General features: G+C 51.8%; 91 protein-coding genes and 4 tRNA genes (1 of these 95 running past the window's edge). 55 read left to right on the top strand and 40 right to left on the bottom strand.

All coding sequences use genetic code 11. From position 1 onward, the window contains the following. The first annotated feature begins 195 nt into the window (after positions 1-195). From JOD20_RS12435 to gap, 8 genes are all read left to right on the top strand, one after another. Positions 196-1,785: a leucine-rich repeat domain-containing protein gene (locus JOD20_RS12435; RefSeq protein WP_204755569.1), complete on the top strand. Its 1,590-nt coding sequence runs from the start codon at positions 196-198 to the stop codon at positions 1,783-1,785. Between the two features lie 600 nt (positions 1,786-2,385). Continuing rightward, complete coding sequence (locus JOD20_RS12440) at positions 2,386-3,726, top strand: phosphomannomutase/phosphoglucomutase (protein WP_204755570.1); 1,341 nt, start codon at positions 2,386-2,388, stop codon at positions 3,724-3,726. A gap of 316 nt (positions 3,727-4,042) precedes the next feature. Further along, positions 4,043-4,846, top strand: a complete 804-nt coding sequence (locus tag JOD20_RS12445; RefSeq protein WP_204755571.1) for a DUF899 domain-containing protein — start codon at positions 4,043-4,045, stop codon at positions 4,844-4,846. Positions 4,847-5,086: 240 nt separating this feature from the next. Next, positions 5,087-6,007, top strand: a complete 921-nt coding sequence (xerA, locus tag JOD20_RS12450; RefSeq protein ID WP_204755572.1) for a site-specific tyrosine recombinase/integron integrase — start codon at positions 5,087-5,089, stop codon at positions 6,005-6,007. A gap of 426 nt (positions 6,008-6,433) precedes the next feature. Continuing rightward, positions 6,434-7,813 (top strand): glycine--tRNA ligase, encoded by a 1,380-nt coding sequence (locus JOD20_RS12455; RefSeq protein WP_204755573.1) that lies wholly within the window; start codon positions 6,434-6,436, stop codon positions 7,811-7,813. A gap of 158 nt (positions 7,814-7,971) precedes the next feature. Next, the gene (locus JOD20_RS26880) at positions 7,972-9,066 is read left to right on the top strand and encodes an STAS domain-containing protein (RefSeq protein WP_204755574.1); all 1,095 of its coding nucleotides are present in this window, start codon (positions 7,972-7,974) and stop codon (positions 9,064-9,066) included. A 29-nt stretch (positions 9,067-9,095) separates the two neighbouring features. After that, entirely contained in the window at positions 9,096-10,118 is a 1,023-nt protein-coding gene (locus JOD20_RS12465; RefSeq protein ID WP_204755575.1) for an NAD-dependent epimerase/dehydratase family protein, read from the top strand. Between the two features lie 527 nt (positions 10,119-10,645). Continuing rightward, positions 10,646-11,671 (top strand): type I glyceraldehyde-3-phosphate dehydrogenase, encoded by a 1,026-nt coding sequence (gene gap / locus JOD20_RS12470; RefSeq protein ID WP_110515493.1) that lies wholly within the window; start codon positions 10,646-10,648, stop codon positions 11,669-11,671. Positions 11,672-11,936: 265 nt separating this feature from the next. Here gap and JOD20_RS12475 read toward each other — a convergent pair whose 3' ends face one another. The 5 genes from JOD20_RS12475 to JOD20_RS12495 all read right to left on the bottom strand — a co-directional run bounded on the left by JOD20_RS12475 (position 11,937) and on the right by JOD20_RS12495 (position 16,383). Next, positions 11,937-12,680 (bottom strand): response regulator transcription factor, encoded by a 744-nt coding sequence (locus JOD20_RS12475; RefSeq protein WP_054534624.1) that lies wholly within the window; start codon positions 12,678-12,680, stop codon positions 11,937-11,939. 250 nt (positions 12,681-12,930) lie between these two features. Beyond that, a complete protein-coding gene (locus JOD20_RS12480; RefSeq protein WP_239583837.1) occupies positions 12,931-13,794 on the bottom strand; it encodes a carbohydrate ABC transporter permease in 864 nt (287 codons plus the stop codon). A gap of 22 nt (positions 13,795-13,816) precedes the next feature. Further along, complete coding sequence (locus JOD20_RS12485; RefSeq protein ID WP_239583838.1) at positions 13,817-14,743, bottom strand: carbohydrate ABC transporter permease; 927 nt, start codon at positions 14,741-14,743, stop codon at positions 13,817-13,819. 54 nt (positions 14,744-14,797) lie between these two features. After that, a complete protein-coding gene (locus JOD20_RS12490; RefSeq protein WP_204755578.1) occupies positions 14,798-16,087 on the bottom strand; it encodes an ABC transporter substrate-binding protein in 1,290 nt (429 codons plus the stop codon). A 219-nt stretch (positions 16,088-16,306) separates the two neighbouring features. After that, positions 16,307-16,383 (bottom strand) — tRNA-Glu (locus JOD20_RS12495). Between the two features lie 176 nt (positions 16,384-16,559). Here JOD20_RS12495 and JOD20_RS12500 point away from each other — a divergent pair. From JOD20_RS12500 to JOD20_RS12510, 3 genes are read left to right on the top strand one after another with little or no spacing between them, the layout of a single operon-like run. Beyond that, a complete protein-coding gene (locus JOD20_RS12500) occupies positions 16,560-17,015 on the top strand; it encodes an AAA family ATPase (protein ID WP_204755579.1) in 456 nt (151 codons plus the stop codon). Next, complete coding sequence (locus tag JOD20_RS12505) at positions 17,012-17,770, top strand: tRNA(His) guanylyltransferase Thg1 family protein (protein WP_204755580.1); 759 nt, start codon at positions 17,012-17,014, stop codon at positions 17,768-17,770. The genes JOD20_RS12500 and JOD20_RS12505 overlap by 4 nt, the downstream gene beginning before the upstream one ends. A 21-nt stretch (positions 17,771-17,791) precedes the next feature. Next, positions 17,792-18,832 (top strand): oxidoreductase, encoded by a 1,041-nt coding sequence (locus tag JOD20_RS12510; protein ID WP_204755581.1) that lies wholly within the window; start codon positions 17,792-17,794, stop codon positions 18,830-18,832. A 218-nt stretch (positions 18,833-19,050) separates the two neighbouring features. Here the strand turns inward: JOD20_RS12510 and JOD20_RS12515 are convergent, their stop codons facing one another. From JOD20_RS12515 to JOD20_RS12550, 8 genes are all read right to left on the bottom strand, one after another. Then, on the bottom strand, positions 19,051-19,545 hold the full coding sequence (locus tag JOD20_RS12515; RefSeq protein ID WP_204755582.1) for a YajQ family cyclic di-GMP-binding protein: 495 nt from the start codon (positions 19,543-19,545) through the stop codon (positions 19,051-19,053). Positions 19,546-19,628: 83 nt separating this feature from the next. Continuing rightward, positions 19,629-20,429 carry a helix-turn-helix domain-containing protein gene (locus JOD20_RS12520; RefSeq protein ID WP_204755583.1) on the bottom strand — a complete coding sequence of 267 codons (801 nt, stop codon included), beginning with the start codon at positions 20,427-20,429 and terminating at the stop codon, positions 19,629-19,631. Positions 20,430-20,747: 318 nt separating this feature from the next. Then, a complete protein-coding gene (locus tag JOD20_RS12525) occupies positions 20,748-20,999 on the bottom strand; it encodes a hypothetical protein (protein WP_054534630.1) in 252 nt (83 codons plus the stop codon). A gap of 34 nt (positions 21,000-21,033) precedes the next feature. Continuing rightward, entirely contained in the window at positions 21,034-21,552 is a 519-nt protein-coding gene (locus JOD20_RS12530; RefSeq protein WP_110515503.1) for an FHA domain-containing protein, read from the bottom strand. 9 nt (positions 21,553-21,561) lie between these two features. Next, positions 21,562-22,833: a VWA domain-containing protein gene (locus tag JOD20_RS12535; RefSeq protein WP_054534632.1), complete on the bottom strand. Its 1,272-nt coding sequence runs from the start codon at positions 22,831-22,833 to the stop codon at positions 21,562-21,564. Further along, the gene (locus tag JOD20_RS12540; protein ID WP_204755584.1) at positions 22,830-23,987 is read right to left on the bottom strand and encodes a PP2C family protein-serine/threonine phosphatase; all 1,158 of its coding nucleotides are present in this window, start codon (positions 23,985-23,987) and stop codon (positions 22,830-22,832) included. The genes JOD20_RS12535 and JOD20_RS12540 overlap by 4 nt, the downstream gene beginning before the upstream one ends. Before the next feature lie 11 nt (positions 23,988-23,998). Continuing rightward, entirely contained in the window at positions 23,999-26,323 is a 2,325-nt protein-coding gene (locus tag JOD20_RS12545) for an outer membrane protein assembly factor BamB family protein (protein ID WP_204755585.1), read from the bottom strand. A gap of 354 nt (positions 26,324-26,677) precedes the next feature. After that, positions 26,678-27,820 carry an FtsW/RodA/SpoVE family cell cycle protein gene (locus JOD20_RS12550; protein WP_204755586.1) on the bottom strand — a complete coding sequence of 381 codons (1,143 nt, stop codon included), beginning with the start codon at positions 27,818-27,820 and terminating at the stop codon, positions 26,678-26,680. Positions 27,821-28,178: 358 nt separating this feature from the next. Between JOD20_RS12550 and JOD20_RS12555 the strand changes: the two genes are divergently transcribed. From JOD20_RS12555 to JOD20_RS12595, 9 genes are all read left to right on the top strand, one after another. After that, complete coding sequence (locus tag JOD20_RS12555) at positions 28,179-28,922, top strand: response regulator transcription factor (RefSeq protein WP_054534636.1); 744 nt, start codon at positions 28,179-28,181, stop codon at positions 28,920-28,922. 47 nt (positions 28,923-28,969) lie between these two features. Continuing rightward, positions 28,970-30,766, top strand: coding sequence for a TolB family protein (locus tag JOD20_RS12560; RefSeq protein WP_204755587.1), 1,797 nt, complete (start codon positions 28,970-28,972; stop codon positions 30,764-30,766). 68 nt (positions 30,767-30,834) lie between these two features. Beyond that, complete coding sequence (gene corA, locus JOD20_RS12565) at positions 30,835-31,809, top strand: magnesium/cobalt transporter CorA (RefSeq protein ID WP_239583839.1); 975 nt, start codon at positions 30,835-30,837, stop codon at positions 31,807-31,809. A gap of 1,196 nt (positions 31,810-33,005) precedes the next feature. Then, on the top strand, positions 33,006-33,935 hold the full coding sequence (locus tag JOD20_RS12570; RefSeq protein WP_204755589.1) for a DUF1444 domain-containing protein: 930 nt from the start codon (positions 33,006-33,008) through the stop codon (positions 33,933-33,935). 83 nt (positions 33,936-34,018) lie between these two features. Next, the gene (locus JOD20_RS12575) at positions 34,019-34,480 is read left to right on the top strand and encodes a GNAT family N-acetyltransferase (RefSeq protein ID WP_204755590.1); all 462 of its coding nucleotides are present in this window, start codon (positions 34,019-34,021) and stop codon (positions 34,478-34,480) included. A gap of 2,066 nt (positions 34,481-36,546) precedes the next feature. Further along, a complete protein-coding gene (locus tag JOD20_RS12580) occupies positions 36,547-37,851 on the top strand; it encodes a site-2 protease family protein (RefSeq protein ID WP_204755591.1) in 1,305 nt (434 codons plus the stop codon). Continuing rightward, positions 37,841-39,727, top strand: a complete 1,887-nt coding sequence (locus JOD20_RS12585) for a tetratricopeptide repeat protein (RefSeq protein ID WP_204755592.1) — start codon at positions 37,841-37,843, stop codon at positions 39,725-39,727. The genes JOD20_RS12580 and JOD20_RS12585 overlap by 11 nt, the downstream gene beginning before the upstream one ends. 256 nt (positions 39,728-39,983) lie before the next feature. After that, positions 39,984-40,535: a metal-dependent hydrolase gene (locus tag JOD20_RS12590; protein WP_204755593.1), complete on the top strand. Its 552-nt coding sequence runs from the start codon at positions 39,984-39,986 to the stop codon at positions 40,533-40,535. A gap of 27 nt (positions 40,536-40,562) precedes the next feature. Beyond that, a complete protein-coding gene (locus JOD20_RS12595; protein WP_420828951.1) occupies positions 40,563-42,215 on the top strand; it encodes a phytoene desaturase family protein in 1,653 nt (550 codons plus the stop codon). A gap of 49 nt (positions 42,216-42,264) precedes the next feature. Here the strand turns inward: JOD20_RS12595 and JOD20_RS12600 are convergent, their stop codons facing one another. After that, positions 42,265-44,280, bottom strand: coding sequence for a hypothetical protein (locus JOD20_RS12600; protein WP_204755595.1), 2,016 nt, complete (start codon positions 44,278-44,280; stop codon positions 42,265-42,267). A 699-nt stretch (positions 44,281-44,979) separates the two neighbouring features. Here JOD20_RS12600 and JOD20_RS12605 point away from each other — a divergent pair. Next, positions 44,980-46,596, top strand: a complete 1,617-nt coding sequence (locus tag JOD20_RS12605) for a peptidoglycan DD-metalloendopeptidase family protein (protein ID WP_204755596.1) — start codon at positions 44,980-44,982, stop codon at positions 46,594-46,596. Between the two features lie 264 nt (positions 46,597-46,860). Here JOD20_RS12605 and JOD20_RS12610 read toward each other — a convergent pair whose 3' ends face one another. The 13 genes from JOD20_RS12610 to JOD20_RS12670 form a co-directional block, all read right to left on the bottom strand. Next, on the bottom strand, positions 46,861-47,976 hold the full coding sequence (locus JOD20_RS12610) for a metal ABC transporter permease (protein WP_204755597.1): 1,116 nt from the start codon (positions 47,974-47,976) through the stop codon (positions 46,861-46,863). Between the two features lie 3 nt (positions 47,977-47,979). Then, positions 47,980-48,900: a metal ABC transporter permease gene (locus JOD20_RS12615; RefSeq protein WP_204755598.1), complete on the bottom strand. Its 921-nt coding sequence runs from the start codon at positions 48,898-48,900 to the stop codon at positions 47,980-47,982. Beyond that, on the bottom strand, positions 48,897-49,643 hold the full coding sequence (locus JOD20_RS12620; protein WP_204755599.1) for a metal ABC transporter ATP-binding protein: 747 nt from the start codon (positions 49,641-49,643) through the stop codon (positions 48,897-48,899). Before JOD20_RS12620 ends, JOD20_RS12615 begins: the two co-directional genes overlap by 4 nt. Before the next feature lie 122 nt (positions 49,644-49,765). After that, complete coding sequence (locus JOD20_RS12625; RefSeq protein ID WP_204755600.1) at positions 49,766-50,683, bottom strand: metal ABC transporter solute-binding protein, Zn/Mn family; 918 nt, start codon at positions 50,681-50,683, stop codon at positions 49,766-49,768. Between the two features lie 71 nt (positions 50,684-50,754). After that, on the bottom strand, positions 50,755-51,426 hold the full coding sequence (locus JOD20_RS12630; protein ID WP_204755601.1) for a metal-dependent transcriptional regulator: 672 nt from the start codon (positions 51,424-51,426) through the stop codon (positions 50,755-50,757). A gap of 603 nt (positions 51,427-52,029) precedes the next feature. Beyond that, entirely contained in the window at positions 52,030-52,695 is a 666-nt protein-coding gene (locus JOD20_RS12635; protein WP_204755602.1) for a hypothetical protein, read from the bottom strand. Positions 52,696-52,722: 27 nt separating this feature from the next. After that, positions 52,723-53,481, bottom strand: coding sequence for a DUF4013 domain-containing protein (locus JOD20_RS12640; protein ID WP_204755603.1), 759 nt, complete (start codon positions 53,479-53,481; stop codon positions 52,723-52,725). A 13-nt stretch (positions 53,482-53,494) separates the two neighbouring features. Further along, entirely contained in the window at positions 53,495-54,673 is a 1,179-nt protein-coding gene (locus tag JOD20_RS12645; RefSeq protein ID WP_204755604.1) for a competence/damage-inducible protein A, read from the bottom strand. An 11-nt stretch (positions 54,674-54,684) separates the two neighbouring features. Continuing rightward, positions 54,685-54,906: a hypothetical protein gene (locus tag JOD20_RS12650; protein WP_204755605.1), complete on the bottom strand. Its 222-nt coding sequence runs from the start codon at positions 54,904-54,906 to the stop codon at positions 54,685-54,687. Between the two features lie 95 nt (positions 54,907-55,001). Next, positions 55,002-55,077: transfer RNA gene (locus JOD20_RS12655), tRNA-Gly, on the bottom strand. A 22-nt stretch (positions 55,078-55,099) separates the two neighbouring features. Continuing rightward, positions 55,100-55,183: transfer RNA gene (locus JOD20_RS12660), tRNA-Leu, on the bottom strand. Positions 55,184-55,371: 188 nt separating this feature from the next. Continuing rightward, on the bottom strand, positions 55,372-57,348 hold the full coding sequence (locus JOD20_RS12665) for a glycosyltransferase family 39 protein (protein WP_204755606.1): 1,977 nt from the start codon (positions 57,346-57,348) through the stop codon (positions 55,372-55,374). A gap of 114 nt (positions 57,349-57,462) precedes the next feature. Continuing rightward, complete coding sequence (locus tag JOD20_RS12670; protein WP_204755607.1) at positions 57,463-57,804, bottom strand: STAS domain-containing protein; 342 nt, start codon at positions 57,802-57,804, stop codon at positions 57,463-57,465. A 197-nt stretch (positions 57,805-58,001) separates the two neighbouring features. On the opposite strand from JOD20_RS12670, the gene JOD20_RS12675 reads away from it, so the two are divergent. Together JOD20_RS12675 and rsmA are read left to right on the top strand one after the other, a co-directional pair. Further along, a complete protein-coding gene (locus JOD20_RS12675) occupies positions 58,002-58,499 on the top strand; it encodes a hypothetical protein (protein ID WP_054534659.1) in 498 nt (165 codons plus the stop codon). A 504-nt stretch (positions 58,500-59,003) separates the two neighbouring features. Then, entirely contained in the window at positions 59,004-59,870 is an 867-nt protein-coding gene (rsmA, locus tag JOD20_RS12680) for a 16S rRNA (adenine(1518)-N(6)/adenine(1519)-N(6))-dimethyltransferase RsmA (RefSeq protein WP_204755608.1), read from the top strand. Here rsmA and JOD20_RS12685 read toward each other — a convergent pair. After that, on the bottom strand, positions 59,860-60,459 hold the full coding sequence (locus JOD20_RS12685) for a helix-turn-helix transcriptional regulator (protein WP_204755609.1): 600 nt from the start codon (positions 60,457-60,459) through the stop codon (positions 59,860-59,862). The genes rsmA and JOD20_RS12685 overlap by 11 nt on opposite strands. Positions 60,460-60,462: 3 nt before the next feature. Continuing rightward, a complete protein-coding gene (locus tag JOD20_RS12690; RefSeq protein ID WP_204755610.1) occupies positions 60,463-61,338 on the bottom strand; it encodes a S1C family serine protease in 876 nt (291 codons plus the stop codon). A 204-nt stretch (positions 61,339-61,542) separates the two neighbouring features. On the opposite strand from JOD20_RS12690, the gene JOD20_RS12695 reads away from it, so the two are divergent. Next, complete coding sequence (locus tag JOD20_RS12695; protein ID WP_204755611.1) at positions 61,543-62,277, top strand: SIR2 family NAD-dependent protein deacylase; 735 nt, start codon at positions 61,543-61,545, stop codon at positions 62,275-62,277. On the opposite strand, the gene JOD20_RS12700 is transcribed toward JOD20_RS12695, so the two are convergent. From JOD20_RS12700 to JOD20_RS12710, 3 genes are read right to left on the bottom strand one after another with little or no spacing between them, the layout of a single operon-like run. Continuing rightward, complete coding sequence (locus tag JOD20_RS12700; RefSeq protein ID WP_204755612.1) at positions 62,263-62,790, bottom strand: hypothetical protein; 528 nt, start codon at positions 62,788-62,790, stop codon at positions 62,263-62,265. The two genes, JOD20_RS12695 and JOD20_RS12700, sit on opposite strands and share 15 nt — an antisense overlap. Beyond that, positions 62,791-63,423 (bottom strand): hypothetical protein, encoded by a 633-nt coding sequence (locus JOD20_RS12705; protein WP_204755613.1) that lies wholly within the window; start codon positions 63,421-63,423, stop codon positions 62,791-62,793. It lies immediately after the preceding gene. A gap of 9 nt (positions 63,424-63,432) precedes the next feature. Beyond that, the gene (locus tag JOD20_RS12710) at positions 63,433-63,813 is read right to left on the bottom strand and encodes a VOC family protein (protein ID WP_204755614.1); all 381 of its coding nucleotides are present in this window, start codon (positions 63,811-63,813) and stop codon (positions 63,433-63,435) included. A 369-nt stretch (positions 63,814-64,182) separates the two neighbouring features. Here JOD20_RS12710 and JOD20_RS12715 point away from each other — a divergent pair, with 369 nt between their 5' ends. From JOD20_RS12715 to JOD20_RS12755, 9 genes are all read left to right on the top strand, one after another. Next, positions 64,183-65,571 (top strand): hypothetical protein, encoded by a 1,389-nt coding sequence (locus JOD20_RS12715; RefSeq protein ID WP_204755615.1) that lies wholly within the window; start codon positions 64,183-64,185, stop codon positions 65,569-65,571. A 132-nt stretch (positions 65,572-65,703) separates the two neighbouring features. Beyond that, positions 65,704-66,903 (top strand): glycosyltransferase family 4 protein, encoded by a 1,200-nt coding sequence (locus JOD20_RS12720; protein WP_204755616.1) that lies wholly within the window; start codon positions 65,704-65,706, stop codon positions 66,901-66,903. A 4-nt stretch (positions 66,904-66,907) separates the two neighbouring features. Further along, positions 66,908-68,341, top strand: coding sequence for a tetratricopeptide repeat protein (locus JOD20_RS12725; protein ID WP_204755617.1), 1,434 nt, complete (start codon positions 66,908-66,910; stop codon positions 68,339-68,341). Between the two features lie 33 nt (positions 68,342-68,374). Continuing rightward, positions 68,375-69,445: a chorismate synthase gene (gene aroC / locus JOD20_RS12730; protein WP_204755618.1), complete on the top strand. Its 1,071-nt coding sequence runs from the start codon at positions 68,375-68,377 to the stop codon at positions 69,443-69,445. Between the two features lie 6 nt (positions 69,446-69,451). Continuing rightward, entirely contained in the window at positions 69,452-70,474 is a 1,023-nt protein-coding gene (locus tag JOD20_RS12735) for a hypothetical protein (protein ID WP_204755619.1), read from the top strand. Positions 70,475-70,508: 34 nt separating this feature from the next. Next, complete coding sequence (locus JOD20_RS12740; RefSeq protein ID WP_204755620.1) at positions 70,509-71,501, top strand: prephenate dehydrogenase; 993 nt, start codon at positions 70,509-70,511, stop codon at positions 71,499-71,501. Positions 71,502-71,578: 77 nt separating this feature from the next. Next, positions 71,579-71,653: transfer RNA gene (locus JOD20_RS12745), tRNA-Trp, on the top strand. Positions 71,654-71,808: 155 nt separating this feature from the next. Then, positions 71,809-74,583: a DNA mismatch repair protein MutS gene (gene mutS / locus JOD20_RS12750; protein WP_239583844.1), complete on the top strand. Its 2,775-nt coding sequence runs from the start codon at positions 71,809-71,811 to the stop codon at positions 74,581-74,583. A 417-nt stretch (positions 74,584-75,000) separates the two neighbouring features. Further along, positions 75,001-78,405, top strand: a complete 3,405-nt coding sequence (locus JOD20_RS12755) for a DUF11 domain-containing protein (protein ID WP_204755622.1) — start codon at positions 75,001-75,003, stop codon at positions 78,403-78,405. A 192-nt stretch (positions 78,406-78,597) separates the two neighbouring features. On the opposite strand, the gene JOD20_RS12760 is transcribed toward JOD20_RS12755, so the two are convergent. Continuing rightward, positions 78,598-80,358, bottom strand: coding sequence for an alkaline phosphatase D family protein (locus JOD20_RS12760; RefSeq protein WP_204755623.1), 1,761 nt, complete (start codon positions 80,356-80,358; stop codon positions 78,598-78,600). A gap of 116 nt (positions 80,359-80,474) precedes the next feature. On the opposite strand from JOD20_RS12760, the gene JOD20_RS12765 reads away from it, so the two are divergent. From JOD20_RS12765 to JOD20_RS12790, 6 genes are all read left to right on the top strand, one after another. Beyond that, positions 80,475-81,587 carry an STAS domain-containing protein gene (locus tag JOD20_RS12765; RefSeq protein ID WP_204755624.1) on the top strand — a complete coding sequence of 371 codons (1,113 nt, stop codon included), beginning with the start codon at positions 80,475-80,477 and terminating at the stop codon, positions 81,585-81,587. Between the two features lie 194 nt (positions 81,588-81,781). Then, positions 81,782-83,710 (top strand): VanW family protein, encoded by a 1,929-nt coding sequence (locus JOD20_RS12770; protein ID WP_204755625.1) that lies wholly within the window; start codon positions 81,782-81,784, stop codon positions 83,708-83,710. Between the two features lie 9 nt (positions 83,711-83,719). Continuing rightward, on the top strand, positions 83,720-84,934 hold the full coding sequence (locus JOD20_RS12775; RefSeq protein ID WP_204755626.1) for an AI-2E family transporter: 1,215 nt from the start codon (positions 83,720-83,722) through the stop codon (positions 84,932-84,934). A 128-nt stretch (positions 84,935-85,062) separates the two neighbouring features. Continuing rightward, a complete protein-coding gene (locus JOD20_RS12780) occupies positions 85,063-87,720 on the top strand; it encodes an ATP-binding protein (RefSeq protein WP_204755627.1) in 2,658 nt (885 codons plus the stop codon). Next, positions 87,720-87,926 (top strand): hypothetical protein, encoded by a 207-nt coding sequence (locus JOD20_RS12785; RefSeq protein ID WP_204755628.1) that lies wholly within the window; start codon positions 87,720-87,722, stop codon positions 87,924-87,926. The genes JOD20_RS12780 and JOD20_RS12785 overlap by 1 nt, the downstream gene beginning before the upstream one ends. After that, positions 87,919-88,755: a DNA-methyltransferase gene (locus tag JOD20_RS12790; protein WP_204755629.1), complete on the top strand. Its 837-nt coding sequence runs from the start codon at positions 87,919-87,921 to the stop codon at positions 88,753-88,755. Before JOD20_RS12785 ends, JOD20_RS12790 begins: the two co-directional genes overlap by 8 nt. Before the next feature lie 343 nt (positions 88,756-89,098). Here the strand turns inward: JOD20_RS12790 and JOD20_RS12795 are convergent, their stop codons facing one another. After that, positions 89,099-90,907: a carbohydrate-binding module family 20 domain-containing protein gene (locus tag JOD20_RS12795; RefSeq protein WP_204755630.1), complete on the bottom strand. Its 1,809-nt coding sequence runs from the start codon at positions 90,905-90,907 to the stop codon at positions 89,099-89,101. 1,059 nt (positions 90,908-91,966) lie between these two features. On the opposite strand from JOD20_RS12795, the gene atpB reads away from it, so the two are divergent. From atpB to pckA, 11 genes are all read left to right on the top strand, one after another. Continuing rightward, positions 91,967-92,947, top strand: a complete 981-nt coding sequence (gene atpB / locus JOD20_RS12800) for a F0F1 ATP synthase subunit A (protein WP_204755631.1) — start codon at positions 91,967-91,969, stop codon at positions 92,945-92,947. An 86-nt stretch (positions 92,948-93,033) separates the two neighbouring features. Next, positions 93,034-93,267, top strand: coding sequence for an ATP synthase F0 subunit C (atpE, locus tag JOD20_RS12805; RefSeq protein WP_204755632.1), 234 nt, complete (start codon positions 93,034-93,036; stop codon positions 93,265-93,267). A 91-nt stretch (positions 93,268-93,358) separates the two neighbouring features. Then, positions 93,359-93,853, top strand: a complete 495-nt coding sequence (locus JOD20_RS12810) for a F0F1 ATP synthase subunit B (protein WP_054534610.1) — start codon at positions 93,359-93,361, stop codon at positions 93,851-93,853. Further along, positions 93,853-94,209, top strand: coding sequence for an ATP synthase F1 subunit delta (atpH, locus tag JOD20_RS12815; RefSeq protein ID WP_204755633.1), 357 nt, complete (start codon positions 93,853-93,855; stop codon positions 94,207-94,209). The genes JOD20_RS12810 and atpH overlap by 1 nt, the downstream gene beginning before the upstream one ends. A gap of 59 nt (positions 94,210-94,268) precedes the next feature. Continuing rightward, positions 94,269-95,822, top strand: a complete 1,554-nt coding sequence (atpA, locus tag JOD20_RS12820) for a F0F1 ATP synthase subunit alpha (protein WP_204755634.1) — start codon at positions 94,269-94,271, stop codon at positions 95,820-95,822. Between the two features lie 82 nt (positions 95,823-95,904). Beyond that, positions 95,905-96,792, top strand: a complete 888-nt coding sequence (locus JOD20_RS12825) for a F0F1 ATP synthase subunit gamma (protein ID WP_054534607.1) — start codon at positions 95,905-95,907, stop codon at positions 96,790-96,792. Positions 96,793-96,836: 44 nt separating this feature from the next. After that, positions 96,837-98,252 carry a F0F1 ATP synthase subunit beta gene (atpD, locus tag JOD20_RS12830; RefSeq protein ID WP_204755635.1) on the top strand — a complete coding sequence of 472 codons (1,416 nt, stop codon included), beginning with the start codon at positions 96,837-96,839 and terminating at the stop codon, positions 98,250-98,252. A 91-nt stretch (positions 98,253-98,343) separates the two neighbouring features. Continuing rightward, on the top strand, positions 98,344-98,757 hold the full coding sequence (locus tag JOD20_RS12835) for a F0F1 ATP synthase subunit epsilon (RefSeq protein WP_204755636.1): 414 nt from the start codon (positions 98,344-98,346) through the stop codon (positions 98,755-98,757). A 94-nt stretch (positions 98,758-98,851) separates the two neighbouring features. Further along, positions 98,852-99,853, top strand: a complete 1,002-nt coding sequence (gene mreB / locus JOD20_RS12840) for a rod shape-determining protein (protein WP_110520207.1) — start codon at positions 98,852-98,854, stop codon at positions 99,851-99,853. Positions 99,854-100,091: 238 nt separating this feature from the next. Then, positions 100,092-100,964: an HD domain-containing protein gene (locus tag JOD20_RS12845; RefSeq protein ID WP_204755637.1), complete on the top strand. Its 873-nt coding sequence runs from the start codon at positions 100,092-100,094 to the stop codon at positions 100,962-100,964. A 103-nt stretch (positions 100,965-101,067) separates the two neighbouring features. Beyond that, positions 101,068-102,648, top strand: coding sequence for a phosphoenolpyruvate carboxykinase (ATP) (gene pckA / locus JOD20_RS12850; RefSeq protein ID WP_204755638.1), 1,581 nt, complete (start codon positions 101,068-101,070; stop codon positions 102,646-102,648). Positions 102,649-102,797: 149 nt separating this feature from the next. Here pckA and JOD20_RS12855 read toward each other — a convergent pair whose 3' ends face one another. After that, positions 102,798-106,724, bottom strand: a complete 3,927-nt coding sequence (locus tag JOD20_RS12855; RefSeq protein WP_204755639.1) for a tetratricopeptide repeat protein — start codon at positions 106,722-106,724, stop codon at positions 102,798-102,800. Positions 106,725-107,228: 504 nt separating this feature from the next. Between JOD20_RS12855 and JOD20_RS12860 the strand changes: the two genes are divergently transcribed. Then, positions 107,229-107,975 carry an iron-sulfur cluster-binding protein gene (locus JOD20_RS12860; protein ID WP_204755640.1) on the top strand — a complete coding sequence of 249 codons (747 nt, stop codon included), beginning with the start codon at positions 107,229-107,231 and terminating at the stop codon, positions 107,973-107,975. A 78-nt stretch (positions 107,976-108,053) separates the two neighbouring features. Beyond that, complete coding sequence (gene pruA, locus JOD20_RS12865) at positions 108,054-109,607, top strand: L-glutamate gamma-semialdehyde dehydrogenase (RefSeq protein WP_204755641.1); 1,554 nt, start codon at positions 108,054-108,056, stop codon at positions 109,605-109,607. 104 nt (positions 109,608-109,711) lie between these two features. On the opposite strand, the gene JOD20_RS12870 is transcribed toward pruA, so the two are convergent. The 5 genes from JOD20_RS12870 to JOD20_RS12890 all read right to left on the bottom strand — a co-directional run bounded on the left by JOD20_RS12870 (position 109,712) and on the right by JOD20_RS12890 (position 112,893). Next, positions 109,712-110,083, bottom strand: coding sequence for a response regulator (locus tag JOD20_RS12870; protein ID WP_054534600.1), 372 nt, complete (start codon positions 110,081-110,083; stop codon positions 109,712-109,714). A 294-nt stretch (positions 110,084-110,377) separates the two neighbouring features. Next, positions 110,378-110,821, bottom strand: coding sequence for an NUDIX domain-containing protein (locus JOD20_RS12875; protein WP_204755642.1), 444 nt, complete (start codon positions 110,819-110,821; stop codon positions 110,378-110,380). Next, complete coding sequence (locus tag JOD20_RS12880; protein ID WP_204755643.1) at positions 110,821-111,774, bottom strand: hypothetical protein; 954 nt, start codon at positions 111,772-111,774, stop codon at positions 110,821-110,823. The genes JOD20_RS12875 and JOD20_RS12880 overlap by 1 nt, the downstream gene beginning before the upstream one ends. Before the next feature lie 13 nt (positions 111,775-111,787). Next, entirely contained in the window at positions 111,788-112,342 is a 555-nt protein-coding gene (locus tag JOD20_RS12885) for a nitroreductase family protein (RefSeq protein WP_204755644.1), read from the bottom strand. A gap of 65 nt (positions 112,343-112,407) precedes the next feature. Then, positions 112,408-112,893 carry a DinB family protein gene (locus tag JOD20_RS12890; protein WP_204755645.1) on the bottom strand — a complete coding sequence of 162 codons (486 nt, stop codon included), beginning with the start codon at positions 112,891-112,893 and terminating at the stop codon, positions 112,408-112,410. A gap of 150 nt (positions 112,894-113,043) precedes the next feature. On the opposite strand from JOD20_RS12890, the gene JOD20_RS12895 reads away from it, so the two are divergent. The 3 genes from JOD20_RS12895 to JOD20_RS12905 all read left to right on the top strand — a co-directional run. Beyond that, positions 113,044-113,676: a DUF402 domain-containing protein gene (locus tag JOD20_RS12895; protein ID WP_204755646.1), complete on the top strand. Its 633-nt coding sequence runs from the start codon at positions 113,044-113,046 to the stop codon at positions 113,674-113,676. A gap of 1 nt (position 113,677) precedes the next feature. Continuing rightward, entirely contained in the window at positions 113,678-114,604 is a 927-nt protein-coding gene (locus JOD20_RS12900; protein WP_204755647.1) for a glycosyltransferase family 2 protein, read from the top strand. A 256-nt stretch (positions 114,605-114,860) separates the two neighbouring features. Beyond that, positions 114,861-115,343, top strand: the 5' portion of a protein-coding gene (locus JOD20_RS12905) for a DUF2270 domain-containing protein (protein ID WP_204755648.1). Its footprint extends 273 nt past the window's final position; the window shows 483 of its 756 coding nt (coding positions 1-483); it begins with the start codon at positions 114,861-114,863; the stop codon falls past the right edge of the window.

A 115,343-nucleotide genomic window follows, 5' to 3' on the forward strand; every position in this document is an offset into this window, starting at 1 on the left:
TGGGCAACGACCGTGACGCGGGGTGGCCGGCTCGGGACGGCCATGCCCTAACATCCATTAATACCCATTTCCCAACCTGTCCGCCCTTAAACCCGTGCCACGGGAGAGGGGTTGGGCTGAGGGCATGACAATACATGAGATTCAATTGCCACTTCTTGCAGCAAAGCAGTGGCGTTTTGGTTTAAGGAGTAGAAGATGAACGAGCAATTGTGTCGGGCACGGATTGCCCACAATGCCCAGACTCGTGAGCCAAGCCTCGATCTTTCCCATCTTGACCTCACCCGCCTCCCAGAAACAATTGGCGAATTAACCCATCTTGAAGCATTAGATGTTCGCTATAATTATTGGCGGCAGTTACCATCTGAATTTGCCAACCTGACGAAGTTGCGCAGCTTAGATCTGAGTTTTTTCAACCTCGACACCATTCCAGAATGGCTCGACCAATTAACCAGCCTCGAAGAATTAGCTATTCGGGCAAACCCAACCACGGGTATTCCCGCTGTTCTAACACGATTACCACGGTTGCAAAAATTAAATCTCTATCTTGATGGTTTTGAAGTATTGCCACGCGAATTGCTCAATCTGCCACCGCTGCATATGCTCGATATTGATGGATTAGAAAAATTGACCACATTTCCAGCGTGGTTAAGCGAGTTACCAATTAAACATTTGGTCTATTATCCAAGAGGTATCTCCAATGAGCCTTTGATTGGTACAATGACCTCGCTCGAGGGGCTTGATTTATGGCATAACCACGATGAGTTAACGGCTTTTCCGGAATGGCTCAGGCAGATGCATAATTTACGCTGGCTCTGTTTTAGTGCCAACGCTGTTGTGCCAACATGGCTCATGGAATTATCCCAACTGACCTATTTGGAAAGTTATAGCGATTTTGGCAAGCTTAGCCAAATCTGGCATGCATGGGAATCACTTGAACAGCTCAAGTGTCGGAATGTGGGTGATACGGCTTTTCCGCCAAACCTCAAAACCTTAGATATCGGGATTAATCAAGCGACATTCCCTGAATCAATACGGACATTGGACAAGCTTGAAGAACTCCATATCGAGGGTGAAGGCTTTCGCGAGTTGCCTGGCTGGGTTTTAGAATTACCTCAATTGCACACCTTAGATATTGTCAGTACGCGGATTGATCACATTCTGCCGCCTGCCCAACCCAACCATAGCCTGCGAAAACTCATGATGCATAGTCTATTCTGTAGCCACCATCACACCTTAGATGGCATACGCAGCTTGCATAGGCTAGAAAAATTAAGTTTGGGTGGGCATACCTTAGAACAACTACCGTCATGGCTGCACGAATTGCAACAGCTGCGCGAGCTTTCGATTGATGATTGCGCGTTGACTGATCTTGACCCAAGTTTGGGCCAACTCCAAGAGCTTGAAGCGCTTCATGTCTCAGATAACTATATTCCAATAACACGTTTAGAGCATGTATTATCACAGTTTATCCAACTTAAACATCTATCACTCCACTTATCGGGTAATGACCAATTTCCGAGTAGTATTTGCCAGCTGCATCAACTACGTAGCTTGGAGATTGGAATCTGGGCAACCCATGTAATACCTGCATCGCTTAATCAATTGAAGAACCTTGAAATTCTATGGATCTCTGCACCAGAGCTTGAGCATCCATTGCCCTTGGAAGCATGGCTTGAGCTACCGAAACTTAAAGAGTTACAAATAAGGCTCAATGCCCCATATCCTATTGATCCCGAATTATTGCAACGCTTTGTGCAACGGGGTATACACGTTGATCTAGGCTAAATAGCATTGCCTCGCCCACGAAAACGATTGGAACCGCGAAGGACGCGAAGGTTGGTATTAACAGAAGCACAACAACAATCCAACAAATAAATATTAGGGGTGCAGGGGATGAAAACCCCTGCGTCTCCCGCCTTGAGGCGGGACGGAAGGGTGGTGAAACGAGGGATGAGCGATCAGGGGGCAGAGGTCAGGAACCACGAAGAGCACGAAGATCGTCAAGTTTTGGGGTTACAGAATCAACCATAACAGTCCACAAGATAAATATTAGGGGTGCAGGGGATGAAAACCCCTGCGTCTCCCGCCTTGAGGCGGGACGGAAGGGTGGTGAAATGAGGGATGAGCGATCAGGGGGCAGAGGTCAGGAACCACGAAGAGCACGAAGATCGTCAAGTTTTGAGATTACAGAATCAACCACAACAATCCAACAAATAAATATTAGGGGTGCAGGGGATGAAAACCCCTGCGTCTCCCGCCTTGAGGCGGGACGGAAGGGTGGTGATCATTTGAAAGCCAGCAAGCAGCTAAAAATCCTACTATTCGCGATTTAACAATTTTGGCGTATGATAGCCCGTGATCGCTCTGCACAGAAAGGATATAACCATGCAGGTCAATCCAGGGATTTTCAAAGCCTACGATATTCGCGGGATTTACCCCAGCGAACTGAATGAAGATGTAGCATTTTTGATTGGACGCGCCTTCGCTTCGTTTTTACAAGCAGAAAAAGTGATTGTTGGCCGTGATATGCGCACCTCAGGCCCATCAATTTTCGATGCAGTTACCCGTGGCTTGATGCACCAAGGCGCTGATGTGATCAACATCGGCATGGTCAGCACCGATCAATATTATTTTGCCTGTACCCAATTGGGCTTGCCGGGCATGATGGTGACGGCCTCGCACAACCCCAAACAATACAACGGCTTCAAAATGGTCAAAAAAATGCCTCAATTGCTCTCAGGCGATGCAGGCATTCAAGATTTGCGCACATTGGTCGAGAGCGAAGCGTTTAGCGAGCCAACCCGCCAAGGCAGCATGAGCGAGCTTGACCTCAGCGAAGAATTTATCGAATCGGTCTTGCAATTGATCGATGTTGCCAGCCTTAAACCGCTCAAAGTGATTGCCGACACAGGCAATGGCATGGTCGGGCCAATTCTCAAGCGGGTTTACGAACGCTTGCCAGTCGAATTGATTGGCTTGTATCTTGACCCCGATGGAACCTTGCCAAACCACGGGCTTGACCCATTGCAGCCAGAAAATCGCGCCGAACTTGAAGCCCGCGTGGTTAGCGAAAACGCCGATGTGGGCTTTGCCTTCGATGGCGACGGCGACCGCTTCTTTGCGATCGACAATCGCGGCCAATTTATCTCAGGCGATTTTATGACCGCATTGATGGGCCAATATTTCCTTGAAAAACACCCAGGAGCCAAAATTTTGTATGATGTGCGGGCTTCGTGGGCCGTGCCCGAGTTGATTGGCGCTGCTGGTGGCGTTCCACTGATGGAGCGGGTTGGTCATGCCTTCATCAAGGCTCGGATGTCCAACGAAGGCGCGATTTTCGCTGGCGAAGTGACTGGCCACTACTATTTTGGCGATTTCAATTACGCTGATTCAGGCGTGATTCCATCGTTGATTATTTTGGAAATGCTTTCGAAAAAGGGCAAAACCCTGAGTGAATTGTTGGCTCCGCTTGAATCAACCTACTTCATTTCAGGCGAAATTAACACCAAAGTTGCCGATGTGAAGGCTGTGTTGGCGACCTTGGCCGAAAAATACAGCGATGCAGAGCAACACACCATGGATGGCTTGTCGGTCAATTATCCCGATTGGCACTTTAATGTGCGTGGCTCCAACACCGAGCCATTGTTGCGGCTCAACCTCGAAGCCCGCAGCAAAGAGTTGATGGAAGCCAAACGCGATGAAGTTTTAGCCATTATTCAAGGGTAGCGACGAGGGGTCAGGGGCTAGGGATTAGGGTTCAGGTTGCAACCATGTTCCCTCACCCCCATCCCCCTCTCTCACTGAACGCGGGCGAGGGGGAGCCGACCAGGGTTCTCAATACTTGTTTGTGTTAGAACCAGCGGATTAAAGCCCCTCGCCCGCGCCACGGGAGAGGGGCTGGGGTGAGGGGATCTTAAAACCTAGCTCTCTGTTCTATGCTCTCCTGACCTCTAGTCCCTAGCTCCTTGATTAAATAGATCATTTGTTCGCCTTTCATGCTATGATAGCAAGGCAGTTTATTGTAGTGATGAAGGAGCATTCAATGAACGATGGCTTGCAAAACCAGATTCCCCTGAGCGATGCCAATCCCCCAAGTATCCCCCCAACTGTTGATCGCGCTATATTCCAAGCCCAACTTGATACGATTCGCCTTCGCGAAAAAGCCCATACCCGCGAGGGCGATGCAATTGCTGCTGCGCGACGGCGCTTGCCGATGGTCGAGGTCGATGCAACAACTCCGGTAATCGGGCCAAACGGGCCAGTTCGATTAATCGACGCTTTCGAGGGCCGCAGTCAGCTGTTTGCAGGCTATATGATGTGGTACGACGGTGCGAGTGCTGCCCAGCAATGCGAAGGCTGTAGCATGAATGTTGGCCATGTGCTTGAGCTTGGCTACCTGAACTCGCGCGATGTGACCTTTGCCGTGTTTTGCCAAGGCCCGTTTGCCGAGAGCAACCGCTACCGCGAATTTATGGGCTGGCCAATGCCTTGGTATTCTGTGCCAGAAGCCTCGCTTGATCGGCTGATTGCTGGTCGCCACTTTGGCATTTGGGTGTGCTATTTGCAACATAATGGTCGAGTATTTGAAACCTATTGGACAACCGGTCGCGGCTGCGAACAACTTGGCAGCTCGTATGCAATGCTCGATCTGACAATTTATGGCCGCCAAGAAGTTTGGGAAGATTCGCCTGCTGGCTGGCCACAACGCTTTTTCAACACCCGCTCGGCCCAAATGCGCACCGATGAGCATGGCCACGCGGTCAATCGACCTGCTGGCCGCCCAATTGCCCAATGGTCGCGCATCGCCGCTGGCCGCTCCGATGATCTTGCTGGCGCTGATAAATGAGCGTCGAGGGATCAGGGGCTAGGGATCAGGGGTCAGCATTGCGTACAGATGATTAAGCGATTTGGAAAACAACCTAAAACCTTGGAAATAGACTGATCTGCTGATTTGACTTCCTAGTCCTGACCCCTAGCCCCTACCATCTGATCCCTACTTTTCATCTTTGACATAAGCAATTCTTGGTGCTACCATAGGCGCTGCGGGGAATTTTGGAAACGCATATCCCGACGTTGGAGGGTGCTCATGCAGCAGCAGCTAGAACAGTTTTTAGCCTATTTAACGGTTGAGCGCGGTTTAACCGGTAACACCATTGCCGCCTATCGAACCGACCTTGACCAATTTGTTACCTTTATTGTCGAACGCAACGTAGGCAGCTGGAGCAGCGTCTCCCGCGATGACCTGTTGGCGTTCTTGCTCTTTCTCAAAGAAAAGCGCTACGCAACCTCCACGATCGCACGTCGTACTGCTGCAATTAAATCGTTTTTTGAATACCTGCAAGGCCAACATATTATTGCCACCAATCCAACCGAAAACTTGGATTCGCCCAAGGTTGATCGTTTCTTGCCCAAAGCGATTACGGTCGCGCAAGTAGACGAACTGCTTGAATTGCCCCTCACGACTAGCGGCCCCGAAGGCCTGCGCGATAAAGCCATGCTCGAAGTCTTGTATGCCACTGGCATGCGCGTCAGCGAGTTGGTTGCGCTCGATGTTCAAGATGTCGATCTGAATAGCCATCAGATTCGCTGCTTGGGCAAGGCCAATAAGGAGCGCAGCTTGCCGATTGCTGGCAGCCCAAGCACCGCCTTGGAAGAATATCTTGATATGGCGCGTGGCCAGATTAGCCGCAACGGCGGCGACCCAGCCTTGTTTCTCAATCATCGGGGAAAGCGGCTTACCCGCCAAGGCTTTTGGTTAATCTTGAAGGGCTACGCCGAACGCTTAGGCCTGAGCGATTTAACTCCCCATACCTTGCGCCACTCGTTTGCAACCCATATGCTCAATCGGGGCCGGGATTTGCGCGAAGTGCAAGAGTTACTTGGCCATGCAAGTATTTCAACAACGCAAATTTATACCCAAGTAAGTAACGACCGCAGCGTTAAATACGATCAAGCAGCTCAGCGCCCAAAAATTGCTGATGCCGCCGAAGTTGAGTTTAGCGCCTAAGCAAATCAGTCGTTGGGCTGAATAGACTTTTTGGCAGCTATGCTAGAGTTAGCTCCAACAACATGATGCCTATTGGCGACGAACCGTAGAAGTAGGCTGGAATTTCGCTCGCAGCGATGTGGGGATGGTGCAAGCCCACAAGCAGAAACCAGCAGAATGGCGACGGGGAGCCAATTACAATAGATCGCAAAGGTGCCTTGGTGAAGAACCAAGGAACTGGGGTGGAACCGCGAAGCGTTTTTTCTTCGTCCCCAGGCAGTGCTAGCAATAGCGTTGCCTGGGGATGACCGTTTTTAGCAAGGATGAATTATGAAGGATAAAGGATGAAATAGGCTGAAATATCCCAAAATAGCGATCAATCGATCAGTGATTTGGAATATTTTCATCCCTCATCCCTCATCCCTCATCCTTTTCATGGAGGTTTTTATGCCAGCAACAACGATGGATGAATTGGTTTCGTTATGCAAGCGGCGGGGCTTTATCTTTCCTGGCTCGGATATTTATGGCGGGTTGCAAGGAACCTACGATTATGGCCCGTTGGGGGTTGAACTCAAAAACAACCTCAAAGCCGCCTGGTGGCGAGCCATGGTCTATGAACGCGACGATGTGGAAGGCCTCGATGCGTCGATTTTGACCCATCGCTTGGTGCTGCGCCACTCTGGCCACGAAGCAACCTTTACCGATCCAATGGTCGATTGTCGCAATTGTAAAAGCCGTTGGCGCGCCGATCAACTCAAAGATAACAAATGTGAAAAATGTGGCTCAACCGATTTGACCGAGCCACGCCCATTCAATTTGATGTTCAAAACCGCTGTCGGGCCAGTTGCCGAAGAAGGCTCGTTTGCCTATTTGCGGCCTGAAACTGCCCAAGGCATCTTTACCAACTTCAAAAATGTGGTCGATTCAACTGCACGGCGTTTGCCCTTTGGGATTGCCCAAATTGGCAAGGCATTTCGCAACGAAATCACGCCCCGCAACTTTATCTTCCGCGTGCGTGAATTCGAGCAAATGGAGCTTGAATTCTTTGTGCAGCCTGGCACCGACGACCAATGGCATAGCCAATGGGTTGAAGCTCGTTTTCAATGGTGGCGTGATCAAGGCTTGCTCAGCGAAAATCTGCAAGCCTATCATCAAGCAGGCGATGAATTAGCTCACTATGCCAAAGCCTGCGTCGATATTCTGTATAAATTCCCGCATGGCTTGGAAGAATTAGAGGGGATTGCCAATCGTACCGACTTTGACCTTGGCTCGCATACCCGTAGCCAAGCAGATTTTGGCTTATCGGCAAACGTCGATCCCAACGAAGATAGCACCGCCAAGCTGACGATTCCGCACCCAGAAACCCAAAAACCGCTGGTGCCATTCGTCATCGAGCCATCGGCAGGGGTCGATCGTGGGGTTTTGGCGGTTTTGACCGAAGCCTACACCAAGGAAACGTTGGAAAATGGTTCCGAACGCATTGTGTTGAAGCTCAAGCCTCACTTAGCGCCAATCAAGGTTGCAGTGTTGCCATTGGCTCGCAACAAGCCAGAGATCGTCGAAAAAGCCAAAGCTGTTAAAAACTTGTTGATGGCTACCGGCATTGGCCGCATTTTCTACGAAGATACTGGCAACATCGGCAAGGGCTATCGCCGTCACGACGAAGTTGGCACGCCGTTCTGCATCACCGTCGATTTTGACACCTTGGGCCGTGGCGATGATGCCAGCTTAACCGACACTGTGACCGTGCGCGACCGCGACACCATGAGCCAAGTGCGGATTCCAATCAACGAACTGGCCGCCTACATTCGCGAACGCCTCGTCTAAGCAGTCATTCAAACTTACTCTTTAGCCAAGCTCAGTTCATGGGCTTGGCTTTTTTAATGGTAGCAAGCTGTAACCTAAAGTTGAATAAGAGGCTAAACGAAGATGGTACAATAGCGCTAGAACTCATGCCTACAATTCCACACCCTGAGGAGCCACCCGTGAAACGTTTTTTTCAGCAATGGCTTCATTCGCTTTCGTATTCCGACCCCATTCAATTGCAACAAGCCCAAATTATGCAGGGTATTCTCTTAGGTTCGTTTCTGGCCAGCACTGGCGCTTTAGTTGTGCCATTTCTTGCTCCAGTCACCACCGCTCAATCAATTGGGATCGCGATTGCCATTGGCGCAGCGATTATGATTTTTCTAGGAGCGTTGTTACTTCTGCGGCGCAATTATTTTAAGCTGGCACTTTTTGGCAGTGTTTTTGGCTTATCGTTCTTTTTATTAATTATGTTGCTTGGCACGGGCTTGGCCGATAGCGGCGCGATTATTTTTGGCTTGGCAGTGCCCATGGCCTTGGCAAGCTTGCTGAGTGGCCGCAAATTGACCTTTGTGATGATTGGCGTTGGTATGGTTGGCTTGATTGTAACCGCCCTAGCCGAAGCATTTGTGCCCCAAATCACTGGTTTTGCCAAACCTATGGATAAAAATTATGGCGGGATTATTGGTGGCTATATGGCAGTCGCTTTGGTGCTGGGGATGGTGTTATCGAGCTATGGCAGCGCCTTATCAACCGCGCTGAGCAGCGCCCGCACCCGTCAAATCGAGCTAGAGTTGCTGCAAGCCAGCCTTGAAAAAACCGTTGCCGAGCGCACCGCGACGTTGCAAAATACCTTGGCTGAATTAAAGCAACGCGCTACCGAACAATCCCAACTATTGGAAGCCAACCAGCAACAAGCGGCGGTTATTCGCGAGTTGGGCGTGCCAATTATTCCGCTTGGTGGGCGACGTTTGGTTGTGCCCTTGGTCGGCCAACTTGATAGCGATCGTTTGGCCACTATTCGCGAACGGGTGATTACTGCGGTGGTACAGCAACGTGCCCGCCAAGTGCTGCTCGATGTAACCGGTGTGCCCTTGGTTGATGTGTATATGGCTGGTGAATTGGCGGCGGTGATTGCCGCTACCAGCTTGGTTGGAGCCGAAACCGCCTTGGTTGGCATCAATCCCGATGTTGCGCAAGGTTTGGTTGGCTCTGGGATTGATGTGAGTCGGCTGCCTGCGTTTGCCACGTTGGAACAAGCCCTGAATTCATAGCCTGCAACGTTGTAATTGGGAGATTTTCGATGGCGCTTGAGCAGCCCACCCGGGCCTTGGTAATTGGCGGATGTGGCTTTGTTGGCAAGCATTTGGTGCAGCAACTTTTGGCCAGCGGGCGGCCTGTGCGAGTGTTTGATCTTCAGCCCTATCCCGACCAGCAGGTCGAATCGGTGGTTGGCGATTTGCGCCGTGCTGAGCAAGTTTTAGAAGCTTGCCGCGATGTTGGCACGGTCTTTTTGTGTGCCGCTGCGGTCGATTGGGGCTGGGGCAATGCCCAATTATTGCACGATGTGAATGTGCTAGGGCCGCAGCATGTGGTTGCTGCCTGCAAAGCCATGGGCGTTGCGCAACTGATTTATACCAGCAGCGTTGATGTAGTGTTTGAGGGCAAACCAATTCGCGCTGGCGATGAGCGCTTGCCCTATCCCAAGCGCCATTTGGATATTTACGGCGCGACCAAAACCGCTGGCGAGCGCTTGGTTTTGGCGGCCAATGGTCAGGCAGGCTTGGCAACCTGTTCGTTGCGTTTGGGCGGCGTGTATGGTCCAGGCGATTCACATCGTTTGCCTTCGTTGGTCGCTTTGGGCCGGCGCAGCGCGATTCCACGCTTGGGCGATGGCTCGGCACGCTTTTCGCATATCTACGTGGAGAATGCTGCCCATGGTCATATTCTCGCAGCCCAACATCTAACCGTCGCTGGGGTGATGGGCGGTCAAGCCTATTTCTTAGTCGACCCTGATCCTGATAACTTTTTTCTATTTCTCAAGCCGATAATCGAAGCTTTGGGTTTGCGGATGGCCCAGCGCCATGTGCCATTTGGCCTGATGAATATGTTGGCTTGGCCCAGCGAAACTTGGTATCGCACCACGCGCAGCAAGCAACGCCCCAGCCTAACGCGTTATACCGTCACCTCAACCTGCGTTGATTTTTGGTTCACCGGCACCAAAGCTGCCCAAGATTTTGGCTACCAGCCGCTGGTCGGGCTTGCCGAGGCCCGCCAACGCACGATTGAGTGGGCCAAGCGCGAGTTTAATTTAGGGCTGAAGTAAAAGCAAAAGTCAGAAGTCAAAAGTCAAAAGTCAAAAAAGAACATCGAACAGAGAGCAGAGAACATAGGGATTGGGGATCGGTCGTTGAGGGCTGGGGATCGGTTGCTTAATGCAGCGGTGCAGAGCAGTTGGGCTATTGGCTTTGGGCTAGGGGCGATTCATTGGCAATACCAATAGTTGCTCCGAAAGCCAACAGTCAATAGCCAATAGCCTCATGCTTCGTGCTCTTCGTGGATCAATGTTAACGCAGCGGCGCAGAGCATAGCTATTGGCTTTGAAAAATTAATAATCTGAGCTAATCTGTGTCAATCTGTGGCTAAAAACATTCTTCTCGATTCTTCGCATTTGCTATGTTCTATGCTCTCTGTTCTATGCTCTATGCTCTCTGTTCTATGTTCTCTCTTCTAAGCCTACAAACCTTCACCAAAGCAGAATGACAGCAAGCTACGAATGTGCTATAGTGGTGACGAACGGCGCAAAGCCGTGAAAGCATTCTTATGTTGGTGCGAAATATTAAGGAGTCACTTGTGGCACGAGTAGCAATCAACGGCTTCGGTCGCATCGGTCGCCAAAGCTTCAAAACCATCTTGGATCTCTATCGCGATGAGTTGGAAATTGTTGCAATCAACGACCTGACCGATAACCAAACGTTGGCCCACCTGCTCAAGTACGATTCAACCTATGGTTCATTCGATGGCGATGTCACCGCCACTGAAGATACAATCAGCGTTACCTTCGCCGATGAAGAAGAGCCAATGGTCATCAAGGCCTTGGCCGAGCGCGATCCGTCAAAGTTACCATGGGGTGAGCTGAACGTCGATATCGTGATTGAATCGACTGGGATTTTCACTGATGCTAGCAAAGCCAAACTGCACTTAGACGCAGGCGCAAAGAAAGTTATCATCAGCGCTCCCGCCAAAAACGAAGACATTACGGTCTGTATCGGCGTGAACGAAGAAAACTACGACCCTGAAAAACATACGATTGTTTCAAATGCATCATGTACCACCAACTGTTTGGCTCCTGTGGCCAAAGTCTTGAACGATAAGTTCGGGATTGTGCATGGCTTGATGACCACGATTCACTCGTATACGATGGACCAAAACCTGCAAGACGGCCCCCACAAAGATTTGCGCCGCGCTCGCGCCGCTGCTTTGAACATGGTTCCAACGACCACTGGTGCTGCTAAAGCTGTGGCCTTGGTTATCCCTGAGCTGAAGGGCAAGTTCGACGGTTTCTCAGTGCGCGTCCCAACCCCAACCGTTTCGATGATTGACTTTGTGGTCGAATTGACCAACGGTGCAACCGTTGAAACGATCAACAATGCCTTCATCGAAGCCTCACAAGGCGCGATGGAAGGCGTGTTGGGCGTAACCAACGAGCCATTGGTCTCATCAGACTTTATCGGGACTTCATACTCAAGCGTCGTCGACTTGAGCTTGACGATGGCGATTGGCGAAAAGATGGTTAAAGTTGTTGCTTGGTACGACAACGAATGGGGCTATGCAACCCGCATCGCTGACCTCACCGCGTACATCGCTGAAAAGCTCTAAGTTTTTTCTTCGCAAACCAAAACGCGCTGGTGGTTTTTTGAGCCACCAGCGCGTTTTTTGTTAGCTGAGAGTATTTGATCCACGAAGCGCACGAAGGAGCCGCAACCACGAAGAGCGCGAAGAGCACGAAGCACGTTTTAGCCACAGATTCCCACAGATTATTGTTCCTGTAGCCCATAGCCAATAGCCTACAGCCTGAACCCCGATTCCCAGCCCCTGACCCCCAAATTCTATGTTCTATGCTCTCTGTTCTATGTTCTTATGCTTACAACGAGCCGCCATCGGCCAACTTATAACCAACGCCGCGCACCGTCAGAATTCGGCGGGGCTTCGATGGCAGTTCTTCGATTTTCTCGCGTAAGCGACGCACACACACATCGACAAGGTTGGTTTGGCCAACGTATTCGTAGCCCCACACTTCGCGAAACAGCACTTCGCGATCAAAAACCTGACCTGCATTGGCTGCCAAGAAATAGAGCAACTCAAATTCCATCGGTGTGAGATTTACGTCCTCGCCAGCGAGCAGCACTTTGTGGCGTGGCTCGTCAATCTCCAAATCGCCAATTCGCACAATCGGCGAGGCTTTGCGATGTTGATAGCCTTCCACCCGTCGAATAATCGCCTCAACCCGCGCTTGCAGCTCAGCAGTACGAAACGGCTTGGTAATATAATCATCAGCACCTAGCTCAAAGCCATGCACCACATCATCGGTGCCATCGCGGGCGGTGATAATAATAATTGGCACATCGGAACGCGAACGAATGCGCTCGGTCACCGTAAAACCATCAACATACGGCATCATCACATCAATCAACAAAAGCTGATATTCGCCATCGCGATACATTTTGAGCGCTTCGAGGCCATTGGAAACTGTGACGAGTTGATAGCGCTGGCCGCTTAACGCCACCTCGACCAACCGCAAAATCGCCGGATCATCATCGGCAACCAGAATTTTGCGCTGATGGGCATTTTCTTCATGGCGTTCGTTAGTTCGGTTGAGCAAACGCATACAAGCACTCCTTGCACAGTTAACCAATCTCTGTGTATGCTACCAAGAAAGTGCGCATTCGGCTAGGGCCAAAGGATTCATGCTCAAGTTTTCGGGAGTAGGGATCAGTAATAATCTCTGATTTTTAGGTTTATCAAGTAGCCACTATTGATCGCAAATTGTGCTTGAGGGGGTGCAGGGGATTAAAGCCCCCTGCGTTTCCCGCCTTGAGGCGGGACGGAAGGGTGGTGAGTAAACCATGATTTCAATCTCATCCTTTGACTGTGCCCGCCGTTAGGCCGCGAATCAATTGGCGCGAGAAGATGAGGTAGAGCACCAGCACCGGGGCAATCGCCAAGGTCAACATTGCCAGCAAAGCGCTCCAATCGGTTTGAAATTGACCAAGGAATTGTTGTGCGCCAAGTGTGAGGGTGCGCGAAGCCTCGCCAGGAGCCAAAACCAGCGGAAACCACAAATCGTTCCAAATCGGCAGCATCACGAAAATCGCCAAAGTTGCCAAGGCTGGGCGCATCAAGGGTACAACCAACCAAAACACTTGATATTCGCTGGCTCCGTCAAGCCGCGCCGCATCTTTGAGGTCGCTCGGCACTTGGCGCATATATTGCGAAAGCACAAAAATCGCCATCGGCAAGCCTTGGGTGCTATACACCAAGATCAACGACCAAATTGTGTCTTGCAGATTGAGCGCAACCATCAGTTTGAGAATACTCACGGTTGCCAAACGAATCGGAATCATCAAGCCAATCAGCGCATACAAGGTTAAAAAGCCGCGCCCACGGTAGCGATATTCGGTTAAACCAAAGGCAGTCATGGCTCCCAGCAGCAAAATCAGCCCAATCGAGCCAAGTGTTACCAGCAAGCTATTGCCAAGATAATGCAAAATCGCTGTTTGCTTAAAGACCGTGGCATAGCCAACCGGATCAAATAGCTCGCCGATTGGCGGCAGATAGGGCTTTTGGAAAATTGCTTGCGAGCCTTTGAACGAGTTCATCACCACCAAAATAACCGGCGCAATTGCCAACAAGGTGTAGCTGCCCAAGATCGCATGCACCAGCAATGGCGTGAGCCAGCGGCTTGGCCGCAGGGCATTGGGTGCGGTTTTTGGTTGGGTCATGGGCGGTTTACTCACAAGCGAGTTAGAGCTCATAGCTTACAACCTTGCGTTGCCACACTAACAAATACAGCAAACTACCAAACAAAATAATCAAAAAGATCACCATGGCAATCGCCGTACCCATCGCATAATCGCCAAGTTGCAGCTGGAAGCCATAGAAGGTGCGATAGAAGAAGGTTCCGAGCAAATCAGTCGAGAAGTTTGGCCCAGCCAGCGCACCCTTGGCGGTGTACACCAAATCAAAGGCGTTGAAGTTGCCAATAAAGGTCAAAATGCTCACAATCCCAACCGTCGGCAAGATGAGCGGAAACTTGACCCGCCAGAATAATTGCCAAGCACTAGCACCATCAACCCGCGCCGCTTCCAAAATATCTTGGGGCACAGCCAGCAGCGCCGTCATAAAAAAGAGCATTGGAATACCAACAAATTGCCAAATTGAGATTAAGGCCACGGTTGGCAACGATGTGCTTTCTAAACCAAGCCATGGGCGATAGCGAATGCCCAAAAAATCGCTAATTGCTGGCGCAATTCCCCAGGTTGGGCTGAGAATTAGTTGCCAAATAAAGCCCACAATCACAAACGAAAGCATGGTTGGCGAAAAAAGCAGCGTGCGATAGATGCTGCGCCCACGCAGATTTTTGCTATCGAGCAGCGCCGCCAACAGCAATCCCAAGGGGTTTTGCAGCACCATGTGTAATAGGAAAAAGAGCACAGTATTTTTCAGCGCCCGCCAAAAATAGGGCCACCACTGGCTATCAGTAAACAGCCGTTGATAATTGCTCACGCCCACAAAATTGGCTCCATCGGAGCTAAACAGGCTTAAGCGCAAGGTATCGAGCAAAGGAAAAACCATCACGATGCTGTAGAGCAAGAGGGCTGGCGCGAGAAATACGACAATATGCCAGCGTGGGCGCGATTTGTTGGGGCGCAGCATAGGCAACTCTTTCATCAAACCATGCCACCTCGCCAAAAAACTCGGCGAGGTGGCAAGACCGCAGGCTACTTAGGGTTTTTTGTACCAATTATCCAAGCCCTTTTGGAGATCTTGGGCTGCTGCTTCGGGCGCAAACGTCCCGTTAATCACCCCAACGCTGGTGCGCCATAATTCGTTTTCGAGGTTTGGCTCGCCACGTGAGAGAATTTGGTAGGAGTTGCGGATGGTCGATTGACATTGTTTGCGCCAATCAACGAAGGTTTGAGCCAACGGATTCTTGAGGGTCACCGGATAATCCGACAGGCTGAAGAAGCCAGGCAAGGCATTGCTAAATTCGCTGGCGAATTCAGGCCCAGTCATCCATTCAAGGAAGGTGCGGGCTTCGGCCATATGGGTGGTTTTGGCGTTAATCCCAATCCCAATGTCGGTGTGATCGCTGATAAAACATTGATCGTTGGCATTGACCACCGGAGCTTTGAACGCGCCAAGCTCAAATTTGGCATTTTGGTTGAAGTAGGCAATATCCCACGAGCCAGCGGGGTAGATTGCGCCGCGACCTGAGGCAAACAGAATTTGAGCATCGGCATATTTGACTGCCTCAAAGCCTTCGGGCAGATAATCGCGCCAGCGCTCAAGGTCTTTGAAGGTTGAAACATAGGCAGCATCGGTTAATTTGGTGCTACCATCAATCAACCCTTTGCGGCCAGTTTCGCCAAGCCAATAATTTGGCCCGATGTTTTGGAAGCCCATGGTTGCTGCTTCCCATTGCTCTGCTGTGCCCATCACCAATGGCGTGTAGCGGCCATCTTGCTTGATTTTATCGAGCACTGCAAAGAATTCAGCGACGGTTTTGGGTTCGGTTAAGCCAAGTTCATTGAAAATGGTTTTGTTGTAGATAAAGCCATGAATGACCGAGGCCATTGGCAAGCAAAACAGCGTTTTGCCATCGTCGGTTTGCCAAGCACTTTTGGCCACATCGCTAAAATGTGGAATGCCTTGCAAATCGTTGAGCGATGTTAGATGACCTGCGGTATACAAACCCAACGAAACATCGAAAGGCCGACAAGTAATCAGATCGCCAGCAGTGCCTGCTTCGAGCTTGCTATTGAGCGCAGCATTGTATTCGGTGGGCGCGGTTGGCCGAAATTCCACATGAATATTCGGGTTGCTCTTCTCAAACAACGGAATAATTTGTTCAGTCCAAACCTTTTGGTCGTCGCTGCGCCAGCTTTCAATCGTAATCGTCACTCGATTGGCATTTGTGGCAGGAGCTTCGGTGGCACTGCCGCCACCACACGCGGCTAAAACCGTCGTTAATAAGCTAGCGCAAGCCAGCTTCCAAGGCCATTTGCGAACCATAACACACTCCTGTCTAGGACGCTGCGGATTGTTGAAGCTTTTAAATTGAACGTGCTTTGATGCTGGCTACGATGTGGAGAGGATTGAATAAACTTTATTATTTCATTGGATTTAGTAAACAGACAGTACCATAAAGGCTTAAGAATTGTCAAGTTTTGGCTGAAGGAGTGGGTTGCGAGGCTAAAACAAAGCACTCACTGCGTGGACAGTGAGTGCAAATGGTGACGCATACGGGATTCGAACCCGTGATCTTCACCTTGAAAGGGTGACGTCCTAGGCCGCTAGACGAATGCGCCGTTTGGTTTAGGGCTTGAGTATTCTACTCGTAACGGGGCTTTTTGTCAAATTGGAGCTTGGCTGCACAATCAGCCAGATTATTGAGGCCCAATCAGCCAACATCTGCGATGATATTCGATAGAGTTTTAGCCTGATTGCGCTGTTTTGGCTGCCCAATTTGGATTGCGAGTAATGTATGCCTCAACCCCAAGCGGTGCTCTTGATTGGCTTGCAAGCCAGCGGTAAATCGACGTTCTATGGGCAGCAATTTTTGCATACCCATGTGCGAATTAACCGCGATATGCTACGCACCAAACATCGCGAACAGCGCTTGTTCGAATGTTGCTTGTTGATCAAACAGGCCTTTGTGCTCGATAAAATGAACCTTGAGCAAACCCAACGTGCCGCCTATATTCAGGCCGCCAACGCTGCGGGCTTCACGGTTGAAGGCTATTTTTTACAATCAGATTTGGCTGCGTGCCTAGAACGCAACCGCCAGCGCACTGGCCAGCAGCACGTGCCAGAAATCGCCATCCGTGGCTCAATCAAGCGCTTGGAAATGCCCGATTTAGCCGAAGGTTTTGCCCGTTTGTGGCTGGTGCGCCAACTGCCAGCCCAGCAATTTGCAGTTATTCCATGGGAGGAGCAATGAATTTCGAGCAGCTTGATCAATTAATGCGGGTCTATGAAACAACCACCGATCAAACGGTGTTGCCAAATATTTGGATGGTGGCAAGGATCGATGGTCGCTCGTTTACCCGCCTCACCAAAGATGTGATGAACTATCAACGCCCGTTTGATCAACGCTTTCGCGATGCAATGGTCAGTACGGTGAGCCATTTGTTGGATTGTGGCTTTCCTGTGCTCTATGGTTATACCCAAAGCGACGAGATTTCGTTGCTTTTCAGCTATCGCTGCGATGTATTTGGCCGCAAGTTGCGCAAATATTGCTCAATTTTGGCGGGTGAGGCTAGTGGTCATTTTAGCCTAGCGATTCAACAGCAAGCCAGTTTTGATTGCCGAATTTGCCAGTTGCCCACCGATCAACTGGTGTATGATTATTTTCGCTGGCGGATGGAAGATACCCATCGCAATGCGCTGAATGCTTATTGCTACTGGACATTGCGCGACCAAGCGCTCAATCCGCAAATGGCCCATGATCAAGTTGCCAAGCTTTCGGTCGCTCAGAAAAATGAGTTGCTATTTAAACATGGCATCAATTTTAACGATTTGGTTGCCTGGCAAAAGCGTGGCGTTGGCCTGTATTGGCGGAACGTTGATCACGCGGGCTTTAATCCGCAAACCCAAATGCCAACCATCAGCCAACGCCGAAAAATTCATGTTGAGCTTGAATTGCCGCAACGTGAACACTACACAGCCTTGCTGCACGATTTACTTGATCGCTGATGTTTATAGCTAGGAGATTGTATGCCGATAAATGTAGCTTTAGTTGGGTTTGGCATGGCCAGCCAAGTTTTTCATGCACCGCTGATTATGGCCGAACCACGCTTGAATTTACACACCGTGGTGCAGCGCCAAAGCCAAACTGCGCGCGAACGCTACCCAACTGTGCAGGTTGTCGCTGATCTTGGCGAAGCGTTGGCGAATCCAGCGCTTGAATTGGTTGTGATTGCCACCCCAAATCAAACCCACGCCGATTTGGCCGCCCAAGCCTTGAGCGCTGGCAAACATGTGGTGGTCGATAAGCCGTTTACGCTCAACAGCGGGCAAGCTGATCTGTTGATTGCGCTGGCTGAGCAACAGCAACGGGTGCTGAGTGTGTTTCATAATCGGCGTTGGGATGGCGATTTTCTGACCACAAAGGCAGTGATTGATGCTGGTTGGTTGGGGCGATTGGCGAGCTACGAATGCCATTACGATCGCTATCGGCCCCAGCTGAAACAGGGAGCGTGGCGCGAACAAGCTAGCGCTGGCAGTGGCATTTTGTATGATCTTGGCTCGCATTTGATCGATCAGGCGGTGGTGTTATTTGGCTTGCCCCAAACGATCATGGCCCAACTTGCCAAGCAACGTGATGGCGCGCAAACTGTTGATTATTTTGATTTACGTTTGGGCTATAGCGAGCTGCAAGTAACGCTCAAAGCAGGCATGTTGGTGCGTGAAACCGGGCCGCGATTCAGTTTGCATGGCACGCATGGCTCATGGCTCAAAGCTGGCACTGATTCGCAAGAAGCTGCTTTGAAAGCTGGCCAAACGCCAAATAGCCCAAATTGGGGCCACGAGCCAGCCGCCGATTGGGGCATGCTCAACACTGAAGCCAATGGCTTAGCACTGCGAGGCACAATTGAAACGCTGGCGGGCAATTATCCTGCCTATTATCGCAACTTGGCCCAGACGATTAGCGGCGAGGCCGATTTGGCCGTAACCGCCAAGCAAGCCCGCGAAGTGATTCGCTTGATCGAGTTGGCCGAACAAAGCGCCGCCGAACAACGCACGATTGCGGTGTGAATTGCTCTCACCCCTCGCCTTAGAAGCGTAGGTTTTAATCATGGTACTTGGCGAACCATGAAACCTATGGTTTAGCGATGGATAGCTGACCACCAAATGCCCTTGAGGGGGTGCAGGGGGATTAAAGCCCCCTGCGTCTCCCGCCTTGAGGCGGGACGGAAGGGTGGTGATCAGGTATGATGCTTAAAATCTACCCTTGAAAGGGAAGAGAATGGCCTTTAGCGATAGTTATTGAACTGCAAGGGCAGCGCAAAATCATCGCCGCGTTCGCGCAACAGCGACATCACTGCTTGCAACTCATCTTTGCTTTTCGATGAAACGCGCAGCGAATCGCCTTGAATTCGAGCTTGGGCCTTAGGAACTTCGGCCTTAATCAATTTTACAATTTTCTTGGCAATATCTTCGGCAATGCCTTTGCGCAAGGTAATAACTTGGCGAATTTTCATGCCGCCAATTTCCTCAAGCTCGCCATAATCAAACAATTTGATCGAAAGATTGCGGCGCAAGGCTTTGGTTTCGAGAATATCGCGCACCGCATTTAATGCCAATTCGCTGCCGGTTACAAGCGTAATTTCCTTTTCGCCAAGCGTAATTTCGGTATTCGTATCTTTCAAATCATAGCGAGTGCCAACATCGCGCTTGGTTTGGTCAACAGCATTAATCAACTCTTGCCGGTCAAAATCTGAAACGACATCAAAACTAAATTCAGCCACAAAAAGCCTCCCAATAGTATTATTCGCTAGATGAATGCAGCTTTAACTATACCCCAAGAATGCGGTATGGCGTTCAGCTACGCTTAATTGGGCGTATAAATTGTGGTGACAACTTGGTTGGGCGCGCCCATGCGCACCGGCGCTTTGCCATTGTGAATCACTTCGACCACGGCGGCATTGCCAGCCTTGACCTGAACCGTTTGCTGAGCCGAGAAGGGCTGCGTCCAGCCATTACTTTGAATACCTTCGATGGTATTTTGGCCATCGACCAACACTTGCAGCCACGACGAACCGCCATCAATCCGCAATACCACTTGGACAGGAACATCTTGGGTTGGGGTTATGGTGACGGTTGGCGTTGCCAATGGATTGATTGGCGATGGAACAGAGCCATCGGGATTGGTTGGTTGGGCGGTTGGTGTAGCCAATAAGGTTGGCGTGGGAATGACTGAGGTCGAGGTTGCGGCCCCAGCCACTTGGGTACTATTGATTGTCGTAAGACCAAGTGCATTGAGCGTCAAATAGCCGATCACAACCAAAGCCAAGACCACCAAAATCACCGTCCAGAGACTGGGTAGAAAAATTGTATTCCGGCGCGGCGGCACTGCTGCGGGCACAACCTGAATCGGCGTTGAAGCACCACGCTCAATCCGATACAGATCTATTAACTCATCTGCGGGCAGACTCAAATACTGGGCATAATTTCGAATAAAACCACGGGCATAAACATCGCCCGGCAGATGATGATATTCACCATTTTCGAGGGCCGCCAAATAGCGTTGGATAATTCGGGTTTCACTTGAAGCTTGAGCCAGCGAGATACCACGGGCTTCACGGGCTTCGCGAAATCGAAGGCCTAATCTGTTGTTTCCAGCGTTTGTCATGCTTTGCCTTGTGCCATGATGATGGTTGTCTGCATGCTGGTATTCGTCCATGGGGAACGGAGTGGATGAAGGTGCAGTTATGGCAACGCTGCCATCAAGCAATCTCATGTTCACTATAAATGGGCCCAATCGGACGAATGTCCGTAAGAAACAAGCCATGCTTGCCTCAGCCAAGCGCATTATACCACAGCCACTTTTATGCTCTGTGAAAAATGAGAAACTAGGATTAACAATCGTTAAGAATCCCTTGGCGCTGGCTGCTTTCGGGTAGTAACCAGCGCCAAGGGATGAATTAAGCCTTATTTGGAGCCTAAAAGCTTATGCGTCGCGGAAGAAGTCGATGACGTTGCCGCGTTCTTCTTCGCTGACCATCATTTCAATGAAGGTCACCCGATGCCATGGGTAAATTACCGATTGCACCCCGCCGCCAATGTAGGGCACATCTTTGCCATCGCGGCGACGCATGTTGCTGACGCGAATAAAAGCATCGGTTGGCTGGGGATCGTCTTCCATCTCAGCCACAATCGGATCTTCGCCACTCAAGTGCAAAATAACAACCCGTGTACCCATAAAAAACTCCTTCTACTAGCGAGAATGGTTTGGTTTATTGACTCGTCAATTCAATCCGTAACAAGATATTGCCCAAACGCACTTCATCGCCATGGCGCAAGGCTTTGGGGCTATTCGCAGCCAGCTTCTCACGATTAATAAAGGTACCATTTGAGCTACCTAAATCTTCGAGCGTACAGACGTTGCCCGTTTGAATGCGAATAATTGCATGGCGACGTGAAACGCCAGCTTCTAGCCCGCCATCGGTCGAAAGATCAATATCGGGATAAAAACTGCCCTTGTTGTCTTGGCGGCCAATCACGATTGGCTGGTTGGTGTTGAAACCGAGCTTGCGCCCGCTATTCAAAATTACCACCCGCAACACTGGAATCGCCGTATCGCGGGGTGGCGCAGGCGGCGGAATGACCAAATTGCCAGAGCCACCAGCCATCGAGGCCGCCCCAAGCGAAGCGGTGGTCTCACGAATGCGCGAAGGCAAAAACGACGAGCCACAGTCAATGCAGAAAAAGGTGCCTGGTAAATTTTCTGTTTCACACGCTGGACACTTAATCATAACAACTTCCTATTGCTCTCCGCCCCGTTCGCGAGCTACCAAGCCACGGGTGCCGTACTTAATCCGTTTGCGACCTTCATCGCTGGTTGTGCCGCTGCGTAACAGGCGGGTGGCCTCTTCTTGCACGGTTTGGGCCAGATCGGTTTGGCCCGATTCGAGCAAGCGCGTGCCAGCCATGCGCAGTTTTTTGGTAGCTTCTTCGATATTGCCTTGCTCGACATGTTGCCAGGCCGAGGCTTGTAAGCGATAGGCCACCGTTCGCTCGAGCCAGTGTTTAACCACGCCATCAACATCTGGCCGAATTTGCTCTGCTGGCCGAATTGGCAATTGCACATCGACCTTGGTTTGCAAGGCTTGGCTGCTGATGCTCGGCACTTCGTAAAACATCTCGACCCGACAGATGGTTTGGTTGCCTGCTGGCATTGGCGGCACGACCAGCTCCAACAAAAAGACTTGATCTTCGCGGCCAACCCACTCGCCGAGCGGCATACGCCACAGCGTTTCGTTGTGAAGTTGCGGGGTGAGCGCGGCAATAAATGGGCGCACCCGAAACAGCGAACGAATCTCAGCTTGCGGGTGCAAGTGAAAGCGCAATTCAACCTTATGCGCCATTACATTTTGCAGCCGTTTGATCTCCTCGGAGAAGACATTAACAATTTGCTGGGCGTTGGTGATGTATTCGGTGCGGCTATTTTCCGCAGAAGCGATAGTTTCGAGTAGATCTTCGTTCCACTCGTCGCCAATGCCCAGCGCCGTGATACCAATGCCCTTGGATTGCGCGCGGCGGGCGATTTCGACGCAGCGGCTTTCATCGCCATAGGTACGGCCATCGGTCAACAAAACCATGCGGCTGATCCCGCGGCTCATCATGGGTCGCGAGATTTCTTGCAAGCCCATCATCATGCCGGTGGCCATTTCGGTGCCACCTTTGGCCTCGATCATGCCAATTGCGCGTTTGATTTGGTCTTTATCGTTGGGGCGTTGGCAGGGCACAACTACTTCGGCGCGGTCGTTGAACGACACCACCGAGAAATAATCTTGACGATTCAGTTGATTGACGACGTTGTTACATGCCTCTTTGACTTGGTAGAGCCGTTCGCCGCGCATTGAAGAGCTACGATCGACAATAAAGCCAAGATTGACCGGAATCGCCAAATCGGCATCGGGAATGCCTGAAGGCGAGGCTTCGACCAACAAATAGACAATTTGTGGATCGTTGCTTTGGGCAACTGCTGGCCGCCCAGGGGTGATGCGCAGTTGAACCATTGCTTGGTTACTCATCGGAGCGCTCCTTGGGCTTGCAAGGGTGGCAATGAAACGACCACCGCGCTAATATTATCTTCGCCGCCTTCTAAGTTGGCGCGGGCAATCAAACGCTGGCAGGCATCTTTGGGCCAAGGCGTTTCATTGATGATCGCGGCCATCTCATCGTCGTCAACCATGCTCCACAAGCCATCGCTACACAATAACAAATGGCTAATGCCCTCAAGGCTTTGATAGATGGAATCGACTTGCAGCTCAGGGTGTTGGCCAACCGTCCGATAGAGTTGATTGCGCAGCGGATGATTGCGGGTTTCTTCTTCGGTCAATTGACCCATCGCAATCAAGCGCCCAACTGTTGAGTGATCGCTGGTAATCAGGCGCAATTTGCCATCGCTCATGGCATACAAGCGGCTATCGCCAACATGGGCAATGTACAAGCCATCGCCAACCATTAACGCTGCAGTGCAGGTTGTGCCCATATCGGTGCCGTGGGCTTGGGCTTCGTTCCAAATCCGCGTGTTGGCATCTTGCACCGCCGTCATCATCAGCAAGGGCAATGGATTGCCTGGATCTTCATCGGCCATGGCTGGCAGGGCCAATTGCTCCAATACGGCAATCATCACAGTTTCAATTGCGCGCCGCGAGGCGATTTCGCCGCCTTCGTGGCCGCCCATGCCGTCGGCAACCACAAACAGGCCAACACTCAAATCGTGCTCGCCATCGGGCAAACTCATCAACAGCGAGTAAACGCTATCTTGGTTATTGCGCCGAATTCGCCCAATATCCCGCGCGGCCCAGGTTGCCAAGCCACGGGTTGAAACGGCTTTGGCCACAATCGGCGCATTGCTAATATCGCGCGTCCCAAGGTAATTTGTGCCATCAGGATCACGCTCCGGCAGTTGCTCCGGGTCGAGTGGGGCTGTGGTTTTTTGCGAGCGTTCGGTGGCCAAAGCGCCAGCAGATTGGGCTGCTGGCAATTCGGCTGTTGGTTCTGGGCTGGTTGGCGCAGCTGCTGGCTCAACGTCAACCGCTGCGGTAGTTGGTTCGACAAGTGGCTCGCTGCTGGCAGGGTTTTCGATCGCAACCGCTGGTTGCTCGGTTGCAGCAGGAGCCGAATCAAGCGTGCTTGGCTCAGTTGAAGTACGCCCGAATAATTTACGAAAAAATCCCATGGCGGACTCTCCTAAGCACGTAAGGCATAGACATGGTGATCCATCGACCCAATATAGACAACACCTTCGACGACCGCTGGCGTAGAAACAATTGGGCCTTCGCAGGTGTGCGTCCAAACAGGCGTGCCCGAACCAGCATCGAGACAATAGACCGTTCCATCAGCGGCCCCGATGTAGATGCGACCTGAATCGGCAACAGGCGACGAGACGATTTGCGCCCCAGTGTTGTATTGCCAAACCTGTTTGCCATTTTTCAGATCAACTGCATAGACATTGCCGTCGATCCCACCAACAAAGGCACGGTTGCCAATGATAATCGGCGATGAATTCACGTAGTGGCTGGTGCGGAATTTCCAGATTGGCCAGCCGCCTTCGAGGTCGAGCGCATGCAGATTGTTATCCATACAGCCAACCAAGACCATGGTATCGTTGGCCGCAGCGCTAGAAACAATCCCGCCTTGGAGCTTTTGTTTCCAGCGAATGCCGCCTTTGAACAGATCGACAGCCACGATACTGCCATCGCCTGCGCCAAAAATAACCATACTTGAGGTCAAACATGGCGATGAGCGAATCCATTGCCAGCCGCGATAGCGCCAGATTTGGCGGCCATTGGTGGCATCAACCGCATACATGTGGTAATCGTCGGAGCCAAAGTAGACCAAACGGTCTTGGACGCGGGGCGATGAGCGCACGGGTTTTTCGGTGCGAAAGACCCAGCGTTGGGTGCCAGCACGGGTATCGAAGGCATAGACGTTGCCATCATCCGAGCCGACAATCACCATCTCATCCCAGACGGTCGGCGTTGATGAAATACCGCCCTCGGTTGGCTTCTTCCAGCGAAATTCGCCACGTTTGGTATCCAAGGCGTAGAGGTTGGTGTCGTAGCAGCCGATGTAGAGCGTGCCATTGCGCACAAATGGCGATGACCGCACTTCATCTTCGCAGCGAAACTTCCAAAGTACCTCAGTATTTTTGCCGCCACGGCGAATTGCTGCCCCAAAGGCTGGCGTTGCTGGCGTAGCGACCGCGACTCCAGCTGGAGCCAGACCTGGCACGCTCATCAAGACCGATTGAAATTCGGCTGCCGAACCCCAGCGATTGGCCATATCGTATTCGAGCGATTTCATCACAATCGCTTCTACTTCGGGCGAAACGCTTGGGTTCAATTGGCGAATCGGGCGATCGCCAAAGGTAAATGGGGTTTCTAAGCGGGGGTCAATGTTGGTGAGCAAGTGGTGCAAGGTCGCGCCCAAGGCGTAGACATCGCCACGGGCTTCGGCAATCCCGCGATATTGTTCTGGTGGCGAATAGCCTTCCGTCCCAATCATCGTGCCTTTTTTATCGGTGCGGGTAAAGACCCGCGCAATCCCGAAGTCGATCAGCACAATCCGATCGCTTGGCGTGACGATCATGTTCGATGGCTTTAAGTCGCGGAAGATAATTGGCTCTGGCTCGTGACCATGCAAATAGTTCAGCACATCGCAGATCTGAATCGCCCAGCGCCCAACTTGGTGCTCTTCCAAGGGGCCGTTGGCTTTTTCGAGCACGGTTTCTAGATCGTGGCCTTCGATCAATTCCATCACCAGATAGGCGCGGCCTGCTTCTTCGAAAAAGTCGTAGACCTTGGGAATTGCTGGATGATTGAGGGTTGCCAACAAGCCAGCTTCGCGCTCGAAGTTCTTCAAGCTCAGCAAGCGGGTTTGCGAATCGGGCGAGTTTTGAAACATCTCTTTGATTGCACAAAAGCGCGTCACATCTTTAAAACGGGTGTCGCGGCCTTTGTAGACCACGCTCATCCCGCCGATGCCCAAAACGCCTTCGATTACATAGCGACCTTCAAGCACCGTGCCAGTTTTGAGCGTTGGCGAGCTTGCTTGGGGCGTGCTTGGCTCTGCTTGTTTTGCGCCTGGCTGTTGCAAACGGGTTGCATCAGGGTTGGGCGCACGATTGCGAATATCTTCCGTGCCCAGCCGTGAAACCCCTTGATTGCGTAAGATCGAGCCAATCCGATTGCTGACGCTGCGAGTTGCATCAGGGTTCTCATTGATGCCACGGGTCGCATCAGGATTTGGATTGATCCCACGGGTTGCATCGGGATTGACTGGTGGAGCAATGCTTCTGGTTGAATCATTGCCCGCGGCGACTAAGCCACGAGTCGAATCGGGATCGGCTGGAGCAATCGTGCGGGTTGCGTCTAAGCCGCGAGTCGAGTCATCGCTGATTGGTTGTGGAGAGAAAGTACGTGTTGCATCATCGGGCTGCCCTGTTGATGAACCGCCATCCGGCCCATCGATTGGGGTTAAACGCGATGTCCCACCTCGTTTGATTAACGCCATACAGCCCCCTTGGCTTTAAGGAACGATCAATGCGCGGCTTGCCGAAGTAGGGGTGATGTTGTAGGACAGCAAATAAACAAGAGCATAACAATAATTGCTACCAACATCCCAATCCACCTACAACTACTGCATCTCGCAGGAGCTTCTTCAAAGCTGCTGGTTGAATAAATCCAGTCGGCTTTGTAGGAACAATGTTGATCAAGTCTTTAAGAAAGAAAATGTTACGATGTATTATACGAAATCGCCCGAAGGCGGGCAAGGTAGCTGGTTAGGCAATTTTAAGTAAAATCCTTGGCTGATGGGTGGTTTGTGCAGCAACATTGCTCGTCAAATAGTCCTCAATTGGCCTAGTACCTAGTTGAATGACCAACGCCGACTACGAATTGAGACACTCAGCACGACCCCAATCCCCATCAAAACTGTTAGGGTAAACGAGCCACCATAGCTCAAAAACGGCAGCGGAATCCCAGTCATAGGCATCATAATTAAGTTCATGCCGATGTTTTCTAAGCAGTGCACCAAGAGCAAGCCGCCAATTCCGGCCACCATCAAGCGCCCAAATGGGTCACGTGCTCGTTCAACGACCCGCCAAATTTGCCAGATGATGATTAATTGCAGCACAATCACCACTGCTGCGCCAATAAAGCCCAGTTCTTCGGCGGTTACGGCAAAAATAAAGTCGCTTTCTTGCACGGGCAAATAGTTTAATTGGCTTTGCACGCCGCGCAACAAACCCATGCCACCCAGCCCGCCGTTGCCAATTGCCAAGCGCGATTGGATAATTTGCCAACAGGCGCGCATGCGAAATTCAATATCGGTTTCGCAGCGTTCTGGGGTCAAGAATACGGTTAATCGTTCGCGCTGATATTGGTCGAATTTGAGCCAAGCCAGCACCACGACCGGCGCGCCAAACAGGCTTAATAGGCCATATTGCACCCAGCGGGTATTGGCGACCAACGACATTACCAGCCAAATCCCAATCATCACCATGCCTGAGCCAAAGTCGGGCTGAAGCATAACCAAGCCAAGCGGCACCGCCAGAATTACCAGCGAAATAAAGACCGATTTCCACGGGCTTGGCTCATCGCCATGCTTGCTCCAAAAGGCTGCCAGCGCAATAATCACCATGAGTTTGGCAGGCTCGGTTGGCTGAAACGACAGTTGGCTTGAGCCGATCCAGCTTTGGGCACCATATTTGACCTGGCCAAGCGCCACCACCATGCCCAACAAACCCAAGGCCGCAACATATAAAACAATTGCCAACGAACGTAGCAACTGATAATCGAGCAGCGCCAGGCCAAACATCAGGCTCACGCCCACGCTAATCCAGACAATATGTTTGGCAAACGATGAGCCAAGCCCAAACACCAAGGTGCCTGCTGAACCCACCGTCGTGGTATAGACCATTGGTAAGCTAATTGCTAGCAACAGCAAGACAGCAACAACCATTAATGGATTAAACTCGCGCCATGAGCGGGCGCGAATGCTAGTGGACATAATAACCCTCCTGACTCAAAATAATACCATATTGGCTTGCTGCGTGTGCGCAATTAACCAATATTCTGGCATAGCTTGAGCGTTTGTTGTTGCAATTATAGCAGTTGCGCTTGCTACGCGATGGGCAATGTGAGCTTGGGGGCTGCTTAACGCTGAATGAGCAATTCGCGCTTTGTCATCAAATTGTTGGGAATAAGGCTAGCCTATTCGCTATAATTCAGTGTATTATCACCAAATAGCAGCATCTGCTATCCCACTCGCGTTTAACCTCTTGATTGCTGATGCTCGTCGTCGTGTATAATTGCGCATATCTTCTATTAAAGAGGATATGCTTAGGATTCCAGAAAGAGTGGATCGTATGCAAGCATCTGCGGAAGGCCCGCGCCGCCGCGGCGATACAGCCGCCAAAACCAATCTTGTTTTGGTTCATGCCCACACGATTTATCGCGAAGGGTTGCGCTATCATTTTGGTCAAGTGCCCCGCTATAAAATTATTGGCGAGGCCAGCAACGGCCAACAAGCAATTCGCTTGGTCGATTATAGCAACCCCGATATTATTGTGATGGACGTTGATTTACCTGGGGTCAACGGGATTGAAGTTGCGCGCACGGTCAAATTAAACCACCCCAATATTGGCGTGATTTTGCTCAGCGATATTAACGATCAAGAAGGGATCGTCAAATCTCTGCGCGCTGGCGTTGCGGCCTATCTTTCGCGCACGATCGATTGGGACGATTTGATCAATTCGGTCGATATGGTGCGCTCAGGCAATTATCCCATTAATGATTTGGTGCTGAATACGCCAGCGGTTGCTGCTGCTGTGATGGATTCATTTCGCCAACTCACCATGGATACCCATACCGAGCATGTCTATTCGCCGATGTCACCGCGTGAAATCGAAGTGCTCGAATTGGTTGCTGCTGGTCAGACCAATAAAGAAATTGCTGCTCGGCTCGAAATTAGCAATCAAACAGTCAAAAATCATATTTCATCAATTTTGCGCAAACTAGCGGTTAACGATCGCACCCAAGCTGTGGTATTTGCATTACAGCGGGGCTGGATTAAAATTGTGCAAAACGATAATTCGTTTTCTGGGATGTAATTGCGGCGTTGCCCACCGCCGGTTTGGATTTGTCCAAGGAGTGTCGTTTGAAGTTGTTGTTACGGCAACGTGTGAGTTTAGCCTTGGTCGTTGTGGCGCTCGCAGCATGTCAACAAGCCCCACAGCCCACTGCTCGCCCGTTACAAAATCAGCTAACTATTCTCGCCTTAACTCCGACAGGCACGGCTACTCCAACGGCTACGGTGACATTAACGCCTGCACCTGCGTCGCCAACTAGCGCGCCTTCGGTTACGCCAACTCGCACAGTTGGGCCTTCGCCAACCAAAGGTGCCACGCCAATCAACCCTTCAGCAGTTATTCCACAAACAACGCCGCAGGCAACGCCGCTGAGCACGCCAACTGCCAATCAGAGCAGCAGTTTTTGCACCCAGAATTTTGGGGCAGTGAGTGATGAGCGGTTTAGTGCACGGCTCAATAATGCTGGGCTTGATCGCACGCCAAATGGCGATCGGCTCTTTTTAGAATTAACTTCAAGCAGCGGCCCGGTCAACGGCCAAGTGCGCTGTGTGCCGCCTGCTGCCGCCCAGTTGCTCTCTAACGATAGCTCCATCGCCAGCGTCATTCAAATCGATTTGCCATTATGGCGACACGATGAGCTGTGGAGTTCGTCTTCGGTCACGCTGACCAAAGTTTTACGCCTCGATACCTTGCAACATGTGCGCTCGGTCGTCTCGCAATCGAGCAGCGATTCAGCAGGCGTGTTGATCGAAATTGGGCTTGATCAAGCCTTGCCATTTACCGTTCAGCTTAATGGCGGTCGCTTAAATGTCGTGATTGCCGATAATGCCAATACCGTGCTTAGCGATGATGCCCTGTCTAAGAGCAATGGCAAACCAACTGCTCCCAAGCAGCCAGTTGTCTTTGCCAGCAAGGGCGATTTGTACCGCTACGAAAGCTCGCGGGTCGTGCCGATTACCACAACCTTGGCAATCGAAAGCGATGTCGCGCTCAGCCCAGATCGCACCCAAATTGCCTTCTGTCGCGCTAATCCCGATGGCTTGCCAACCCAAGGCGCACTCTGGACAAGCACCATCGATGGCGATAACGAAACCTTGGTTGCCGATGTTGGCGGCTGTGCCGAGCCAGCTTGGGCGCTTGATGGCGGCGTGATTTGGTTTACTGCGCCGTGGAGTGATGCAGCGCCTGATAGTTATCGCTTGTGGCAAGTTACTGCCAATGGTGGCGATGCCAGCGCGGTCTCGCCGCTCGATGAGTGGAGCCGCCGCATGCCGCATGCCTTGCCCGATGGCTCAGTGCTGACGGTTGGGCATACCGATGGCGGCCAAGGTGCGTTGCTAATCAGCAATCCGTTGAGCGGCACCGATAACTTGCTTGGCCAAGCCAGCCTTGGCAACTATGCGAGTGTTGGCAAAGCCAGCGTTTCTGCTGATGGCACACGGATTGCCGTCGAAGCCATTCGGGCTGATGGTGGGGCCGACTTGGTTGTGCTCGACCAAAGCGGCAAACAACTTGACCTGATTAGCGGCCAATGGTGGGTGCGTCCGCTGGCGTGGGGCAACGACAACACACTCTATTACTTAAATGTGATTTGTCGTAGCGGCCAAGTGCTGAACTATAGCCTCCACAGCCGCCAAGGCAGCAAAGATAGCCAAATTGTCAAAGGCTCGACCCTTGGCGATCTAGGCTCAGTTGCAGTCGTTGATGATACGATGTTGTATGTACGCTCTTTACAATCGCCCGATACTGAGCGCGGCGCGCAGCCAGTGATTGGCGGAGCCAGCGAATTATGGCTGTATGATCTTTCAAATTCAGCCCGTACGCGCCTGATTGCTGCCGACGATGGCATTACCAGCGTCAAATAAGCGCGAGCAAATTAGCGTTTGGGGCAAGTCACACGACTTGCCCTTTTTGTTAGCAAAAGATGGTGTCTATGTTTCAAGCAATGTATAGCTTGCCCGACCAAGCGTTGCGCAAACTCAGCAGCGTTGATGAAATTCGCGAAATGCGTGCTAGTGGCGAAGGCATGCTGTGGCTTAATTTGTATTCGTGTCAGCCAAGTGAATACGATATCTTTTTGCGCGACATGTTTCATTTTCACCCGCTTGCAATCGAAGATACCCTGAGCACTGGCTATCAACCACCTAAGGTTGATGATTTTGGCGATTATCTGTTTATTATTGTGCATGCGCTTGCAGTGGGCGAAGATGTATCGCGCTTGAGTACCGACGAATTAAACTGCTTCTTAGGCCGCAATTTTGTGGTTACAGCCTCGCATGTACGCTTGGCGGCATTGGATTCAATTTGGGAACGGGCTGGCCGCGATGGGCGGATTCTTGAGCGCGGCGCTGATTTTTTGGCCCATGCAGTGCTCGATGCAATTGTTGATGAATTTTTGCCCTATCTTGACCGAATTGATGAAGAAGTTGATTTTCTGGAAGATAGCATCATTCAAGACCCCAAGCCCAGTGCCTTGCGCCGCATTTTGGAGCTGAAGCACAGCATTTTAGGCTTACGGCGGGTTGTATCGCCCCAACGTGAAGTGATGCAGCGGCTTTCGCGCGGCGAGTTCGATGTGATTTCGCGTAACTGTGAAATTTATTTTCGCGATATTTACGACCATCTGGTGCGCATCACCGACCTCAGCGAAGGCGTGCGCGACGTGGTTGGCAGTACCTTGGATACCTACCTCTCGGTTTCCTCAAACAAAATGAATGAAATTATGAAGGCGCTTACTATCGTCAGCACAATTTTCTTACCCTTAACCCTCGTTACCTCGCTGTATGGCATGAACTTTGAAATGATGCCCGAACTGCATTGGCGCTATGGCTATCTCATGGTGTGGGCAATTATGCTGCTGATTATCATCGGTATGCTCTGGTTTTTTCGCCGCCGCCGCTGGCTGTAAGTGAGGGTTCAGGGTTCAGGGTTCAGGGGCAAGGGAGACGAAAACCGCGAAGAGCGCGAAGTGACACGAAGAATTTTAGCCACGAATTCCACGAATTGCCCGAATACGTATTTTGAGCCACAGATTCCCAGAGATTGTTGGAATTATGTTCTCTGCTCTCTGTTCTATGCTCTTCATCCTTCATCCTTCGGTTCTCTGCGCCTCTGCGTTAAAATATTGATCCACGAAGCCTGTAAAGAAAAATTATTGGGGTATAGGAATCACACTAACATTCCAACACATAAACATTAGGGGGTGCTGGGGGATGAAAACCCCCGGCGTTTCCCTCCGGCGGAGGGACGGAAGGGAGGCGAAACGATGGTGAGCTATCAGTGTTCAGGGGTTAGGAAAACGAAGGCTTCTTTTTAGCCACAGATTGACACAGATTATTGAGATTGAAATTCCGCTAGCCAATAGCCCAAAGCCAATAGCCAAGAGCCATTCTTCCTCTGCGCCTCTGCGTTAATGAATTGATCCACGAAGAGCACGAAGGCTTCTTTTTAGCCACGAATTCCACGAATTGCCCGAATACGTATTTTGAGCCACAGATTCCCAGAGATTGTTGGAATTATGTTCTCTGCTCTCTGTTCTATGCTCTTCATCCCTCATCCTTCATCCTTCATCCTTCGGTCACGTTGCGCCTCTGCGTTAAAAAATCAATCCACAAAGCCATTCTTCCTACGAGCTAGCCATGTAGCTAGCTGATTGAGCTTTTCGCCCTAAACCCTTGCACTCGCCTGCGAAGCGATCAACAATTAATAAAGCCTCATCGTTTTTTCACAATGGTGACATTGTATGACACAGGGGCATGCGATAGTATCTAGGTGGAAGGTATTGTCGTCTACAGGTTAAAAGTTAGCGTTGGAATGACGATGTTGTTAGCAGAAAGCCAGCAATGCACCCGCGATCTCGTCTGATACTAAATCGCTGCTTTGAGGGAATCCTCGCGACCTATGCTCCAATTCCTAGGTTTGAGGGAACCAAACTTTCTGCATGGCGGTTATTAAAAATATCAGGCTTCAGACCGACCAACAATCGGTTTATTTGCCCTGATCAACACAGCAACGCTCGGCTATACTTTGGGCATCCTGTTGGCAAGCCAAGCGCCTGGTGTGCTTGAGCGTTGTTCGCAGCGTCAGCGTTTATAGGGGGGAACCATGAGCAACTGGGAAAAAACGTTTGGTAAGCGCGAATTACCAACACCTCCAGCATGGGTCAATTTTTTTAGTCCACAGCAATGGCAAGATTTTCGCCAAATCGTGCAGCGATATTTGAAAAACCTCGGTTTACCGGTTCGCCCCGAAAACCAAGGCTTTGTGGTGCTGGCCGATTATGCTGGTTGGACCAAAGACACCCGCATTGGGCTTAGCTCTTTGGCGCAAAAATGCTATGCCCATCCCCAATCGCAATGGCTGGCAGTTATTACCGATCACTTTGAGGCAATGCACAAGGGCTTTGAAAACGAAGTGCTCTTGCAAGATGAAATAGACGATTTTGAGAGTGTTCGCGATTTGTTGGCTATTCGCTTGTGGGCCTTGGAGCCTGAATTGCGCGAAAAGCTGATCTATCGCGAGGATTTGCAGGATGTGTGTTCGGTCTTGGTCTTCGATTTGCCAACGACCATTCGTAGCGTCAGCAGCGACGAGGCCGCCGCCTGGGGCAAGAGCAACGATGAATTGTTTGCAATTGCCTTGGAAAACTTGCGCGGACGCGAGTTGCGCCTGACCGAACACGAGTTGGATGATGGGATCAATGTGCTGGCGATTACTGGCGACGATTTCTTGATTGGCTCGCAAAGCTTGTTGCTTGAGCATTACCCCCAATGTTTGGGCCGCTTTGGTACGTTGGTGGCTGTGCCCAATCGCCATGTGGTGTTGTGCTACCCAATTAATGAACCAATTGCCTTGGAAGCGTGGACGAGTATGCTGCCTGTGGTCGAAGGCATGTACTTGAATGGCCCTGGCTCGATCTCAAATCAGGTTTTTTGGTACGATAATGGCACCTTTACCCATTTGCCGCATTCGCAAGAGCAGCAATCGCTGCGTTTATCGCCGCCAAGCACCTTTTTAACCACCTTCCAAGAGTAAAATCTACCCATTGCAATTCAAGCACCTGCTGTTGTCAGAGAAAGCCAACAGCAGGTTTTTTATATTCAACAAGGAGCCAACGAATGAAATTACACATCCGCCGCTATCAAGCAAGCGATGCAGCGATTGTCTGGGAACTGCATAATTTGGGCTTGCAGCTGATGGGCGCACATCTGGGCAATGGGCCTCGCGATGCTGATGTTTTAGCGGTTGAAGCGTATTATCTAGCTACAGGCGGCGAATTTTTGGTTGGCGAAGTGGCTGGGCAAGTGGTACTGATGGGCGGTTTGTTGCCAACTGGCGAGCGTGAGGCCGAAGTTAAGCGCATGCGCGTGCATCCCGATTTTTGGCGGCGCGGCTTGGGCGAGCACATGTTGCTTGCGCTTGAACTGCGAGCGCGTGAATTGGGCCTAATCCGCTTGCATCTGGATACCTCAGTGCAGCAAGCGCCAGCCCAAAAGCTCTATCTGAAACATGGCTATCGCGAAATTGCTCGTGGCCAAATTGCGCAACTTGAGATTATTTATTATGAGAAATGGCTCTGATTCGTGGTTATGGGTAAGATTGCGCACATTTGGAAATGTGACATTTGTGAAAAAGATTATTAATCATTTACTCATCTTATTCGCTAGACAACTATTAATAATTAAAAGTATACTAGCGTCAATTCACCGATTCATTAAGGAGTACCCATGAAGAAACTGACGATTCGCAAGACCGAAACCCTGAAAACGACCGCTGCGTTTTATGCTGGTGGCTGTGGTGGCCCAATCATCATCGTTCTGCCATAATAAACGTCGGCAAACCCAAAACCTCATCGAAGCAACACCTTTTCTCCTTCCTGCCTTTGCTTCAAAAACCCAACTTAAATTCCCTAAAGTAAATACGATCATTTTCATTCCAATGAAGGATTCCCGTGAAAAAGATCACCATTCGTAAAGCTGAAACCTTGAGAACCACTGCGGCATTTTATGCTGGCGGGTGTCATTCAGGCGGTGGTGGAATTATTGTGATTCCCTAAACCTCGCAGCTACGACGATTTTGAAGCAACTCCTCCCACATCTTGCTCCACTGCTTCAAAATAATTGAGGATGATCGTCGCACATTTAACTATCATCTCACAAGGAGCAACCCCATGAAGAAAATCATCATTCGCAAAGCTGAAACCGTTAAAACGACCGCTGCGTTCTATGCTGGTGGCTGTGGCGTATCACCAATTGGCCCAGGCCGAATCCTGATCCCATAAGCACAACTCCATCCTCAAGCTATTTGCCTCCTTCTCTCCTAGCTCCTGCAAATAGTGCTTCAGATTTTATTTTGGCTCATTAACCTCCCATCATTGCCATGGGCTTATTAGGAGTATCACATGAAAAAGATCACGATTCGCAAGGCCGAAACCGTCAAAACCACCGCTGCGTTCTATGCTGGTGGCTGTGGTGGCCCAATTGTTCCAGGCCGCGGTGGCGTGTTAATCCCATAGGTTTTGCTTGTTGCTATTTGCATTTTTCGCTCTTTGCTCCCGCTGCAAATAGTTCCACAGATTCCCACTTGCATCGATTCGAAGCATCCCATTAACGCAATGGGTTTATTAGGAGTGTGTTATGAAAAAGTTGAGCATTCGCAAAGTTGAAACCCTCAAAACCACCGCTGCCTTCTATGCTGGTGGTTGCGGCGGCCCAGGCGGCCCACCACGCCAAATCCCATAGGCTTGGCTGTTTGAATTGTTTATTTGTTTTAAGGAGTGTGTTATGAAAAAGCTTGCAATTCGCAAAGTTGAAACCCTCAAAACCACCGCCGCTTTCTATGCTGGTGGCTGTGGCGGCCCTCGCCCGCTTCCATAAGCTTCTCGGCTTAATTGATGAGCAATCTTAGGAGTGTGTCATGAAAAAGATTACGATTCGCAAGACTGAAACCCTCAAAACCACCGCTGCCTTCTATGCTGGTGGCTGTGGTGGCGTTCGCTTGCCATAAACGATAGCGCTACGAAATGCACGCTGATTAATTGTTATCAAGGAGCATTCCCATGAAAAAGATTACGATTCGCAAAACCGAAACCCTGAAAACCACCGCTGCGTTCTATGCTGGCAGCTGTGGCCCAATCTTCGCCCAACCATAGGCAACAAACCTCAACGATAAGGAGTGTGGCATGAAAAAGATTACGATTCGTAAAACCGAAACCCTCAAAACCACCGCAGCCTTCTACGCTGGCAGCTGTGGCCCAATCTTCGCCCAACCCTAGTTTATTCGCCGCAATCTAAATTAGTGCTAAGGGGGATTTCCAATGAAAAAGATCACCATTCGCAAGGCTGAAACCTTGAAAACGACCGCTGCCTTCTATGCTGGTGGCTGTGGTGGCCCAATCATCATCAGCCCATTCCCAGTGCTGGAACCATAGGTTTTTGACTCGACGGTGTGTAAGGAGTATTCATGAAAAAGATTACGATTCGCAAAGTCGAAACCCTCAAAACAACGGCGGCCTTTTACGCAGGCTCCTGCGACCCAATTGGCCCCGGTGGTCCCATCCTCGTTGGTGCATAAACTGAACCTGTGAGTGAGTGAGCAGGAGAAGGTTTTTAGTTAATCCCAACACTAGAAGGGTGGGCCTGGCGCTATGACAAGTATGGTTGCTGCCTCGACGAATCCTTTGTATACAGCATCAGCCTATGTTGATGTGTATCCATTTGTTCGGCAAGAGGAGAGCGAAGAAGAGTTATTAATTGGGCGCGTCGATACCAATAACTTCATTATGCTGCCCAAAGAAGCCGTTGAAATCCTCGATGATTTGGCGCATGGCAAAACTATTGGCGAGGCGCAAGCCCTCTATGCCGAACGCTATGGTGAAATTCCCGATTTGGTTGATCTCCTCGAACAATTAGAATCCGAAGGCTTTGTCCAGCCACTCCAATCGGATACGGTGCGCTTTGGCCAACAAGCGCCAACCAATACAGCCGAAGCTGTTGCAACCACACCCAATCAACCGCGCACTGTGCGCTTTCACTTCACGTTTTTTCCGGTGCGGCTAGCCCAACTATTGTTCAGCCCAATTGCTTTGGCCTTGTATGCGATTTTTATTGGTGGCGCGGCGGCAATTGTGCTGTCTCAACCATCGATTGTGGCAGGCTGGCGGGCGATGGTGGTCGATGAACAAATGGCGATCTTTACCCTAATCATCATGCTGCATGGCTTTGTCATCACCTTTTTTCACGAGCTTGGCCATGCGGTTGCCGCCCGTTCGCGTGGGGTTGATGTACGCTTTGGCATCGGGCGACGCTTATGGGTGATTGTGGCCGAAACCGATATGTCGGCAATTTGGTCGATTAAGCGCAATCTGCGCTTTTTACCAATTCTGGCGGGCATGGTGGTCGATTTGCTCAGCGCCGCGATGATGATTTATCTGGCGTTTATGCACCAGCGCCAAATCATTAATCTTTCGGATTTTGGCTATGTTTTGGTGCGGGCGTTTATGTGGAGCTACCTGCTGAATTTGCTGTTTCAGCTGTATTTCTTCGTGCGCACCGATATTTATTATTTCCTCTCAACCTGGTTGCGTTGCTCAAACCTCATGGGCGATACCGCCAATTATATGATCAATCAGTTCAATCGTTTAATGGGTCGCCCAGAACCGCATAATCAAGCGGCAATTCCCGAACGTGAGCGCACAATTATCAAGCGCTACGCCTTTTTCTGGCTGATCGGACGGGTGCTTGCTTTCTATTCGTTGTTCTTCTTAACCCTGCCAATTTTATGGAGCTACGCCAGCATTTTGTTTGAACGCATGTTTGGTAGTTCAAGCAACAACCTGCAAGTGCTCGATTCGATTTTGGCAGCCATTTTGATCTTTATCAGCCAAGCCGTTGGAATCTTCCTTTGGCTTTGGAGCTTGATCCGCAGAAAGGTTAGCGTCGATGACATCTAAGAGCAAGCAATTAATCGTCTGGGTAGGCAATGCTGGCGCGCAACGAACCGCAGCCGCCCAAACATGGCTAAACCAACAATCTGCGGCGCGCACATGGTTGCTGAGCATGAATCGGTCTAAGTTGGGCCACTGGGCTGGGCTAAATAGCTTTGTTAGCTCGCTCTTGCCCGAAATTAAAGCCCAAGCGCCTGAGCTATTGGTCAAATATGATTATGAATTGGCGTTGGTGCTGCCCCAATTGCAACGTGAATTGGCCGTGCGCAACCCAAGCCTGACCGATATTAGCAATCCTCAAGAGCGCACCCGCAATTATGCCGCCGATCGCGCCTTTCGGATCGTGCAAGGCTTGATCGATATGCTGCATGAGTTTCGCCAACATGCACCCGACCAAGCTTGGGTGATTGTCTGCGATCAGTTTGATCAGGCTGGCTCATTGGTCACGATGTTTTTCAAAGAATTATTGCGCCGCGCCGACCAACGCTTTGGCTTGACGATTGGCTTTTTGATTGAGCCAAACGCTGAGTTATTGGCCGAATATCAAAGTTGGGCCGAGCATGTCGAGCTTATCAATGGCGATTGGCAAGCAGATCAGCCAGTCGCTGAATTAGATCCTGCTGAGGCCAAACAACGGCTTGATGAGCTAGAGCGCGACCATACCTTTGATCCCATTGAAATTGAATTGCACTTGCCGCAATTGATTCAGCTGGCAACCGCCGCCAACGAGCCACGCAAGCGACTGGGCTTTATGCACGAAGGCCTTTCGATCTGCTCGACACGTGGCTTGTATGCAGATGCGCTGTATTATGGCGAGCCGTTGCAAGTTGCAATGGAGCGCGATTTCCCGAAGAGCGTTGATTTTCGGCTCAGCGCCTATTTGAAGCTCTACAATTGTTATATTGGGCTAAAACAGGCCGAGCCAGCCTTGGCAATTGCCGAAACTGCGGTGAGCATCACCGATAATCCAGCCCGTTTATTTAGCTGGTATTACTTGATTGCGATGATTCATGGGCGCTTTGCCGTGCCCCGCGATTACGATCAGGCCGAGCATTATCTTAATTTGGGCATTGAAGCGATTCAGCAGGCCGATATTCCAGCCCAAGAAAAACTCTTCCAATCATCATTCAATCGCAATGGCTTGGCATTAATTCGCCACTTCCAAAAACGACCCTTGGAAGCGATTGAAATTTGCCAAGAATGTTACAAACAGCTGGAAACCGGTTTAGATACCGAGGAACACAAATTACATCGCTCGGTTTTGCTGTATAACATTGCCCAAGTGTACGATTCGCTCAAAGATTATCCGAATGCACTGCATTATTACACCTTGACAATTGAAATGGACCCCAACTACGCCGAATATTACAACGAACGAGCCAATATTTATCTGCAAATTGGCGATTATGCAGCAGCCGAGCGCGATTATCGCCAATCGATCGAGCTTAGCCCGCCGTATACCGAAGTCTGGACCAACCTTGCCCAATGCTATCAATTGCAAGACGAATTTGAGCAAGCAGTTGGGGCGTTTAGCCGTGCGCTGGATATTGATCCCAAAAACGTGGTGGCGCTCAACCATCGGGCCGAATGCTACGAAGCTTTGGGCCAAACTCAGGCTGCGATCGAAGACTATAGCGCCAGCCTGAAGCTCAAGCCAAACGACTCAGGCATTGTTGCCAACCGCGCTATTCTCTATTATGAGCTTGGCGATTTGGCTGCCTCGTTGGCCGATTTGAACACCGCGATTGAATTGCAGCCCGATTTGGCTGAGCTGTACGAAAATCGTGCGGTAGCGTTGGAAGCGCTCGAACGCTATCCAGAAGCCGAGCACGATCGCCAGCAAGCGATATTGTTGGCCAACGCCCACGAAGTCAATGCCTAAGTCCCCTCACCCCAACCCCTCTCCCGTCCAACGGGCGAGGGGCTTTAACGCCGTGGTTCTTGCAAAAATCCTTGGAAAAAACGGGTGCTCGCCCTCGCCCGCGTCTAGTGGGAGAGGGGGCTGGGGGGTGAGGGAACGCAAAATCCTTGCAAGCTTATAAACCGCTGCAACTGAATCTTCATTTGTTGGCGAAATCATTGCTATACTGAGCCTCAAGGAACAATCCCTTGAGGCTCATTTGATTGAGGAGCTGCTGATGCCAACCATATTTAGTCATGTGGCCCCAGCCTTGGTGCTTGGTTTGGCGCTTGGGCGCGAGCGGATCAGCCGTCCGTTGTTGGTTTGCGCCTCGATTGCAGCGATTAGCCCTGATTTTGATGGGATTAGCTTTTGGCTGGACATGCCGCGTGGCACGTTGCTGAGCCATCGTGGTTTTACCCACTCACTTGGCTTTGCGACAATCATCGCCAGCTTGGGGGCGCTCTGCGCGCCGCGCTTGGGCTGCAAACGCTGGGTTGCGGCGTTGGTGTTGTTTATGGCAACCTTCAGCCATCCGCTTTACGATATGCTGACCAATGGCGGCAGTGGCGTGGCGCTGTGGTGGCCGTTCAGCAGCCAGCGAGTCTTTTTTGAGTGGCGGCCAATTGCGGTTGCGCCAATCAGCGCGGCGCGGCTTTTTTCCGAGCGCGGCTGGAATGTGCTGCTCTCAGAATTACGCTGGATTTGGCTGCCATGGCTGGGGCTTGGCTGGATTGTGGCCTGGCTACGGCAGCGCTATGATACGTCCAAAGCGCAGATTCGTGCGTAGCATAAGCAATCTCGATAGTGTGGAGCGATGACGAACATGGCCCAATTTGATGCGATTGTTGTTGGCGGCGGGCATAATGGATTGACCTGTGCCTGTTATTTGCAAAAAGCTGGAATCAAAACCCTTGTGATCGAACGGCGACCGATTGTTGGTGGCGCGGTTTGCACCGAAACCATGTTTGGTGGCTATAAGATGGATGTTGGCTCATCGGCCCACATTATGATTCACCTCACGCCAGTGGTGCGCGAGCTTGAGCTGCATAAATTTGGCCTCGAATATATTGATATGGACCCGTTTGCCTGGTATCCATTGCCTGATGGTTCCGGCGCAATTGAATTTTGGCGCGATTTAGACAAAACCTGTGCCTCGATTGAAAAAATTTCGCCCAAGGATGCCCATGCCTATCGCCAATTCGTGGCGCTGTGGGGGCCGCTCAACGAAGGCGTATTTGATGTGTTTCTCAAATCGCCATCGCCTGCCAACCTTGGTCGCCAGATGCTAACTGGCCAATTCAAGGGCGAAAAAGGCACCCATCCGCTGGATATTCTGCGGCGTTTGTTTACCTCGTATGGCCATTTGATCAACGAAACGTTTGAAAGCGAAGCCATGCGCGCTGCGATGGGCTGGTTGGCGGCGCAATCTGGCCCGCCGCCGCACGAAATTGGCACCGGCGATTTTGCTGGCTGGCATTCGATGCTGCACGAAAGCGGCGCGAAACATCCACGCGGTGGCTCTGGCATGTTGACCCAAGCGATGGCTGCGCGCTTCAAAAGCGATGGTGGCACGTTGCTGCTCGATGCGCCAGTTGAGCGCATTATTGTGCAGCATGGAGTTGTGCAAGGAGTTGAATTAACCTCGGGCGAAATCTACAGCGCGCCAATGGTCATTTCGAATGCTCATGTGCAAACCACCTTGCTCAAGTTGGTCGAGCGTGAGCAACTGCCGAATGGCCTCGCCGAGCGAGTTGGTCGGATTCGGGTTGGCAATGGCTTTGGCATGGCCGTGCGTTGTGCCGCTGATGAATTGCCTGATTATTTGGCCGCGCCTTCTGGTGGCCGCCCGCATCCATCGCATCATGGCTTGCAACTGCTTTGCCCATCGATCGATTATCTCAATCGTGCGGTCAGCGATTATGATCGCGGCGTGCCAGCAACCGACCCAGCAGTCATTGCTATGACATTTAGTGCAATCGACCCCGATGTTGCGCCCAAGGGCAAGCATACGCTGTTCTTGTGGGGCCAATATCACCCGTATGAATTAAGCAATGGCGAAGATTGGGATAGCATTGCCGATCGCGAGGCCGACAAACTTTTAGAAGTTGTGTATCGCTATGCGCCAAATATGCGTGGCAAAATTAGCAATCGCTATGTGCAAACGCCATTAACGTTGGAGCGAACCTTTGGTATGCTGCGCGGCAACGTGATGCATGTCGAAATGTCGTTTGATCAGATGTTTGCCTTCCGCCCGCTGCCTGAGCTTTCCGAGTATCGGGTGGCTGGGATCAAGGGCTTGTATCTGACTGGCGCGAGCACCCATCCTGGTGGCGGCGTATTTGCAGCATCGGGCTATAACACTGCCCAAACTGTGCTCAAAGATCGCCAGCCATCACGCCAATGGGTTGGTTGGACGCTTGGCGCGGCGGCAGCCTTAGGCGCAATTGCCTGGGCGAAAAAGAAATAAAGCTATTGCAAGAGCTGCTCAGTCGAATTAATCGCTGAGCAGCTCTTGTTTAAGGCTGAATTGTTGCTTCAAAAACGCTAATTGATAAGGTGCGCGGGTCGGCACCTGGCTGTTGCAAGCTTGGGTTAATGCCTGCTTCATGGGGTTTGAAACGCAGTTTATAACTTTTTTGAGCTAAATCGATTGGCAGCGTAAAGCTTTCGACGGCTGTGCCAACGTTCAGTGTTGCCAACAATTGATCATCAAGCAAAATATCGACTGCCTGCGGATGATCGAATGCAACCAATTTCAATTGAAGCTGGGCTTGCATTGGGCGAGTGGGATATAGGCCCAAGGTTGCGCCAGCCCCAGCATCTTTAATCCAGCGGTGCAAATCATGCTCGCTGCCCTCAATCTCATACCAACCCGTGCCCAATTCCATCAGGCTCGTCAATGGCTCGCTGCTTGGTTGCCAATCCAACCGATAGGCCACCAGCGTTTGGTCGTTGGCAATTTCGCTGGCCTTGGCTCCAGTGAGCGCTTCAACTTGCTCCAACGTCGGCACTTGCTGATTCGGCATATCCGATTTGCGGTAGTACACGAGGTAGCGCAAATTAAAGTAGCTGGTGGCTGCCAGCGGTTGCTGCACCGGAAAAATATCCTGCGCTGGCAAATTAAGTTCTGGTTCTTCTAAGCCACGAACGAGCCGAATATCAAAAATTGGGATGCGTGGCACAGGCCGCGCCAACACGCCATCAATAATTGGGCGCTGATGGATGGTTTGATAATACATGGCAAACCACGCGCTGTTGGTGCGGCGAATCGGCATATCGAGCACACTGCCAGTGATTGGATCGGCGGCAATTTGCTCATACACGGGGTGATGGCTTGGTTGGAGCAATGGCCGCTGGCTTGGCCAACTATCAACCCCAATTAAAAGCAGCAAAACGGCGCTTGCCAGCACATGCCAACGCGCTTGCCAACGCTTCAGCAGCGCATCCACGCCCATGGCCGCCAGCACCGCACAACTTATTAACGTTAAAACGATAAAGCGATCGGGGTAGCGCCCGAATTGGGCAATTGGCAAGAGATTATAAATTTGATACAAGCCATAGCGTGGGCCGAGCGCCAGCCAAAATGCCCCAAGCCCGAGCACAATCCAGCGCAAGCCTTGTTTTTTGGTCAACACCACGCCAATTACGGCCAACGCCAGCCCAACAATGCCTAAATAGGATAATGTTGAGCGTTGGAGAACTGCCAAGGGTGAGATTGCGCGCTTGCTCACTTCCTCAACGCTGCGAATCAAGACCGAATTTTGCGCGGCCTGGCGCAACATTGGAAGCAACATTAATGGCAGAATCACGACTAAAGTTACGCCGCCAATGATCAGTGGCGCACGTAGGCGTTGCCAAGTATGTTTGAGGCTGCGTGGTTGCTGCGCCAGATCAAACCCAAGCCAGACCAATGTCCAGAGCAGCGCATACATCGCCATATACAAGCTTGAAAACAACACCGCGAGCAAGGCCAGAATTGCCCAGGCAATCCGCCCGAATGAAGGTTGTTGGCGCACCCGTTCGTAGGCCACGAAATAGAGCGGCAACCACTGCATATTCCACAATTCAAGGTGATTGAGGGTGAGGTGGCCAACATGAAAGGCAGAAAAACTGTAGATCATGCCAGCCAGAAAGGCGCTGCGCGACGAGCATTGCCATTGGCGACAGAGCAAATAGACTGCATAGCCGCTGAGCACAAACGAGCCAAGCGCCAAAAAATTATAAGCTGGAATCACGCCCCATATGGCGATAATCGGCAGCGCAATAATCGCGTTGGTAATGCTCAAGGGGTGAAAATAGAGCGCAGCGCCATTTGGCGTATACAGTTGGTCGGTAAAAAAAGGCGATTTGCCAGCAAGCAGGCTGCGATACACATGCTCAAGATTCCAGAGTTTTTCCCATAAATCTTGGGCTGCATCGCCAGCACCCGAAGGCACATGGGTTGCAACATTGCCAATCAGCGGATAGGTAGCGATGATTGCAAGCAGCAGATAGCCCAAAAGCACAAGACTATGAATTAAGCGTTGCGACACACTGAATCCTTTTTAACTAATCAAACAGCGCTAGCATACCATAGGCGAGCGACGAGAGAGACGAAACCACGAAGGACACGAAGAGCACGAAGGAACGAGGAATTAAGGTAACGAAACCACGAAGAGCACGAAGAGCACGAAGCTATTAATGTGAGGAATAGGAAGCATAGTAACAATCCACGAAGAAACATTAGGGGGTGCTGGAGGATGAAAACCCCCGGCGTTTCCCTCCGGCGGAGGGACGGAAGGGTCGCGAACTGATACTGAGTAATCAGCGATCAGGGGTCAGGAAATCACGAATGCTTATTTTTAGCCACGAATTGCCCGAATTCCACGAAGAGTATGAAGAGCACAAAACTAATTAATGTGGGGAATAGGAAGCATAGCAACAATCCACGGAGAAACATTAGGGGGTGCTGGGGGATGAAAACCCCCGGCGTTTCCCTCCGGCGGAGGGACGGAAGGGAGGCGAAAAAAGCCATACTTATTAAATACTACAAATGTTGATTAAAGAGGTAACAAAGGGCTAAAACTAAACTCCATGGCCAGCAAGCAGCATAAAAATTGACAAAGTATTAAGCATAAGCTATGCTTGCCATAACTGCGTGGACTTGGCAACGCACATTCATGTCATCATGCATATGCAGATAGCCTTGATTGCTATCAGCAACCAAGTACCATTCGAGGAGTCTTCTTTCCATGACAGAGAAGCGAACTCCGCGGCGACGTGTTCAACGAGCACAAACGCAAAACAACGCCGAAGTTATTTTGCTACCAGCTCCTAACCACACCACTACCGCATTTCGCCAAAAATCTGATACAGGCCGGATTGAGTCACTCAATCAAGCTGGCCGCTCAGCCCAACGACGACGCAAGCAAGAACAACGCGCAGCTTCGATCGCGCGATCTTCGCTAGCTCAAATCGCTGGCACATCAACACGTGCTCCACTAGCAATTCCCGAACCAAAACCAGCACGGCGTTCGTTCAAGGTTGCCGCCCAATCGGTGCGTCAGCGCTTACAAATTCAACGTCGCTTAGTCGCCCATAGCGTCATTCTTTTGGCTGCCTGTGTGGTGGCTTGGGGTCGCGGCTTTCCGCTCAATCCCGCTGCTGATTCGACAGATCATGCAATTCCCGAAGTTTTAGCCGCCGCTCAGTTGGTCGATGAAGTTGAAGCAGGTAATTTCCAACGTGTCGTCATCCCCATTTCTGCAACCCAGCCCCAAAGTGTTGGTGGTGGCGAGCATGAAGTTGTGGTCGATGTTGGCCCTGCCTTAATCAAACCAGCGCCAGAGCGTGGCCCTGCCTTTGTTGCGACCCACTTGGTTGCCAACGAAGAAACTATCGCCGATATTGCTAGCAAATATACAATCACTCCTGAATCGTTAATTGCGGCCAATAATTTAACTGGCCCAGTTGCGATTGGCGAAACGCTGCGGATTCCGCGGGTTTCAGGCGTTCCCCACACCGTCAGCGAAGGCGAAACGATTACCGATATTGCCGAACGCTACAGTGTTGGCGCTGATGTGATTATGACGTTCCCACCCAATGGCTTAGATCAAGGCCAAGCCTTGGTTGCTGGCCGCGAGATTTTCGTGCCAGGCGCATCACTGGCAGGCGTGCAAAATGTCTCCGTGCGTGGCGCAATCGATTCAATCAACCAAAAATCGCAAGCAGCTGCCATCGTGCTGGCCGACCGCACCAACTTGCGAGAAGGCCCAGGCACTGCCTACGAGAAAATCGTCAAGGTCAATGCTGGCGAGCGTTTACAGCTGATCGCCAAGCACGAAGAATGGGTCAAAATTCTACAAACCGATGGTGAGGTTGCGTGGGTTGCGCGCGAAGTTGTGAGCATTCCTGCCGAAGTTTGGTCGGTTTTGGAAGAAACCGATAACTTCCCACCGCCACCACCACCGCCACCAGTCTGGGTTTGGCCAAGCTATGGCGACCTAACCTCGGGCTTTGGTTATCGCAACTTTAGCGTTGGCCGCTTCCACAACGGTGTCGACATTGCCAACCGCAAAGGCACGCCAATTTCGGCAGCCCGGCGTGGTACGGTCATCGAAGCTGGCTGGTGTAGTGGCTACGGCTATTGTGTCAAAATTAGCCACGGCTCCGGAATGGTCACCGAATACGGCCATATGATGTCGAATCCGGTGGTTTCCGAAGGTCAAGAAGTCGAGGCCGGACAGTTGATTGGCTATATGGGCAGCACCTATGATCGGGCTGGCGGTGGCTATTCAACTGGCGTTCACTTGCACTTCACGATCAAAATCGATGGTACGGCGGTTAATCCGCTGAAGTATCTGCCATAAATCGAACGAGCTTTGAAGCAGCGCCAGTGCAACTTGCATTGGCGCTTTTTTATTCCCTCACCCCCCAGCCCCCTCGCCCACTGAACGCGGGCGAGGGGGAGCATCCGTGGTTCACCAAGGAATTGGGGGAAAACCAAGATGTAAAAGCCCCTCGCCCATTCGATGGGAGAGGGGTTGGGGTGAGGGGATCTTAATCCTACCCTTGTAAAAGCCCCTCGCCCGCGCCACGGGAGAGGGGTTGGGATGAGGGAACGTAGCTTCAAGCTACGCTCGACCTAGTTGCAAAACTTGCTGGCTGCGTTCGCGTCCGCTGGTCGTCAACTCAAGTTGTTGGCCTTGGCAACGCACCAAACTGCGCCGCTGAGCCAAATCAAGCACCCGCTGAGCAAACTTATTGTTCCATTGCAGTTCGCTTTGCAAATGGCTAATTGTGCTTTCGTTGGCTGCTTCGGGGCTGCCTTCGTGCTGCAACAAATGCACTAGTAGCGTATCGGCTGCGAACTGAATCCGTTGGCGAGCCAAACGCCGAGCACGGGCAACCAAGCCTTGTTTGGGGCTAAACAACAAGGCCAAGCCAAATTCTACCCCTGTGATGGTGGCAATTGCGCCTGCAACCGAACCATTGAGCATAAAAGCTAAGCCAAAGCCAAGCACTGCCGCGATTGCTCCAGCGCCAATCGCCAAGCCAATCATCCATGGCAAACGGTCGGTCAGCAAATAGGCAGTGGCCGCAGGCACAATCATCAAGGCCACCACCAAAATTGCCCCAACTGCGGTAAACGCGCCAACTGTGGTAATCGAAACCACCGCCATCAGGCCATAGTGAATCAGGATTGGCGAAAAGCCAAGGGTCGCTGCCAAGCCTGCATCAAAGGTCGCCAGCTTCAATTCTTTATAAAACACTGTAATAAAGATGAAGTTGATCAGACATAAGCCACCCATAATCCACAGCGATTGTGGCCCTAGATCGGTTTCGCCAAGATACCAATGATCAAAGCCCACAAATTCGATGTTGCCATAGAGCACTGCATCGGCATCGAGGTGCACATCGGCATAATATTTCGAGACGAGGAAGGTTCCCAAGGCAAACATGGCTGGAAACACAATCCCAATTGCCGATTCGCCGCCGACGCGTTGGGTATTTTTGAGCAATTCTACCAAGCCCACAGTGATCAATCCGGCTAGCGCTGCGCCAAAAAAGCCCGCCAACAAACTTGGCCCTTGGGCGATGAAATAGCCCGCTACCAAGCCTGGCAAAATCGCATGGCTAATCGCATCGGCCAACATCGCCATGCGCCGCAGAATCAGGAAACAGCCAAGCGAGGCACAGGCAGCCGCCACCAAAATTCCGGTCAGAATAATTGCAAACGTGCTACTCATGGCTTATTCTCCTTTGACTGGCTGGGCTTCGCGATTGCGCGGCTCATGATTGAGAGCATGACTTTGGCGCAATTTGGCCCAAACCAAGCCCCGAGCTGGCGCAAACAACAATGAAATTGCCACAATTGCGGTTAGGCTGAGAATGATCATCGGCCCAGTTGGTACGTGCTGTTGCCCAAGGCTCAGCATGGTTCCGGCAATCCCTGCGGCTGCCCCAAACACGCCCGAAAGCAGCAACATCACGCTTAATCGATGCGTCCATTGGCGGGCTGCAACCGCTGGCCCAACCAACATTGCCGCCATCAACACCACGCCGACGGTTTGCAAGCCAATCACAATCGCCACCACAATTAAGCTGGTGAGCAAAATGCCCAAGCGGTTGGGCGCAAAGCCAAGGCTGGCAGCAAAGGCCGGATCAAACGCCAACAACTTAAATTCTTTATATAGCAACACCAAACAGCCCAGTGCCAAACCACCCAAAATGCTCATCGTCAGCACATCGGTTGCAACCAAGGTTGCCGCTTGGCCAAACAAAAAGCGATCAAGCCCAGCTTGGTTGGCATCGTTGCGCTTGGCAATATAGGTCAGTAGCAAAATCCCTACGCCAAAAAAGACGCTCAGCACAATCCCCAAGGCGCTATCTTCGCTAATTCTAGTGTCGCGCACAATTCGATTAATGGTCAGCGTGCCGACCCAACCGGCAATGCCCGCCCCCAACAAAAGCACAATCGGCGCTTTGGAGCCAGTCAACAAGTAGGCGATGGCAATGCCTGGCAAAGCCGCGTGCGAAAGCGCATCGCCCAGCAAGCCTTGACGACGGAGCACCGCAAAACAGCCCAAAATGCCACTGACAATTCCCAGCACCATCGCGCCCAAGGCCACGTTGCGCAAGGTGTAATCGCTGAATAGATCGAATAGGCTCATGCTGCACCTCGAATTAGGTTTTGGGTTCGCCCGCCATAGGTTTGGCTGATGTTCTCTGGTGTCCAAGTGGTTTTCATGGGGCCTGCGGCGATCATGCGCACATTCAGCAAGGCTACCCAATCAAAATATTCTGGCGCTGAATCAAGGTCGTGGTGCACGCAGATGACGGTTTTGCCATCGGAGCGCAGTTGTTGCAACAGGCTAATGATGGCCCGTTCGGTCACTGCATCAACGCCCACAAATGGCTCGTCCATCAGATACAGCTGGGCACGTTGGGCCAAGGCCCGCGCCAAAAAGACCCGTTGTTGCTGGCCGCCACTGAGTTGGCTGATTTGGCGTTGGGCAAAATCGGCCATGGCGACTTGCTCCAAACAGTGCAAGGCCCATTCGCGGTCGGCCTTGCTTGGCCGCTTGATCCAGCCAAGTTGGCCGTAGGTTCCCATCAAGACCACATCTAAGGCATTGGTTGGAAAATCCCAATCGACGCTGGAGCGTTGCGGCACGTAGCCAACCATTTGGCGGGCTTTGGCATAGGTCTGGCCAAACATCTGGATAGTTCCAGCAGCAATTGGCATCAAGCCAAGTGTCGCTTTAATCAGGGTCGATTTACCAGCACCGTTTGGCCCAACAATCGCCGCCAACACACCACTTGGCACACTCAAATCAATATCCCACAACACCGGTTTATCTTGATACGCCACAGTCAGGTCGTGAATTGCCAGCGGTTTTGCATCTGTATTCATATGGTTTGGCTCCTGTATGAGGGGTCAGTGATTAGGGATCAGGGGTCAGGATTAATAGCTATTTCATCTTTTCTTCTCTATTTCCGACTGAACCCTGATCCCTGAATCCTGCTCCCTCGTAACTACTTCAACGCATTAACAATGGTTGTGATGTTATGGCGCACCATGCCGATGTAGGTGCCTTCTTCAGTGCCAGCATTGCCCATGGCATCGGAGAATAATTCGCCGCCGATTGCCACATTCCAGCCGCGCGATTGCACAGCCTTCTGCACTGCATTAATCGTAGTTTGCGGCACGCTGGATTCAACAAAGATGGCTTTGATTTGGCGAGTTTGAATAAATTCGGCCAAACCCTGAACATCGCCTGCGCCTGCTTCGCTGGCTGTGCTCAAGCCTTGCAAGCCCCGCACTTCAAAGCCATAGGCCGAGCCAAAGTAGCCAAAAGCATCGTGGGCGGTAATCAGCACGCGGCTTGAAGCTGGCACGGTGGTGATCAAATCGCGAATCTCTTGATCAAGCGTGGTGAGTTCTTGGGCATAGGCAGCGGCGTTGCGTTCGTAATCGGCGGCATGAGCTGGATCATAGCTTGCCAAGGTTTCGGCAATCACGCCAATCGTATCGCGCCACAACAGCACATCAAACCAAATATGTGGGTCGTAGGAATCGTTGCCGGTTGAATGCAAGCGACTAGGATCAAGCTTGCTGGTGACGGCAATCGTGGGCTTTTGGCGATTGAGCTTTTCGAGCATATCGGTCATGCGTCCTTCAAGCTCCAAGCCACCATAAAACACCATCTCAGCATCATCGAGAATCCGTACATCGCCAACGCTTGGCTTGTAGAGATGCGGGTCAACGCCAGGCCCCATCAAGCCAAGCACCTCGACATGCTCGCCGCCAACATGTTTAATCACATCGGCGATCATGCCAACCGTTGCCGCCACTTTGATCGGTGGATTTGGCGTAGTTTGTTGGGCAAAACTGCTCGGGCCGCAACTTACCAGCAACAATAGCAAGATTATCAAAAGCTGTTTTCGTCGCATACAACTACCTCATTTTAATAAGACAAAAAACTATTTAGGCATGCCTAAAAGGCTTAGCTAAAAAAAGAGCGCTAAATTGAACGCTCTATTTGAACTTGAATTCTGGTTGCTAAGCGCGAGTCGAGCACCTGTTGGGTTTGCTGATCGCCAACGTTCAAGGTTAAGGGGCCGTCAAACGGGGCGCGAGCCACAATCATCACAATGCTGTTGGGCGTTAATCCAAGGTCTGCCAAATAGCGCAAGCGCGCTGCATCGCGATCTTCAACTTCGACGATGCGGGCAATTTGGTTAAGCTCCAATAAGGTTAGCGAGCAAGAATCGCGCTGCGGAATGCTGCCATCGCGGGCGGGAATTGGCGAACCATGCGGGTCAAATTGGGGATGGCCCAAATATTCGGCAATCCGTTCTTCGAGCGCTTCCGAAAGCACATGCTCCAACACTTCGGCCTCGTCGTGCACTTCATCCCACGACATCCCCAGCGCTTGTACCAAATAGAGTTCAAGCAACCGATGATGGCGAATCATTTCAAGCGCAATTTTCTCGCCGATTTCAGTTAGGCGCACGCCAGAACGCGCTTGATAATCGACCAATTCCAAACTTTCGAGTTTTTTGAGCATCTCGGTGATGGTGGGCGCACTAAAGCCAAAATAACTAGCCAGCCGACCGTTGGAGACAGGCGCTTCCTCTTGTTGAAGGGTATAAATTGCTTTGACATAATCTTGCACGCCTGCCGTAATTCGCATAAGTTCACTAATCCTTTCATTTAGGTACTACCTAAGTATAAAGTTTATTGTGGTTAAATGTCAAGCAGCTTATCGACGAAGTTTTTTTTGATCCACGAAGGACACGAAGGGCCACGAAGATGTATTTTTTAGCCACAGATTGGCACAGATTGATTAGATTATGTTTCTCATAGCCCATAGCTGTAATGGTGCATTGCGTTAACCACCGCCTGATCCCCTCACCCCAACCCCTCTCCCACGTGGCGGGCGAGGGGCTTTAATCCTGTGGTTCTGCTGAACTGCGCGGTGAAAACGGGTGCTCCCCCTCGCCCGCGTTTTCGTGGGAGAGGGGCTGGAGGGTGAGGGAACATGATTGCCAATCCAATGTATCAATACATATAGGCTTTTGGCTTTTGCGTTCATTCATCCTCCCTCATAATTCATACTTACGCCCTCTGCGCCTCTGCGTTGAGTTTTCGCCACGAATTGCACGAATTGCACGAAGATGTATTTTTTGCCACAGATTACACAGATTGATTAGATTATGTTTCCCATAGCCAAAAGCCAAAAGCTAATAGCCAATAGCCTGACGTTATGTTCTATGCTCTATGTTCTATGTTCTGCCTAAGGAAACCCACTGCCCATAGTCAGCAAGCTGCCGATTAAAATGAACAGCAAGGCCAGAATATAGCCTAGCAAGGCCAGATTAAAGGCCACGCCACGACCAACTTGATACCAGCGATAACGTTGCTGAGCCTTGGCTGCGCGGCTTGTCCATTGCAGAATTTGGGGAATTAAGCGCATGGCTTGATCAAAAAGCTGCTTGACTGCCAGCTCAGGAGTTGCCAAATCAACCTCAACTAGCGCTAAGCGATGCTCTTCAACATATTCGCCTGGAGCCAACCACTCGCCAGTTTTGGCATCGCCAACAAAGCGATTGCGATAGCGCACCGCCTTGCAAACCAGCCGAAACTCAAGTGTAGTGCCATGAATTGTCAGCACAAACGTGCCGATTAATGGTAGCAGCTGAAAAACTTTGCTGGTCAGGTGGTCGCGCACGATGATTGGCACAATTACCGAATAGCGATCGGCCTGAATTTTCGCATGGGGAATTTCCGTGCAATGCTCAAGCTGGGTAGCTCCCAGTGCTTGCATGAATTGGGGTAAATGTAGCTCAATCAGTGGGCGCACAAGGCGAGCGGTGGCGCGGCTTTGCAAATCGCTTTCGGTTTGGCGAATCCGTTCGATCTGCTGCTCTAAGCGCCAGCGTAAAATCCGTGCTCGTTCCATAACAACCACCTAGGTGATGGAAGTTTGCTAGCTGATAGCCCGTTTACGTTCAGCTAAACGCTGCTCAATCTCTCGATCTGCCACAATTTGGTCGGCCTCAAAATAGACTTGGGCCACAACCAGCCAAGCCCAAAATAAACAGCTCATCAACAGCCACAAGGCTGCCAAGAGCCACCAAACCGCCACTGCCGGAATATGCGTAAGTTGCCAGAACCACCACCCAGCTCCCAGCGCTGGCAGATAGAGTGGCAAAGTAACCAAGCGGGCTTGGAGGTAAAGCCAACGCCCATTATTGCCAAGCGCTCGGCGCAGGCTTGCCCGACCGAGGGCTTTTTCCACCGCGCCATCGCGAGCAAAAAAGAGCTTGCTGACTGGCGAAAAACTGCCTAAGAAGCTTACACCAAACAGTGTGCCAAGAATGATGAAGGTAAGGCTGGTGGCAATCGTATTATTATCGCCAACGATAAATGGCACAATCGCACAAAACAAAAACACCGCGGCAACCAGTTGCGGAAATACGAAATAAACAAAATCCATCACCGTTGCCAACAAACCCATCACCGCTTTATCGCCGAATTGTCGCCATGCAGGCAGCGGCAGCCGATAGCCCCGCGAACTATTATCGAGGTGCTCAATGACCAACCCTTGCGGCCAAATAACCCCAATGATGGTTGAGCCAAGCAACCCTCCAATCGCAACCTTGGGCAACCATAAGCGGTCGCTCCAAACAGTACGCAGAGCAGTTTGCAAGGCTCGCAAGGGCTGAAATTGTTCTTCGGCTGCCACTGGCCCTCCTTCGCTAGGCTTCTAAGCTACGGCGAATCAGATCAAGCGCCGCAGTGGTGATAAAGCCTAAAGCATCGTCGCTTTTCAACTCAACCCGCCGGGTAAAGCTGCGTTGCAAATCTTTGCCCACCAACACAATGCACACATCAGTAAAGCCGTCGGCCCCAATTTGGGCTGGCACTGCTGCAATGCCATAGCTGGCCTGCCAATTGTTGCGCACCGTGTTGGCTCCAGCAATTGCCAACGATTCTGCTGCTTCGCGATCAACTGCTTGATCGAGCGGGTGGATGGTTACGCCGCGCAAAGCTTGGGCCAAATCGGGCTTGGCCGAACGCAGCCCATTGTAGATTGGTGCGCCGCGCAAGCCTTCATAAATTGCCAAACTAGCTGATTGTTGTTGCAACCGGCGCAATACGTGCGCTGCCAAACCATCGCGATCCATCAAAAAGCGCTCAAGGCGGCGAGAAACTTCGGCAGCGCAGGCTTCAATATCGGCCTCAACTTGGGCCGGATCTTCGCCGTGAGCCGAAATTCGTACCTCGTATTGGGCGGCTTTGGCCGAAATGCCAACCGTTGGATAGGCTGCTTGCATCAGATCGGCGATAAGCTCGCCAGCTTCAGCTTCGCTTGTACCACTGAGCCAGATCGAACGCACCAACAAAACCGATTTTAGGCCACGCTCGTTGCGCAAGAACGGCAATAATTCAGTTTCAACCAGAAACTTCATCTCGCTGGGTACGCCAGGAAAAACCATCAACGCGCGTGCGCCTTCATCGATGATAAATGATGGTGCAGTGCCACGAGCATTGGGCACAGGCCGCGCCCCCATTGGCACAAAGGCTTGTTGGCGATTGCTCTCGCTCATTGTGCGGCCAAACGAACGAAAACGCGCTTCGATGCCATCAAACAGCTCTTGGTGAAACTCCAAGGGGCGTTTGGTAGCTTGGGCAACGGCTTCGCGGGTTAGATCGTCGGCGGTTGGGCCAAGCCCACCAGTGCACAGCACCAACGGGCTGCGTTGCCATGCCGCCGCGATAACCTCAGTGATTGCGCCAATGTCGTCGGCGACCAAAGTAACTCGTTGCACCTCAACGCCCACGGTAGCGAGCGTTCGCGCCAACCAAGCGCTATTGGTATCGACGGTTGTGCCGAGGGTCAATTCGGTGCCGATGGCAATTAATTCAGCTTGCATTGTGCTACTCGCTAGGCAATCGTCGTTTGATCAGGGGCTGGCACACGTTCGTGGAATTCAGTCCAAAGCTCTTTTTCCCGTTGAACCACGGCGGCTTTGGCCGATGCAATGGCACTTTTGACGTTGACTTGCAGCGAACCCAACGCGCCTTCTTCTTCATCGCGGTTGGCCAGCACAAATGAGGCTGCCAAGCCAGCACCAACGCCAACAATTAGGCCGAAAACGAATTTCATGAGCGGTTTCCTCACACTAGGCAGAGCAAATTCTGGGGTTATTATACGGTGGAATGAGGCTTAAAACAATGCAGCGCCCGAAGGCGCTGACTGTGTGGAGCGGGAAACGAGACTCGAACTCGCGACCTTCTCCTTGGCAAGGAGATGCTCTACCAACTGAGCTATTCCCGCGATTTAGTTGTGAGGATGTGGTTGGTGGGGACGGAGAGACTCGAACTCTCACGTCTAGGACACTTGCTCCTAAGGCAAGCGCGTCTGCCAATTCCGCCACGTCCCCGTAGCGAGGGAGAGTATAGCATAGCTGTTGAGAAATTGCAAATGCGAGGAATTCCCTCACCCCAACCCCTCTCCCATCCGATGGGAGAGGGGCTTTAATGCCGTGGTTCTTGCAAAAATCCTTGGTAAAAACAGGTGCTCCCCCTCGCCCGCGTCTAGTGGGAGAGGGGGCTGGGGGGTGAGGGAATTCTACTTAATCTCAACTGTGCCTAATTCGATGTAATTGGCTCCATGCTGGGCAGTGCTGGCAGTTACGGGCAAACGCTGAGCCTCAGTCTCAGTAATCGTCGGATCATACCAGCCAAGCACCACTAAATAGTGGCCTTTGGCCATGGTTTTGGGCAAGGGCACTACAACTTGATCATGAATTGCTTGGTTGGCTTGCCAGCGACTGGTGGGCAGCCCGCCATTCAAGGGCATGGTATCGACTTGGGCGGCAACTGGCGCGCCCAAGGCTGGCACCAAATGAATGAACAAGCGATAATCGTTGGCTAAAGCGCTGTTGGTGCGCCACGCCAATTGCACCGGCAACGTGCCGCCCGCCTGATAGCCAGCAGGCCACGCCTGCAATTGATAGCCTTCGAGTTGGAAGCTGTTATTCCACGTGGCTGTGGCCGAAGCAGGAATTGGCCATGTGCCAACTAAGGCCAAATTCTCCACTTGCATTGGGCGGGGAAAGCTTTGGCACAAAATCCGTAGCGCATTAAATTCCCAATACGGTAGATCGGTGCAACGCCATTTGTCGTTTAAATCAGCAGTCAGAAAATTAATTCCAACCTTGCCCATATCATCTTGGGGATATTGCGGGTTAGGCGGATCGATTGCTTTGGCATTTTCAGGGGCAATCAGCAGCCAACCACGGCGTTTGCCAGCCAACAGCGCCGCATAATCATTATCAAACTCGCCTTGATCGTAGCCAATTGCCCCGATGCGGCCAAAGCCACGGGCCGCAGGCAAGGCATCGGGCGTAACGCGGCTGGCATAATAGTTATACAAAGTGGCAATATACGGCGGCTGCACGATAATCACATCATCAGGGGCAACATGTTCGGCCAAACTTTGCAGCGCCCCGCGATAATCTTCCTTGACGGCGTTGCCGCTCCAAATGCCATAGGGCTGTTGAAAGACCAACCACGCACTTAAGCCAACGATTGACCCGAGGCTCGCCGTGTTGAGCCAGCGTTGTTGGGCGATTCCGGCCAAGCCAAGCGCCAACATCAAGCAAAATAACGGCAAGCTAAAACTGAGGTAACGTGGCTCGTAGAGCGGCGATCCTGCCCCAAGCACTGCCAAAAAGAGCAGCACTGGCAAGAGCCACAAGCCTAAGATGATGTTTCGCCGTGGATGCCGCCATGTCAGCCATAAGCCGCTGGCGAGTGCCAAGCCCACAGGCAACAAGCGCCAAGCCAAATCGCTGCTTGAGCGATCAAAACTGAGCCGACCTAGCAACAGCCATGCTGCTTGCAGCACGCCAATTGTGCGACCAATCGGTGGCGCATTTGGATCTTGGCGCAGCCCAAAACGAATGCCAACCACAAAGCCAAGGCTTAGCAAGCCAAAGCCAAGCCAGAACCACTTTTGCCAAGCGGTTTGCCTGAAATGCAGCGCCAAAACCAAAACTTGCCCCAACACCTGCAATAACGCCAAGCGATGCAAACTGAGACACAGCATCACGCTGGCCAACCACAGCCAAATATTTCGTTTATTGAGCTGATCGAGCAGATCGAGCAAGCGCAAATTCGACCACAGCACCGCCGCCATCAACATGCTATAGACTTTGGCATCTTGGCTTTGCCACAGCCCAAAAGGATTAATTGCCAGCAACCCAGCCGCAACCCATGCGACCGTGGGCGTGCTCAAGCGCGCCGCAAAGTGATAGAGCAGCCCGGCCGCCAACGCTCCAGCAATCGCTGAAGGCGCACGCAGCGCCAATTCACTATCGCCAAAGATGCTCACCCACGCCTTGATCAGCAAGTGATAGAGCGGGTAGCTCTGGCGTGGGCTTAACAGATCGCCGAATAAGCTGGGCCACGAACGACCGGTAGCTTCGCTCCAGGTACCGCCCTCGTCGAGCCACAAACTTTGGCTGCTTAGGCGGAAAAAGCGTAAGCCAAGGGCAACGATCAAAAGGCCAAAACTGATTAATCGGGCTGATTGCTTGTGCATAGCGTGCTCTATAATCTTTAACAAATATGAATGGCAATGGAGCTTTGGGCTTGAATAGCAAAAAGCACCAAGCCAGCTAGCTTAGTGCTTAATTGATTGCTGCGAAGCACGCCGTTAAGCGCTCAGTTGCTCGATGCCGCTTGCTTCGTCATCAGCGATTGTAAACAACGTATCGAAGCGGGTTTTGCGAAAAACCTCAGCAATTTGGACTTGCAAGCCAAATAGCATCAAATTTTGGCCACGACTTTGCTGATCTTTCAAATTCATCATGAGCATGCGCAAGGCCAAGCTTGCGGCAAAATCAACTTTGCTCACATCGACCAAGACAGGCCCATTGTGATCGGCAATCGTTTTAGCAAACGGTTCTTCAAGCTCACGGACTGCGGCAGCGTCCATGCGCGCAGGCAAGCGCACGATCAAGACCTTACCATTGGTTTCTTGGATGAGTTCAGCCATACGAAATCTCCCTATAGTTGTCGTTCAAAAGACAGCAGGAAACAAGCGTCATTATACACTGAAGCGCGGGTCAATCACAGAGGATTCTGGCCAAATTGCGTTTTTGGGCTTGTTAAAGGCACATTGACGCTTTTTTGAGCGGGCTTTATAATGCGTAGCGCTTAATGCAACTTCACTTCTTCGCAGGAGGCTGCTCGGTGTACTTTACACAAAACGATCCCCCGATTCTTTTCCCTTCGTGGGTAGCAGGTTTGTTGGTTGTTTGGATTGCGGTTTTAGTGGGTGCCATTTTCTGGCTACGCTCGCTGCCACCAAAAAACCCGTCGCGTTTGGCGTTTCGCAAGCGCACCAGCAACGGCCTGCTGATCATCGCCGGGATTGGGATCGTGCAGTTTCTGGCGCGTTGGCTGAAGATCGACGTAGTTGAGTGGCGCTTGTGGGGCTATGTTTTATTTGTCGCATTGATTGGTTTCGGGCTGTATTCTTGGCAGTATGCCCGTTCAACCTTGCCAGCTTTGGTTGCCCAAACCGGCAAAGTTAAATCCAATTATGCTAAGAGCCGCGCTGCTGCTGCCAGTAGCAATGTCAAGGCTGGCGCTGATGGTGTTGCAAGCGAACCCGCTGCACCACGCCTCCCCAAGCCAATTGCAACCACTGGTCGTCGTGACGCACGCCGCTCCAAGAAACGCAAATAATTCGCTCTGTTGGCAACAATTAAACACTGGCTCTGCTTTGCAGGCTGGTGTTTTTGTTTTTTAGCTTGGGAAGCAGGGCTATAGGCTATGGGCTATCGGAAGATTTTTTCGTGGAATTCGTGGAATTCGTGGCTAAAAATACGGTTCTGATGCCCAAGCAATCGTTTCGCCACCCTTCCGTCCCTCCGCCGGAGGGAAACGCCGGGGGTTTTCATCCCCCAGCACCCCCTAATATTTATGTTGTGGAATGTTTCTGGGTTGTTTTTCCCCCGATAGCCCATAGCCAATAGCCTATAGCCATATTTTCTCTGCGCCTCTGCGTTAAAATTCTCTTTGTGCAATTCGTGGAATTCGTGGCTAAAAACTTAACCTTCGCGATCTTCGCGTTCTTCGCGGTTTCGTTGCTCGGCTCCCTGTTCCCTTGCCCCCGACAGCTGAACCCTGGCCCCTCAATCGTAGAAACGAAAGAAACAGGTATACTACTAGTCTACTTAAGGAGCAACAATGAATCCATATACCGATCCGTCGCGGGTGCGCGGCGCGTTAAATAGCATTGGGGTGCGCCCAAGCAAAAGCATGGGCCAGAATTTTTTGGTTGATCCAACGCCGTTGAAATTGGCCTTGGAGCATGCCGATGTGAATGCCAATGATGTGGTGATTGAGGTTGGCCCAGGCTTGGGCGTGCTCACCTGGGAGTTGCTGAATGCAGCAGGCCAGGTAATTAGCGTTGAGCTTGATACGCGTTTGGCTGGTCGTTTACGCACCGAGTTTGCCGACCGTCCGCTGACTATTGTCGAAAGCGATGTGCTGGAATTGGCTCCCAGTGCGATGTTGGCTGCTGCTGGCTTGCCCGCCGACACGCCCTATAAACTGGTGGCTAATATTCCGTATGCGATTACCTCGCCCTTGTTGCGCCATTTTCTCGAAGGCGATAGCCCGCCAAGCTTGATGATGGTGCTGATGCAGTGGGAAGTTGCTGATCGGATTACCGCTAAACCAGGCGATTTGAGTATTTTGGCGCATAGCGTGCAACTGTATGCAACTGCTGAAATTGTGGCCCGCGTGCCAGCCGCTTCGTTCTTGCCGTCGCCAGCGGTCGATTCGGCGCTAGTGTTGATGCGCCGCCGCCCAACCAACGCTGTACCGACGAATCCCAAAGCCTTGTTCAAGGTCATTCGGGCTGGGTTTAGTCAAGCCCGCAAAAAGCTGATCAATTCGTTGGCTGGTGGGTTGGCTGGTCAAGGCTATAACAAAGAGCAAGTGTTGGCGGCAATTACTACAGCTGGGATTGACCCAAATCTACGGGCCGAGGTGTTGACCTTGGAGCAATGGGCAACATTAACTGATACCCTAGGCATGGCTACCAAATAATTAAGCCACGTTGCGCGCCAACCCGAATTGCTTCGGTGCGCGAAGCCACATCCAATTTGCTGAGCAAGGCTGAAACATGGAATTTGACCGTGTGCTCGCTAATCACCAAGCGCTGAGCAATTTGGCGGTTGGTCAGGCCCTCAGCCAAGAGTTGTAGCACTTCATGCTCACGCTCGCTGAGCACATTATCCAAGGGTTCTGGTTGGGGTGGGGTATGAATTTGGGCCAAAATTGTGGGCGATAGCACACACAACCCAAGCTGCAAGGCCTGCAAACTAGCCCAAATTTCCTGCGGATAAGCATCAGTTGTTACCACACCCCATGCCCGTTGCTGCGGCGTGGGGTGTGGTAATTCTTGACTAATCAGCAAGATCGCAGGCTGATCGGTGGTGTGGTGCAAAAGCAAGGGCAAGGCTTGATCATCAAGCAAAATCACGACATCGACGTTTCCCAAATGGTCGAGCAATGATTCGATGTTCGGCGCTGCCGCTACAATTTCCGCCTCGTACTCGGCCAACACGCTGCGCATACCCGCGCGGGTCAGCGTTGTGCCACCAATCAACATGAGTTTTAATGCTGATTCGCTCAATGGCTATTTCGCTCCAATGGTGATGTCGAGGTTTTGCAATTGGCCAGCGCGCAGCACATCAAGCGCCACAGTCTTGCCAGCCCGATCGCTTGCCAAGAGCATTTGCAAATCGCGTGGCTCGCCAAGCTCATGACCATCTAAGCCAACCAAAATATCGCCAACCAACAAGCCTGCTTGATGCGCTGGGCTATCGGCTTCGACGCTCACTACCAGCAAGCCAGTGGCTTGATTGCGGCCTGCGCGTTGGTTTTCGGGCAAATTGACGGTTTGGCTGGCAATTCCGATAAAGCCACGGCGGACTCGACCATGATTGAGCAAGGTATCGGCCACGCTGGTCAGCACTGCCACCGGAATCGCAATTGGTTCGCCGCCAGCAAAGCCCGAGGTAAACAAGCCAACAATTTCGCCTTGAACATTGACCAAGCCGCCACCAGAGAAGCCTGGGTATGGCGTGGCATCGGTGCGTAAATATTGGGCCAAGGTGCCACGGCGGGTTGGAACTGGGCCGCCAATTGCGTTAATAATGCCAAAGCTGGCTTGCACGCTGCTTGGGCGGCCAACTGCCAAGGCCAATTGACCAACCCGTGGCTCGGTTTTGGCCAACGCTGCGGGGGTGAAATTGGCGTTTGGCACGCGCAACAAGGCTACATCGCTGCTTGGGTCGCGCCCAACCACATGGGCTTGATATTCAGCGCCATCTGGCCCAACCACTTTGATATGCTCATCGCGTTGGATGACATGATCGGCGGTCAGTACCAAATCTGCTTGCCAAACGATGCCGCTGGCACTTTGGCGACGGCGGGCGTAGATCGTCACAATCCCTGCGCCAGCATGTTCAACTGCATCGGCCAGTTCGCTCGAAAATTCCTGTAAACTCATACAGCCTCCTAAAATTGAGTACCTGCTGAGCAGTATAGCCATGCGCTGCGGCCTTGAGATCAGCCGATTAGTGAGGTTGCGACCTAGCCAAACGACTAGTTGCTTGGGCCAGAACGCGGTACAATAGTTATGAAGCTGTCGTGAGGATAGCTAGCATTTCAAGCTGCACCCTGCTGGTGCCAACTTCATTGCGGAAGAAGAATTATGGTGTTATCGCTTGATCTACGACGCTACCGAAATATCGTCGTATTGACAGGGGCGGGAATTTCGGTTGCCTCAGGGGTGCGACCGTTTCGCGGCCCAAATGGGATTTGGAACGAATGGGATATTGAGCGCTGCGCCACACGCACAGCCTTGGAGCAATCTCCCCAGTTGGTTTGGCAAGCTTTTGGGCCATTACGCAAACAACTCCAAACCACCCAGCCCAATGCTGCCCATCGGGCCTTGGCCCGTTTTGAACAATCGCTGAGCAAGCATCAACGCTTTACGCTGATCACCCAAAATATCGATGGCCTGCATCAACTGGCTGGCACACGCAATTTGGTCGAGTTTCATGGCAGTTTGCGCCAAAGCCGTTGCAGCGACGATGAGTGTGAGCAGCCAAGCTTTGTCGATCAGCGCGCGCATACCGAAACGCTGCCAACCTGCCCAACCTGTGGCAATCCATTGCGCCCAGATATTGTGCTGTTTGAGGAAGCGATTCCGACTTGGGCCGAAGCTCACGCCAAACGCAGCCTGCGTGAATGTGATTTCTTTTTGGCGGTTGGCACATCGGGCACGGTTTTTCCTGCCGCAGCCTTTGCGCGCACAGCGCAAATGCTGGGCGCTCGCACAATGTTGGTCAACTTAGAGCCGCATTCCGAAGCCGATTCGGCGTTTGAAGAACAGCAGATTGGCCGCGCCGAGGAGCTACTGCCGACCTTGCTAGGAGTTGCCTAGCTGAATCGTGACTGGCAATTGTTCAACCGCCGAGGTGCAGTAACCTTTGCTGCTACAGAGCATAAAACTCAGCAAAATTTGCTGATCAGGCTGTTGAGGATCAAGCTCAACGGGCATGCGCAAGGTTACTGGCCCCGCTGGATAAATTAACAACGGCTTGCTAGTTTGCAAGGTTGGGTCTGGCGCGGCAATTGCATCGGCGACAATTGGCCCGACCGAGCGCAATTGGCCTGCTTGAGTTAGCTCAAGCAAGGTTGGCCGCCCCATGCCATCAACCCCGTTGCGCGGCAAATCTTTGGAATACAAGTGTAAATGAGGTTCTTTGGGTTGGTAGGTTGCCGCCAAAATGATTTGGTTGGCACTATCACGCTCTAAGCGCAATTCAACCTGAGCGTGCTGGCTATCGACAGTTTCCAACACCTCGAGCACCTGATACGGTGCTTGGGGCGTGGCGATCTCTGGGCCACAACTTGCCAGCAAGAAGATTAATCCCAACCAAATCATTTTGCGCATTTAGTTAATCTCCGCTTTGAGCATTTTTATGCCATTCCACACATGCCAAACCACCGTGTGCTCAGGGTATTGGCGGCGATTGGCCGCGCTGATTGGCTGGCCTAAGCGGGTCATTCTGCCTTGGCGATCAACCGGACGACGGCCAACCACTGGCGCTGCTTCCGAACGCGGCGCAGGAAAATAGCTCTGGCCAATTGGCACTGGCGTATGAAATTGCCAATTGCCCAATGCCCCATAATCAACGTTCAAGACATACAAACTATAATAATCGGTTTCGAGGCCTTCGCGCTGACATTTGGCGCAACCGCCGGTTGTCTCTGCATATTCCACGGGCGAAAGATTGGCCTTGCGCGCCTGCGCACGACAATTCTCACATAGCCAAATCCGCGTTTTCGGCGTTGGGCCTTCAAGAATCCCCAAGCTCACCGAGGGCGATTGGCTGAGATATAGCGTTTGAATCGCCCGTTCTTTGAGCAAATAGAGTGATTGCGCCCGATCAAAGGCGCTCAGCTCTTCGCGGCTTGGCGTGCGTTCGGCTTTGGGGTCAGTTTCGTAGAACGTGGCCCATTCATCAAGCAATTTCAACCAACGAGACAAACCGACAATCGGCGGTTCTTCAATGACAGTACTCAACGAGCCTCCTCAATCGAGCGGCGCAAATAAATCAACTAAATTTCCATCAGGATCAACGACAACTGCATAGCGCTGACCCCAAAATGCATCCCATGGCTCTTTGGAGCCAGCATAACCTGCTGCCAAAATCTTAGCATAGAGTTCATCAACTGCTGCAGGGGTGTCACATTTGAACGCCATGTTCATGCGATGGCCACGTGGTTCTTCCCAATCGCTCTGCAATTGCTTCATCAAGGCTTGGCTATCCCAGGCCAAACGCATGCCGTTGGGCAAGGTTGTTTCAACATGATTTTCGCCACCAGAATCGCTTGGCAAGTCCAAATCAAACAAGCGATAAAAATTCAAGGCCTTGTCCATGTCGGCAACCACTATCCCAATCATATCAAACATTGGCTTCCTCCTGTAAATACAAACACATGTGCTATTATACAGCTTAAATAGCTTGGTTTGCCAACCGTTGTCTCGCCTCATCGATTGGGCTTTGCATTAATCAACTCCAACAAGCATAGTACTTTGGCTGTATTATTCTAGCCTAGTTGGCATTTTAAATTGATGCCAAAACAGCTATAGATTTTTTGAATTAAGCAAAAATAATGCCTAAATTATTGCCAATGGTCATAGCATTATGCTAGTACCACCAGATTAGATATTTGATTGAGAGAATAAAGTACTAGCTAATTAATTGTTTATTGCCTTTGATCAGCGCATAATTGCTGCCAAGAGTTTGCCTCATTCGGTTTCTTGGGAAGGATTATGCTCATGCAGCTGATAAAAATTGTGCCACTGATTATTATTTTTTTGCAATTCTATGCAGTTATTCCTATCGCTGCTAAAAATGACGCTTCATTGCAATTAACTATCGCCAATGAGCAACTTGATAGCGATAGCGATAGTCTAATCAATACTTGGGAAATTCAACATCAGCTTAACCCCTACAGCGCACTTGGCCCCGATGGGGCAGCAGGCGATCCCGATAACGATGGCTTGAGCAATGCAGCCGAGCAAATTCACACCACCAATCCGCGTAATCCCGATAGCGATGCCGATGGCATGGGCGATGGCTGGGAAGTTGGCTATGCGCTGAATCCAACCAGCCCTCATGGTGAGGATGGCGCAACTGGCGATGCCGACCGCGATAACTTGACCAATCAAGAAGAATTATTCAGTTCAACCAATCCCCGCAATGTCGATACTGATGGCGATGGCTTGCGCGATGGCTGGGAAGTTGATCATCAATTATCGCCGATTAATTCGACCGGCTATCACGGCAGCGCCGGCGACCCTGATACCGATCAGCTCAGCAATCTGCAAGAGCAAACTGCCACCACCAACCCGCGCAACCCCGATAGCGATCGCGATGGCTTGCCCGATGGCTTAGAAATTGAGCATGGCACAAATCCCTTGGATTGTGAGCTTGACGCTGATGCTGATGGCTTGGAGAATCAGCAGGAAATGGCATTAGCAACCAATCCATTTAGCGCCGATAGTGATGGCGATGGCTTGCCCGATGGCTGGGAAGTGGCGCAGCAACTCAATCCGCTCAGTAGCGCAGGCGTGCATGGCGCAAATGGCGATGGCGATGCTGATGGCTTGATTCAGCTTCACGAATATCAACACCAGACCAACCCACATCAGGCCGATAGCGATGCCGATGGTTTGGGCGATGGCTGGGAAGTGCGCTACAACTTGAATCCACTGAATGCAGTTGGTAACGATGGCGCGCAGGCCGACCCTGATGGCGATTCGTTGAGCAATGTGGCTGAGCAAGGCTTTCACACCAACCCGCGCAACGCCGATAGCGATGACGATCACTTGCCCGATGCTTGGGAACTGCAACAGCAACTTGATCCATTGGACGCGAGTGCTGAATTTGGCACAGCTGGCGATCCTGATGCTGATGGCTTGAGCAATCTGGCCGAATATCGCAACAGCACCCTCCCATTGCTTGCCGATTGTGATGGCGATGGCATGCCCGATGGCTGGGAAGTGCGCTATCTGCTTGACCCGCTTGATGGATTTGGTTTGAATGGCGCGGCGGGTGATCCTGATGCTGATGGATTGAGCAACGTGGTTGAATTTCAACGCCAAACCCACCCGTTGCAGGCCAGTTACCTCGTGATGCTACCACTTGCCCAACATTCGTACTAATCTAGGTGCAGATTTGGCCCAAAACAGAGCGCTAGACCTAGTGAAATTGCTAGGTCTAGTGCTATTTAAACTTGGTATAATGGCCCAACATTGTTGTTTGAAACCTGACTCAATCATAGGAGTAGAGCATCCATGCGCGTCTTGATGTTGGCTTGGGAGTATCCACCGCATATTGTTGGCGGTATGGGCAAGCACATTGCCGAATTGGTTCCGGTGCTTGATGCAGCGGGAATCGAAGTGCATGTGTTAACGCCATGGCTGCGCGGCGGCCAACAACACGAGCGTTTTGGCATGCACAGCCATATTTGGCGGGTTCAGCCACCGGCCATGCCCGATTATGGCTTTGTTTCGTTTACCCAAGAAACCAACCGCTATCTTGAGCGCTTTGCCTATGATTTGGGCAAAACCCATGGCCCTTTCGATTTGATTCATGGTCACGATTGGCTAACGAGTTATTGTAGTGTGGCCTTGAAATATGCTTGGCATACTCCGTTGATCACCACGATTCACGCGACTGAGCGTGGGCGCGGGCGCGGCTCGCTAGGCGGCGATCATGCCAAAACGATCAATGGCTTGGAATGGTGGTTGGCCCACGAAAGCTGGCGGGTGATTGTGTGTAGCGATTTTATGGCCGACCAACTGCATCAATTTTTTGGCACACCCTTCGACAAACTCGATGTGATTGCTAATGGCGTGAATGTGCCAACCATCGAATGGCCGAGCCAAGAACGCCAGCAATTTCGCCAAAAATATGCCGCCGAAAACGAAAAAATTGTGTTTAGTATTGCGCGCATGGTCTACGAAAAAGGCATTCAAGTGTTGGTTGAGGCAATTCCCCATGTTTTGGCGCAACGTCGCGACGTAAAATTCGTAATTGCAGGTATGGGGCCGTTAGCAGAACAATTGCGCAATCGCAGCCATGAATTGGGCATTGATAACCATCTTTATTGGACAGGCTTCGTGACTGATCAAGATCGCAATTATCTCTACAACGTTGCTGATGTAGCGGCCTTTCCCAGCATTTACGAACCATTTGGCATTGTGGCCTTGGAAGCGATGGCTGCGCATTGCCCAGTGATTGTTTCGGATACGGGCGGCTTGCACGAAGTTGTGCAAAACCACGAAACAGGTTTGACGATCTATCCTGATAATCCAGAATCGCTGGCTTGGGGCATTTTGCACACCCTTGAATACCCCGAATGGACCAAGCAGCGGGTTGACCATGCCTTCAAAACTGTTGTCGATATTTATAATTGGCCATTAATTGCCAGCCAAACCCAAGCAGTCTATCAGCGAGTTTGCGACGAGCGTGCAGTTAGTATGTGGGGATGATTCTATGAGTACAGAAGCGTTTCAGGCTGGGGTTGCAGCCCTGAAAAGTGGCAATAAAGCCTTGGCCCGCCAACATTTGATGCAGGTTGTTGAGCAGGACGAAAATAACGAACAGGCCTGGTTGTATCTCGCAGGAGCCTTGGAAGATCCGCAGGAAATGCGGATTAGTTTGGAAAATGCGCTGCACATTAATCCGCAAAGCAGCCGCGCCAAACAAGGCCTCGAATGGCTGCGCAAACAACATCCGGCTATGTTTGTTGAACCAACGCCAGCCATAGCTGAAGCAGCACCAGCAGCGACAGCTCCGGCTTACACTGGCGCAACCTTGGCCTTGGCTGATATGCCGCTATCCTCGAATGCGATTCCTGATCAGCCAAGCGCTCCCGGGCCTGCGCCTATGATGCAGCCAGCGATTGTTGCCCAACCAAGCCCAGTTGCCGTGCCAGCGCTTGGTGAAGTTCCCGATATTTTGCCATGTCCACGCTGTGGGGCGCAAACCCGCTATGCTGAGCAGCGCTGCCGTCAATGTGGCATGAACCTGACGATTAAGGCTGATCGCCAAGCTCCATCTAGAGCACCAGCCATAATTGCCGCAATATTAAGTATGTTACCAGCTCTATTATGGACATTGCTTGCCATCCTTATTTTTGTTGATGTATTTCAAAACTATACTGATTTCCAAAAGCAAATAAAAGTTATAGCCCCTCCAGGCCTAAGCCTACCAGAAGCACAGCAAAAGCTTCAAGATGAAAAAGTTGCTATCATGGAGGAAATTTTTTCGGCATCGATAACTCCCTCGCTTAATGCGGCAGTCGTTTTCCTATTAATTGGGGTCTTTGGGATCGTAATGGCAATCGCCTTGATGCGCCGTAAAAAATATGGTTTCTGGGGAACTCTTATTTATAATAGTATTTTTGCGTTTTCTTGGCTTTCATTATTATTTGCAGTATTTCGATTAGAAAGCGAAATTACACCATTAATGCAGCTTCTCAGTCAATCATTTATAATTGACCCCTCAATGAATGCTTCAGGCAATGCTGATCCATTTTTTACCATGCTCAAGCAAATTCTCTTTGCTTTTGCTAGCTACTATCTGATTATTTTGGTATTGCTGATCTTTGCTTGGAAATCTGTCTCACAGCAGGTTGTGCGCTTTGTGCCGCAATTCGAAGAATTGGCTGATGGCAATGGCCACTTCAATCGTGGGGTTGTCTATCAAAAGCGTGGGATGTGGTATCTTTCTATGCTAGAGTGGGAACGAGCAGTCAAGCTCAACCCACGTGATTCGACCTATCGCCATGCCCTTGGCTTGATTTATGAGCAGATGAAGCGGCCTGCTGATGCGTTACAGCAATTTGAGCAAGCCCTCACCGAAGATCCCAATAATCTTCGCATTAGCCAAGATCGGGATCGCTTGGTGCAAACATTGCGAGCCTAGCGTGATCCATGGCTTGTTATAAGCGAGGCCCGCATGCCCGGAAATAGTTTTGGCCGTTTGTTCCGCATTTCAACTTGGGGCGAATCCCACGGCGCTGGTTTAGGCGTAGTCATCGATGGCTGCCCTGCTGGCCTAGATCTTGATCTGGCCGCGATTCAGGCCCAATTGGATCGCCGTCGCGTTGGCCAAAGCCGCATGACTTCAGCTCGCCGCGAGCCTGATGAAGTCGAGATTTTATCGGGCGTTTTCGAGGGCCGCACAACCGGCACGGCCTTGGCAATGCTGATTCGTAACACCAATGCCCGCTCCAGCGATTACGATGCGATTAAGCATTTGTATCGGCCTGGCCACGCCGACCATAGCTACGATGCTAAATATGGCTTTCGCGATTATCGTGGTGGTGGCCGTTCAAGCGCCCGCGAAACTGCTGCTCGGGTTGCTGCTGGCGCAGTGGCGCGCCAAATTTTGGCCACAATGGGCATTAGCTTGGTAGCCTATACGCTGAGTTTAGGCCATCTCAAAGCCCAAATCATCGACGAAAATGAAATTGAAAATAACATTATGCGCTGCCCCGACCCAGCTGTCGCCGAGCAAATGATTGCCTATGTCGACCAAGCCCGCCGCGATTTAGATTCGTTGGGTGGCGTGGTTGAAGTAAAGGCGCGTGGCGTTCCCTCTGGGCTGGGCGAGCCAGTGTTCGATAAACTTGATGCGCTGATTGGCCACGCAATGTTTAGCATTCCTGCGATCAAATCGGTGGAAATTGGCTCAGGCATCGAGGCTGGCAACGCCCGTGGCTCACAAAATAACGATCCATTTATCCAACGCGCCGATGGCAGCATTGGCACCAGTAGCAACCATGCTGGCGGCATTTTGGGTGGCATCAGCAGCAGCGAGGAGATTGTGGTGCGCCTGACAGCCAAGCCACCAGCTTCAATCGCCCAAGAACAAACTACGGTTGATCAAGCGGGCGAGCCAGCGACGATTGTCGTCAAGGGCCGCCATGATCCAACCGTTTTACCGCGTTTGGTGCCAGTTGCCGAGGCAATGTTGGCGTTGGTGCTGGTCGATTGTATTTTGCAGCAACGCGCCGCTCGATTGTAGGTCCGAATGACAGATCAGCCGCCAGCATCCAACCAAGCCACCGATCCTGAGCAAGCCGAGCCACGTCGCAGCAGTTCGGCTCCGCCTCAATTGCGCTCAGCGATTAGCCGCGCATTATCGCGCCGCAAAGCCGAATTGCAAAGCCAAACTAGCTCCGAACAGGTGTCAGTTGATGCTGCCATCGAGCCAAGCGTCGTTGCTGAGCCAGCAGCGCCAAATCCCATGCGCCAAGAGCGCTATCGGGTGGCTGCTAGCCGCGCCATCAGCCGCCAACGCCCAAGCAGCGATGCGCAACAAGCGAGCAATGGCGCAAACAGCCGTGGCCGTGATCGCACCCGCACGCGCTTGCGTCCGCCAACCTTGCCCAACCAACCTTTGCCCAAGCTGCCTGCCGAGCAACCAGCCCGGCGCGAATTGCCGCCAGCGGTTGTTGCGGCCTTGCAACCAGAGAGCCTGCCAGCGCCTGAGATTCAACGGCCACCGTTGTGGGTTGCCTTCGTTGCAGGTTTAGGCTGGACGGCCATGCTGGTTTGGATTTTCTTTGGCGGGCTTTCGCCCCAATCTGGTTTGTGGGTTCGCACGTTGTTTGGCATTGCAAGCTTGGGCTTGGGCTTAACCACGTGGTTGCCAGTGCAATGGGCTTTGCGTTTGCCAGCATTAACCTGGCGCGGCACAGTTGGCTGGGCCATAATTTTCTGGGTGCTGGCCTTTGTGCCTGCGCCAACCACGACGATTGCTGCTGGCCTGCCCGATTTACCAATTTACTTGCTGTTTCTGAGTGGGGTGTTTTTGGCCAGCAACGCCTTGGTTTTGCCCTTGGTCTATGTTTGGGGCATTCGGCGCTACCACAATCGGGCGCAGCGTTTCGATGTGCGCCGTTCGCATCGCCAAGCAGCAGAAGCTGGGATTTTTTGCAGCTTGTGTGTGCTGTTGGCAGCAATGAACATTTTCGAGCCAGTCACAGTGTTATTGTTAATCGCCATTTTGGTGCTAAGCGAGATGGTGATTTTATCGTTACAGGCCAAATAGCAGGCTTGATCGCTACACATGGGGGTTTTGTTCTATGCCACATACCGTTGCAATTCTCGGAACTGGGCTAATTGGCGCGTCGCTGGGCTTGGCGTTGGGCACTGCTGATCCTGAGACCGCTCCACTAGGGCGTTGTCGGGTTATTGGCTACGATGGCAGCAGCCAACAATTGCGAATTGCGCGCGGGCGTTTGGCAATCGATGACGAGGCCAAAACTGCTGCCGATGCGGTCAAAGAAGCGGATATTGTGGTGTTGGCAACCCCAGTGCAAACCTTGCCAGCCTTGATGCGTGAAATTGCCCCACACTTGCGCTATAAGGCCTTGGTAACCGATGTTTGTAGCACCAAAACCAGCGTTTTGCAATGGGCCAAAGAATTTTTGCCCTCCACCGTGAGCTTTGTTGGTGGCCACCCCATGGCTGGTCGCGAGAAGATTGGAGCCGAGGCTGCTGAATTAGATTTGTTCAAAGGTGCGGTTTATTGCTTGTGCCCACCAGTTAACGCCACGCCCGAAGCTACCGATTTGGCGACTGCCTTTGTCGAAACGATTGGAGCCAAGCCCTACTATATCGATCCCGAAGAGCATGATATTTATGTTGCTGGCATCAGCCATTTGCCGTTTTTGCTGGCCGCAGCCCAAACCGAAGTGGTCACTCGCTCGCCTTCTTGGCGCGAAATGCAGATGATCGCTGCCAGTGGCTTTCGCGATCTGACGCGCTTGGCTTCGGGCGATCCAGTGATGCATCGCGATATTTGCAGCACCAATCGCAGCGCAATCAAACATTGGGTCAACGAATCAATTCGGGTCTTGGTCGAGATGCGCACCGCGCTCGAAGACGACAAGATGGATGAGTTGCAAAGCATGTTTGAGCATGCCAAAACCATGCGCGACCAATGGCTGACCCTGCCGCAAAACCAACGCCCAGGCGAAAGCGATCAATTAGCCGATGCCGAAATTGGCACCAGTATCAGCCAACGCTTGTTTGGCAACCCCGCTGCCTTGTTGCGTGGCGGCAAGAAAAAATAGGCCAAGAATTAAAAACTTGCTCAATTTACCAAACTATGCTATACTCCGCCTCGTCTGATAAAACAGACAACCAGCGAAGGGGTGTAGGCTCAATGGTAAACCGCTGGTCTCCAAAACCGGATTTCAGGGTTCGAATCCCTGCGCCCCTGCCAAACGCTCCATTACGGAGCGTTTTTTGTTGCCAGATAGCTAGCTCCAAATCACCTAAATGGCCTATAGCACAGATGTTCAAATTCTGGTTGACATGCTATAATTTGCTGGTTGAACTGAGTTTTTGCAGCATGCTTGAGGGTCTACCGTGTCAAAAATGACGATGTGGCAGCAATATCTGTCGATTAAGCAAAAATACGCCGATGTGATTCTGTTTTTCCGGCTGGGCGATTTTTATGAAACCTTCGGTGATGATGCTAAATTAATTGCCGAAGTGCTCGATATTACCCTAACCGTGCGTGGCCTGAGCAGCGACGAAAATACGCCGATGGCTGGCGTGCCCTATCACGCCGCCGATAATTATATTGAGCAATTGGTCAGTCGCGGCTATCGCGTCGCCATCTGCGAACAAATGGATGAGATGGTGCATAAAACCTTGCAAAAACGTGAGGTTGTGCGCATCGTTACCCCAGGCACGCTGACCGAACCAACAATGCTCCAAGCTGAACGCAATAGCTACCTTGCTGCAATTTTGGTCGATCGCGGCAGCGTAGGTTTGGCCTATGCCGACCTGACAACTGGCGAGTTTTGCGCCACTGAATTGCGTGGCAACGAGGCCTTGAAGCAGCTTGAAGGCGAATTGGCGCGCTTGGGTGCTGCCGAATTGTTGGTTTCCGATGCGCCCGAATTGCGCCCCGCTGGCTTGGAGATTGCCAAAAAGCAGCTAACCCAAGATCTCGCGCCAATGCGCAAGGCCGAACGCGAGCGCCTGCTGCCCCATGAACGCACCGCCAAAAAAGTCGAAGGCAACAACGAAAGCACGTGGGTTCAAGGCAATGTTACCCAATGGCCAAATTGGCATTGGGAGGCTCGTACTGCCCGCGATGCCTTGCTGAATCAATTTAAAAGCCAGTCGCTTGATGGTTTTGGGATTGGCAATAAAGCGCTAGCAACGCGGGCCGCTGGCGCATTAATTCAATATTTGCACGAAACGCAGCGCGATAGTGTGGCCCAAATTCGCAGCTTGCGCGTGTATGATACGACGCGCTTTATGTTCCTTGACCCCCAAACGCGGCGCAATTTGGAGCTAACCGAAGGTGCTGCTGGCCAACGTAAAGGCTCATTGATTGCAGTGCTCGATCAAACACGCACGCCGATGGGGGCACGCTTGCTGCGCCAATGGATTTCGCAGCCATTGATTGAATTAGGCCCATTGACCGAGCGTCAACAAGCGGTCAGTTGTTTTGTCGAAGAAACGTTGGTGCGGGCCGAAGTGCGGGCTTTGTTCAAAGGCGTTGGCGATATTGAGCGCACGATCAATCGGGTTGTGCAGGGCAATGCCACGCCGCGCGATTTGGTGCGCTTGCGCGAAGCACTGCGCCTCACGCCCGATATTTTGAGCCAAATCGAACGTACTGGTTTGCGCTCAACCCGCCCAACCGAAATTGCGCCTAGCGATGATGATTTGTTTGATGACGAGCCAGCCAGCAACCAAATTGATGCCTGCGCCGATATTTGCGAATTGCTCGAACAGGCGATTGCCAACGATCCGCCTGCTTTGCTTGGCACATGGGATAACGCCCGCAGCGATGAGAATGTGATTCGCAAAGGCTACGCTGGCGAAATTGATGCAATTGTTGAAGCAACCCGCGATGCAGCCCGCTGGATCAATGAGCTTGAAGCGAAGGAACAGCAACGCACTGGCATCAAAACGCTCAAAGTTAGTTATAACAAAGTTTTTGGCTATTACATCGAAGTCACCAAGGCCAGCGGCGAAACGCGGATTCCCGATGATTACATTCGCAAGCAAACCTTGGTTAACGCAGAGCGCTACATCACACCCGAACTCAAAGAATACGAATCGCTGATTCTGAATGCCTCGGAAGCCTTGAACGAAAAAGAGCGCCAAGCTTTTCGCCAAATTCTGCGCCAATTGGCGAACGCAGGCCACCGCTTGCTTGATTTGGCGCGGGCGATTGCCGAGTTTGATGTTTATAGCACCTTGGCTGAGGTGGCGGTGCGCCAGCGCTTTGTGCGGCCAACCCTGCGGCTCGACGATGTATTTGTGATTCAGAATGGCCGTCATCCGGTGGTTGAGCACAATTTGAATGAGCCATTTACGCCCAACGATGCTCATTTTGATGCTGAGCATCAAATCGTGGTGCTGACTGGCCCCAACATGTCGGGTAAAAGCACCTTTTTGCGCCAAGTAGCCTTAATTGGCTTGATGGCCCAAATTGGCTCGTTTGTGCCAGCTGATTACGCTGAAATTGGCCTGCTCGATCGCATTTTCACGCGGATTGGGGCGCAAGATGATATTGCAACTGGTCAATCGACGTTTATGGTTGAGATGATCGAAACTGCCAATATTTTGCACAATGGTTCGCCGCGCTCGCTGATTATTCTCGATGAAATTGGCCGTGGCACCAGCACCTACGATGGGCTTTCGATTGCGCGCGCAGTGGTTGAGTATATTCATAATCAGCCCCGCCTGCGGGCCAAAACCCTGTTTGCAACCCACTACCACGAACTGACTGAGCTAGCCAACATTTTGCCACGAGTGCATAATTGGACATTGGCAGTGGCCGAAGAAGGCGATCATGTGGTCTTTTTGCGCAAAGTGATCGAGGGCGCTGCTGATCGTTCATATGGGATTCATGTGGCGCAAATGGCGGGCCTGCCACCAGCCGTAATCAAACGGGCAAGCGAAGTGCTGAGCGAGCTTGAAGGCAAAGGTGAGCGTGAGCAACGCCGCGAAGCGATGCGTCGAGTCAATGCAGCAGGCAGCACGGCTGCGCCGCAAATGTCGCTGTTTAGCAGCAACGAGCCAAATCCAGCGCTGGAGCTGTTGCGCGAAATGGATGTGACCCAACTTACGCCAATCGAAGCGCTGACCAAACTTTACGAGCTGCAACGCTTAGCCAAGGATTGAGCAACGAGGGATGAGGTTTCAGGGATCAGGGGCTAGGGATTGGTATGTTGAAGCATCCCGTCGCCTCTGATCCCTTTTTTTTGATCCACGAAGGACACGAAGCGCATGAAGGCTAGGAACCGCGAAGAACGCGAAGCGTCACGAAGATTTATTTTTCGCCACAGATTAGCTAGATTATGTTCTTTTTAGCCACGAATTCCACGAATTGCACGAACAAGGTTCCGATAGCCAAAAGCCAAAAGCCTAGAGACTCATCGCGATTTTGACTTCTGACTTCTGACTTTTGACTTTTGCTCTCGCTTGGTTTTGTCACAATAGTTGGGCTGCTGTAAATGCTAGCGAAATGAGCGCGTGATAGTTGCGTGATAGCCTCAGTTTATGCTGCTGGGCATTGAATGTGTTGCTAAGGAGGGTTCCATGCCACGCTTCGTGCTCCAGTTTGTGCTACTCATCGCACTTATCGTTAGTGTTAATCTCCCTGTAGCCCAAGCTCAACCTCAGGTTTTTTTGGCTCCCGACGAAATCCAGGCCGTCGCCGATGATCAATTTTGGAATAATAGCGGCCTGATTGCAGGCGCAAATAACACAATTCGCGCCCTCAGTTCCCAATCTGGGGATTTATTTGTTGGTGGTTTGTTTGATCGGATTGCAGGCATTAGCGCCAATCGGGTGGCGTTTTGGGATGGCAATCGCTGGAATGCAATGGGCAGTGGAGTCAACGGCCCAGTCGATGATCTCGATGCCTCAACTGGTGGTTCGGTGTATGTGGTTGGCTCGTTCAGCAGCGCTGGTGGCATTGCCGCCGATGGAATTGCGCGCTGGAATTCGGGCACTGGTCAATGGTCGGCCTTGGCTACCAATGTCAACGGCGCAGTTACCGCAGTTCTTGTACAACAAGTTGGCGGCAACGATATGGTGTATGTTGGCGGCACCTTTACCTCGATTAATGGGGTCAGTGCCAATCGCATCGCCAAGTTTAGCAATGGCACTTGGTCGGCCTTGAGCAGCGGGCTGAGTGGCGGAACCACGCCGCAAGTGTTTGATTTGGCGGTCAATCCAGCCAACGTCAATCAAATTGTGGCTGGCGGCACGTTTAGCTCGGCTGGCGGCAGCACTGCCAACAATGTGGCAATTTGGACAGGCTCAGCGTGGCAAAGCCTTGGCACTGGCAGCAGCAACGGGGTCAATAGCAGCGTGCGCTTTGTCGACTTTCGCGGCACGAATATGGTTGTGGTTGGCGGCAGTTTTAGCAATGCTGGCCCAATCAGCAATGTTGGCGGCGCGGCGGTTTGGCAAGGCGGCAATACTTGGCAAGCGATGGCCGGACGCGGGGTTGCTGGCGATGTGCGCGGCATCGTCGAAAACGTGAATTTTACCTATGTGATGGGTAATTTTGGTAGTGGCGTAAACCCCAATGGCAACAGCGTTTTCTCGCCCAACATCGCCCGTTGGGATGGCAATATTTGGTCGCCTGTGCCGAATGCCAGCAATGCCTTGGGTACAAACGGGGCAATTTTACGCACTGAACGCTTTGGCAGTGGCAGCGATAGCTTTTTCATTGCTGGCGCGTTTGGCACAGCCCATGGCCTTGAATTGAATTTTGTGGGCATGGTTTTGCCACAACAAGGCTTTTTGCCGGGTGCGGTTGATCGCTTTTTCCCCTTGGCTGGTGGCTTAGAAGGCGCGAACGCCAAAGTATTTGCGATTCAGCCACGTTCGGGCCAAATTATTGCGGCTGGGCGCTTTGATTTGGGCAGCAATCGCTTGCTTAACAATATTGCCAGCTTCGACCCAGTTGCGCGGGTTTGGTCGGCCTTGGCTGGCGCAAGCGATAGCGGCGTTAACGACGATGTGCGCGATTTGGCCTTGCGCGGCACTGATTTGATCGCGGTTGGTGAATTTACCAAAGCAGGCGGTGTTGATGCTGCTGGAGTCGCCAGTTGGAATGGCTCGACCTGGACGGCTTTGGCAACCAGCATCAATGGGCGGGTCAATGCGGTGGCAGTCAGTGGCAGCGATATTTACATCGGCGGCGAATTTACCCAAGTTGATGGTGTGCCCGCCAATCGGATTGCCCGCTTGAGTGGCGGGGTCTGGCAAGCGTTGGGTGCTGGCAGCGATGGCGCAATCAATAGCCTGTTGTTCAAATCGGGCCAGTTGTATGCTGGTGGATTGTTTGCCAACGCTGGCGGCGCTCCGGCCAGCAATCTTGCGCGCTGGAATGGCACATCGTGGCAAGCAATTGGCACGGGCACGAATGGCGAAGTGCTGGCGTTAGCCGATGTCAACAGCAGCACATTGGCGGTTGGCGGACGCTTTAGCAGTGCTGGCGGCGTTGCCAATACCCGCGCAATTGCCTTGCTGAACCATAGTAGTTTGGCATGGACGGCGCTTGGCACTGGCACTGATGGCTATGTAACCAGCCTCGCCGTGCGGGGTGATGACCTCTATGCTGGTGGTTTGTTCAGCCGCATGGATGGCTTGACAGTCAATCATGTGGCGCGTTGGAATGGCAGCAATTGGAATGCGCTGGGCAGCGGGGTTGCTGGTGGCAGCCTGCCAAATAGCGAGGTTGGCGGCTTGGCGGTCAACGGCGATAACGTGTATATTGGCGGGCGCTTCGATCGCGCTGGCGATAAAGTTTCGCATCGTTTTGCAGAATGGCGGCAGCCAGAAGTCGATCTAAGCCTGAGAATTACTGATTCGCCTGATCCGGTGACGGTTGGTAATGCGATGAGCTACCGCGCCAGTGTTAGCAATTTGGGCACGATTAGCGCGAACAGCGTCGTTTATGAGCAAAGTTTTGCCAATAGCTTGGTTTTTGGCCAAGTGACGACCTCGCAAGGAACATGTAGTTTTCCCACAGCCACGACCTTGCGCTGTAATTTAGGCACGTTGGCGGCCAATGCCAGTGCCAACATCACGATTAATGCTACGCCCAGCCAAGTTGGCAGCATCAGCAGCACAGGCACGGCTTCGTCGCCAGCGAATGAGGCTTTTCCAAGCAACAACAGCCGCACGCTCACAACCCAAGTGATTGTGCCTGGCAACCCTGTGCCGACGATTAGCAACATCACACCTGATAGTTTTATTCGCCAGCCGATTGGCTTTCCACCGCCGCCAGCAGTGCGAATTACGGTTAATGGCACGGGCTTTGTGGCCAATTCCAAGGTGGTTGTAGACGGTACTGAACGTAGCACCAGCTTTATCAACAGCAATCGGCTGGAATTTACGATGGCAGCAACCACGGCGCAAGGCGTGTACCCCGTGTTGGTGCGCAACCCAACGCCAGGCGGCGGCGATTCGAATAGCGTGAGTTTGCGAGTTTCGTTTGGCTTCGTTGGCGTAAGCAGCATCACGCCTAATGTTGGCGGCACTGACGTTGATTTACAAACGACGTTCAGCGTCAGTTGGACACACACCACCGATCCATGGCGCATTATCGAGCACCTTGATTTACGCTTGGTCGATGGCGATGGCGTGGCGTTGTGGGCACGCTTTACCGAGGGCGTTTCGGGCACATTTAGCCTGCTCGATAGCAATGGCGATGTGCTTGGCTATGCTACGGCTGGCACAAGCGAGCCATTAGAGAGCGATAGCGCGATTCTTGATTTGGCCGATAGCACCTTTGCAGGCAGCGGGCCAACCGGCTTTAGCATGCAAGTAGATTTCACGGTTCGCTTCAAGGCCAGCGCCGCCGGACGACGCTACAACATTGAGCTGTATGCGACCGACGATAATGGCGGTGTGCAAGGCCCCGATGTGATGGGCATGTTTACGGTTGGCATGCACAACATCTACCTACCAATGACGATTAAATAGCTTTTAATCACGAAGAGCACGAAGGCTAGGCTTAATTTTTATCCACGAAGGGCACGAAGAGCACGAATATTTCGATGTTTGGAAACTTGAATAGTGAATCTATTTCAGAGTTCCAATCAATGAAACCTTCGCGTAACTTCGCGTTCTTCGTGGTTCCATTCCCCCTGATCCCTAACCCCAAACCCCTGAACCCTAATTTTTTGTTACTACAGGCAAATGGGTGAGCATTAGCGTTGGCGTAACGCTCAGCACTGGCTCAACAGTAAATTGCTGCACGATCACTGGCACACGACTCACAACTTCATTGGGATTGTTGGCCAACTCGCTGGTTCCATAGGTATCGATGCCGTAGGTCGAAACCAGCAGCGTCTGCGAGGGCAGGCTAATGCCAAATTCCGTCCAGCCAAAATAGTGGCCCGCCAAATAGCGTCCTTGCAGCAACCTCGTACGTTCAGCAAATGGCGCATCGTCCAAGCCGACTGGCGTATAGCCAAATAAATTTAAGCTGGTGTTGAGCCAGCCTTCCGCCATTGCATCTTGTTGCGGGTTGGGCAATTGTAAATAATTATTATAGGTGGTTTGGCTAATAATGCCTGTGGCTAAGGCTGCTGAAGCCACTCGCGCCCCATACGGCGAGCTGGTGGCAACCGAGCCAACCGAAATCTCCCAAGCATTGGTTGCAATTTGCGGTTGGTTGGCGGCAGTTTGGTAGCTCAAATTATTGACAACCGTGCCATGAATATCGGCGGCAATAAACACCACATTTTCAATTGCATGTTGATTGATAAAGCTCAAAATCCGCGTGCGCTCGGCGGCGTAGCCCTCAAAGCGATCATTCGCCGCTGCGATGCCAAGATTTTGAATTGGCTCAGGCACGACCACAAATTTCCAGGTAATCTTGGCTTGTTGAGCTGCCAATAGATCGGTTTCGAGTTGCTCAAGTTGGGCTTGGCCAAGCAAGGTGCGGGTTGGGCTGAAAACTGCGGTCAGGAAGGCGGCAATTTGGGCTTGCGTATTGTTGGGTGCTGTCAGCTTTTGGTCGCGGAATGAACGCCCATCGAGCACAAAAAAGGCCGCCGTGTTGCCATAGCGTTGGTAGCGATAGAGTTTGCGTTCGTTGGCGGTGCGCTGGTCGCCAGTTGCACCATAAAATTGCTCATTCAGTGGGTTATATTCAACGAAGGCTTGGTAGCCAGCCTCAAAATACGCAGTGTCGTTGATGTAGCTTGCATTTGAGGGCAAAAAACGCGGGTCGCTGCTCGGATTTGCCCCGCCAGCATGATCGTTGGCAACTTCGTGGTCGTCGGTGGTGGCTAGCCACGCAGTGGTTGCGCGTAAATCGGCCAAGCTATTCAAATTAAGTCGCGTGCTATAACTTTCGGTATGCTTCAAGCGAAATTCAGCTAAAGTTTTGGCGGTTGTGCCGAGCACCGGCGAGCCAATATCGGCGTAAATCGAATCGCCAAGATGGATAAAAAGATCAAGTCTGCGTTGATCGGCATTGGCTAAGGCCGGAAACGGCGCGAGTGCGCCTTGTTGATCGCCGCTGGCCCCAAAGCGCAAATTGCTATAGCTGCCAAGCGCTGGCGCAGTGCGGAATTTGCCGCTTACCGAGGCATTATTCAGGGTTGTGGCGCGATAAAAATAGTTTGTAGCAGGTTGTAAATTGCTAATGCTGGCTTTGGCTGGCAACATCGGGTCGCTAACCACAACTGGCACCAAGCCAATAATTGGGTTGAAATCTGGATTGAGGCTATATTCAAAATTGACAGTGCCAAGGCTGGCAGCCCGCGCCCACAGCACAGCGCTGGTGGTCGTTACGTCGCCAACTGCTATGCCTTGCGGCAAGTCGGCGGGCGGCAGCGTTTGATTGATTCGGCCATCACTTGGGCTGCTTGACCAACTTCCAACGAGCAAGCAACCCAGACAACATAGCCCGAAAATGCGGCGCATAGTCAACTCCTTGTTGATAGTGGAAAAATCCCCCCAAGTCTAGGGGCTTTGTCAATCCACAAATTGACCAAATGATGGTAGTATGCTGCAACAGCATCTTGCACCTGAGGCTCCCAATGGCAGAAACCACCGCCGCGCCCCGTCAGATTGAGGATCTGCTTCAAACCTCGAATGAACAACGGATTAAGTTGTTTAGTTTGGTCGAAGGTTTGGCTTTGTTCGCCGTTATGCTCATTTTGCTTTTCGCTGGCAATGCCCAACAATTAAAAATTGGTTTGAGCATTTGTGCGATTGCTGGCACAATGTTGGGCATAACCTTTGCCATGCGCCGTTCGCGTTACGTCGAATGGCTGATTTATATTAATTTGGCCTCGATTACGCTCATGCTTTCGTTAACAGGGCCGATTATTGGCGAAGTTGATGGCTCAGTTTGGGTTTTGTTTCAAGTGCCACCATTAATCGCCACGATTGTGCTCAATACCTCACGCGCCACCACAATTATTTGTATTGCTTCGATGATTATTCTTTCGCTTGTAATTGGCAGCGAATTCACTGGGATTATTCCAATTAAGTTTTTGGTTCCTAAATCGGCCTTATTGATTAATTTCTTCTGCCAATTATTAGTACTTGGTGTGATTGCGGTGACGGTACGCTTATTGGTTGGGCGGGCCAAAGGGGCTTTTGCAGTGGTAGCCCAAACCGAGGCCAAGCTTGAACAGCAATTGGCCAAAGAGCGTGAATTGGCGCTTCAGCGCGAGCAACTGAATGCGCAATTGAGCCAAAGCCTCGCCGAAATTAGCCAGCGCGATAGCCAAATTCAGGCCGAGCAAGCGGCTCAAGCAGCCTTACGTGCCCAGTTGCGCCAGCTGAGTTTGCCCGTGATTCCAGTGCTCAAACATACGGTTGTTATGCCCTTGGTCGGCGATCTTTTGGCAACTTCAAGCGAGGGCATCGAAGAAACCTTGCTGGCCGGAGTTAGCCATCATCGAGCCAAAATTGCGATTTTAGATGTAACTGGTGTGCCAACGATTGATACCGAGCTTGGGCGACGCGTAATCCAGGCCACAGCGGCAGCGCGTTTGCTCGGCGTTCAGACAATTATTGCGGGAATTCGGCCTGATGTGGCCCAAACCTTGGTGAGTTTAGGCATTGATTTTAGTGCCGTGGTAACTGTTGCCAGCTTGCAAGATGCAGTTGCGATTGCGATTAAACGTTTAGGCATGGGCTAATTCATGCTACAATTTGGCAATTCCCCAACTGTCACGACAGGATTTAGGCTGAAGAGTACCTTTTGTGCCTGCGTAGGCTAGAATATGCCGTATCAGCGATTTATCAGCAGCTCACGAGCAAGGTTTGATTGACGCTAGAATCTGCCACGCCCTATGATAGAGCGCATCTGACATAACGATTGATGGGGGCAGTTATGATGAGTAGTATGGCCGCAGTTGCGCCGAACCCACAAGCAGTTGCTTGGGCCAAAGCTGGTTTGTTGGCAATCAAATATGGGCGTTATCGTGATAGTGCCGCTTTGTTGACCCGCGCCGTCAAAATCGACCCTATGTTGGGCGAAGCATGGCGCTGGTTGGGCGCGTTGCACAGCGGTCAACGCCAAGCCTATTGTTTACGTTGGGCGCAACGCTCGTTGCCGCGGGCCACAATTCCGCGCTTGCCCAGCGTGGTTGCTGCTCCTGCGCCAAGTGTGCGCAGCAAAGCCAAACCGCAACGGCGGCGCAACTGGCGCAGAATTGCCCGTTGGTCGAGCGCCGCAGCGCTGGCGGCATTGCTTGGTTTTGGTGGGTTTCAGGCTGCCTATGCCAATCGCGTCTATCCTGGGGTGCAAGCCTTTGGCCAATCGCTGAGCGGCTTGACCAGCAACGAGGCGGCGCATGCGATTCTGCCAACCTTGCAAGCGTGGAACAACCACCATTTTAAAGTTCAATTAGGCGATCAAACGGCGATTGTGCCATTCAATGCCTTGACCAGCTTTGACCCCCAAGTGATTGCTGATCGCGCCTTGCAGATTGGCCGCGAAGATTCGTGGTCGGAGCGGCTGAGCAATCAAAGTTTGGGGATTGTCAGCACAATTAAAGCTGATGGTCTTTTGCTGAATCAACAAGCGCTTGATAACGCCATTCAAACCTTGGCCGAGGCCAGCGATCGGCCTGCGGTTGATGCCCAATTTCAGCGTAATCCTGATGGCACTTGGGTGGTGAGCAACGATGTGATTGGCTTGAAGCTTGATCATGCGCAAACCAAGGCCGCATTTCAAGCAGCTTGGGATGCGATCGATTGGAGCGCCGCGCCGCGCGATTATAGCGTGCTGGTGGTGCAAGAAGGCTTGAACCCAAACCAAAAAGCCTCGACGCTTAACGCCATGCTGCCAAAGCTCAATCAACAAACTGCCGCGCCATTAATGCTGACGATCAATGGTATGCAACATCAATTTGATCGGGCTAGCTTGCTCGATCTGAGCACATTGCCGCAAACTGGGCAGAGCTTTGGCCAAAACCAGCCAGCAATCGCTGCATTGGTACAGGAATTGGCCAAAACCTATGATCAGCCAGCCCAAGCTTCGCGCTTGGTACGTAACGGCAATCGGGCTACTGAATGGCAGTTTGGCCAAATTGGCTACACGCTCGATCAGGCCCAACTTCAGGCCCAAATTGGTCAAGCCCTAAGCACTGCCAATAACGAAGCGTTGAGCTTTAGTTTGCATGAAACTGCTCCACCAGCGGGCGAGCTTGAAGCGCTAGGCATTTATCAGGTGATTGGGGTTGGGGCATCGGATTTTAGTTCGTACCCAGATTACAATCGCGATCGCAATGTTGAAGTTGGTGGCAAGGAATTTGATGGTCTACTGATTGCTCCTGGTGAAGTAGTGTCGTTTGGTGGCACGGTTGGCGATATTTCGCTTGAAAAAGGCTACCAAATTGGCGAGATGATTGAAAATGGCATGGCGGTGCCAAGTATTGGCGGCGGAATTTGCCAAGTTTCGACGACCCTGTTTCGGGCGGCATTTTGGGCTGGTTTGCCCATCGAGGAGCGCCATAACCATAGTTGGCGTTTGGCTTGGTACGAGGTCGATGCCCCGCCAGGCATGGATGCCACGATTGCCTTGGGCGGGCCAGATTTGAAATTCCGCAACGACACCAACGGCTATATTCTGATCGATGTCAACACTGATTTAGTCAACAAAAACCAAACCTTTACCTTGTATGGCAGTGACACTGGGCGCACCGTGACGATGGAAGCAACTGGCAACGGCTGGAATGCCTTCCAGATTTTTCGGACTATTAGCGAACGCGATGGCACAAGCCGCAGCGACCGCTGGGATAGCTATTATACGCAGTAGGGAGGCTTTGTGGAGCCAAAAGCACCAGTCCCAATCATCAAAACAATTCCAACTTGGCGCGATTTAGCCCGCTGGACGCTGACAGCCTTTGCTATTTGGCTGGTGCTGTGGTTGCTCTGGCGCACTGGTAATCAACTGTTGCCGTTTGCGTTTGGGCTGATCTTTGCCTATTTATTGTTGCCCTTGGTGAATAAATTAGAGCGCTGGATTCCGCGTTGGGCCGCAATTCTGGTGGTGTATGTGGTTGGCTTAGGTGCGATCGTTGGTTCAATTTTGTATATTGTGCCACCAGCAATTAACCAAGTCAGTGGTTTTTTTGGCTCGCTGCCTGGCTTTTATGAAAATACGCTTGAGCCAAAAATTAACGAAGGCCTTACCTGGTATCGCAGCGAAGTGCCTGCTGATATTCAAGCGAATATTGATGGCCAGGTGGGCAAAGGCATCAACACGCTTAAAGAAAATGCTGCCAATTATGTTGAAACTGGGGTCAATGGTGTGCTGAATGGCTTGGGTGTGGTTTTCCAAACCCTGATCTTTTTGGCGGGCTTTTTGATTATTCCGTTTTGGCTATTTTATGTGCTGCTTGATGAGCGTAAAGGCAAGGCCGCCATTATTCGCATGATCCCTAAATCGATTCGTACCGATGTGTTAACTGTACTTTCAATCTTCGATCGGGTGTTTTCATCGTATATTCGTGGCCAATTAATCCTCGGCTTGGTGATTGCGATTATGTCGTACATTGGCTTGTGGGTTGTTGATTTGGTGATGCCAGGCGAGATTCCTTACAAGTTGCTCTTAGCCTTGGTTGCTGGCTTTACCGAATTAATCCCCGTAATTGGGCCGATTATTGGCGCAATTCCCGCAATTATTGTGGGCTTGACGACCTCGCTGCCGATGGGTTTGGTCATTGCTGGCTTGTATATTCTGATCCAGCAGATTGAAAATAATTTCTTAGTGCCACGAATTATTGGGGCGATTGTCGAAATTCATGCCGCAATTTTGATGGTGCTGTTGGTCGTTGCTGGCACAGTTTCGGGGCTGGTCGGGGTGATTATTTTTGCCCCAATGGCGGCTGTTGCGCGTGATAGCTATCAATACATCAATGGTCGGCTGCGCCAACCAGACGATCCACGCTATTTACGGGCTGGCGAGTTGCCGTGGGAGCATAAAGAAGAGCCAGAAACGCCGATGCCGCCGATGCTTGCCTTTCAAAACAAAGCCTAATTGACCACCTGCCCCTTGGTTTGTACAAACGCCAAGGGGCTTTTGCTTCAGCGAATTCCAAAACCATACTGCATAACACCACTCATCGTAGTATAATAGCGCCATCTTGGACTTGGGGAGACCGATCCATGGGCCGCAACTCGTCTTTTCGCATTTGGCTAACTCGTATTCGTCCTCTTGCTTGGGCCTTAGCTTGCTTTGCGCTCGTGCTTTTTGGCTACACGTTTAGCACCAGCATTCCAACTGATCGCCTGACGATTATTGCGAGTGTTTTAGGTGTAACTGCCGTGGCCTTGCCATGGCTTTTTAATCCCGAAGGCGATTGGCGCGAGTTGCGCACGCTTGGTATTTTGGCCTTGCCCTTGAGCGTGGCAATTCTCAGCGAAGGCTATCATACAGCGCTTTGGTCGGTGCTGCTGATTCCAGCAATTGCGATTCCGCAAATGTTGCCACCACGCTGGGCATTCAGCGCAATTGGCTTGATGGTGATTGCTTGGGCGGTCAGCAATGTCTTGGTTCCAGCGGTTGAGGTTGAAACGGTTGCGCTCGAAGTTGGGTTGCGTAGCGTGGGCTTTGTCTTGGTTGCAGTTGCGGTTTGGTTGGCGGCGCGACCGCGCTTTGATTATCCAGCGATGCTGCCAGAAGCGCCAATTCGGCGGGCAACCAGAGCTGCCGAGCGTTTGCGTGGCTCGCTTAGCCCAGAAGAAACCCTCGAAGAATTGGCTAGCGCAGCCAAAGCCTGTGGCCCGTTTATTTTTGCCAGCGCTTCAACGGTCGATTGGCGGGCACGCACGTTGCGGCTGGCGGTGGCAATTGGCGCAAGTGGCCGCACGCTTGGCGCAACCGAAATGCTTTCCATTCCGTGGGATGAGATTTCGGTGCTGTTGCGCGACGATCGCCGCATTGGCGATAATGCCTATTTGGCCGATTCGTTACCATTCCGCGATATTGCTGGCGAGCACTATATGTTGGTGCCGGTGCGCACCGCAACTGGCGAGATTTGTGGGTTGCTCACGGTTGGCGATGATGATCCTAAGGCCCGCAAACGCCTGACTGAAACCGCACCCTTGCTTGAATTATTGGCCTCGCAGGCTGCTGCTGTGCTCGAAAACGCCGCGCTGCAAAATACCTTGGCCCAACGCATTGAAGCCACCACCGCCGAAATGGGTCGTACCGCCGAAGATGCCATGCGCGCCCGAACCCGCGCCGAAAGCATGTATCAGATTGTGCGCGCGCTGAGCGGCACGCTCGAACCGCAACCATTGCTTGATCAAGCGCTGTTGTTGATTGCTCAAGCGACCCAAGCAGAACGTGGCGGGATTATGCTGATCGATCCTAAGAGTGGGCGCTTGGCATTTAGCACCAATCTTGATCGCAACATTACGCGCACCGAGGCTATTTCGTTGGAACGCGGCCAAGGCTTGGCTGGTTGGGTCGTCGAGCATCGCGCCCCTGTTATCATCCCCAACACTGCCGAAGATAACCGTTGGATGGTGCGCACTGAATACGACAAAAAAGGTCGTTCGGCGCTGGCCGTGCCAATGGAGCAGGATGGGAGGGTAGCTGGAGTGATTGTGCTGATCAACAGCCGCATCAATCACTTTACCCAAGAGCACATTCAATTTGTGCAGGTCATTGGCGATCAAGTGATGACGATGCTCAGCAATGTGCAGCTCTATCGGGCTACGACTGAGCAAGCCCGCCGCTTGAGCCAAGCCCTCGAACAACGCGAAGAAGAAGTCAGTCGCAGCTTGGCGATTGTGCGTTCAATCGGCGATGGCGTGGTGGTTGGCGATCGGGTTGGGCGAATTCGGTTGATCAACCCAGCTGCCGAGCAATTGCTCAACATCGAAGCCGTCGAATGGCTCGGCAAGCCCTTGATGAGCCTGCCTGGTGCGCCAGAGAGCGAGCCACGCCTGACCGAAAAGCAAACCTACCAGCAATTTGAGCTAAGCGGGCGCATGATTCGGGCATCGAGTACGCCAGTGTTTACTTCGCAAAGCGAATGGCTTGGCAGCGTGGTGGTTTATCACGATATTACGGCGGCTGAATTGGCCGATCGGATGAAAACTGAGTTTGTCGCCACCGCCTCGCACGAATTGCGCACCCCATTGACCTCGATCAGCGGCTATATTGATTTGCTGATGTTGAACACGCTTGGTCCTTTGACCGAGCAGCAACGCCAATTCCTGAGCGTCGTCAAAAACAACATCGAACGTTTGAATGCAATTCTCAACGATTTGCTCGACGTTTCGCGCATCGAATCGGGCAAAGTGCGTTTGCAGCGCAAACCAATTAATCTTGATGAGCTGATTCAATCGACCGTCATGGCAATTCATCAACAATGGAGTGGCAAGCAAATTTCGTTGGCGCTTGATGTGCCCGATGATTTGCCGCCGATGATTGCCGACCCCGAACGGATGCGCCAAATCGTCACCAACTTAATCTCAAACGCCTACAAATATACCCGCGATGGTGGGCGCATCGATGTGGTGGTGAGTAATGGCAGCGATTCAGTTACGTTGGCGGTCAAAGATAGCGGCGTGGGGATTGCAGCTGATGATCAACAGCATATTTTTACCCGTTTCTTCCGCTCGGAAAACCCACTCAAGGAGCAGGCTGGCGGCACCGGCTTGGGCCTGAACATCACCAAATCGTTGGTAGAGTTGCACGGCGGCAAAATCTGGTTTGATAGCGAAGAAGGCCGCGGCACGACCTTTACGGTGCAACTGCCGGTTGGCGGCGATTCCGACTGGACTCCAGCTTCATGGCTTGAGGGCGTGTAATGCGGCGGCGTAAAGTGCAACCCTTGAATGACCAGCGGCGCGAGGTGCTCTTATGGTTGGCGCAACGCAGCTGGACGGTGGCTGAACTGGCGGCGGCGAGCGGTTGCGATGCGGCGATTTTACGGGCTTGGTTGGAAGGCAAGCGTTCATTGAGTGAAGCCGAACGCTTAGCGATTGAGGAAGCACTACAACAACATCATGAATAAACTTTATTTTGGCGATAATCTGGCTGTTTTGGCGAGCCTGCCAGCAGCCAGCTATGATTTAATCTACATTGATCCGCCTTTCAACACTGGCAAAGTGCAAAGTCGCACCCAATTGCGTACCGTTCGTTCCGAGCATGGCGATCGGATTGGCTTTGGTGGGCATCGTTATAGCAGTATCAAAGTTGGCGAGCGGGCTTATGGCGATAGTTTTGATGATTTTCTGGCCTTTATTGAGCCACGTTTGCTCGAAGCCTACCGTTTGCTGAAGCCCCAAGGCAGTTTCTTTTTTCATATTGATTATCGTGAAGTACATTATTGCAAGGTGCTGCTCGACCAGATTTTTGGCCGCGATTCGTTTATCAACGAAATTATTTGGGCCTACGATTACGGCGCACGCTCGCGCAAAAAATGGTCAACCAAGCACGATACGATTCTGTGGTATGCCAAAGATCCAGAAAACTATACCTTTAATTATGAGGCAATCGATCGCATTCCCTACATGGCTCCAGGTTTAGTTGGGCCTGAGAAGGCAGCGCGCGGTAAAACACCGACTGATGTCTGGTGGAACACGATTGTTAGCCCGAATGGCAAGGAAAAAACTGGCTACCCCACCCAAAAACCGCTCGCAATCCTCAACCGCATTGTGCGCGTGCACTCTAACCCCAACGATCAGGTGCTCGATTTTTTTGCAGGCAGTGGCTCGTTTGGCGAGGCCGCCGCACGCAATGGCCGCAATTTCACGCTGATCGATCAAAATCCCCAAGCAATCGAGGTAATGCGCCAACGCTTGGCTTTTGCCAACCCCGAATTTTATGAAGTACACCGTTAACCGCGAAGAACGCGAAGGTACACGAAAGGCTATGGGCTGGAGGCTTTTGGAGATTGCTTGGAGCTACCAACACTTGTTCCGCTAGCCGAGAGCCTTATTCTTCGTGTTCTTCGTGGATCAAGCTTTTAACGCAGAGGCGCAGAGAAATTGAGGACAAAAGGTATGGGCTATTAGGAATTGATTTCAACATCACAACCCACTAGCCCATAACCAAATTAACCGCGAAGAACGCGAAGTTCCACTAAGGTTGGATTTTTTGGTTCTCTGAGGCTTGTACAAAACTCAGGTTTCCAATTAACCTAACATTCGTGCTCTTCGTGTCCTTCGTGGTTTAACTCAATAATTATTTCCAGCTATCGTTGCGGGTAACGCTGCCACTGCCGGGCGTGCTAAACGTGCGGTTCGTCCCGCTTTCCCAGGTTACATTGCCTGAGCCATCTTTTTTGATGTATTTGTATTCGATGGCGGTGTTGGCTGGCAAGTTGATCGTTTTGCTCCAAACTGGGTAGCTTGCTGATGAGAGCAGCACGGCATTGGCGGTATTCCAGCTGCCAAGCGCCGCAACATTGCCAATCACATACACATTTTGGCCCCAAGTTGTGGTGGCGTTTTCGTTGAAGGTCACCGCAATGGTGCTGCTTGGTGGCGTGGTTGGCACTGGTGGCGTGGTTGGCACTGGGGTTGGGTTGGTGCCATTGATTTTTGCCCCACCGTGAATTGCCACTGAATCCATCGCTGCCACCGTGATCGTTGCTTGACCACTGCCATTGACGCTGACGGTTGGGCCTGAACAAACCCCATTGTTGAAATCGCCGTGAATCACATCGCAGTAGGTGCCTGCTGGCAAGCCAGTTGCAAAGGTGCGGCTTAAGCTATTGCCTTCGCGGTTGATTGCCACAAAGCCCAAGCTACCACGGCTGAACGAGATTTGATTATTGCCATTCGACCACCAATTGCTGGTGCTAAATGCGCTGCTAGTGTAGTTGCGGAAGCCAACCATGTTGGCGATGCCGCGCCAGCGATGCTCACAAACCCAGTTGCTGCCGCCACAATCGGCGGTGTTGCCATTGTAAACATTGCTGCTTGGTGGGCCTTGGTCGCCATTGCTGAAATTGTAGCTCGACATAACTTGGGGATAGCCATATGGCCAAGCCAAGGCAAAGACGTTGGCAAGTTCGTAGAGTTTGCCATCTTTGAAGGTTACCACGTTGCCAGCGCCACCATGGCCGCGTTGGTTATCGTGGTTATCGGTAAAGACCACGGCGCTATCGCTGGCGATAAAGCCCCATGGTGTGCCGAAGTTGCTCATGTTGGCGAGCTTATCGGTTTTGAACATACGGCCAATGTTGGTGCTGTATTTGAACTCGGTTACATCGCCGTTGCCGGTGTATTCGCCAGAGGTAATTGGCTCGCCGCCTTGGTCGATTACTTCTTGATAGATGTAAGGATTGCTGGCGCGGCTCATAATGTTGGCGATGTCGGCGGCGGGCATGTGTTTGGCGGCATCGATGCGGAAGCCAGCCACGCCCAAGCCACGCAGATCATTCAGGTAGGCAGCTAACTTGCCGCGTACATAATCTGATTCGGTTTTGAGGTCGGCGAGGTTCACCAACTCACAATTTTGCACTTCCCAACGATCTTGGTAGTTGCTAATATCGTCGTTGCCATTGCGGCCACAGTGGTGGAAATCTTGGGTCTGATAGTTGCCTGGGTAGTTGTAGCTGCTATAGCTGGTGCCAGCAACGCCAGTGCCGCTGCCAACGCCAGTCATATGGTTGATCACAGCATCGACATAAATATCTACGCCAACTGCTTTACAGCGGGAAACCATGTTGGCAAACTCGGCGCGGGTGCCGGAGCGGCTTTGAATTTGATAACTGACTGGTTGATAGCGCGTCCACCATTGTGCGCCTTGGATATGTTCTTGAGGTGGTGAGACTTGAACCGCTGCGAAGCCTTTGGGTCCGAGCCAATTTTCGCATTCTTTGGCAATGTCAGTCCATTTCCATTCGAACAAGTGGACGAAAGCCGTGCGTGGTGTCGTTTGAGCTTGGGTTGCTCGTGGAGCGGTTCCAAGGAAGCCAACCGAGAAGATGATCACAACCAAGACGAACAGTGTCAACCGCGCGATTGCGCGAGTGGTCCGTGACATAAACGACCCTCCTTTGGGACGTGAACGGTTGATCGAGTCAAGGCAGCTGGATGATACTCAGGCCTAGGATGTTCGAGATCACACAGCATCTACGGGGAATGAATCAACGGCGATTCATCGAGCCACTATCAATTTGTTTATAGAGCGAACAAAGTTTTAGCCCTAGAAAAATACCGTCGTACAAAGCTGAAATGTTAGCTGGCGTTGTAAGCACGATTAGGCAAATGTCCCGATTTGGGCTGGTACTTTTGGTTCGTTCGTTTGTTGGACGAAGTATACACAAGCGATTTGGGCTTGTCAAGCCAAAATTGGGCTAAAAATTTAGCTTTTTAATAATTTAGCTTATTCAGCTCATGGTGCGTCTTTTCATTCAAGGTTATGGTTGTTAATCAAGGATTGCAGTTCAGCATCAAGTGTTTGTCACCACCCTTCCGTCCCGCCTCAAGGCGGGAGACGCAGGGGTTTTCAGCCCCTGCACCCCAAATATTCATGTGTTGGAGTGTTGCTGTGCATCTTTACCCCCAAACTTCGTACTCTTCGTGGATCAAACCTTCGCGCTCTTCGCGCTCTTCGCGGTTCCAACCCCTAGCACCCCATCCCCGATCCCCAACCCCTGATTACTGACCCCTCGCTCACCACCCTCTGTTGCCAACCCCAATGATTTTCCGAGAGCCAAGAGCCTTCTCCCCTTCGTGTTCTTCGTGCTCTTCGTGGTTCCCGTTTATCCGGCCCCCAGCACCCGATCCCCGATCGCCAACCCCTAGCAGATTGTTGAGGCATTTTGTGACAATTGCCACAAAATAAGCAAAATGGTTGGCATTGGGGATAAAAACATGGCTAGGCTAATGCGAGCTAAGGCGATTTCTGCCCGTTACAAAGGGATTGAGCCTATTCTTGACTAATGTTAACAAGTTTGACAAGAGCATAGCCATCCTTTATACTTGAGAATGTGCAAAAAAGCACAAAATCCCAACAGTCGTGAAAGTTGTATTGCCCAGCGTTGTGCAGAGCCAGCAGTGTACCGCTTTACGATGGGCCTATAAACGCGGAGGGATCGCCTTGTCCACAAAACAAAAGGTAATTATAGCGGTCGCAATTACCGCAGTGATTGGGATTGCTTTGCGCATATTCCTGCCTGTTGGTACGCCGCTGGTATCGGTGCGAGCCGAAGAACTGTTCCACATTGGTGGTTATACGATCACGAACTCGCTGTTGCTCACTTGGATAGTGATGGCACTCTTGATCGTGCTTGCGGTCGTTGGCACAAGCAAATTGCGCAGTGGCAACGCTGAAGCTTTGAAGCAACCACGTGGTTTGCAGAACGCTTTGGAATATGCGGTTGAAATGTTCTACAACACCATGCAAGGGGTCAGCCCCAAATTTGCAGGGCGTTTCTTTGTAATCGTTGCAACCATCTTCTTCTTAGTTCTGCCATCAAACTGGTTTGGTTTGATTCCAGGTGTCGGCTCAATTGGGTTGTGCTATAGCCACAGTGCCGAGCATGCCGCCGCTCCAAACTATGTTGCAACCGCTGGCATCAGCACCGATACTGCTGCGCCAGTGCTGGCTGCTGCTGCTGAAGGTGGCAAATACACCCACAACTGCCCAAGTGGCACGGCCTTCCACCCATTCTTGCGCCCAGGGAGCGCCGACTTGAACATGACCTTGGCTTTGGCCTTGATCTCGTTCGCGGTGACTGAATTCTGGGGCTTCCGCTCGTTGGGCTTTGGCTACTTAGGCAAGTTCTTCAACTTCCGCGGTGGCTTGATTCAAGCTGCGGTCGGGATCATCGAATTGATTTCGGAATTTGCGCGGATTGTCTCGTTTGCCTTCCGGCTTTTCGGCAACATCTTTGCCGGTGAAGTTGTGCTCTTGGTAATGGCATTCCTGTTCCCAACCTTGCTATCTCTGCCATTCTACGGCCTCGAACTCTTCGTCGGCTTGATTCAAGCCTTTGTGTTCGCGATGTTGACGATGGCATTTATCGATATGGCTGCTGAATCGCACGGCGATCATGGCCACGAAGAACACGCGCACTAAGCGCTTGATCGACGCAAACTAACGGTTTGATCATACACTTTTCTTTTGACTACTTATTGACACTCAGTTTTTGGAGGATTCAGCTCATGACCGATGAAGGTGTACGCCTGATTGCAGCGGCCTTGGCTATTGCTTTATCGACCCTCGGCCCTGGTATTGGTATTGGGATGTTGGTATCGGGCGCATTGCAGTCAATTGCTCGCAACCCTGAAACCGAAGGCACGATCCGCACCAATATGTTCGTCGGTATCGCTTTGACAGAAGGTCTCGCGATCTTCGGTCTGGTTATTTCGTTGTTGATTGGTTTCAACGTTATCTAAGAACCAACCGCCGACGAACGACGATTCAATGACACTATTCCTGCAAGCGCCATGCACCTAGTGGCGTGGCGCTCTTGCTAAGGGGGATGTAATGGATAAGCTTGGGGTCGATCTCCCACTGCTACTCTCACAAATTGTCAACTTCTCATTGTTGGCGATTTTGTTGAATATGTTTCTCTACAAACCAATTTTGAATGCCCTGCAAGCTCGCTCAGAACGCATTCGCGAGAGCTTGGATAACGCTGAAAAAGTGAAGCAACAATTGGCCCGCGTTGATGCCGACTACGATGCGAAGCTGCAAGAAGCTCGCCGTGAAGGTCAAACCATCATCAGCCAAGCCCAAGAACGCGCTCGGGCGCAAGAAGCCGAATTGTTGGTTGTTGCTCGCAATAACGCTGCCAAAATTGAAGAAGAAGCCCGTAACAAAGCTGAACAAGATCGCCAACAAATGTTGCGCGGCTTGCAAGGCCAATTGGCTTCTTTGGTTACCGAAACCGCCAGCAATGTGCTTGGTCGCGAACTGCAAACTAAAGGTCACGACGAGTTGATCAATAAATCAATTGACCAACTTGGGAGGCTGAACTAATGAGCAGCCGCGAACCCGCAAGCTACGCCCGCGCTGTCTATGATTCACTCGTTGCAGCGCTCAAAGCCGAAGGCCAAGAAGATCTCTTGTCAAACGTGCTGGATGAGTTGGTGCAGTTGGCGCGTTCGGGCGGCCCAACCGCGGCTGAAGTTACAAGTGCCGTAGAACTGAGCGCTGAACAACGCACCAAGATCGCCAACGATCTCAAGGCGCGTTATGGCGCATTGCTCGACATCACCTACAACGTCGATCCAGAAATTCTGGGCGGCTTGTTGGTGCGTGTTGGCGATAAGGTGCTTGATTCAACTCTCCGCCAACGCCTCAACGCAGTCCAACGCAATATGATGGCCGGTTAACTGTGAGAAGTGATGAAGCACCAGCTTCATCCTTCATACTTCGATCATAGAGGCAAACAATGGCTGTAACAGCAGAAGATATTCTTAGTCGTCTTAAAGCCAGCGTTCAGCAACCACTCAGCGCTGACCCAACTGCGGTCAACGTCGGGACGGTTGCCAGCGTTGGCGACGGCGTAGCGCGGATCTCAGGTCTGCGTGATGTTATGGCTTCGGAGTTGCTTGAATTCAAGCAAACGAAGTCAGGCGAAACCGTCATGGGCATCGCGCTGAACTTGGAAAAAGATAACGTCGCTGCCGTTATTTTGGGCGATTATCTCGAAATTGAAGAAGGCGACTTGGTACGCTCAACTGGCAAGATTATTTCAGTGCCAGTTGGTCAAGAGTTGCTTGGCCGCGTCGTTGACCCACTGGGCCGCCCACTCGATGGCAAAGGCCCAATCAGCGCAACCAAAACCCGCGAAGTCGAACGGATTGCCCCCGGGGTGATCGAGCGTAAATCGGTTAGCCAACCAGTGCAAACTGGGATTTTGGCGATCGATGCCTTGATTCCAATCGGGCGTGGTCAACGTGAGTTGATCATCGGCGACCGCCAAACTGGTAAGACCGCGATCGCAATCGATACGATCATCAACCAACGCGGGCAAGGCATGGTGTGTGTGTATGTCGCTATCGGCCAAAAGCGCTCGAAAGTGGCTCAAACCATCACCACACTTGAGCAAAATGGCGCGATGGATTACACCATCGTGGTCAATGCTTCAGCCTCAGAATCAGCAGCATTGCAATACATCGCCCCATACTCAGGCTGTGCCATCGCTGAAGAAGTGATGGAAGGCGGCGTGACGGTCGATGGCGCATTGGTCAAAGATGCCTTGATCATCTATGACGATTTGTCGAAGCATGCTGTGGCCTATCGCCAAGTGTCGTTGTTGCTGCGCCGCCCTCCAGGCCGCGAAGCCTACCCTGGCGACGTGTTCTACTTGCACTCACGCTTGTTGGAACGGGCTGCTCGTTTGAGCGAAGCCAATGGCGGCGGTTCGATTACGGCCTTGCCAATCATCGAAACCCAAGCTAACGACGTTTCGGCCTACATTCCTACCAACGTGATTTCGATCACCGACGGTCAAATCTTCTTGGAATCGGACTTGTTCTATGCTGGCCAACGCCCAGCCTTGAACGTGGGTATTTCGGTGAGCCGCGTCGGTTCATCGGCCCAAACCAAAGCCATGAAGACCGTTGCTGGTAAGATGAAGCTCGAATTGGCTCAGTTCCGCGAATTGGCAGCCTTTGCGATGTTTGCCTCCGACTTGGATGCAGGCACCAAGGCCCAAATTGAACGCGGTCAACGCCTTTCGGAATTGCTCAAGCAACCACAATACCAACCAATCTCCTTGGAAGACCAAGTGATTATTCTGTGGGTTGCTGGAAACGGCTTCTTGGATGATGTTCCAGTTGCTCGGATCAACGACTTCAAGCGCGATTTCTGGCAGTTTATCCACAGCAGCTATGCTGAGGTTGGCCGCACTATCGCTAGCGATAAAGTCTTGAGCGAAGCAACCATCGCCAACTTACGCAAAGCCGTGACCGAATTCAAGCAAACGGCGAGTTATAAATAGATAGGGGTTAGGGGCTGGGGGTCAGGGGTCAGTTAAACCTTGATCCCGCCCTTGCCTCAATCTCTTTCTTTACGAGGATTTTATGGCTTCAGCACGAGAAATTCGGCGGCGGATCAAGAGTGTCAAGAACACTGGCAAAATCACCAAAGCGATGGAGCTAGTGTCGGCCTCGAAGATGCGTCGCGCTCAACGAAACGTGCTTGCAACCCGTCCGTATGCCGACCGCCTGTATGATGTTATGGGCGAGTTGACCATGCGTTCGATGGGTGGCAGCTCGAAACACCCGTTGTTGCAGCCGCATCCCACAGTAACTCGTGTTGCGTTGATTTTGATCACGCCCGACCGTGGGCTGTGCGGTGCGCTTAATTCAAACTTGACGCGTGCAGCGGCTCGCTTTATCACAGATCAAAAAAGCCAAGGTCGTAGTGTTTCAGTCATCGCTGTCGGCAAAAAAGGTCGCGATTTCATCTTGCGGGCTGGTCAAAAGCTCGATTCTGAAATTATTGGTTTGGGCGATGCGCCACCGTTGGTGGATGTCTTGCCTGCTGCCACAACCGCGATCAATGGCTATAGCCCCGATGCGAATGGCAACTATGCCTACGATGAAGTCTACTTGCTTTGCGCTGAGTTCGTAAACACCTTGGTCCAACGGCCAAAATTGCGCCGTTTCTTGCCAGTCGAAGCCCCAGGCAACGCAGGTGCAACCAAGGTCGATTACTCATACGAACCAAGCCAAGAAGATGTGCTTGACCAATTATTGCCACGCTTCATTGAAGTGCAGCTCTACCAAGCCATCCTTGAATCAATTGCAAGTGAACATTCGGCCCGGATGATGGCCATGCGCAATGCCAACGACAATGCCAAAGAGTTGGTGCGCGACTTGACCCTGACCTATAACAAGGCTCGGCAAGCAGCCATTACCACTGAGATTAGCGAAATCGCCGCTGGTGCAACAGCGCTCAACCAATAATCAGCTAGTTTTGGCTAGCGATTGTTGACCATTTGGAGAATTCCATGGCAACTGGAAAGATTTTACAAATTACTGGCGTGGTTATCGACGCAGAATTTCCTGCCGATAGCCTGCCACAAATTTATAACGCGTTGGAAATTCCCTTGGGCCAAGGCCGACCATCGCTGATCTGCGAAGTCCAACAACAGTTGGGCGATAGCGTCGTGCGCGCGGTCGCAATGTCCACCACCGACGGCCTTGTCCGTGGGATGGACGTTATCAACACTGGTGCACCAATTAGCGTGCCAGTCGGGCCCGAAACCTTGGGTCGGGTGTTCGACGTTCAAGGTCGGCCAATCGACGGTGAAGGCCCAGTTGGTACAACCAAAACGATGCCAATTCACCGCCCAGCTCCAACCTTCGAAGAACAATCAAACCGCGCTGAGTTGTTCGAAACCGGCATCAAAGTCATCGACTTGATCGCGCCCTTTACCAAGGGTGGCAAAACCGGCGTGTTCGGCGGCGCAGGCGTGGGCAAGACCGTTATTATCCAAGAGTTGATCTCGAATATCGCTAAAGAACAATCCGGTTACTCGGTGTTCGCAGGCGTAGGCGAGCGCTCACGCGAAGGTAACGACTTGATCCACGAAATGAAGGATTCGAAGATTCCTGGCACCGACCAAACCGTATTCGATAAAACGGTGATGGTGTTCGGCCAAATGAACGAACCACCAGGAGCACGCTTGCGGGTAGCACTTTCAGCTTTGACCATGGCTGAATACTTCCGCGAAGAAGGCCGCGACGTGCTGTTGTTCGTCGATAACATCTTCCGCTTTACCCAAGCAGGCTCGGAAGTGTCGGCGCTCTTGGGCCGGATGCCTTCACAGGTGGGTTACCAACCAACTCTTGGGACCGAGATGGGTGAGTTGCAAGAACGCATCACCTCGACCAAGACTGGCTCGATTACCTCGTTGCAAGCAGTCTACGTGCCTGCTGACGACTACACCGACCCAGCTCCAGCAACAACCTTTGCTCACTTGGATGCAACGATTTCGCTGGAACGCTCGATCTCGGAAAAAGGTATCTACCCTGCGGTGGACCCACTGGCTTCGACCAGCCGGATTCTCGACCCCAACATTGTGGGCGAAGAACACTACCGCGTCGCGACCGAAGTCCAACGGATGTTGCAACGCTACAAAGACTTGCAAGATATTATTGCAATCTTGGGTGTCGAAGAATTGTCAGACGACGACAAATTGACAGTTTCCCGCGCCCGCAAGCTCGAACGCTTCTTCTCACAACCATTCGGTGTGGCTGAAGTGTTTACCAACATTCCTGGCAAGTACGTCGCCGTTGGCGATACTGTCAAGAGCTTTGCCCGCGTTCTCGCTGGCGAGTTCGACCACATTCCCGAAAGCTTCTTCTTTATGAAGGGTGGCATCGACGATGTGGTAGCCGCCTTCGACGCATCAAAGCAATAAGCGATCAATGATTATGCGACCCTGCGCCGGCTGGAACGGGCATTATACCCGCCCCATTCCGGCGCATTGTCTATAATCGCTGTGAGGATGTATGCCACTCCAATTGGAAATCGTCACCGCTGAGCGCGTGGTTCTTTCCGAAGAAGTCGATATGGTTAGCGCGCCTTCGTATGAAGGTCGGGTGGGGATTTTGCCCCGCCACGAGCCATTATTGACTGTCTTGCAACCAGGCGAATTGCACTATGTGAAAAATGGTGTTAGCATGCCCTACGCCATCAGCGGCGGCTTCATGGAAGTCTTGCCAGATCGGGTAACGATTTTGGCCGATACCGCTGAACGCGCTGATGAAATCGATGAAGCTCGGGCTGAACAAGCACGCGCCAAAGCTGAACAGGCTGTGCGCGATCGTCAAGGCGCTGTCGATGTTGCTCAGGCCGAAATTGCCCTGCGCCGCGCTACAGTGCGCTTGCAAGTTGCCAAACTGCGCCGCAATCGTCAACAGTAGTAAACATGAGTTGAAAGAACATCAGCTAGCACCCATGGCATGCAAACCAGTGGTAATCGCTCGGTGTTCTTTCTTCGTTTGGAATAACTAAGGTATGGCACGAAAACTTGGGATTGACCTAGGCACGGCCAATGTGCTTGTCTACATCAAGGGCAAAGGAATTGCCTTGTCCGAGCCGTCGGTGGTGGCGCTCTCGCGCAAAACCAATAAGATTCGCGCAGTTGGCGCTGATGCCCTCGCGATGCTTGGCCGTGAACCAGAAAGCGTTGAGGTGATTCGCCCAATGCTTAACGGGGTTATCGCCGATTATGAAACCACCAAGGCGATGTTAGAGCACTTTATTGATAAAACCCGTGGCTTTGGCAAGCCCGATGTGATGATCTGTATTCCGGCTGGCGTAACCACCGTCGAGATGCGGGCCGTGCGTGATGCTGCGCGTAAAGCTGGCGCTCGCCGCGCTTATTTGATTCGTGAGCCACTTGCTGCTGCGATTGGCGCGAATATTCCGGTGGCCCAACCATCGGGCAACTTGATTATTGATATTGGTGGTGGTACAACTGAAGTTGCCGTGATTTCGCTCAACGATATTGTGGTGAGCAATTCGGTACGGGTTGGTGGCAATAAGTTCGATGAAGCCATCGCCGCCTATATTAAACGTAAATATAATATGATGATCGGCGAACGGACTGCTGAAAGTATTAAAATTGAAATTGGTTCAGCCTTGCCGCTTGACCGCCCATTGACCATGCAAGTGCGTGGCCGCGACCAAGTTGCGGGCTTGCCGCGCACAATCGAGGTCGATTCCAACGAAATTACCGATGCAATTCAAGAGCCACTTGAAGCAATTATTAGTGCCGTGCGCTCGGTCTTGGTCGAAACGCCACCAGAATTATCATCGGATATTATTGATAAAGGCATGGTGATGACCGGCGGTGGCTCGATGCTGCGCCGGATCAACGAATTGCTGACCGAAGTAACTGGCGTGCCTTGTTATGTTGCCGACCAGCCCGCCAACTGCGTGGCCATCGGCACAGGTCTTGCCCTAGAAAATCTTGAGATTCTCCGCGAAAGTTTGTCGGGGAGTGATATAAATTAGGTTCGAGGGTTCAGAGGTCAGGGGTCAGGGGCGAGGGACTAGGGATCAGTAACTAGCCTTTAAATACTCAAGCCTGAACCCTAACAACTGAACCCTGACCCCTACTCGTGATTATTCAACGTTGAATGATCGCATTGACCATTGACATTTATGCAAGCTGGCAGCGATGCTGGCCCATTCATTGAAGTAATGAACTGAGTAGTTTTGGGCTACGGTTGTTGCTTCAGCGAGGTTTTCTATGGATATGCGCGATGATGCGCGGCTCGCCGATGAAGTCGAGAAGCTAACCCATACAGCGGATGCGCTTTCGCTTGATGCGAAAAATCGCATGCGCAAGGTTGTTGAACCTAAAATTGAGGCTGCGGTTGCCCAACGCGAGGCAATGGTCGCCGAATTAACCAGCGAACCTGTCCAGGCTCCAGCCAGCGAATTAGCCAAGGCTGATCCCCGCCGTGTGACAATTACCCATGTGCGCAATCATCCCCATACCTTTGCCTACCTTGATGCTGCCAACCAGCAGCTCAAGCTGATTGGCTATACTGAGCATGGCCGTCGCCATGCCGCTTTGGTTGGCCACATTGGGGCTAATGTCTTGCGCCGCCTCAACTTTTCGGCGCGCGAAATTGAGCTGGCCGAAATTGCAGGCTTGTTGCACGACATTGGTAATAGCATTAATCGCAACGATCACGGCCAAACTGGGGCAATTCTGGCCAAAGATATTTTGAGCAGCCTCGCGATGCCAATCGACGAGATCATCACGATTATGGGTGCGATTGGCAATCACGAGGAAGAACGCGGCCATGCGGTTTCAAGCGTGGCGGCGGCGCTGATTTTGGCCGACAAATCCGATGTGCATCGCTCGCGGGTTCAAAACAGCGATCCCACGACCTTTGATATTCATGATCGGGTCAATTATGCAGCGACCAAATCGTTCTTGCGGGTTGATAGCGAGCAACGGCGTGTTACACTGCAATTGACGATCGACACCGAGATGGCCTCGGTGATGGATTATTTTGAGATATTTCTCTCACGAATGGTAATGTGCCGCAGGGCTGCCGAGTTTCTTGGTAGTCGCTTTGGGCTTTCGATAAACGATGTATCGGTGTTGTAGCTGCTACGCTAGCTGGCTCACCAAGCGCAGGTTAAACGCGCTTGTGCTGGTTGTAGCCGCTACGGCAGTTTAATTTATTTCTCTTTACTAAAGGAGCCATCTCATGACCGAACGAGCCGTATTAAGTGAAGGCGACACTGTAGGCACTAATTTACATGTCAAGCAAGCCTATCGCAACTTAACGGTGCCGCAATTGGTGGAAGCTGCGCTCAAACGGGGCGAAGCCGTTTTATCGGCTACTGGGGCTGTTGTTGCCACCACGGGCGCACGCACGGGTCGTTCTGCAGATGATAAGTTTGTGGTGGAAACACCAGCAGCCGCGTCAATGCACTGGACGAAATTCCATAAAGCTATGAAGCCCGAAACCTATGCCACGATCAAGGCCAAGGCGTTGGCGCACATGGCCGAACGTGAGATGTTTGTTTTAGATGCCAGCGCTGGCGCTGATCCAGCCTATGCGCTGCCAATTCGCGTGGTGACTGAATATGCTTGGCATAATTTGTTCGCCAAGCAATTGTTCCGCGATGCAATTAGCAACGATCAACAACCACAATGGACGGTGCTCAATTTGCCAAGCCTGAAGCTTGATCCAGCGGTCGATGGCTCGCGCTCAGAAGTCGCCGCCATGATCAATCTCGATGAAAAATTGATTTTGATCGTTGGCACCGAATACGCTGGCGAGATCAAGAAATCGATCTTTACAGTGCTGAACATGGTCTTGCCAAGCCAAAACGTAATGCCAATGCACTGCTCAGCCAATATTGGCAGCAAGGGCGATGTGGCCTTGTTCTTCGGCCTCTCGGGCACTGGCAAAACCACGCTCTCAGCCGACCCAGAACGGGTGCTGATTGGCGATGATGAGCATGGTTGGAGCGCCAACGGCGTGTTCAACTTTGAAGGCGGCTGCTATGCCAAGTGTATCCGCTTGCGCCGCGAATCGGAGCCAGAAATTTTCGATGCAATTCGCTATGGGGCGGTGCTCGAAAACGTGGTGCTCAGCGATAGCCGCGATCCCAATTATGATGATGCGTCATTGACCGAAAACACCCGCGCCGCCTATCCCTTGGAATTCATTCCCAACGTCAGCGAAACGGGTATGGGCGGCCAACCAGAAACGATCATCTTCTTGACCGCTGATGCCTTTGGGGTTTTGCCGCCAATCGCTAAGCTCAGCCCTGAACAAGCGATGTACCACTTCTTGTCGGGCTATACCGCCAAGTTGGCAGGCACCGAAACGGGCGTTGGCTCAGAGCCACAAGCAACGTTTAGCACCTGCTTTGGCGCACCGTTTATGCCATTGCATCCAACCGTGTACGCCGATTTGCTCGGCCAAAAAATGCGCGAACACAAAGTGCGGGTATTTTTGGTCAACACTGGCTGGACTGGTGGTTCGTTCGGGGTTGGCAAGCGCATGAGCTTGCGCGATACTCGCACGATGGTGCATGCCGCGTTGGCTGGCAAGCTCGATGATGTGGAAATGTGGCACGATGCTCGTTTCAACCTCGATGTGCCTGTGGCGATCGAAGGCGTTGATAACAGCGTGCTGCAACCCCGCCAAACTTGGGCCGATGCCAGCGAATACGATCAAGTTGCCGATGACTTGGCCGCGCGCTTCCGCAAGAACTTCGAGCAATACGCCGAACGCGCTGGCGAAACCGTGGTAAACGCTGGGCCACAAGCGTAGGCTCTACAACCAAGTTTTGTAACCGCGAAGAACGCGAAGAGCACGAATGTTAGGTTTAGTGGTTCGCTGACATTTCTCCAATTATCAGAGAACCACTAAATTAGCCTTAGCGTCCTTCGCGTTCTTCGCGGTTAAATTACCCCTTATCCTTATGGCTTTTCTGCCTTTTGACTTTTGCCTTCTGAATTGGCTTCCAGCTCCTCGAGCACCCGTAAGATCAACAATGCAATCTCTAGGCTTTTTATCTCAGCACATAATGAATTCCAATCGCGCTCGCCTGCCCAGATGCGCTGAATGCTTGCTGGTACTTTGCCCCAATCGCCTTGCTGCATCTTCGGGAATTCTTGCTCGACCGCAGCTCGCATTTCTTGATTGCCTTGGGTTGCTGTGACAATTGCTGCGATCAATTGCCCAAATTGTTGATCGATATGCCAGCGATTGGCGGCATGGGCAGTAAATGCTGTTTGTGCTTGCTGACGATACTCTGCTGCTGTCACTGCTTGGCCTGCTAGATTGGCTAAGTCGGCAAGGATGCTAAAAGATAACCATAATGAAGCACTATTGGGATCAAGAGTTTGCTTGATTGCCAAGGCTTGTTCAGCATAGGCTTGAGCTTCGACTAAGCGGCTTGACGGCCATGCTCCAGCTTGGATTTGATTAGCAATCAGATCAGCGAGATTATTGAGTGTTCCCGCCTGATAAAATGCTGGCAGATCAGGGGTTTGTAATACCCGTTGATACCAGCCCTCAGCCTCGCTTGGCTTGCCTGCTGATTCAGTCACGATTGCCAAATTATTACAGGTTTGCGCTACCCCAATGCTATCGCGCAAACCTTCGTGGATAGCCAGACTCTGGCGATAATGTTGCTCGGCGTTCGGCCAATCTTGTTGCTCTTCTGCAACTCTGCCCAGTTGATGATAGATCGTGGCTTCAGCACTTGGCGCGTTCAACTGCTGATAGATCTCTAGGGCTGCATCGTATTTTTGGGTGGCCTCAGCATACTGGCGCTGTTGCAACGCTAATGTCCCAAGTAACTCTAAATCTACTCCTTGACTATGCAGATCATCAAGTGTTTTATCGATTTCTAGTCCTTGCTCATAACAACGCTTAGCCTCAGTAAATTGGCCTTGATCGCGGTGGCAATTGGCAAGATCAGTCAATACTGCTGATTTCTGATGAAAATACATCTTGGCATCTGGTTGTTGGATGAGCAACTGTTCAATCATAGTTAATGCATGCTGCTGCACCTGCTGGGCTTGAGCCGGTTGGCCTAAGCGCAGTAAACAACGCCCAATTCGCGCAAGGGTTACACAATGCTCATAGGAGCCACGGCCACACGGCTGATCATCTGGCTGTTGCTCGATCCGCGCTAAAAGTTGCCCAAAGCGTTGGAGCGCTGCATCATAACGACCTTGAGCAAATTCAGCCTCACCAAGCCCAGTTTCATGTAAAAACTGGGCTTCGGAAAGCTGTTCTTTGATAACCATATGCTGGGCAAGTTGTTGATTGAGCAAATTGCGCTCGCGCTGCATACCAAAATTGTTATAAAACTTATTTAGGTTATCAGCCATATCTACTGCGGCATCAATCTCCTTTAAGCTTAATAACCCTTGGAGTGCCTTTTGCAGGTTGGGCAGTTCATAGCGCATCAAGGCTCGAACTGCTTGCGGGGTTTGGCGATCTTGCTCATAACAATATCTTGACAACTGGTAATAACGCACGGCAAAGCGTTGCTCTAGCTCAGTGCTAGTGGGGTGCTGCTGGCGCAAATAGGGCGTGAGAGTTGGATGAAAGTGCAAAAATGGCACGGTAATATTTTCAATTGCCACAGGCACAATTAATGCCGCATGCTCTAGGGCGGCGCGGAGTTGCTGCCATTGCTCGGCAGGAATCTCCGTAATAACAAGCAAATTTTCTTCTAACGTACCGCCTTCAAAGGGCGTGAGCATTGCTAGCCACTTACGCTGTTCCGAGCTGAGGCGTTGTAGCGAGTAGGTTAGCGAGGCTTCGAGCGAGCTATGGCGCGGGGTCGGGCTGTTTTCATCGGTGAATTGGGCCAAGGCGCTGCTATAGTCGCTCAGCAGTTGCTCGATGCTCAAGTTGGGGTCGCGCAAGGCGCGTAGGGTCAAGCCCATCGCCAAGGGGTGATGATCGAGCCGTGCCAATAGGCTGCTTAGTTGCAATTTTGGCGCACGCCGCCGATCAATCGCCAAATCATCGAGCAAGGCCGTGGCAAAGCTGTAGGCTGAGGGTGCATCCAAGCCGCGCATGGCAATCAGGCTGGTGTATTGGCCTTGCTGCAAGCGGCTATCACGCAAATCATAATCGCGGCAGGTCAAAATGATGCCTGCGCCTGCTTGCCGCAAGCCCAGCACACAATCCCACAAGGCTTGGCGTTCTTGGGCTTCCAACACATTTAGCTCAACATTACCCGCGTTGGGCAAAATGCTCTCCAAATTATCAGCGATAATTAGCAATGGCTTGTTGCGTAGGTGCGGCTTGAAGCGCTTTAAGGCTGCTTGTAAATCGTGCGAATCGGTTTCGGGCAACTCATAATGGCGAGCAATCGCGCTGAGCAGGGCAATTTGGTTGCCGCCATGTTCAAACGAGAGCAGCAACGCGCCTTGATAGAGCTTGGTTTGGGTGAGCCAAGCGGCAGCTTCGCTGGCAAGGCGGGTTTTGCCAATGCCGCCAAAGCCATACAACAAGGCGATTTTGCCTTTCAGCAAAGCCCGTTCAAGCTGCAAAAGCTCTTTGGCGCGGCCAACAAACGGGCGTTGATGCGGGTTCTCAACAAAGCCCGAAAGCTTGGTCGGCTTGGGGCGCGGCGGCTTGCCGGTTGGGGTGAGATTGATCGCTGCTTGCTGATAAAAATGCGGCATCCACCAATCGGCTAAGCTAATTGGATCGGCGGTTTGCTCGGCATTGCGGGCGAGGTGCAGGCGCACGGGCTGACTTTGCAAGGCTTGGCGGGCGCGCTCCAAGGCTACAGGTACCGAATCACCTTTGGCGATCAAGCCATAGAATTCGCCAAAAAAGATCGCTGTCGTGATGGGCAGCACGCTAGCGCTCATGGCCACCACCGCTGGCACGCCTGCCGTCAACAACTGGGTTGCTACGCTGCTCAACGCCTGTTGCTTTTGATACTCGGCATCGTCGCTTGCACTCGTATCCATCACACTGGTTTGGCAGGCATCCAACAGCACCAAACGCACCCCTGCGCCATTCAACAACTCGGCAAAGCGCCGAGCCTCAACCGTATCAACCTGATAATCGGCTTTTTCAAACGATAAAACCCCTTGCGGCACGTTGGCTGATTTATAGAGCGTGCTGGTTGGCTGCATTTTGGGAAAGCCGCCATGACCATCGAAATGCAGAATATGTACGGGCTTGCTAGCATCTTGCAGGCGACGCGCCAGTTGATCATAGGTTGGCGGGCGCAAAAACTCCAACTCGATCATGCCAGGCTTGAGTTTTTCAGTTTGTTCTAATTGCTGCAATTGCTCAAAAATCGTCTGGGCTGATGTTCGTGGATCAAGAAACCCTTGATCATCAGGCCGTGCCACAACCACCAGCACTCGCAAAGGCATGGCAAATTCATCGACAATTGATTCTTCTTCTGCGATCGTAGGAATGGTTCGATAGATCGCAACTGGGCTGCGCCGCCGTTGGTTCAAAAAGCCAAAATCATCGTGTAGCAATTCCCATGGCACGCTCAACACGGCGGGAATCACGCTTAAAATTTGCAAGGTTGGCACACCAGCATCAACCTGCATCCACTCAGCATAAATTTTGGCAGCGTTGGCACTTGATTCAAAAATTGCGGCAAAGAGCGCCTTGCCAACTGTGGCTAAATCGGCTTCAACTCGTGCGGCGCGTTCGCGAAACTCCAGAAATGGCCATTTCAGGTATTCTTCAAAATACCATTGAAAATCGGCGCGTTGCTGTTTGGTTGGTAGCTCAGGCAACGTGCCGTTGGCAGTCAGTTGATTGAAGCGCAACGTCCATTGGGCTAAATCGGGCGAATCAGGGGCGGCAGCGGTACATTCGAGGGTGAGGATGTTTGGTTGGCTCATAGGGTGGCTCCTCGGCTAGCAACACAGCCTTATCCTATCATGGCCTAACCGCGAATGGTAGCCTACGAGCAGCACAAGTTTTGATCCACGATACCTGAAATAGCAGTTTAACGCAGAGGCGCAGAGAAACGATGTTTTGGTAGTGAGCACAACAGCATTTTGTTAAATGCAACGTGCTGTTCTGCTGCTCAACAAACAATGCTTTGCGCCTCTGCGTTAAACTTTCGCAAATCTTCGGGTAGCTTCGCGTTCTTCGCGGTTACGAAATACGTTTTGATCCACGAAGGACACGAAGAGCACGAAAAATAAGGCTCTAGGCTCTCGGCTATCGGAACAAGTGTTGGTATTTGCAAGCAATCTCCGAAAGCCCAAAGCCAATAGCCCTTCGGGTAGCTTCGCGTTCTTCGCGGTTAAAAATAACATTCCTTGCCCCTTGCCCCTGAATCCTGACCCCTCATTCAGACACTCCTTGCACAAGCCTCGATCTTCTCGGATAATGCTGCTATGCAAACAGTTATTCTCGATCAGCAACAATTGAATTCGCACTATGGCTTGCTGACTGTGGCCTCGCCGCAACTTGCCAGCGCGCAGCCAGGCCAATGGGCAATGCTGCATCACGGCTTGGGCAACGACCCATTCTTGCGTAGCCGCGCTTGGATTATTGCGACCAATCGTAGTAGCACCGCTACTTTGGCCTTGGATTTGCACGACCCACTCTTGGCGACGATTGCGCGTATGCCCAAATCCAGCGAGCTTGATGTGCTTGGGCCGTTGGGTCGACCGCTGAGCAGCGATGGCCAAAAAGCAACGTTGCTGATTGCTGAGGGCAATGCAATCTATAGCATGTTGTTCTATGCCCAACGCATTAGCGAAACCGGCGCGCCTGTGCTGTTGCTGGCCAGCGCCAGCGACGAGTTGCGCGTGCCGCCATTTGTGCTACCAGCAGAGATTGAATATTTGGCAACCAGCGACGATGTGCTTGATTTGCTGGAAAGTAGCGGCAAACTTGATTCGCCGTTGGTTTGGGCCAATCGCTTGTTAGCTGCAGGCAGTGTCGATTTGGCGAATCGGTTGAGCCAACGCATTCGCCGCGAGCGCTATGCTTGGCAACAAGGCTTTGCCGCATTTATCGTCGATCAGCCCTACCCGTGCGGAATTGGCATGTGTGGCGCGTGTTGGCAAAATACTCGCCAGCAGCCAAAATTGTTGTGTAGCCATGGCCCAGCGCTTGATCTGCGCGAATTGATCTAACTTAATCGGCATAATTTCGGATAAAATATTGATAACCTGATCCAAATAAGCAATGGCGCTTATCGCTAGGAGATGTACATGTTACCCGATTACCGCCCCGAACCGTTTGTCGATTTCAGTGTCAAGGCCAATGCCGATGCCATGCGCACGGCGCTTAGTAAAGTTGGCGATGAATTAGGCCGGACGTATCCGCTGCTCATTGGTAGCGAACATATCGAATTGGCCGACACCTTCGATTCACTGAATCCGGCCAAGCCAAGCCAAGTTGTTGGCAGTTTTGCCAAGGCAACGGTTGAGCATGCCAATCAAGCGGTCGAAGTTGCCGCCACAGCTTTTGAAACATGGCGCAACGTTGCGGCAGAAGAACGCGCTCGCTATTTGTTCCGCGCTGCGGCTGTGATGCGCCGCCGTAAGTTTGAATTTATGGCATGGTTAGTTTACGAAGTGAGCAAAAGTTGGGCTGAGGCCGATGCTGATGTGGCCGAAGCAATCGACTTTATGGAATATTATGGTCGTCAAGCGATTAAGTTTGGTGGCCCGCAACCTGTCGTTGCCTACAACGGCGAAGAAAACGAACTCCGCTATATCCCGCTCGGCGTGACCGTGGTTATTCCACCATGGAACTTTGCCTTGGCGATTATGGTTGGTATGACGACCGCCGCGATTGCTGCTGGCAATACGGTTGTGCTGAAACCTGCCTCGGCCTCGCCAGCAATTGCCGCGCAATTTGTGCGCTTGTTGGTCGAAGAAGCTGGCTTGCCCGATGGCGTGGTCAACTTCGTGCCTGGCTCGGGCGGCGCAATGGGCGATGCCTTGGTTGATCACGCCAAAACCCGCGTGATTGCCTTCACTGGCTCGAAAGAAATTGGCCTACGGATTTTCGAACGCTCAGCGAAATTGCAACCAGGCCAAATCTGGCTCAAACGCACAATCTTAGAAATGGGTGGCAAAGATGGGATTGTGGTTGATGAAACCGCCGATCTCGATGCTGCCGCCGATGCTATTGTGGCCTCGGCCTTTGGCTTCCAAGGCCAAAAATGTTCGGCCTGTTCGCGGGCGATTATCGTCGAGAGCGTGTATGATTCAGTCTTGAAGAAGGTTGTTGAGCGCACCAAGAAACTGACCATGGGCGATCCGACCGATCCCAAGCAGCACATGGGCGCTGTGGTCGACCAAAAAGCCTTCGATAAGATTCGCGAATACATTGAAATTGGCAAGGGCGAAGGTCGCTTGATGCTCGGCGGCGAAACTGGCGATGCAGCAGATGGCTATTTCATTCCGCCAACAATTATTGCTGATATTGCTCCCGAAGCTCGGCTTTCGTTGGAAGAAATTTTCGGGCCGGTGTTGGCGTTTATCAAAGCTAACGACTGGAAGCATGCACTGCAAATTGCCAATAACACCGAATATGGCCTGACTGGCGCAGTATTCAGCCGCTCCCGCGAACGGCTGGAAGAAGCTCGCCGCGATTTCCATGTTGGCAACTTGTATTTCAACCGCAAGTGTACTGGCGCGTTGGTTGGGGTGCAACCGTTTGGTGGCTTCAACATGAGCGGCACCGACTCCAAAGCGGGCGGCCCCGATTACCTCTTGTTGTTCACCCAAGCCAAAACGATCACCGATCGCTTCTAAAAAAAGTGGGATGCAGCATGGTATTAACTCCATGCTGCATCCCGTAAACAATAAAAAAGCCCGATGGGTATCGGGTTGGCATCCTCACCAGATCAAACTTCTTGCTAAGCTACTTGCAGCACCAATTGGGCAATCACGCTGCGCAGCTTCACAAAATCCAGCGGCTTCAAAAGATATTCGCTACAGCCAGCAGCAATTGCATGACTGCGATACTCGTTGCTGCCAAAGGCGGTCATGGCAATAATTGGCAGATGCTTGGTGCTGCTATTGGTGCGTAATTGCTTGGCTACGGTTAAACCATCAATGCCCGGCAACGCCAGATCCAATAACACCAAGGCTGGGCGAACAAGCGGAATCTGCTTCAACGCTTCACTACCATTGTGAGCGCCGACCACCGTATAGCCATCTAACTCAAGAAGCCGCGCGAGAATAATGTGAGTGTCTGGTTGATCATCAACAATATATAAACAAGCCATACCTGCTCCAGTGTCCGTAGAGCTCGAAAAATCACGCTCGCTGTGTCGGCAAACACTCATTGGACAATAGGAATTGAGTCCTCGATTGGATAGTTCCTTTAATTAGCATGCAGGGTAACATAGATAGATAGCACTGACAAGCCTCAAAGGTATAAAAAAACTTAATTTTTTCTGAAAAATAAGTTTTGGGGCTTTGTGAGCATTGTAAATCACATTTGCGCTTAACCAAGCACGCTTCTAGACGATTCTAATCGGCCAAAAACGTGCTGGCTAAGCTCCGAGCGAGGCTCATTTTTAGTGGTAATTCAAGGCTTGGCGCAGCTGTTGCAGAACGTTAAAAGTATATAAATCGTTAACAATTAAGCTTGGCCACGTTTGCGGGGCTGCTAGGTTTACCCAGCCAACTTCAGCAATACCTGCGCTTGGATCGTTGGGGTTGGGAGTTTCAAAGCCTGGTTTTGGCCTGCCCTCAATAATGCGGCAACGATAGGTTTTGAAGGCTTGATAGGTTGCGTCAGGCTGATCCTGTTGGTGCAAAATTAGCCCTTCAACCGCAACCAGCACGCCCAGCTCCTCCCATGCTTCGCGTTCGACACAGGCAATTTCGCTTTCCTCAGGCTCGCGTCCGCCGCCAGGCAACAGCCAGAAATTGCTCATTGCATCAGCAAAACGAATCATTAAGAGCTGGTCGTGCTCAATAATCGCAATTTGATAGCGGGTATGGCGCAGGGTTGCCATTAAATATCGCAGCCTTGGGTTAATGTTTGAATGAGCACCATCGCAGGCCCGCTGTCTTGCAGATAGCCGCTGTTTAAGCGCCAAACCTCTGCTTGTTTGCTCGCGCCATAACAGCCCACCCAAAGCGCGTTGGTATCGGCCAAAACAATTGTTTGCAGAAAAGCCGAAGCCGCAGTTTCAACTGGGTTTACATTCACATAGACGCTCAGTTGCTTGCTTTGGCGTAGGCTATCGGGCACATTGGGCAAGGTTCCCTCAACCCATGTTTCAGCTGTTTTGGCCGAATCTGCCTGAGCAAGCGCGGCATAGTAGCTAAACAGCAGCTCGGGAATTGTGGTTTGGCTGCTGAGTGGCAATTGCTCAAGCGGCGTGCCACATTCACGCACCTGTTGATCAAGCACGCCCAAAACATTATTGCCGCTGGTGGGCATCGATTTGCTTGAACTCAAGCGCCATGGGCTATTTGCGTCAGCCCGAGTTGCCACATAACAAGCAGTATCGGCGCGCGCTCCGCCATCCTTCATGCCGAGCAAGACAATCCCTGCCATGCGGGCTTCGGTTTGGTTTTCGTTCAAAGTTGGCGCTGTCACCAAGCCAACCACTGCATCGATGCCAAAGAAACTTGCACTAAACCCAGCTTGATCAATCCCGCCTGGTGGGCTTGCCCAGTAGCCATAGGCCCGCTCATACTCTTGGCGATTGAGTGCATTGACCAGCGAACCAAACAGCTTAATCGGGCTGGTTTGATCATCAAACGCTGCGACCATTGGTACTTGTGGCTCGCCAACCACTGCGGTTGCGCTTGCCTCTGCTGAAGTTGGCGTTGCCGCTGCTTGGGTTGGGCTAGCCTCAGCTTGCAAGGTTGGGCCAACGGTTGGTGCTTGGGTTTGGTTGCTACAGCCAGCCAAAAGCAGAATGGATAGCAAGCAAGCGCGCTGTAAAAAGAGCTTCATCGATCAAACTCCTTTATTCTTTCCAAGTGGTTTTGCTTTGCCAATCGGCGCGGGTTAATGGCTTTGGAGTTACCGCAGGCTTGCCAACATATAAAAAGCCCAACAATTTGGTTGGTGCTTCAAAGCCCACAGTTTTGGCAACAAGCTCGTGGGTTCCAATCGCGCCGCTCGACCATTTGGCGGCCAAACCAAGCTGCGCCGCCATAATGTGGGCATTTTGGACTGCCATTGCAACCGCCGCTAACTCTTCCCATTCGGGATTTTTGGGCTGTGGCTGCATGCCCAGCGCAATCCAGACGGGAGCCATCCAGACCTTATCGCGTTGCTTAGCCTCTTGAAATGGGTCGCCTTGGGCGGCGGCAACCAAGGCTGCGCCTAATTCGGCCCGCGCATCGCCAGTATAGACCACAAAGCGCCATGGTTCGGTCACACCATGGCTCGGGGCCAAGGTCGCTGCCTGTAAAATTAATTCAATCGCCGAGCGCTCGATTGGCTCAGGAGAAACTTCTTTTAAGCCGTATGATCGGCGTTGGGCCAAAATGGCCAAAACTTCGCTACTCGTTGCCATTGCCAAACCTCATCAACTAAATCAATTGCGCTTTAAAGAGTAGCATGAATCAATCAAGCCTGTAATTACCAGCCAAAAGCTTGGGCTTCCCAACTGAGCAAATCGCCCTCGATATGCTCGCTGCAGCCAAGTTGCTCCAACATCAGCATAATTTGGGCGCGATGATGCATGCTATGGGTGATGAGATGGCCAATTGTGCCGCCATAGGTTTTTTGCGTTGGCGGATCATCCAAGCCATCAGTGTACACCGCATCCCAGCGTTGTTCGCGGCTGATGCTGCGCGCAATTGTGGCAAAATCTTTTCCAGCAGCACCCAAGCGTTGCAATAAACCATCGATCGAGGTGTCGCTCAAGTCGCGCACTGGGCGCTCGGCCATCAGATCGCACCAAGCTTCCATATTTTCGATAATATGCTCAAAACATTGGCGCAAGCTCCGTTGATCGATTGGAAACTGGCGATCAAGTTGCTCCGGCGTGAGCGTTTGGGCTTGCAATAACAATTGCCGAGTTGTCCAGACATCATGGCCAAGCAAACGATCTAACAAATCCATTGTTTAATTCCCATCTACATTAACGATCCAAGGGTGCAGTATACAGCACAAATGTACCATTGTTTTAGCGCACAACGAGCTTGTTTCGCCGAACTACAGCCATCTGCTATACTGTAGGGATAAAGCCACCTGCATTTAGGGAAGACCATGATGGATAAGCTCCCACATACGTTTTACCGCCGCCGTTTTGTTGATGGTCGCCATCATGTGTTCCATTCGTATGGATTTGGTCGGGTTGTGCGCAACGATGCTGAGGTTTTGATTTATGACTGGTCGCTTGGCACGCCGCAGCGCATTAGCGATACGCTTGGCTGGGGCAGCGACGCACCGCGCACTCGGCTATTTGATCAACGGGCCTCACGGGCGTTTGGGCGTTCGTGGTGGTGGCGTTCGCGGCCACTCAATATCACCAGCATGTATGATGAATGGGGCAATTTGATTGTCCAGCGCATCGATTTTGCCAGCAAAGCTTTGGATATTAGCGGCAGTTTCTATCAAACTGATCTGTATCTTGATTGTTTTGTGGCTGCCAATGGCGTGACCCATGTGGTCGAAGATGAAGATGAAGTGATCGAGGCCAATCAAATTGGCTTGTTAAGCAATCCGCAACGCGAGATGATTGAAACTGAGCTGGATAGCGTGCGCAATCTGATGCGCGCTGGCACATGGCTTAGTTGGCTCGAAACCATCGCCGGTACGCCATTCGACCGCAAATTTTTGCCCAAAGCACGCAACTACGATGGTTTTTGGCAATCGCGGGCGAGCTATTGGCCGGAGGATTAACATGGCGCTCGATTGTAGTGTCGTGATTATTTCATGGAATGTGGCAGATTTGCTGCGTCAATGTTTAACCTCAATCAACCAATCGCTGGCGGCGAGCAGCTACAGCTATGAAGTGATTGTGGTCGATAATGCCTCGCACGATGCTTCGGTTGCGATGGTTCGCCACGAATTTCCCAGCGTCCAAATCATCGAAACTGGAGCGAATTTAGGCTATGCTGGCGGGGTCAATGTTGGGATTGAGGCCGCCCAAGCGCCATGGATTTTGGTGCTCAACCCTGATACCGTTATGCAAGCAGATGCAATTCCTCAGTTGCTGGATTGGGCGCAACAGCACCCCGCTGCGAGTGTGATTGGCCCGCAATTGCGCTACCCCGATGGCTCGATTCAATCGTCACGTCGCCGCTTACCCACCAAAGCCAGCTACTTTTTCGAAAGCACGTTGCTAGAACGCTGGTGGCCTGCTAATCCTTGGGCTGCTGCCTATCGTTGCGCCGATCTGCCCGACGATCAGCCGCAGCAGGTCGAATGGCTGATGGGTGCAGCCTTGTTGGTACGCAAATCGGCAATCGCGCAAGCAGGCGCGATGGATCGGCGCTTCTGGATGTATTCCGAGGAAGTCGATTGGCAAGCCCGCTTGGGGCGATTTGGGCCAATTTGGTATGTGCCGCAAGCAGTGATTATTCACCACGAAGGCAAATCGAGCGAACAAGCGCCAGCGCGCAAACATTGGGCCTTCCAACAATCGAAGTTGCGCTATGCAGCCTTGTACGAAGGGCCTGCTTTTGCTACTGCCTTACACTTCTTTTTGGCAAGCAGTTATTTGTATGAACTGCTGGTTGAGAGCGCTAAGTGGCTGCTTGGGCATAAACGCCAATTGCGTTGGCAGCGCATGCGCATCTATTGGCAGGTGCTGCGCCAGTTTGGCTAGGCTGTGTTCCCTCACCCCAACCCCTCTCCCACCCAGCAGGCGAGGGGCTTTAATACTGTGGTTCTTGCGCAATGCGTTGCTACAAACGGGTGCTCCTGCCTCGCAGGCGAGGGGCTTTAATATTGTGATTCTTGCGCAATGCGTTGCTACAAACGGGTGCTCCCCCTCGCCCGCGTTTAGTGGGAGAGGGGGCTGGGGGGCGAGGGAACGTTGCAGCGGGCTTTGACATTTACCCATGGCCTCGTATAATGCCTATATGCGACCTTCACGTTCGGCCCAACAGGCAGCCCCACCAGCAGCGATGGTTCATCTCTATCGTGGTTTGATGGATCGCGCAGTTACTTGGCGATCACGGATCGATACGCCAACCAACTGGGCGGTGGCGATTACGGGCACCGTTGCCAGTTTTGTGCTTGGCGATGCTGATCATCATCATGCGGTTGTGCTGCTGACGATTGTGTTTTGTATGGGCTTTTGGTTTATCGAAGCCCGCCGCTATCGCTACTACGATTTATGGGCCACATGGGTTCGTATCCTCGAAACTGATTATTATGTGCCATTGCTTGGCCAAAATACCCTCGCGGTTGATCAATATTGGCATAAATTGCTGATTACCGACATGAACACGCCCCATTTTAAGATTTCTACCGTCGAAGCGTTGGGGCGACGTTTACGCCATAATTACATGGCGATTTTCTTGTTTTTGCTGTTTATCTGGCTGTTGAAGCTGATGATTCAT

The organism is Herpetosiphon giganteus (assembly GCF_016907925.1).
Classification (GTDB): domain Bacteria; phylum Chloroflexota; class Chloroflexia; order Chloroflexales; family Herpetosiphonaceae; genus Herpetosiphon; species Herpetosiphon giganteus.

Bases quoted from the DNA above. Each gene is read 5' to 3' on its own strand.
- JOD20_RS12435 (WP_204755569.1), top strand. From the start codon at position 196: ATGAACGAGCAATTGTGTCGGGCACGGATTGCCCACAATGCCCAGACT.
- JOD20_RS12440 (WP_204755570.1), top strand. From the start codon at position 2,386: ATGCAGGTCAATCCAGGGATTTTCAAAGCCTACGATATTCGCGGGATT.
- JOD20_RS12445 (WP_204755571.1), top strand. From the start codon at position 4,043: ATGAACGATGGCTTGCAAAACCAGATTCCCCTGAGCGATGCCAATCCC.
- xerA (WP_204755572.1), top strand. From the start codon at position 5,087: ATGCAGCAGCAGCTAGAACAGTTTTTAGCCTATTTAACGGTTGAGCGC.
- JOD20_RS12455 (WP_204755573.1), top strand. From the start codon at position 6,434: ATGCCAGCAACAACGATGGATGAATTGGTTTCGTTATGCAAGCGGCGG.
- JOD20_RS12465 (WP_204755575.1), top strand. From the start codon at position 9,096: ATGGCGCTTGAGCAGCCCACCCGGGCCTTGGTAATTGGCGGATGTGGC.
- JOD20_RS12475 (WP_054534624.1), bottom strand. From the start codon at position 12,680: ATGCGTTTGCTCAACCGAACTAACGAACGCCATGAAGAAAATGCCCAT.
- JOD20_RS12480 (WP_239583837.1), bottom strand. From the start codon at position 13,794: ATGACCCAACCAAAAACCGCACCCAATGCCCTGCGGCCAAGCCGCTGG.
- JOD20_RS12485 (WP_239583838.1), bottom strand. From the start codon at position 14,743: ATGAAAGAGTTGCCTATGCTGCGCCCCAACAAATCGCGCCCACGCTGG.
- JOD20_RS12490 (WP_204755578.1), bottom strand. From the start codon at position 16,087: ATGGTTCGCAAATGGCCTTGGAAGCTGGCTTGCGCTAGCTTATTAACG.
- JOD20_RS12500 (WP_204755579.1), top strand. From the start codon at position 16,560: ATGCCTCAACCCCAAGCGGTGCTCTTGATTGGCTTGCAAGCCAGCGGT.
- JOD20_RS12505 (WP_204755580.1), top strand. From the start codon at position 17,012: ATGAATTTCGAGCAGCTTGATCAATTAATGCGGGTCTATGAAACAACC.
- JOD20_RS12510 (WP_204755581.1), top strand. From the start codon at position 17,792: ATGCCGATAAATGTAGCTTTAGTTGGGTTTGGCATGGCCAGCCAAGTT.
- JOD20_RS12520 (WP_204755583.1), bottom strand. From the start codon at position 20,429: ATGACAAACGCTGGAAACAACAGATTAGGCCTTCGATTTCGCGAAGCC.
- JOD20_RS12525 (WP_054534630.1), bottom strand. From the start codon at position 20,999: ATGGGTACACGGGTTGTTATTTTGCACTTGAGTGGCGAAGATCCGATT.
- JOD20_RS12530 (WP_110515503.1), bottom strand. From the start codon at position 21,552: ATGATTAAGTGTCCAGCGTGTGAAACAGAAAATTTACCAGGCACCTTT.
- JOD20_RS12535 (WP_054534632.1), bottom strand. From the start codon at position 22,833: ATGAGTAACCAAGCAATGGTTCAACTGCGCATCACCCCTGGGCGGCCA.
- JOD20_RS12540 (WP_204755584.1), bottom strand. From the start codon at position 23,987: ATGGGATTTTTTCGTAAATTATTCGGGCGTACTTCAACTGAGCCAAGC.
- JOD20_RS12545 (WP_204755585.1), bottom strand. From the start codon at position 26,323: ATGGCGTTAATCAAACGAGGTGGGACATCGCGTTTAACCCCAATCGAT.
- JOD20_RS12550 (WP_204755586.1), bottom strand. From the start codon at position 27,820: ATGTCCACTAGCATTCGCGCCCGCTCATGGCGCGAGTTTAATCCATTA.
- JOD20_RS12555 (WP_054534636.1), top strand. From the start codon at position 28,179: ATGCAAGCATCTGCGGAAGGCCCGCGCCGCCGCGGCGATACAGCCGCC.
- corA (WP_239583839.1), top strand. From the start codon at position 30,835: ATGTTTCAAGCAATGTATAGCTTGCCCGACCAAGCGTTGCGCAAACTC.
- JOD20_RS12570 (WP_204755589.1), top strand. From the start codon at position 33,006: ATGAGCAACTGGGAAAAAACGTTTGGTAAGCGCGAATTACCAACACCT.
- JOD20_RS12575 (WP_204755590.1), top strand. From the start codon at position 34,019: ATGAAATTACACATCCGCCGCTATCAAGCAAGCGATGCAGCGATTGTC.
- JOD20_RS12580 (WP_204755591.1), top strand. From the start codon at position 36,547: ATGACAAGTATGGTTGCTGCCTCGACGAATCCTTTGTATACAGCATCA.
- JOD20_RS12585 (WP_204755592.1), top strand. From the start codon at position 37,841: ATGACATCTAAGAGCAAGCAATTAATCGTCTGGGTAGGCAATGCTGGC.
- JOD20_RS12590 (WP_204755593.1), top strand. From the start codon at position 39,984: ATGCCAACCATATTTAGTCATGTGGCCCCAGCCTTGGTGCTTGGTTTG.
- JOD20_RS12595 (WP_420828951.1), top strand. From the start codon at position 40,563: ATGACGAACATGGCCCAATTTGATGCGATTGTTGTTGGCGGCGGGCAT.
- JOD20_RS12605 (WP_204755596.1), top strand. From the start codon at position 44,980: ATGACAGAGAAGCGAACTCCGCGGCGACGTGTTCAACGAGCACAAACG.
- JOD20_RS12610 (WP_204755597.1), bottom strand. From the start codon at position 47,976: ATGAGTAGCACGTTTGCAATTATTCTGACCGGAATTTTGGTGGCGGCT.
- JOD20_RS12615 (WP_204755598.1), bottom strand. From the start codon at position 48,900: ATGAGCCTATTCGATCTATTCAGCGATTACACCTTGCGCAACGTGGCC.
- JOD20_RS12620 (WP_204755599.1), bottom strand. From the start codon at position 49,643: ATGAATACAGATGCAAAACCGCTGGCAATTCACGACCTGACTGTGGCG.
- JOD20_RS12625 (WP_204755600.1), bottom strand. From the start codon at position 50,683: ATGCGACGAAAACAGCTTTTGATAATCTTGCTATTGTTGCTGGTAAGT.
- JOD20_RS12630 (WP_204755601.1), bottom strand. From the start codon at position 51,426: ATGCGAATTACGGCAGGCGTGCAAGATTATGTCAAAGCAATTTATACC.
- JOD20_RS12635 (WP_204755602.1), bottom strand. From the start codon at position 52,695: ATGGAACGAGCACGGATTTTACGCTGGCGCTTAGAGCAGCAGATCGAA.
- JOD20_RS12645 (WP_204755604.1), bottom strand. From the start codon at position 54,673: ATGCAAGCTGAATTAATTGCCATCGGCACCGAATTGACCCTCGGCACA.
- JOD20_RS12650 (WP_204755605.1), bottom strand. From the start codon at position 54,906: ATGAAATTCGTTTTCGGCCTAATTGTTGGCGTTGGTGCTGGCTTGGCA.
- JOD20_RS12665 (WP_204755606.1), bottom strand. From the start codon at position 57,348: ATGCACAAGCAATCAGCCCGATTAATCAGTTTTGGCCTTTTGATCGTT.
- JOD20_RS12670 (WP_204755607.1), bottom strand. From the start codon at position 57,804: ATGGCTGAACTCATCCAAGAAACCAATGGTAAGGTCTTGATCGTGCGC.
- rsmA (WP_204755608.1), top strand. From the start codon at position 59,004: ATGAATCCATATACCGATCCGTCGCGGGTGCGCGGCGCGTTAAATAGC.
- JOD20_RS12690 (WP_204755610.1), bottom strand. From the start codon at position 61,338: ATGAGTTTACAGGAATTTTCGAGCGAACTGGCCGATGCAGTTGAACAT.
- JOD20_RS12695 (WP_204755611.1), top strand. From the start codon at position 61,543: ATGGTGTTATCGCTTGATCTACGACGCTACCGAAATATCGTCGTATTG.
- JOD20_RS12700 (WP_204755612.1), bottom strand. From the start codon at position 62,790: ATGCGCAAAATGATTTGGTTGGGATTAATCTTCTTGCTGGCAAGTTGT.
- JOD20_RS12710 (WP_204755614.1), bottom strand. From the start codon at position 63,813: ATGTTTGATATGATTGGGATAGTGGTTGCCGACATGGACAAGGCCTTG.
- JOD20_RS12715 (WP_204755615.1), top strand. From the start codon at position 64,183: ATGCAGCTGATAAAAATTGTGCCACTGATTATTATTTTTTTGCAATTC.
- JOD20_RS12720 (WP_204755616.1), top strand. From the start codon at position 65,704: ATGCGCGTCTTGATGTTGGCTTGGGAGTATCCACCGCATATTGTTGGC.
- JOD20_RS12725 (WP_204755617.1), top strand. From the start codon at position 66,908: ATGAGTACAGAAGCGTTTCAGGCTGGGGTTGCAGCCCTGAAAAGTGGC.
- aroC (WP_204755618.1), top strand. From the start codon at position 68,375: ATGCCCGGAAATAGTTTTGGCCGTTTGTTCCGCATTTCAACTTGGGGC.
- JOD20_RS12735 (WP_204755619.1), top strand. From the start codon at position 69,452: ATGACAGATCAGCCGCCAGCATCCAACCAAGCCACCGATCCTGAGCAA.
- JOD20_RS12740 (WP_204755620.1), top strand. From the start codon at position 70,509: ATGCCACATACCGTTGCAATTCTCGGAACTGGGCTAATTGGCGCGTCG.
- mutS (WP_239583844.1), top strand. From the start codon at position 71,809: ATGACGATGTGGCAGCAATATCTGTCGATTAAGCAAAAATACGCCGAT.
- JOD20_RS12755 (WP_204755622.1), top strand. From the start codon at position 75,001: ATGCCACGCTTCGTGCTCCAGTTTGTGCTACTCATCGCACTTATCGTT.
- JOD20_RS12760 (WP_204755623.1), bottom strand. From the start codon at position 80,358: ATGCGCCGCATTTTCGGGCTATGTTGTCTGGGTTGCTTGCTCGTTGGA.
- JOD20_RS12765 (WP_204755624.1), top strand. From the start codon at position 80,475: ATGGCAGAAACCACCGCCGCGCCCCGTCAGATTGAGGATCTGCTTCAA.
- JOD20_RS12770 (WP_204755625.1), top strand. From the start codon at position 81,782: ATGATGAGTAGTATGGCCGCAGTTGCGCCGAACCCACAAGCAGTTGCT.
- JOD20_RS12780 (WP_204755627.1), top strand. From the start codon at position 85,063: ATGGGCCGCAACTCGTCTTTTCGCATTTGGCTAACTCGTATTCGTCCT.
- JOD20_RS12785 (WP_204755628.1), top strand. From the start codon at position 87,720: ATGCGGCGGCGTAAAGTGCAACCCTTGAATGACCAGCGGCGCGAGGTG.
- JOD20_RS12790 (WP_204755629.1), top strand. From the start codon at position 87,919: ATGAATAAACTTTATTTTGGCGATAATCTGGCTGTTTTGGCGAGCCTG.
- JOD20_RS12795 (WP_204755630.1), bottom strand. From the start codon at position 90,907: ATGTCACGGACCACTCGCGCAATCGCGCGGTTGACACTGTTCGTCTTG.
- atpE (WP_204755632.1), top strand. From the start codon at position 93,034: ATGACCGATGAAGGTGTACGCCTGATTGCAGCGGCCTTGGCTATTGCT.
- JOD20_RS12810 (WP_054534610.1), top strand. From the start codon at position 93,359: ATGGATAAGCTTGGGGTCGATCTCCCACTGCTACTCTCACAAATTGTC.
- atpH (WP_204755633.1), top strand. From the start codon at position 93,853: ATGAGCAGCCGCGAACCCGCAAGCTACGCCCGCGCTGTCTATGATTCA.
- atpA (WP_204755634.1), top strand. From the start codon at position 94,269: ATGGCTGTAACAGCAGAAGATATTCTTAGTCGTCTTAAAGCCAGCGTT.
- JOD20_RS12825 (WP_054534607.1), top strand. From the start codon at position 95,905: ATGGCTTCAGCACGAGAAATTCGGCGGCGGATCAAGAGTGTCAAGAAC.
- atpD (WP_204755635.1), top strand. From the start codon at position 96,837: ATGGCAACTGGAAAGATTTTACAAATTACTGGCGTGGTTATCGACGCA.
- JOD20_RS12835 (WP_204755636.1), top strand. From the start codon at position 98,344: ATGCCACTCCAATTGGAAATCGTCACCGCTGAGCGCGTGGTTCTTTCC.
- mreB (WP_110520207.1), top strand. From the start codon at position 98,852: ATGGCACGAAAACTTGGGATTGACCTAGGCACGGCCAATGTGCTTGTC.
- JOD20_RS12845 (WP_204755637.1), top strand. From the start codon at position 100,092: ATGGATATGCGCGATGATGCGCGGCTCGCCGATGAAGTCGAGAAGCTA.
- pckA (WP_204755638.1), top strand. From the start codon at position 101,068: ATGACCGAACGAGCCGTATTAAGTGAAGGCGACACTGTAGGCACTAAT.
- JOD20_RS12855 (WP_204755639.1), bottom strand. From the start codon at position 106,724: ATGAGCCAACCAAACATCCTCACCCTCGAATGTACCGCTGCCGCCCCT.
- JOD20_RS12860 (WP_204755640.1), top strand. From the start codon at position 107,229: ATGCAAACAGTTATTCTCGATCAGCAACAATTGAATTCGCACTATGGC.
- pruA (WP_204755641.1), top strand. From the start codon at position 108,054: ATGTTACCCGATTACCGCCCCGAACCGTTTGTCGATTTCAGTGTCAAG.
- JOD20_RS12870 (WP_054534600.1), bottom strand. From the start codon at position 110,083: ATGGCTTGTTTATATATTGTTGATGATCAACCAGACACTCACATTATT.
- JOD20_RS12875 (WP_204755642.1), bottom strand. From the start codon at position 110,821: ATGGCAACCCTGCGCCATACCCGCTATCAAATTGCGATTATTGAGCAC.
- JOD20_RS12880 (WP_204755643.1), bottom strand. From the start codon at position 111,774: ATGAAGCTCTTTTTACAGCGCGCTTGCTTGCTATCCATTCTGCTTTTG.
- JOD20_RS12885 (WP_204755644.1), bottom strand. From the start codon at position 112,342: ATGGCAACGAGTAGCGAAGTTTTGGCCATTTTGGCCCAACGCCGATCA.
- JOD20_RS12890 (WP_204755645.1), bottom strand. From the start codon at position 112,893: ATGGATTTGTTAGATCGTTTGCTTGGCCATGATGTCTGGACAACTCGG.
- JOD20_RS12895 (WP_204755646.1), top strand. From the start codon at position 113,044: ATGGATAAGCTCCCACATACGTTTTACCGCCGCCGTTTTGTTGATGGT.
- JOD20_RS12900 (WP_204755647.1), top strand. From the start codon at position 113,678: ATGGCGCTCGATTGTAGTGTCGTGATTATTTCATGGAATGTGGCAGAT.